Here is a 115,343-nt window from a genome sequence, read left to right as displayed (position 1 = left end):
TGTTCAACTTCCTTTGGACAATAAATCCACTTACCCATGACCTTTCTCTTTGAAGCAATTTCTTCTACTTCTTCTAAAAATTTAGGTACAGCATCAATCAGCTTTTGACAACTAAGCTGACCATTTAAAAGAATATCCTGCTGTGGTCCGTTTTCCGTATGGATAGTTGACCATAGATAGGGTAAAACCTCAATTTGACGGATATTTGCATAAAAATCTTCCTTAGCAACCATACCACGGCTGCCAATACCACTTTTTATTTTGCTAAAACTCGTAAATATGTCATTTTCCAGCTTCTTTAGTCTTCTTAATGAAGTAGTAGCTACTTGGCTGCGTTCCGGTACTGGCCTGCTGACAGGTTCCGTTCTTTTCGGATGATCAGAAACCCGATCCAACATCTCTTCAATTGCCAGAGTCACTGTCGGTGTCTCCTCGACGACTGGAGTCTGCGGCACATTTTGCGGCTGCGGCTGATTTGCTCCTCGATAATTCGGGATGGGCCTGGAAGCCTGTAAAAATGTTTCCTTTGTTGGAAATCTTCTTGTATCTCCTAGCTCGCCTGCTCCAGCCTGCGCGTTGACTGGCTGACTCACCGGTCTTTGCGGCTGTGGTGCTGGTGGCTGTACATTCATTGGCTGTGTCGGCGGCTGATTTGAATAAACAGGCGGTGCTGCAGCTGGTTGTTGTGTCTGCTGCATCGGTTGTGTCTGAGACCGAGGAGCCGCTGCAGGTACAGTGCCGCCTAAACGTATTTTTTGTTCCAGTTCAGCAATTTTTTGATGTGCTTGAATCAGTTGAACATCTACTTTCCCAACGGTCTGGCTTAGTTTCTTTATTTCCACAGCATTGGCCATTAACTGATCCTGATCTTTTTGGTGTTGATCTGACAATTTTTTAACTGTCTCACTCTTTTTGAGCTTCACAACAGGAATTTCTTTGCGCTTCACGCTGGTCAAGTCACTCTCTACAGTCTCCAGTTTTTCAGAAAGCTGATCGATCACTTGGTTCAGCTTCATAGTTTCAGAAGCTGTCTGTTGAAGTTTGCCGTGATCCATTACCTTTTGTTCAATTTCTTCCGGTGTTTGCTCCACCTTTGAAACTTTTGTTTCTACTGTGCTTAATTTAGAATTAATTTCCTGAAGCTGCTGGGAAATTGAAATAACTTCTTCACTGGTCAAAGCCATCTTTTCTTCAAGAGTTGTTGTATTTTCAGCAACCTTAGCCGTACCGCTTTGATTCCGATACAATTCCTTGGTTTTTCTAGCTTCTCTTTCGATTTTCATTCCCAGCTTTTCAATTTCACGCTGAGAAAACTCTGATTTGCTAGATAAAGCCGCAAGCTGTTCCAGCGTTTTATCTAAACGCTGCTCCAGCGAAGGTTTTTTTCCACCTTTTCCATCAAAATAAATCTTGAACTTCGGTGGTGTTCTTTTAGCAGGAGCAGGCTGCTCTGCCTTTTCCAGCCGAACAGCAGTCTCTTGTTTAAACGTCTCAAAATCCGCCATTATTTTGTCAACCTTGGCTGCAAGCTCATCTATACGCTGGCCATTAAGAGTTTCTTCTTCAAGTACTTTTTTCGCAGCTGATTCACTCTTAACTACTTTCATTACAGGCGGTGTTTTTTTAGTTTTCACTGCCTGTATCTCAGCATATACATCTGACAGACTTTCATTGAACTGATTCATCATTTCAGTCAGCAGTAAAACCTCACTATTCGTCTCCTGCCATTCACGAACCATCTGATCGTCTGATGCGGTAGTACTCGAACCACTAAAATTGGATACATGCTCTAGCGCAGGTGATGGAATGTCTACACTGCCCATCCAATCCTTCAGTTCAACAATCTGAATTTTACTCAAGGGCTGCGGCAATGCCAACAGCAGCGTCACGTAAACTGATTTCTGCGTTGTTCGTACATACATGTTCTTAGCAACAATGTCTTGAAAATCTTCATTGAATCGTTCCGGCAAATCGGCAAGTAGACGTTCCATCTGAGCAAGATCCTGATAATCCGTTTCTTCTTCAAATTTCCGCACTAAATAAACCGAGTACTGACAAAGGATATCATCTGAATAGATTTCTTCTCCTAGACGCTCCGGTTCAATTTCTTTTCTCAAAAAGATTTTCTTACTTCCTTGTGTGTGTTTGTTTAAATTTTCCATAGCTGGCTAATGACCCCTTTAGATCTATCCATTTATCCCATCACTTTTTCGTGAACAATGCCTCAGCATAGCGGATCTGATTTTCTATAGTATAATCCACTCTCTATTTTACACTAAAAAAGACAAAAATTCTTTCCTAAAATAAAGAGACTTTTAAAAACATTTGAGAAAATATAAATTTTGTTACATAAACGAACTATTCAATAGAATATATATAGCAACCAACCTAGTGACTATTTACTCTATTATTTCTTATGTATAAATATATCTCTATTTTATAGTATTTACTGCTTCAACTCAACTACCCTTTGCAGCGCTCCGTTCTATAAAAAAAGAAGCAGTCATTTACTGCTCCTTATACTGCTGCTCTATTCTTTTTTCTGGTATAAACCACATAATCAAAATCCCTATGTTTACAATCAATACAAGATATGGATGAATAAGCCAGCCCAACACTAACCCGATAACATTCAATCCCAGCGATATATACATTTTATAGTACCTATTCAATGCATCTCTCAGCTTCTTATTTTTTTCATCAGCTTTCATCAACTCGCGCATTAAAATAAAATAGGCAAAATCAGCAAGCAGAACCACCAGCCCGTACACAAGCTCTGGAACTAGACTGTCTAAATAATCTCCAACCCATGCTGTAGCAAACGGCATCAAGGTCAATGAGAAAATAAAAAAGTTATTCGCCCATAAAACCCGACCGCTAATCCTGTGGACCATCTGAAACATATGGTGGTGGTTATTCCAATAGATAGCCAGCATAATAAAGCTGATAATATAAATAAAAATTTTATGTCCAATTTGATATAAAGCAGCCCATGTATCAGAATCTGGAGGTAATAATTCCAAAACCAGAATCGTCATAATAATTGCAATCACTGCATCCGTAAATGCTTCTATCCTTGTCTTTGACATTTCTCTCACCCCGTTTTTACATCATTTTACCTGCTTTTTCATCAAAAACAATTAATATGTCTTCCTCCCATGTTTGACACTAAGATTGTTCAGCCAGCTCCCTTATACTAGTCGCTGTCCCCTTCCAGAGTCCGATGATAAATCGGTCTTCAGGTGGATGTTTCCTTATCCATCTCTTGGTATACTCTTATTATAGAAAACAAACAAGATGATCGGAGAGATAAAAATGAACAACAAATCATTAGTAGTAAACGTGTTGACTTTAATTGGGCTTTTCTTTGCAGCTGGTATTATTCTAAGTATGGTAATGGGAATTGTGGGAAGTCTGTTATGGTTTGCCATCAAGATTTTGATTCCTGTAGCAGTCATTGTTTGGCTTGTACGTCTGGTTTCAGGAAATTCTGGAAACAACCGCAGATATTACCGCTAAAAATAATTTTTCTTGATATAAAAAAGTGATGGAAAGCATTGAAGAAACTCTTGCTTTCCATCACTTTTTCGCTGTATCTTAATACTGAATATTGATTAAACTCATGAGCGGAAAGCATAAACAATATGAGTAATTCCGAACATCATAAAGTAGAAACCAACTAAGAAGCTTAAGGTTAACGCGGATGACAGCGGGTTAAACAATAAAATAAACCCTAAAATAATACCTAGAATATCTACAATTAATGTGAACCAGTAATAGCCAGTATTAAATGCTCTAGCTAACTCTAAAGTAAACAAACCGAAAACAGAATCCACAATAAACCAGATAGCAAAAATATACGGAAGTACAGAAACTCCGACACCCAAATTAAATAGAAAATAGATACCAATAATCATATCAATGACTCCTAAAACAATTGGTGCATAAGCTCTATAGCCTGTCAGCTGTTTCAGCCTGTTTCTACCAATCAGTTCAAAAATTCCTTTAAAAATGGCGAAAACTGCAAAGACCATCACAATAGCAATTAGATTTCCAGCTGGATCCTGAAAAGAAAGCAGGGCGGTTAGAACAAATAGAATACCCAGCAGCAAGGAGCCCCAGTCAATCCCATTATTTCTAGTTTCATTCATGATTTTTCACACTTCCTTCTTCTTATATATTCTTTACATACTTAATGGTACTTCCTGAAAATTTTCTGGTCAAAAGAAACGGCTTTTTTCAATAAAAAAAATCAGACACACCACTATCGGCATTGTCTGATCTTCTAGCTGTATTCTCTTAGTTTTGTCATCTTTTCATTCTAGCTCCGTTTGCGTTTTGATTGAACTGCACGTTTAATCACGTCGAAAAATCCTAAGGATTGAACCATGCGGTCTGAAGCAACGTGCTCTCTGATGGCCCTCAAAACCTTTTTAGGTTCCTTGGAAGCAAAAGTGAATGTTCCATTTTGCTTTGTTTGTACTGCGTAACGTGGAATCCATTTCCCTTTGAACAACACAGAGGCAACTACATAGTCCACTTCTTCCCAGGGAATTTGGATGTATTTCCGTGTGTCACGTGAATTATAGAATTCAAACCCCTGATCACCAATCATTATCTGACCGTAATCAGTAAGTCCAGTAAAAGCAGTCCCATCGATGACTAAATCTATTTTTGTATTCAGTGATTGAACCATTGTCTCTGCTCCATTCTTATAAAATATACTTGTTTTCATTATACCGTTATTTCCGGTAAATTGGCTATTAAAAAGCGGCTGGACAAAATGTCGCAGCCGCTTCAACTATTCCGAAACCGGATAAATACTGCGTTGAAACCTACTCTTTTTCAATCGTTTACGATAGAATTGAGTATTTGTTGCTTACCCGTTTCCTGCAGCTACATGCTTGACTACCTTCTTGTTAAACGTGTCGATTATAACAGACCAATTACATGTCCTAGTACTCCGACTACGAATAAGCCAAGAATGATAACGATTGGAGAAATTTTCTTCTTAAGCAGCCACATGCATAGCAATGTAAGCAATAATGCTGCCAGACCAGGAATCAACTGATCCAAGTTGTTTTGCAATGTTGTCACTTTATCAGAAGAAAGAGCCAATCCTGAGTTAACTTGTTCAAAGGCTTGACGGATACCTTCACCACCGGAAGGAAGTTTGTCCCACTCGATATAGGCACCCTTATCCAGCTTAACAGTCGAAACAACTGGCAGGAATTTAATAGATACCCACCGCTGTACCAAAGCCGCTAATACGAACATCCCTAAAATAGACGCCCCTTTAGTTACATCTTGAAGCAAACCGCCGGAAAGATCTTCTGTGATTTTTGAACCTGCTTTATAGCCAAATTCTTGTGTATACCACATAAATGCCCAACGGATAATGTTCCAAGCTACAAAGAAGATGATTGGACCAAGAATGTTACCGCCCATGGCTAATGATGCACCTAAAGCTCCTAACATAGGACGCACTGTAAACCAGAATACCGGGTCACCGACACCGGCTAATGGTCCCATCATACCAACCTTAACCCCTTGAATCGCTACATCATCTACCGCTGCTCCATTTGCACGCTCTTCTTCAAGCGCTAAAGTTACACCTAAGATAGGTGAAGCAATGTATGGGTGAGTATTAAAGAATTCCAAGTGACGTTTCAATGCTGCTGTACGATCTTCTTTTGATTTATATAATTTCTTAATTGCCGGGATCATTGCAAATGCCCAACCGCCATTTTGCATACGTTCATAGTTCCAAGAACCTTGAATGAAGGTAGAACGCCACGCAACGGCTAAACGATCTTTTTTAGTTAATTGAATTTTTTCTGCCATTTCTATTCTCCTCCTTCAGGTTTAGTAGTCATTCAAAATGTCGTCCAACGGATCGCCATGGCCGCCGCCACCGCCGTTTGAAGAACCGCCCATTTTAGAAAGATTTAGATAAATAAGAGCCAGCGCCACACCTAGTGCACCAAGTGCGATTAGTGTAAGCTGAGAAATTGCTGCGACAACGAAACCGATAACAAAGAATGGCCATACTTCTTTTGTTGCCATCATATTGATTACTAACGCATAACCAACGGCAACAACCATTCCACCACCGATTGCCATACCATCTGTTAACCATGCAGGCATTGATTCCAAGAAAGATTGAACTGTATGTGCTGGGATGAATAACAGTGCCCCAGCTGGAATCGCAATACGCAAACCTTGCATAGCTACTGCAATGATGTGCCACATTTCAACGCCGCGAATATTTCCTTTTTCAGCTTCCGCATCCATCAAGTGAACAATTGGAACAGCTAAAGTACGAACAATCATTGTTAAGAATAGACCAGCTACTGCCAGAGGAACGGCAATTGCAATCGCTGATGCCACACCTTTGTCACCCTGTCCACCTAAAACTAAAATAATTGCTGATGCGACAGATGCCAAGGCTGCATCGGGCGCTACTGCTGCTCCGATATTTGCCCATCCAAGAGCGATCATTTGAAGTGTACCACCAAGAATGATACATGCTTCAAGGTTACCGGTTACTAAACCGATTAATGTACATGCAACTAATGGTTGGTGGAACTGGAACTCATCGAGAATCCCTTCCATACCAGCCAGAAAAGCAACTAGTACTACTAAGATTATTGAAATAATAGACATTAATCCTCAACCTCCTAATTAATTTGAGTTTGTTGTGTCATTATGCTTTGGCTAATTCAGCCTTTGCTTTTTTAATGATTTCATCCATGTTGTCATGAGAATCGTTTGGTACTTTACGTACATCGAATTTGATGCCTTTTTCTTTCATTGTTTCGAAAGCTTTTACATCTTCAGGACCCATAGACAACACCTTGCTTACAACTACTTTTCCTACAGAGTGGGCCATAGAACCAACATTCACTTCTTTAATATCAACGCCGCCTTCAATTGCTGTAAGAACATCTTCTGGATTTTCAAACAACAACAATGCTTTAGTATTGCCGAAGCGCGGATCTTTTGCAATCTCAATCATTTTGCTGATTGGTATTACATTAGCTTTTACTCCTGGAGGAGCTGCCTGTTCAATCAGTTTCTTACGCAAATCATCTTTTGATACTGCATCTGAAACTACAATAATCCGGTTTGGCTGAACTGATTTCGTCCATGCTGTTGCCACCTGACCATGAAGCAGACGTGAGTCTACACGTGCCAGCACGTATTTGATTTTACCGTCTCCGACAACTGTTCCTTCTGGTAAAGCGCCTTTAGGCTGTCCATCTTCTACAGCTGCTTTTGGTGCTTCCTCAGGTTCCAGTTCTTCCGGCTTGATTTTCACACCTTCTCTTGCTACACCTAAAACGTGTGCTGCAATTTCTTGTGCTGAATTCATAGAAAAACGGGAAGAATAGGCTTCAATCAGCATTGGTAAATTCAATCCGCTGACGATTGCCCATTTATCTTTATGTTCCTCATAAAGACTATTAGCCTGATTGAAAGGTGTACCGCCCCAAAGATCGACTAAAAACAATACTTCGTCTTTATCGTCAAATGTTTCGATTGCCTGAATCAGTTTTCCTTTTAAATCATCTGGTCCTTCGCTGGGCATTAATGTCACAGCTTGAACATTTTCCTGTTCGCCAAAAATCATGGAGCCTGACTGTAAAATACCTTCAGCGAATTTTCCATGACTTGCAAGAATAATCCCTACCATAATTGGATACCTCCTATACTTATTCATCCTCTTGCGACAATTATCATTTCACTGCTCTCATTGCTTTTAAAATTGACATACATATAAATAAAAAGTTCAGTTAAAAATAAAGTAATAAAAACGATCAGAAACAGTTCAATAATAAACTGCCTTTTTTACTATATAAATCCTCTGAAATAGTTTGTTTAACAGGATTCATATATATTGAGACAATCACATCCTTTCCAGTCTCAAACCTATCCGTTCACTTCTTAATAATTTCAAAGAGACTGTCCGCAAAAACTGATCCGACCCCTACAACAGTTGTTCCTTTTTCAGCAGCTCCATCAAATGAACTTTACTATCTGCCACTACTTTTCGAATTTCCAGCGTAATTCCCTGTGCATCCAGATATTGAAAAGCTTCAATATCCCGAGCATCCACAGCAACAGCATTGGTAATCATTTTTTTCCCTTTGGAAAAACTCATTCCGCCGATATTGACAGAAGATATCGCTACCCCCTGTCTGACTACACGCTCAATATCTTCTGGATTCGTAAACAGCAGCATGACTCTGAAGCTATCATCAAAGCGCTCATCAGGAAACACTTGAATCAACTTATTCACCGGAATGACGTTTACTTTTACGCCCGGCGGAGCCGCCTGAATCAACAATTCTTTTCTCAGCAAATCCTTAGAGACCGTGTCGCTGACAACCAGTATCCGGTTGATATTCATCGTTTTTGTCCAGACAGTTGCCACCTGGCCATGAATTAGCCGATCATCAATTCTTGTCAAGCGAATATCCATTTAAGACAACACTCCTTTTTGTCCAATTGTCTATCTCACTGGGGAAGAAAGCATTTCTTAAATTGACTCATCTCTTCATAAAAATACTATGTTCTAAAAGATAATGCCAAAATAAAGCTTTTTTGACTTATGGATTTTGATTCACTATATTATAAGCAACTATCGTGCCAAGTTAGTGTATTTGTGTTTTTTTCTTAATAATTCCTTTATATATAAGTATTTCAAACAAAAAAAGATACACTAATTATTTTTTAATTAGTGTATCTTTTTGTGTATTATTCAAATAAATCATCTGTATTGTTTTCTATATCCTTTTGAGAGTTGCGAATTAAATGAAGAATGTAGTATAGCTCCGACTCAGAAATCGTCAGCTTAAATACTTTATTTAATGTCAGTACAGCTTTGGACACCTCATTATAAAATGAATCATTCTTGACTTCATTAAGCTGCTCCTCCTCTACAGCCAGAGGATCTTGACGCAGTGAGCGTTCCAGAACACCTGCCATATGCATAATCAGGTTCACATAAAATGTATACGGATGCTGCAAGTTCAGCTTTGTCTGCAGCGTATCGGCAAACTGCCACAACGGCTCTATTACCTTCTGCGGATTAATAAAGGTGAAGCTTTGTTCCATGTAATCCAGACAAATCTGCTTTGCCGCGTCTTCATCTACTTGTACATTCTGAATGGCCAGCTCATCATCATGGGCCAGACGATTGATAATTTCTCCAGCTTCTCCCGAAAAAAAGGTTTCCATTGGGATAAAAGGCGCATCTATTTTAGGATCTGTAATCCCTGTGGCCGCTACTACTTTGTATTCTTTATAAATACCACCCAAACTCTTATTGATATCTAGTATAGAATACGGCAGTACGGTTAAATGCTGCTCTGTTTGTGGTGTCAGATAGCCCTCAATTAATTCCTTCATCCGCTGAGCCGTTCCTTCGCCAGAGGCGCAGATAGCTAAAATTGCTTTTTTCTTAAAGACCGACTTACTGACACCTGTATCTTTCAACGGATGGATACCTGCATACCCACGGAAGCTTTTCAGAGAATCATACAAGTCTTCCAAATGTGTATCCAGCAGTGTGGTTTTTCTAGCCGTTTCCAATACAATAGGTGTTGTCACCATGTCTACTGTTCGTACATCAATGCCTGTCTGACGAACAATCTCTTCAGAAAATGTTCCTAAAGATCCCATGTCTACTAATAAAATAACTCCGCTGCCTTCATCTATGGCTTTAACAGCTGTGAGAATTTTCTGTAGTGCTTCCTGCGGCTTCATTTCAAGCGGCATATCCACCGCTCTTAAATTATCCACATTCAACAGCTGCATGACAACATCCACCATACTGGTTGCTGTACTGTTGCCGTGAGCTGCAACGACAATCCCTATACGGCCGGCACCTTTATTTTCCCGCAGAGAGATTAGCAGCACTGCCAAATAATAAATTTCTGATTCAGGAATTGACAGTTGATACTCTTCTTCGATAATTCCTTTAATAGCCTGAGCTGTTTCCAGCTCCTTCGGATAGCCTAGCACCATATTGCGCAGATTCTCATTTAAATGATGCTGCCGGCTATCGCCAATCTGAATACGTTTGAGAAATGAACTGATGTGCAGACTCATCGCATAAATAAAGTTGGATTGGAAATCATAGCCTAATTTTGTTTTAGCAAAGGTGAACACCTTGCGGGTAATATCTATAATTTGCTGATCCATGATTTCTGCCAGCTTTTTTTCTGTATCAAAAGTAAAGCCGTGATTTCTGTAAAATGATTTCAAATGAACATTAATATCCGTTGTAATAAAATTATTAATTACTTCCTGATCCAATCCATCGGCTTTCAGCAGAGCTGCTTTATCTCCTATGATTTCGTAAAGATTATATGGCAGTTCGTATGCATCTGACTGAACCGTAACTAAAGAAGTATTTGGTTCCACCACCATCTGAGGTTCAAGATATTGTGATAATTCTGCCAGAGCTTCACGATTACTGGCCAGCTGGAGCATTCCCTGCTTAATCCCATCTGTCAGTTCGTCCATCGTAATCACCATCTCCGGCTGATCGATATGATTCAGGAAGCCTCTAGCCGTAACCAACTGAACGTTGGATTTCAACTGCCCCACATTCCCATATGTCACACTGCCAATCAAAGCCTTAACAACATCCTCTGAAAGAGAGATCTTTCGCTGAATCCGGCTCGCTTCCAACGCAACCATAATCTTAACTAGTTCAACTTTTTCTTTCGCCGGCCGATCATTAAAATTCGGCAGTTGAATAATAATTGGAATTCGCCGAACAAATGTATTCAACAGTGAAGAAGCCGGATTCTCCGTTGTCGCACAAATAATCCGCACATCAGCATGATTATTTTTCGTTGTTTCTCCAAGTCGGGAATAGGTCCCATGATCCATAAAATAGAAAATCATCTCCTGACCTTCCGGAGGCAGCCGGTGAACTTCATCCAGAAACAGAATACCACCGTCCGCTTCATGAATGATTCCTTCTTTAGTTGCCGTTGCTCCAGTAAAAGCACCCTCAACATAACCAAAAAGATGGGACATCAGCAATTCTGGATTATGGGCATAATCTGCGCAGTTAAATACAATCAGCTCTTTATTTTCCTGAACAATATCATTTCGTCTGGCAAACTGGAACATCGCATGTGCGAAATACGTCTTTCCAGAACCAGTTGGTCCAATAATTAGACAATTCAACCCTTTCGGCGGATACAGGATTGCTGCTTTCGCCTGCTCTACAGGAGTTTTCATGCTGCCTGCTGCACCAATCATCTGTTGAAAGATATCATTCATTGCATAGCTCGTTTTATCTCCCTTTTGTACGGATGAAGAAGCCACCTTATTTTCTATTTCCCGATAGCTCTTTACATGTTTTTTTAATGGACGATATTGGCTAACCGACTTATCAACGTATCTTACAGGACGTCCATCGACTTTCTCCAGAAGACCTTCCCGAACAAGTTCGTTTAAATCCTTACTAGCATTAGTCCGCTGAATGTTTAGTGCATCAGATATATCAGAGGTCGTTAGTCCAAACCCTATAGGCATATCTGAAGGCGACAGGTTTTCAGTTTTCTCTTTGACATACAGATAAATTTTCTCAATTCTTTTCATAGTTAACTCCAGCCCCTTCTAACGATACACTATATTCATGTGTATCATACAGTGTATTCTTAAAAAAGTACACTAATATCTATATCTGCCCAAAAAAAGAGCTGTTTTTATTTTGTCTTATGTTAAGATTCACTGTTTTTTCATCATTTCATGATTTTTACATTCAATTTGACTTATATAATGAAAGGAAACATTGAAACAGCTTGAAAAATCAAGCTTTCCCCGATATAATGCAAAGAGGCTTAAGTATATATAGAAAAGTGAGGAAAAAAATTGATTACTGTAAATGATGTAAGTTTGTTGTTTTCTGACCGCAAACTTTTTGATGATGTAAATATTAAATTTAATCCAGGAAACTGCTACGGATTAATCGGGGCAAATGGTGCCGGAAAATCGACTTTTCTGAAAATTTTATCTGGGGAAATTCAGCCGACAACCGGGACAGTTTCTTTAGGTCCAGATGAACGTATGGCAACCTTGAAACAGAATCATTTCGATTATGAAGATTATACTGTCCTTGAAACAGTCATTATGGGACATAAACGCTTATATGAAGTAATGAAGGAAAAAGATGCTGTTTATATGAAGGAAGACTTCTCTGATGAAGACGGCATTCGTGCTGCTGAGCTAGAGGGCGAATTTGCTGAATTAGATGGCTGGGAAGCAGAACCTGAAGCAGCTGTCTTACTCCAAGGTTTGAACATTCCGGAAAATCTTCATGATCAGAAAATGAGTGAATTAACTGCTGGACAAAAAATCAAAGTATTGCTTGCCCAATCTTTATTTGGCAAGCCGGATGTCTTGCTTCTAGATGAGCCGACCAACGGATTGGACACTCGTTCAATCAATTGGCTGGAAGAATTTCTAATCAACTTTGATAATACTGTTATCGTCGTTTCCCATGACCGTCACTTTTTAAACAAGGTTTGTACACATATGGCGGATTTAGACTTTGGTAAAATTAAACTCTATGTAGGGAACTATGACTTCTGGCTGGAATCGAGTCAGCTGGCTGCCAAGCTGCAATCAAATCAAAACGCTAAAAAAGAAGAACAAATCAAAGAGCTGCAAGACTTTATTGCTCGCTTTAGTGCGAATGCTTCCAAGTCAAAACAAGCAACTTCCCGGAAAAAGATGCTGGATAAAATCACATTGGATGATATCCAACCTTCTTCCCGCCGCTATCCTTTTGTTGGCTTCAGCCCTGAAAGAGAGATTGGAAACGATCTGCTGCAGCTGGATAATATTTCTGTAACGATTGACGGCAAAAAAATACTGGATAATATTTCCTTTACTTTAAATAAAGACGACAAAGTTGCATTTATCGCTGATAGTGATATTGTAACAACTACTCTATTTAAAGTTATCATGGGTGAAATAACACCTGACACTGGAACTGTCCGCTGGGGTGTAACGACTAGTCAGTCTTACCTGCCAAAAGACAACAGCAAAGAATTTGATACGAATTTAACAATTCTTGACTGGCTGCGTCAATATGCAAGTAAAGAGGAAGATGATAATACCTTCCTGCGCAGCTTCCTTGGAAGAATGCTGTTTTCAGGTGAAGAAGTACTGAAGCCTGTTAATGTACTTTCCGGTGGAGAAAAAGTAAGATGCATGCTGTCTAAAATGATGTTGTCTAAATCAAATGTGTTAGTTCTTGATGATCCGACGAATCATTTAGATTTAGAATCAATCACAGCTTTAAATGATGGCTTAATTTCATTTAAAGGCGCTATCCTTTTCGCTTCTCATGACCATCAGTTTATTCAAACTCTAGCAGATCGTGTTATTGCTGTATCTGATAAAGGACTAGTTGACCGTGCAGATACAACCTACGATGAATTCCTGGAAAACAAGGACGTTCAAAAACAACTAGACGAATTATTTACTGGAGAATATTAATCTGAAAACTTTTTAGAGACTAAAAAAACTGAGACTGGAGAATTCCAGCCTCAGTTTTTTTGCTTACTATTACTAAAATGTCTTTTCATTATCGCTTCATTAAGCAACCTTGATTGGTTCGTATCGTTCCGAGCCAATTACTTTCATCATAAAATCGACTGGTGAAACCGATTGATCTTGGATTAATGCTTCGAACACTGACGGACTGTAACCTGAAACCAGCTTTACATATTTTTCTTCCATTGAAACAGGCAGCTGATTTTGACGAGCATTCACATTCCAAAATACAATCTCAGGCATTTGATAGCCTGCTCGGTTCATCATCCGTTTTAATGTCTTAAATAGTGTTTCTCTTGTGTATACGGCGTCTGTTCTTCCCACCGCAGCGTCAAATTCCATATCAGAAATAATATACAGCTTTTCAATCATTTCCGCTTGAGAGAGGCGATGCTGTTTGGCGGTCTGCAAAATCACCTGAAAGACCTTTTCGAGATTGGTATTATATCCCCATGAAGCTCTCTGCAGATTTTGAACCTTTGCGACAAAATCCTGTCCCTTTAATTCACATAGCTTCGGTGATTGTGAAAATGTCATAAAATGATTCTTAAACTCGCTGTCGTTTCGTTCAGACAAATAAATACCTAAAGCAATTGCTGCTTCCATCGGCCTGCCGGTCATGGAGCCGGAAACATCTACGACGGCTAAAGATTTTTCTTTTCTTTCACCAATGTAGTCCGGCAAATTCGCCCACAGACCATTATAAAGCGTTCTGTTTTCTTCAGTTATATGAGTAGTCAAAATTTTGCCGACAATATCTGAAGGGTACAATGTTCCTGCATTGATTGTTGCAGCTCCTTTTTTCAGCTGCTCCAAATATTCAGTATAACGTTCCTCATCATTTCGATAGAATGCCTGGCGATATTTCATACCGGCAAGAGAGGGCAAATTCTGATAGCTAATAGTCTCATAGGTTTGCTCTGACAGCTTTGTTTCCACTATCTCTAATGTCCGGCGCAGCTTACTCAGTTCTTTTCGATAGTCAGCCTTATTTAGCTGCATGCCCTCCAAAATAATTTTTAACTGCTCTTTTCTTTCCTGATTTCTCACAGAAACAGACGGCATCCATTTAGCTAGCAATGAAATCGGCTTATTCTGTTGATTATTCCATTGATCGGCATAAAATTGAACGCGTACAATGGTTAATACTTCTTCTTTCAAAGGGGTAGTCAACAGCCAAAGCAAATCATCCCAACGTCCATATTCTGGTATAAACTTAAGCACTTGTTTTGCTGTTGCACATTCATTATAGGCTAGGTCGTTCAATACAATTCTAAAAAAGCGCCGCTCTCCCTGACCTCCACGAATATCCCGCAGATAAAACAAGGTTTTCATTGCTAGCTCCTTATCCTCTAAAAACGCTTTACGGAATAAAGCAACTACCTCCTGCTCACTTCTGGTACGATAGGATCCGCCTAAAGCGAATAAATCCAGCAAATCATTCAGTGAGCTTTTTAATGTGTAGGCACCATTTTCTGTTTTTGTTATATTGAACATCTGTTTCAATTCCTTTAACATGTTGTCCCCTCCTTTTTAAACTTTTCTTTTTATCTGGTAAGAATGATTGATCAAATCATTCTTACCATACTCCTTTTTACAGAGCGCATGGTTTCAGTCTTTGGTAGAAAGATTTTAATATTTGCTGTGCGCGCTCTTTATACAAGACACTTTTTTTCCTAATTCTATCCCTAGTAGAGTGGTTTTGAGTTGCTGTAAGTGTCTTTATAAGTAAAACAGGATTCGAACCTGTATCTGCTGAATACTATCAGCTGTTTAACCGTTAAACTATTTACTTGATAAACCTATTATAGTCAGAGGGGTAGAAAGTATCTTATAAAAAAAGTTGCGCAAATAAAAAATAGAAAAAGAAGCAGTACATCATCTGTTTGGTGATGTACTGCTTCTAAAAAACGAATAAGAAATATACTCGATTCACTAAAAACTGGTTATTCTTTTAATACTGATACTATCGTTTCTTTCCTAATGAAAATACAGCAATACAGCCATAACCTGTATGACTGGTAATCGTAGGACCTAACGGATATAACAAAATTTCTTTTGTTTGAATTTCTTTTGCAAGTCCCTCTCTAACCTTTTCTGCACTCTCTTTATCTCCTGCATATGCAATAAACAGTGTCTGGTCTATCGGGTCTTTAATATTCTGAACGGTTTCATCTATTACTTTTTTCAGTGCTTTTCCTCTACCGCGAACTTTCCCTACATTTTGAAGCTTCCCGTCACTATCCACAGTAATAATCGGCTTAATATTCATTAGTCCACCGATAGCTGCTGTTGTTTTAGAGATTCTACCTCCCCGCTCCAGATGCTTTAAATCATCTACTGTTACCCATGATTGAACATTCATCTTATTTTCTTCCATCCATAGTAATACCTCTTCTAAAGAATGTCCGGCATTTCTCAACGCTATGGCTTTATGAACCAGCAATCCCTCTCCTAGACTGGCTGCTTTAGTATCAACAACATAGATAGCTACTTCCTCATATTCTTCCTTAAGCATTTCTACGGCCTGTACAGCACTTTGGTAAGAACCGCTTAATCCGGAAGAAAAAGCCAAATACAGTACGGGTTCTTTTTTCTCTACAAATGTCCGGAAAAATTCCTGATAGCGTCCGGCATTTACTTGAGAGGTAGTCGGCATTGCACCATTTTTAATTTTTGTTAGAAAATCTGAATAGTCAAAGGTTTCTCCTAAATCATCTATCAGCTCTTTATTATCAATTGTTATCGTCATACTAATGAACGATACATCATTTTCCTGCAAAAACTCGTAAGGCAGATCACAGCATGAATCCGTCACTAGCTTAAATGTCATTTTATTGTCCTCCTCGCTCACTACATTTTATCATAAATCTGTTAACTACACTTATTTTACTATGAAGACTTAAAAAAAGCTGAAATAAGAGAATAATCTTATTTCAGCAAATTATTTTTATAACTGTAAAATGATGCTCTCAGCTTTATAAAGCCTATATCTGCGCCCACACACTTTCCAAAACATTGGTCTGGTTCCGGTCTGGACCTACTGAAAATGTAGAGATGCGGACACCGACTAATTCTGAAATCCGATGGACATAGTTTCTAGCATTTAGTGGTAAATCAGAGAGCGTCTTACACTGAGTAATATCTTCATTCCAGCCTGGAAGTTCTTCATAAACTGGTTTGCAGCGGCTTAGTTCTTTTAAACTAGCAGGATAATGATAGATCAGTTCTCCATCAAGCTCATAGGCTGTACAGATTTTTACTGTTTCTAACCCGCTTAATACATCAATTGAATTTAGGGATAGATTCGTAATCCCTGAAACTCTTTTTGAGTGTCTCATAACAACTGTGTCAAACCAGCCAACACGTCTCGGTCTGCCCGTTGTTGTGCCATACTCTTTACCAATCTTACGGATTTGCTCACCAGTCTCATCAAATAATTCTGTTGGGAATGGTCCATCACCAACCCTTGAGGTGTACGCCTTACAAACACCAACTACTTTATTAATTTTAGATGGTCCTACACCGCTGCCGATTGTCACACCGCCGGCAACAGGATTAGATGAAGTTACGAAAGGATAGGTTCCCTGATCGATATCCAGCATAACCCCTTGAGCGCCTTCAAAAAGAACTCGTTTTCCAGCATCCAGGGCATCGTTCAAAATAACAGAAGTATCTGTTACATATTTTTTTATTTCCTGACCATACGCATAATACTCTTCAAAAATATCTTCAAATGCGATTGGTTCGCTATCAAACATCTTAACAAACTGGCGGTTTTTTTCCTCCAGATTGATTTTCAGCCGTTCTTCAAAAATTTCCTTATCCAGTAAATCAGCAATTCGAATCCCTACACGGGCCGCTTTATCCATATAAGCAGGGCCGATTCCTTTGATTGTAGTTCCAATTTTATTATCTCCCTTAGCATCCTCCTGCAGCTGATCCAGTTGAATGTGATAAGGAAGTATGACATGTGCCCGATCAGAAATTCTCAGATTATCTGTGGCAACATTGTTTTCTTTTAAATATTTCAGTTCTTTCACTAAAGATTTAGGGTTAACTACAACACCATTCCCTATAACACTAATTTTATCTTTATAAAAAATACCTGAAGGGATGAGGTGTAATTTATAGGTTGTTCCATCAAACTTAATTGTATGACCGGCATTATCTCCGCCTTGGTAACGTGCGATTACTTCTGCATTTTCACTTAAAAAGTCTGTGATCTTTCCTTTTCCTTCGTCGCCCCATTGTGTTCCTACTACTACTACAGATGACATTTAAGCACCTCATTCTTTATTATTTAATCCGCATCTATTGTAACAATAATAAGCGAAGTTTTCAACGAAAAATCGAATATTAGTTTCTAAAAAAAAGATTATCAAGTTAAAACACGAACGATTTTTTTTTCAAAGTTCCATTTTTATAAAAAATACGAATTTTATAGTTTTTAGCAGTTCTTATAAATTTTTATTCTTCAGTAATTTTTCCAAAGGAAAAGTGAGTAGCATAACTCATTGAGTTATATCCTACTCACTTGGAATCCGAATAAACGGTGGGGGCAGTAGCACATACCAGCATTGAACTGCGACGAGTAATCGCAGGAGTAAGACCTTCGGAAATAAGCCGAAAATCACAAAAGTTTGAAGAATATCAGGTAGGAATCAGTCAACATTGACTGGCTCACATTCGTGTTTCCTGTCATTTCCAGGAATTTCTTCTTATTGCTGAGAAACACAGTGAGGAACGAGCTGATGTTAAACAGTACCTATTTGGTTCTCGGGACGAAACACTCCTGTACCATCTTATTAACAGCTAATAGCTTTTCCCTAAAAATCTTCTCTTAAAGATAGCGAGGAAAACTTATTGTATTCTTTGATAAATAGTAATTCTACAGTTCCCCGGGCACCACTACGGTTTTTCTCAATAATCACTTCTACTACATTATCGATTTCCGGTGGTTCTCTATCCGGATCATCATCTTCTCCGGCACGGTCATAATAATCATCTCGATATAGAAATGCAACGATATCCGCATCCTGCTCAATCGAACCAGATTCCCGAATATCACTTAATACGGGACGTTTGTCTTGTCTTTGTTCTACTCCACGAGACAACTGTGAAAGAGCAATAACCGGAACCTTTAACTCTTTTGCCAGCTTTTTCAACTGTCGGGAAATATCAGAAACTTCCTGCTGACGGTTTTCTTTTCCTGAGCCTTCAATTAGCTGAAGGTAATCAATAAGAATTAAACCCATATTCCCTTTTTCCTGAGCCAGTTTTCGACATTTTGCCCGAATTTCTGAAATCTTGATACCTGGTGTATCATCAATATAGATATTTGCTCGTGACAAGCTGCCCATGGCGATAATCAAGTTCTGCCACTCTTCTTCCGACAACTGCCCTGTTCGCAAGTGAGAAGCCTCTATGGAGCCCTCAGCGCACAGCATTCTATTCACCAGTGACTCTGCTCCCATTTCCAAACTGAAAATAGCAACAGCTTTATCTGTTTTCGTTCCAACATTCTGAGCAATGTTCAAAGCAAACGCCGTTTTACCAACAGCTGGTCTGGCAGCAAGGATAATTAGCTCTTCCGGCTGTAGCCCCGCAGTCATCTTATCCAATGCCTGATAACCAGTCGGCAGACCAGTAATATCTTCGTTTTGTTGATACAGCTGGTCGATATTGGCAATCGCTGTATTCAAAACCTCAGAAATAGACAGAAAGCCGCTTCGGTTTCTCTTCTCAGAGACCTCTAAAATACTTCGTTCCGCGTCATCTAATATCGTCTCTACATCTTCGCCTTGTTCAAAGCCTTTGGTTACAATCTCAGTCGCAGTATGAATTAAATTGCGCAGTAATGATTTTTGCTCAACGATTTTAGCATAGTGTGCGATATTAGCAGCAGTTGGGACAGATAAAGCCAATTCAGATAAATAGCTCAGACCGCCAACATCTTCAAGTAGATTCTCTTCTTCCAGCTTGTTTTTGACAGTAACAACATCAACTGCTTCATTTCGTTCATTTAGTGTAATCATTGCCTGAAAGATCAATTGATGATTACGGCGGTAAAAATCCTTGGGTTCTATGTATTCCATTGCATCTATGACTACTTCAGCGTCTAAAAAAACAGACCCTAAAACTGCCTGTTCAGCCTCTATATTTTGAGGAGGCACTCGATCCTGCCATACTTCATTCATCTATTTTTCTCTCCTACAAACGAATTTCTCTAGTCTTTCTATTCTAACAAGAAATTATCGAAAAGTATATGGTTAACACCGCCGCTATTCTTTTATACTACTTAAATGAATCATGGTAATTTTAAAATTTCTCTTTTTTTACTCTATATACAAAATAGCAAAGACGAAGCAGAAGAATTTATTCTGCTTCGTCCAATCTTTTTTTATTCTTCTACAACATGTACTTTCAATACTGCTGTTACCTCGTGGTGAAGTTTTACAGGAACATTCGTATAACCTAGCGTTCGAATCGGCTGACCCAATTCCAATTTTCTCTTATCTAATTTTACTTGGAATTGCTTATTTAATGCTTCCGTAATTTGTTTAGAAGGAATCGACCCAAATAAGCGGCCATCTTCTCCAGCCTTCGCTTTTATTTCAATAACAGTGTCTTCTTTTTCCAAAAATTCTTTCATCTTCTCTGACTCCGCCAGAATTTCAGCTTCATGCTTTGCTTGTGCCTTTTTCTGACCTGCCAGTGCACTGATGCTGCCTTTATTTGCTTCTTGAGCTAAATTATTTTTTATCAAATAATTTTGTGCATAACCGGTAGGGACTTCTTTAACCTCGCCCTTTTTTCCTTTACCTTTAACATCTTGTAAAAATATTACTTTCATCTGTTTCACTCCTTATCATACATTTCATCTACGTTATCTTTAATTACGTTCAACAGTAGTTCCTTAACTTCTATAATACTGCTGTCTGCAATTTGTGTAGCAGCATTAGTAAAGTGACCGCCGCCTCCTAAAGCCTCCATAATAATCTGAACATTAATTGATCCATTACTTCTGGCACTGATACCAATTTTTTTATCTTTTCGTTTTGTAATAACAAAGGCGGCATTGATACCAGACATCGATAACAACGTATCTGCTGTTTTAGCAGCTGCAACACTATCGTATTCCTTCTCTTCTTGTCCAACAGCGATAACCGTATCTTCGGTCACATATTCACTCTTGGAGATGAGCTGACTCATTTCCAAATAACTGGTTAAGTCTGAGCTTATTAAATATTGTACTAAAGATGAATCCGCTCCACAAGTTCTTAAATAGCTCGCTACATCAAAAGTCCGCGGTGCAGTACGAACACTAAAGCTTTTCGTATCAACAACAATTCCTGCTAATAAAAGTGTAGCATCAAATTTATCCAATTTGCTATTTACTGTATTGCTTTGATATTCCAGGAGCTCTGTTACTAATTCTGAAGCAGAAGATGCAGAGGATTCAATATAGGATAGTAGAGATTTATCAGGGAATTCATCACCCCGTCGATGATGGTCAATGATTACAACCTTACTAAACCGATCATATAATTCTTTGGATATAGAAAGTGATGGTTTATGATAGTCTACCATAATCAACAAACTATTGTTCTGCATTTTTTTGATTGCTTCTTTTGGTGAAATGATTTGTTGATTTAATTCGGGATGTTTTTTAAGCTCCTCTAATACACGATAGACATCTGGTATGTTTTCTTCCGGATCTAAAATCACCCACGCTTCTTTTTCATAAAAACTTGCCAGCTTTGCGACGCCAAAAGCTGAACCAATCGCATCCATGTCCGGTAAATGATGACCCATAATATAGACATCCGGCGACTCTTTGATTAACCCCTGAATCGCAGTACTCATCGCCCTGGAACGAACACGTGTTCTTTTCGATACAGAAGCTGACCTTCCACCGAAGAAGACTGGTTTACTACTGCTGTTTGCTTCTTTTACAACTACTTGATCGCCACCTCTTACCAATGCCATATCAAGATTTGTTTGAGCGATACTTCCTGTTACCTCCAGATTATTTCCACCATATGCAATCCCCATGCTCAATGTAATACCAATACCTTGCTCATTTGTATCTTTCCTAACAGTATCCAGTATTTGAAATTTGCTATTCATCATCTGTTCAATATCTTCTAATTGTCCAACAAATATATAGCGGTCTGAATCTAAACGCTTGTAAAATACTTGATATTCTTCTAACCAATCAGAGATTCTAGTCGTTAAAAAACTATTCAGATAAGATACCTGTTTCACATCCATATTATCGGTTACATCATCATAGTTATCAATTGATACAATACCGATAGCAGTCTGCATAGCTTTCTTTTCCTGATACAAAATATTTTCCTGGGTAATGTTTTCAAACGTAATCGTTGTCTGATCCAGGTTTACTTTAAAACGAAAAATATCCTCTCCTACTTTAAATATGTCTTTTCCTTTTTCAAATAATGAAATATACGATACAACATCTTCCGTAGTCAACAGAAGTTTTTGTTCCTCACCTGAATAAAATATTTCTTCTGCGTATGGATTTAACCATAGCGGCTGTTTTGTTGTTTCATCATATGTAATGATTCCTACAGGTACTTCGCTAATTGCAAAATCAATAGAATCCTCAGCATTAATCGTAGCTTTTCTTATTTTTTCAATATTCGATAATTCCAATCTCCGAACGAGATTCAATATTCGATTAATCAAATAAATATTGATTATTGCTAAGATTGCACTGATTAAAAGCTTATTATTAAGAAAAAAGACAATTGCTATTTCTAAAATACAGAGAAAAACAAAGAAGAAAAAGACTCTTTTTGATCTCGTCTGTTTCATCATACAGCCTCCCCAAATTTTAACTACAATAAAACTCCCTTTCTATTTTACCACACTCTGCTTCATCCATGCGAATGATACTCAAGCAAAATGTTTCACGTGAAACATCATTGTTTGCTCCATTTTATAAACTTGCTGTCTTATGGTTCCTATTATCTAAATTATTTAAACTTGTTTCCTTTCTTATCTGAGTTTTGTTATCTATTCAACTTCATTTAAAGACTATGCCAAGCTTAAACTATTATTTAGCCTATAATGTAAGTAGAACTAGTTTTTATCTTTAGACTGTCATGAAAAAGTAAAGACTAGTAATTATACATTTATAAACGAGACAGTATTTGAAGGAAGCCTTATCTAACTTCATTGATTTGTTACTTTGAGATAATTTTATCTCTTTCATTTATATATTCAGCAAAACATATTTAATCTAATAACATCCTCCTACTGGTCAATATGAACTAGTTATTAGGCGTATAGAAGTTCTATTACTGCTTTTTCAAGCTAAAAAACTTTTAAAGTTAGTTATGAAGAAATGAGACTCTCCCAATAATAAGAAATCTAATACTATCCTATATAAGGTTGGGACAAAAATGTGTAGCTTTAAGTACATGTAGGTACTGTTCAATATCAAATCAGCTCATACTTTATTCACTTGTTTATCAGCAACAAGAAGAATATTACTCACGTGGAATCCACATAAACGGTACGAGCAGAAGCACACATACTAGCATTGAACTGCGACGAGTAACCGCAGGAGCAGGTCCTTCAGAAATAAGCCGAAATTCACAAAAATTGTGGAACACCAGATAAGAATCAGTCAACATCGACTGGCTCACATTCGTGTTTTCTGTCATTTCTGTGAATTTCTTCTTATTTCTCGGACTTAACATGAAACACTTCTGTCTCATTCTTGATTCCTTCTTACTGCTCTTTAATTTTGATGAATTTTAGTCTATTTCTGAAGGATTTACCTCAGCAACTACTCATCGTGGTTAAAGTGTTAGTATATACTACTATTTCATTGAAAGACTATAACTCATAGTTATAACCATACTTACTTCTTTTTTATTGTAAAAGACTTTAAGTTATCCTTATTAAATACAACATATGAAAGAATATAATTTTACCTAAAATAGTAAAGAGAAATATTGTCATACACTTCTCTTGATTGATGATTGGGTGGAACATCGTCTTATCTATAATCTTAGTTTCGCTAAAAAACGGTTGAAAGGATTTTTCCTTTCAACCGTTTTTTTCTATAGTAATAACTATTTTTATTGCTCTTCGCCTACGAATGGAAGTAAGCCCATGATACGAGCACGTTTGATAGCAATTGTTAGTTTACGCTGGTTTTTAGCACCAGTACCAGTTACACGACGTGGCAAAATTTTTCCACGTTCAGAAATAAATTTTTTCAGCAATTCAACATCTTTATAATCAATATATTCAATGTGATTTGCAGCAATATAGTCTACTTTACGACGTTTACGTCCGCCTCTTCTTTGTTGTGCCATTCTGTTTCCCTCCTGTCAAAAAATTCTTAGAATGGTAAATCATCATCTGAAATGTCAATAGTTGAACCAGAACCTCCAAAAGGATCTGCATCTCTATTAAAATCAGGCGTATTACTACTACTACCGTTACTAGACTGAGATGATGGCTGATTAAAGTTGTTGCTTTGTCCTGTAAAGTTGTTGTTATTATTCTGCGGTTGAGTAAATCCTCCTCCAGAATTGAAAGAAGAGTTATCCTGCGTTTGTCTTTGTTCAGATGCTGAACGAGACTCTAATAACTGGAAGTTATCACAAACAACTTCGGTTACATAAACTCTTTGACCTTGCTGGTTATCGTAGGATCTTGTTTGAATCCGTCCAACTACTCCTAACAAAGTACCTTTACGAGCATAATTAGCCATAGTTTCAGCTGGTTTACGCCAAATCACACAATTAATGAAATCTGCTTCACGTGTTCCGTTCTGATTCGTAAAATTACGATTGACTGCTAATGTAAATGTAGCAACAGCAGAACCACTTGAAGTATAGCGCAAATCAGGATCCTTTGTTAATCTTCCAACTAATACAACGTTGTTAATCATTTGAGCATCTCCTTTCGTCTAATAAATGTTTCACGTGAAACATTTTATGCTTCTTCTCTAATAATCATGTGACGAATGATATCATCATTGATTTTAGCAAGACGATCAAATTCATTGATTGCGCCTGCATCTGATGGAGAAGATACTTTAACGATATGATAGATGCCTTCACGGAATCCGTTCATTTCATATGCTAAGCGGCGTTTTTCCCAATCTTTAGATTCGATAACTTCAGCTCCATTATCTTTTAAGATTGTGTCGAAACGTTCTACTAAAGCAGTTTTTGCTTCTTCATCAATGTTCGGACGAATAATGTACATGATTTCATAATTCGTATCTTGACTCATTGATTTTCACCTCCCTGTGGACTTTAGACTCTTAGTTTGCTAAGAGTAAGGAGAGCGATCTAAATAAATAGACTACTCACAATTTTCCATTATACATGGAAAATCCCATGAAATCAAGAGTTTTCATAAGTTTCATTCAAATAAAAGTAAGGTTTTTTTAGCTGCTCACTTTGACTTGTTTTCTATTTTTTACTCTGATTTTAGATGTTATAGTCAAAGTGTTCTGGCTCGATAAATAAAGCAAAAATACCTTTCCTCTTATTTCTGATGATCATCGATTTATTTTCATAAATAGAAAAAAGAGCTGCGACATTTTTTCCGTCACAGCTCCTTTAAACAAAGTGGACAATTTTAGGAGCTTTGCTTCCTACTTTTTCCATATACCTTTGTTATAAATTTTTCACTTATTCTTCTGTTATATTTTCACCCTCAGTTGCTTCTGCTATTTCAACATCATCAATTTCAGGTTCAACAACTGCCATCGTAACAACTTTCGCTTCGTTTTCCATTCTCATAAGACGAACACCTAAAGTAGCACGACCTGTTTGAGATACAGTAGCAACATTGAAACGAATGATTACACCTTTATCAGTAATCAATAAGATGTCTTCATCGCCTTTAACAGTCTGCAGACCAGCTAAAGGACCGTTTTTCGCAGTAATATTAGCTGTTTTAATCCCTTTACCACCACGTCCTTTAACAGGATATTCAGAAGCTTTTGTACGTTTACCATAACCATTTTCTGTAATGACTAACACTTCATCTTCAGCACCTAAAACAGCCGAGCCGACCACATAATCGTCTTCTCTCAAACGAATTCCCCGTACACCAGAAGCACTTCTTCCCATATCACGAACAGTCGTTTCAAGGAAAGTAACTGAGTAGCCTTTATGTGTACCGATGATCATATTCTGTTCTCCATCAGTCATAGAGACATTTACCAGTTCATCTTCATCTTTTAATCCAATAGCAATTAAACCATTGCTTCGGATATTGGAAAAGGCTGTAACACTTGTCCGTTTCACGGTTCCTTTACGGGTAGTAAAGAACAAGTAATGACCTTCTTCAGCTTGACCAGTAACTGAGATAATCGCTTGAATGCTTTCACTGGAATCGATTCCCAGCAGATTGATTACAGGGATACCTTTCGCAGTCCGGCCGTATTCTGGAATTTCGTATCCTTTCGCCCGATACACTTTACCTGTATTAGTAAAGAACAGCAAGGTATCATGTGTTGAGCAGGAAACTAAATTTTTCACGAAATCATCATCATGAACACCCATTCCTTGTACGCCGCGTCCGCCTCTACGCTGTGCTCTAAACTCGCTATTCGCAACACGTTTGATATAGCCGTTATTTGTCAGCGTGATTACTACTTCAGCTTCTTCAATCAGGTCTTCATCTTCCAGACTCAGCACTTCGCCAACTAATAGTTCTGTACGGCGGGCATCGCCAAATTTATCACTGATTTCTGTCATTTCTTCTTTAATAATTGTATCAATTCTTTCTGGCTTAGCCAGAATATCTTCTAGATCAGCAATCAGTTTTAATAATTCCTGATATTCATTCTCAATTTTTTCCCGTTCTAAGCCTGTTAAGCGACGCAGGCGCATATCTAAAATCGCTTGTGCCTGACGGTCAGAAAACTTAAAGCGCTCAATCATTGCAGCTTTTGCTTCATCATCAGAGCTTGATCCGCGAATGATTGCGATGATTTCATCGATATGATCCAGCGCAATTCGCAGCCCTTCTAAGATATGTGCACGTGCTTCTGCTTTACTTTTTTCAAATTCAGTTCTTCTACGAATAACTTCCTGCTGATGCTCAATATAATTTTCAAGAATACGCTTAAGGCTAAGTATCTTTGGTACGCCTTTTTCAATAGCCAGCATATTAAAACCAAAGGAGCTTTGCAGCGCAGTCATCTTGTAGAGGTTATTCAATACAACTGAGGCACTAACATCCCGACGCACATCGATAACAATCCGCATTCCTTCACGGGAAGATTCATCACGCAAATCTGTGATTCCTTCAATTCGTTTATCTCTGTGTAGCTCAGAAATACGTTCAATCAGCTTCGCTTTATTGACCATATACGGCAATTCTGTAACAAGGATTCTTTCCTTGCCGTTTGGCATATCAATCAGTTCGACTTTTGCTCGAACTGTAATTGAACCTTTCCCTGTTTCATATGCACGACGAATACCAGATTTCCCCATAACCAATCCCCCTGTAGGGAAATCTGGTCCTGGCAGAACCTCCATCAATTCATTCGTAGTTGCTTCTGGATTATCCATCAGCATCTGAACAGCAGAAACGACTTCCCGCAGGTTATGCGGTGGAATATTTGTAGCCATCCCAACCGCAATCCCGGTAGTACCATTAACCAGCAGATTAGGAAAACGTGCCGGCAATACATCTGGTTCCTGCTCAGAGTCATCATAGTTACTGTGGTAATCAACAGTATTCTTATTAATATCGCGCAGCATTTCCAAGGCAATTTTACTCATTCTTGCTTCGGTATAACGCATCGCAGCAGCACCGTCGCCATCAACGGAACCAAAGTTTCCGTGACCATCGACCAGCATTGACCGATAGCTAAAAGGCTGTGCCATACGCACCATTGATTCATAAATTGCACTATCACCATGAGGGTGATATTTACCCATAACATCCCCAACGATACGGGCCGACTTTTTATGCGGCTTATCAGGGGTCACACCTAGTTCATTCATCCCATAGAGGATGCGGCGGTGTACTGGCTTTAACCCGTCACGTACATCAGGCAGAGCCCGAGCCACAATAACACTCATTGCATAATCAATGAAGGATTCTTTCATTTCACTGGTCAGATTGACGTCGCGAATATTTTCTTTCAAGTCTTCATTCATGAATTTTACTCCTTCTTATTTTTAAATATCCAGATTTTTCACATAATGGGCATTGTCTTCAATAAACGCTCGTCTAGGCTCTACTCTGTCGCCCATCAGCATTTCAAAGATTTGATCAGCTTCGATAGCATCATCGACACTCACACGTGCCATCAAACGTCTCTCAGGGTCCATTGTCGTCTCCCAAAGCTGATGATCGTCCATTTCACCTAAACCTTTGTAACGTTGTATAGTGGGCTTCGGAGAGGCTGGTAATGTTGCCATTACTTCTGCCAAATCATCTTCAGCGGTTTTTCCAGGCTGGATATAGGTAATTTTCTTTCCTTGTTTCACACCATATAAAGGAGGCTGAGCAATATAAACATAGCCGGCTTCAACAATTGGACGCATGAACCGATAAAACAAGGTTAGCAGCAATGTTCTGATATGTGCACCATCGACATCGGCATCGGTCATGATTACCAGCTTGTGGTAACGTGCTTTTGAAACATCAAAGTCTTCACCAAAACCAGTCCCCATTGCGGTAAACAATGAACGAATTTCTTCATTTGCCAAAATTTTGTCCATACTTGCCTTTTCAACATTTAGAATTTTCCCACGAATCGGTAAAATCGCCTGAAATTCACGACTTCGTCCTTGCTTAGCTGAACCGCCGGCTGAATCTCCTTCGACGATAAATAGTTCGCATTTTTCCGGATCTTTACTGGAGCAGTCAGCCAGTTTCCCAGGCAAATTACTGATTTCCAATGCGCCTTTACGGCGGGTTACTTCACGGGCGCGTTTTGCTGCCAGGCGGGCTTTAGAAGCCAGCATCCCTTTTTCAATGATCTGTCTTCCTACGGTTGGATTCTCCATAAGGAATTTGTTGAAATACTCAGAAAACAGGCGGTCGGTAACTGTCCGAACTTCAGAGTTGCCCAGCTTAGTTTTCGTTTGTCCTTCAAACTGAGGTTCCGGATGTTTGATTGAAACAACGGCAGTCAGTCCTTCACGAACGTCCTCACCAGTCAGATTCTCATCGTTATCCTTCATCAGCTTCTGCTTACGGGCATAATCGTTAATCACACGAGTCAGAGATGTTTTAAACCCAGATTCATGGGTACCGCCTTCGTACGTATGAATGTTATTAGCGAAGCTTAGGATGTTGGAATGATAACCGTCTGTATACTGCATAGACACTTCAATCGTGATTCCCTGCTGCTCGCCTTCTATGAAGATTGGATCTGGGAACAATACCTCTTTATTGGCATTTAGATGTTCTACATAACTCTTGATTCCGCCTTCGTAATGATATTCCTTTAAAACTGGTTTTTCTTCCCTCTTATCTTCAATCGAGATTTTTAACCCGCGGTTAAGGAAAGCCAGCTCACGAACACGTGTCGCCAGTTTTTCAAAGTTAAATTCAACTGTTTCTGTAAAAATTTCCGGATCTGGAATGAAATGGACAGTCGTTCCATGACGATCTGTCTCATCAATAACTTTCAAATCAGCAACAACTGCACCACGGCTGTATTCCTGAAAATAGACTTTTCCATCTTTGTACACTTTTACATCTAATGTCACAGATAGAGCATTTACTACAGATGAGCCTACTCCGTGCAGACCGCCGGATACTTTATAACCGCCGCCGCCGAATTTTCCTCCAGCATGGAGAATGGTAAAGACTGTTTCTACTGCTGGACGACCGGTCTTTTCTTGTATCCCAACGGGGATTCCCCGCCCATCATCAATAACAGTAATGCTGTTGTCAGGTTCAATAATTACCTGAATACTTGTTGCGAAGCCGGCCAACGCCTCATCGATAGAATTATCTACGATTTCCCATACTAAGTGATGCAGTCCTTCTGAACTTGTTGATCCAATATACATCCCGGGACGTTTTCTAACAGCCTCCAGACCTTCAAGTACCTGGATCTGACTGGCGTCATACTCCTTTGCACGTTCCTTCATACTTTTTTCTTCTTCAGTCATTCAATGATTCCCTCACTATCTCTCCCTGTTGAACATGGAATATATCTGGTTCAACAGTAATTTTATTGGTTAAATGATTCAAGGTTGTCGTTGTTATAAAGGTTTGCACTTTTCCTTCTATTGTTTCCAGTAAATGCAGCTGACGTTCATCATCCAGCTCACTCATAACATCATCTAAAAGAAGAACCGGATATTCTCCTGTTTCAGCATACATTAAATCAATCTCGGCCAGCTTAACACTAAGTGCTGTTGTTCTCTGCTGCCCTTGCGATCCATAGGTTTGAACGTTCTGCTGATTAACATTAAATATCAGATCATCTCTATGTGGTCCTAAAAAGGTTGATACTTTAAACAGCTCTCTTTTACGGTTCTTCATTAGCTGCTGGAGAAAAAGCTGCTGCAGCTCTTCCACGCTTTGTTTTTCTTCAGGCAGTACTATGCTTGAAGCATACTCTATGGATAATTCTTCCCGACCATGGCTGATTTTCTTATGGAGTTCGTTTGCCCATTTTTCCAGTTTTGTAATAAATTCAAGACGAGCAAAAAGCACCTTTCCGCCAAACTCGGCCAGCTGCTCTGTTAATATATCCAGATAAACTGTATCCGTCTGACTTTTATCAGCCAGTTGCTTCAAATATTGATTACGCTGTTTTAATACAGACTGATACTGAACAAGGTCGTACAAATAAATGGGGTTGACCTGTCCCAGCTCCATATCAACAAACTTCCTTCGAAGCTGAGGCGAGCCTTTTACCAGCGATAAATCTTCGGGTGCGAACAAGATAACATTCAGCTGACCAATGTAAGAGCTCAGCCGTTTTTGCTCAATATGATTAACTTTAGTTTTTCTTCCTTTACTGGAAATGATAATCTCCATTGGCACAGTTCCGGAATTCTTCTCGATAACACCTTCAATTTTTGCAGTATCGTGTCCAAAGCCGACAAGTTCTTTTTCGTTGCTGGTCCGATGACTACGCGTCATTGCCAGTACATAGATACTTTCCAGCATATTGGTTTTCCCCTGAGCATTTTCACCTAAAAAAATCGTCAATGCTTTAGGAAAAGTCAGAGCAGCTTCTTCATAATTCCGATAATGCTTCAAAGTGATGTTATTCAGTCTCATCAGCTGACTCGTTTTCTTTTTCCGCCATAAAAAAAGTACCTTCTTCAGGTATTTCAATCATCATGCCGGGATATAATTTTCGCCCTCTACGATTTTCCAGCTCGCCATCCACAAAAACACTGGTTTCTGCTAGATACCATTTTGCCTGACCACCACTGCTGATGACATTGATCTCTTTTAAAAATTGACCAAGTGTCATGTAATCAGTTTCTAAAATAAGTGTTTTTTTCAAAATACATCCCTCTTTTAAAATTCACTTTTACTTTAATATTATACCTTTTTTTCATGCAGAAAACAAATTTATCCGTCTAATTTTCGCTCTAAGCAATTTTAATTAAAAATGACATAATCTATTATTTCGAAAAAAAATCTCTTAAAATGCATTTTATAATGAAATTCAAGAAAAATTCTTCTTGAAAGCTTTTCATTCTTTTCCAAAATCTTTGAAAAATAAAAAACAGAAGCAGGTATAGAAAACAAAATTTTCTCTACAAACTTCTGTTAAATACTGTTATTCTACATAATTTTTTAAAGCAACGGCTGTATCGGTGTAACCCATCTTTTCGAGAACAGTCAACAGCTCTGCAAAACTTCCCAATGAGTGAGAGTTATTGCTGCTTTTTAAAACTTTCTCCAAAGAAGCCTCAATCGTCAGCTTTTGAAATAGTTTATTACTATTCTCAGCGTATGCTTTGGCCTCTTCAAAATAGAAAACCGCCTGTCTGGCATCCCCATCTTCCAATAGCAGCTGTCCCAGATTTAAGCCTAGATGGATAACTACATTATTCTCTCTTGTAAAATACTCATATTTTTTGAATGCTTTTGTAGCTCGTTGGTAGAGAAAGACAGCTTCTTCTATCTCAAAAATACGCAAAAAATTATTTAGCCGCCGAAAATCAGCAAATAGCCAGTCTTCTGTCTGAAACAAAACAGGCTTCATCACTGTAGTAATGCTTGTCAATGTCTCATGTGCAGGCAGATGATGTTCCAGAAGAGCTAACTGAGATAGGAGATACAGCTCGAAAAAATTTGTACCATTCTCTTTTTCTCCACAAATATTCTGTGAGACCTGCAGCAGCTCCTGTTTATTTCTTCTATTTTCTGCATAAATTAACTGTCTGTATAATTGCTCATACGAATCTACCCGATAATTATTGTTTATGTAGATAAATTCATCAACTTCAACATTAAGTCTCTTTAATAGCTGAATCACTTTATCAAATCCCGGGATGTATTCTTCATTTTCAAATCGTGAAAGATTGGAGCGGCTCATAATTGCTTGGCAAAGCGTTTGCTGACTCACATTCCGCGCCAGTCTCAATTTTCTGATAGTTTTTCCGTAATGTTCCACTTTCCCACCTCGATAGTGAGTATTCTCACCTCAATTTTTTTGTCTATGATTACCATGATAACATAGAAAAAAAGGGGGCGAATATTGTCATTATTAGTAAGAACAAACAAAATACTATTCTTCTTGGTGAAACATTTATCAGCAGGATTGCTATGTTTATGAGTGTTCCGTTTCTTATGATTTATTTATCAGAAACCTTCCATTTCTCTACCTGGGAATTAAGTCTTATTGTCGGAGTCAATCCTTTGTGCAGTATGCTTTTTGGTCCGATAGGCGGGCATCTATCGGATAAATTCAAGCTAAATCAGATAGTATGCCTAGTGTCATTTGTCTGGGGGATGACTTTTATTGGATTAACCACTGTATCAACAGTACCGCTATTTTTTCTTTTAAACGGATTTAGCGGAATTTGCTATGTTATTCATGAATCGGCAGTCAAGAAAATTCTATCTTTCAATTCTTCTTTAAAAAATAGAAAAAACGTCTTTACCACTAGATACTGGCTTTTAGCTGTAGGTGCTTTTCTAGGCCCGTTGATTCAGACGGCAGGTTCTATCTCTGTTCCTACAGCTTACAGCATGCTAGGGGGAGCATATGTCATTTTCAGCTGCTTGAATGTCTGGATCTTTTCTTCCTATCCTCAGAAAGAAACGCAGCAAATCACTAAAAAGATTTTCGCTTTACCTCAAGATAGGAAACAGTTTCGAAGCTTTTTGATCTTTTTAGCAGGAATCGCTTTTTCCTATTTTGCCTATGCGCAATTTCAGTCTACTGTTTCATTATTCTTCATTTCTGAGCCAATGATTGCATTAGGACAGCAGAAATACAGCTTGATGCTGTCTCTTTCTTCTCTGTTAATCATGCTGCTCCAATTTCCCATGCTCTATTTATTAAGAAAACAATCACCGATGAAGCTTTTAAAAATTAGCAACCTGTTATTTAGCTTCAGTCTGCTGCTAATTCCTTATGCTGCTCAAGAACTTTCCTTTTTCTTAATGATTATTTGCTATAGCTCCGGTGAAATTTTATTAGGTAGTAATTTTGATTATCAGATTGATGCCTTTTCAACAGATTATAATAAAGGATTCTATTTTGGTTTGGCTGAGCTTGTACGGATTGGCAATACTTTGGGACCAATTATTGGCGGCTCCCTACTGACGCTTTTTTCTGTGGATAACTTTCAGCTGGTTTTTCTACTTCTTAGTTTATTCACAGTCTGTGGTCAACTGTTCTTATGGCTCTACGAAAAAACTGCGGAATAGCGTATATGCTATTCCGCAGTTTTTGTTATGAAGATTTCGTTCTGCCGTTTGTTAATTTGTCCGGACAGGTGTAATTAGTTGAATAAAGTTCATATCTGCTTCCGTGGGTTCTAGCGTAAACGGACGAATCGGAGAAATGAATTTTACAGTTATTGATGTATCGCCAAATGCTCTAAGAGCAGCTTTCATATAATCAGGGTTGAAGGAAATCTCCAAAGGGTCTCCTGAAACCTTTTCATAATTTAATTCTTCTTCCACTTTCCCTACTTCTGGAGAGTTTCCGTAAAGTGTAACTGCTTCTGAAGAAACAGATAGGCGCACAATATTGTTACGTCCTTCATGAGATAGTAGAGATGCCCGCTCAATTGCTGCCAAAAATTCAGGTACATCAATATCTACTTCTGTGTTAAAGCTGGTAGGAATCAGACGGTTTGTATCCGGGTAGTTCCCTTCAAGTAGTCTGGAATAGAAATACATTGTTTTGGTTTTAAACAATACTTGGTTTTCCATGATACTGATTTCAACCATTTCCTCTTCATTTGTAAATGAACGGGAAAGCTCTAAAAGGCTTTTTCCTGGAATAACGATATTGAAATTTTCAGCTGCCTGTTCAATTGGAATTATCCGTTGACTTAAGCGATGTGAATCCGTTGCAACGGCAAGCAGCTGTTGGTTTTCCAAGACAAAATGTACACCTGTCAGAATTGGGCGGCTTTCATGTAGCGAAACAGCAAAGCTGGTTTCATTGATAATTTTAGTCAAAAGATGAACCGGCAGCTGAATTTGATTTTTGGCATCGATAACAGGAAGGTGTGGATAATTATCTGCATCCAAACCATTTACGGTAAAATCAGCTTTTCCAGAGGTGATTGCGACCTGATTATTTTCTAAAACCTCTAATGTAACTGTTTCTTCAGGAAGTTTTCTAATAATTTCTCCAAAGAAGCGGGCTTGTAAAACAATACTACCGGTTTTTTCAATGGTCATTTGTGCTTTTTCATCTTCCACACTTAAAAAACTTTCTATGGAAATATCCGCATTGCTGCCTGTTAATGATAAGCCTTCCTCTGTTAATACGATTTTAACACCTGTTAAGATGGGAATAGTCGTTTTAGATGAAATCGCTCGTTGAACAGTTTGCAGTTCTTGTAAAAACATACTGCGTTTAATCGTTAGCTTCATTCGTGTAGACACTCCTTTGAATTTAAAATTTGATAACCTGGCAGGCTTCCTTTACTTTTATATTATATATTAAAAGATAATAAAAGTAGTAGGGCCTGTTAATCTTGTGGAAAAGTAGGAAAGTGCAGGAAGTACAAGAACTTTACCCTGTGGATAATTTGTGGATAACTTTTTAGAAACTTGAAAACTTATCCACATTAAGAATTCAGCAGATTTTTAATTTCGCTGACTTCTTTTTGAATCGTCGGATCATTTTCCATCAGCTGCTGAATCTTTTCATGGGCATGAATGACTGTTGTATGATCCTTGCCGCCAAATTCTGCACCAATTTTTGGTAACGAGCTGTCTGTCAGTTCTCTTGAGAGATACATAGAAATCTGTCTAGGAACAACAATTGTTTTTACTCTCTTCTTACCTTTTAAATCTTTCAGGTGGATATGATAATATTTCGCTACCTCTTCTTGAATTTGCAAGATAGAAAGATCGTTCTTACTGCCGACAGCTTTTAGTGATTTTAAAGCGTCTGCAGCTAAGCTTGTTGTAATATCTTGACCGTTGATAGTTGCATAAGCTTGAACACGCACTAGTGCGCCTTCTAATTCCCGGATATTAGAATCAATCTGTCCAGCAATATAGCTTAATGTATCATCAGGAATTTCAAGTCGTTCTGCATCCGCCTTTTTGCGTAGAATAGCAATTCTCGTTTCCAAATCAGGAGGAGTGATGTCTACAGAAAGTCCCCATGCAAAGCGGGAAACAAGTCGTTCAGGTAATTTTGGAATATCATTGGGCGGACGGTCGCTGGTCAGCACAATTTGCTTATTTTCATTATAAAGATCATTGAAGGTATGGAAAAATTCTTCCAGTGTTGCTTCTTTTTCAGCAAGAAACTGAATATCATCTACTAGAAGTAAATCAACATTTCGATATTCGTTTCGAAATTCTTCAGACTTTTTCGTTTGAATAGATGTGATGAACTCATTGGTGAATGTTTCACTGCTGACGTATTTAATTTTTGCATTAGGCCGGCTTTGCAGCATTTGATGCCCAATAGCGTGCATTAGATGGGTTTTACCTAGACCAACGCCTCCATAAAAGAATAACGGGTTATAGATAGAACCAGGATCTTCTGCGACGACCAGTGCCGCTGCATGGGCCATCTGATTTCCTTTACCGATAACAAAGGTATCAAAAGAATACTTGGGATTTAACATGGTTTTCTTGGAATGATCAAGAATCTCCCGAGGCTCCGGCTGCTCTCGTTCGGGTTCTGCAGCGGCAGCATGCTCTCCACTAACAACAAAATGAGGAATAATTTCGCTTCCAGTCATCTGAAAGCCGATTTCGACAATTTTTGCTGCTAAATTTTTCTCCCAGTAATCTCTGTGGACGGCAGAAGGGACCTCCAGCCACAGTTGACTGTTCTCCAGCTTTAACGGGTTGGTTGTTTTAATCCAGGCATCAAAGCTAGGCGCAGACAAAACGGACTGATAAGCTGTTTCTAAATTTTTCCAGAAACTTTCCACATCTGGCATTGTGAGACCTCCTTGTAAATGAATATGAAAAGTCTTATCTCATTATTGATTCGCAAATTAGATTTTAGCATTTTTTGAAGAGTTTTTCCACAGGCAAATCAATATTGTGGAAAATAAATCAACAAATAGAGAAAAACTTATCCACAAGAAGAATAGGAATCGGGGATAAGTGGGATTGTTCATAGTTATCCACAAGCCGATAAGGATAAAAGGTCTTGATATAATTGGCTTTTTTTATATTATCCACAAAAAATAAATGGGGTGTGCATATCTTTTTTACAGGCTGTTTTTTTGTGTAAAACAAGTGGAAAAATCAAAGAGAAAAGAAATCAATAAAAAGGATATCCACAAAATATCCACTGGCAATAAAAAAATGTGGATAACTTTATAGAAAAAAACAGAATTATTTCCTGGAGTTTTATTGACAAATCAAGGGGCAATTCGTTATACTATCAAAGTATGTCTATATCTTAATTGGATAGATGGTAGTTCAGGAGGTGGAATTAATGAAAAGAACATATCAACCAAATAAACGTAAACGTCAAAAAGTTCATGGATTTCGTAAACGCATGAGTACTAAAAACGGTCGTCGTGTGTTAGCAAGCAGACGTCGTAAAGGTAGAAAAGTAATTTCAGCGTAAACGCAGTACAAATCAACTTTTATAACGCTTATAAATAAGAACCCTTTATTATCTATACAACACAGTTGATGTATAAATAATAAAGGGTTCTTTTTAAAAGTTTTAGCGGTATAAATTTTATTAAAGAAACAAACTGGTGGAATGTTTTCCAAGTTTATCCGTATGAAAAATGTGTATTTTAAAACAGTTAGTCTAAGGGAAAGTATCTAGTTGTAATGCTGCTGTATGAGGTGGAAATGCTGACAGCTGGATGTTTCTGTTTAGGTAAAAGGAGATTTTCTGTCAGAGAGGCTGTAATAGAATCATACAGAACAAAATAACTGATGAAAAAAAAGTGCAACAATGATAATATATAGAGTTGAAGTCATAAGAATTCTTTGTTCTTCAATAAATAAGAAACTGTGAAAAATTTTTTAAGAGTATGCTATCATTATATAAAGCCCACTGAAGATACGGACCTGGAAACTTTCAGGATTTATATAGGCAGTAAAACCAATATAGAAACAAGGGATGCAGATGAAGAAGTCCTACAGAGTAAAAAAAGAAAAAGAATTTCAGCAGGTATTTTTGAATAAACAGTCCTGTGCAAATCGTAGATTTGTTATATATGTGCTGAAAAAAGAGCAGCAACATTTTCGTGTAGGTATTTCAGTAGGAAAGAAAATTGGAAATGCCGTGACTCGAAATGCTGTAAAGCGAAAGATACGGACAGCACTGTATACATTAAAAGATCAAATTGATGAAACATGTGATTTTATCGTCATAGCCCGGCCGGGTGTTCAGGAGCTGACATCTGAAGAGGTTTTGAAGAACTTGACACATGCATTAAATCTTGCAAAAATTTTGAAAGTAAGTGAGGAATAGATTTGTGAAAAAGTATAAGCGCCTATTATTAATGGCTGGTTTAGTCTCATTGGTTTTTGTTTTGTCAGCCTGTGGTACAGCACCAATTAGTGAAAGCAGTACGGGAATTTGGGAACGATATATCGTTTATTATTTTGCCGAAGCTATTAAGTTCTTATCTGTTTCGGGAAATACAGGGATTGGTATTATTCTGTTCACTCTGGTTATCCGTGTCATTTTACTGCCGCTGATGCACTTTCAGACAAAAAGTACGCGGAAAACACAGGAGCTGCAGCCTCAGCTGAAAGCTCTTCAAGAAAAATATGCTTCTAAAGATCAGGAAACTCAACGGATATTCCGAGAGGAGCAGCAGCGTCTATACGCTGAAAATGGTGTAAATCCATACGCCGGCTGTTTACCTTTACTCGTTCAAATGCCGATTATGATGGCACTTTATCAATCCATTTCACGTGTTCCAGAATTACGTGAAGGCAGCTTTTTATGGCTAAATCTGGCTTCGCCTGACCCATATCTTATTCTGCCGATTTTGGCAGCAGCGTTTACTTTTGCAAGTAGCTATTTGACAAGTATGAGTCAAATTGAATCAAATGCTTCCTTAAAAATAATGAACTATGTGATGCCGGTAATGATCTTCATGATGGGTCTGAATCTGGCCAGTGGTTTATCATTATACTGGGTGATTTCAAATGCCTTCTCAGTAGTCCAAACATTACTAATCAACAATCCGTTTAAGATCAAAGCTGAACGGGAAGCAAAAATTAATCAGCAGAAACAACTGGAAAAAGCACTGGAAAAAGCAAAAAATCCTAAGAAAAAGAGAAATAAAAAGCGATAAACAAGGGAGGTTTTGAAATGCCGGTTTATGAAGGTAATACTGTAGAAGAAGCAACAAGTAAAGGGCTGAATGCTCTGCAGCTGACAAAGGATGCTGTTGAAATCACTGTTTTGTCAGAAGCAAAGAAAGGGTTTCTTGGTTTAGGTAAGAAACAGGCACAGGTTTCGATTGAGCCGACAATCAGTGAGGAGATATCAGAAGCTGTGGAAGAAACAGTCGAGGATATTGTTGTTGCCGACGAGGCGGTTAAACAGGAACAAACAGAATCAGTCCAAGCAGCTACATCGGAAAAAGCTGTGGAAGAGCTGGAAAATCTTGGTGATGAGGAAGCAATCACAGAGCTTGCTTTGTATTTGACCAATATATCTAAAGAACTGAATGCACCAGCACTGGTTCGTTTAGAACGTACATCTGACAGTGTGATTTTCCATTTAGATACGAATAAACAAGGTATTCTTATTGGAAAGCATGGTAAGGTACTAAATGCTATGCAATATCTGGCGCAGGTCTTTATTCACCGTACAGCTGTAGGAAAACTTTCTGTTGTAGTTAATGTAGGAGATTATCGGGAGAAGCGTCAGGCAATTCTGAAGCGTCTAGCAGAACGAACTGCTGACAAGGTCAAACGTACAGGTCAGCCGGTATTTTTAGAGCCGATGCCTGCGTTTGAAAGAAAACAGATTCACTTTGCTTTAAGTAAAGATGAGTACATTAAAACCCATTCTGAAGGTGATGAGCCTTATCGTTATCTGGTTGTAGAACCAGCGAAGAAATATTACTAAAAAATAGACAGCTTGCAAATTAAGTGCAGGCTGTCTGTTTTTTTTATTACAGTAATAAAATCGTTAAGCAATTATTTACTACTAACTAAAGAAAGACTTGCATCATAAGCTTAAGATAATTATATATTTATATGAAAAATATTTTATAAAAAGAATGGAAAGTATGCTAAATGGCTGTTGTGTATTATAAAATGGTTGATATAGAAGTGATGCAATGAAAAGCAAAAAAATTATGAATTAGTAAATGTGTTTTGAGAGAGAGGGATAATCTTATGGCCTATCATACATATGAATTTCTAAAAAAACGCCGAAATGAACCCAAATGGCGAAAAGCTTATATTTCTGCAAGAAACAAACGGATTATTTCAACGTTAATACTAATTAATCTGCTTCTTTGGGGAACAGTTCTTTTCATATATATTCAGTCCAATAACACAGATATTTCCACTTATATCGAGAATATTAAACAAACAATTATGAATACCTTGAAGTAATTTATGAAAAAAATCTTTTTAGGTGCTTGTTTAAAATGCAATAAACCATCAGTTTGAGAAAACAAAATAAGTTAGTCATCCGCCTTGGCTATCAGGAAAAGATTTTTTTATGACCGGAGACAATCTTTGTATAGACGAAGTACATTTTCTGTAAAAATTTTATCCAGTTCTGCAGCTGAATATCCGGTGCGCTTCAAGACATCATATAACCTATTTACTGCCGAAGCATCAGGCAGCTCTTGTGACGGGATAATACCGTCAAAATCTGAGCCTAATCCAATACATTCAATACCGCCAATGTTTCGCAGGTGATTGACGTGAGCAACAAACGCTTCGAAAAGAGAGTGATTTCCATGGATAAGGAATTGATCAAAATAATTAATGCCAATTACTCCCCCGCGTTCAGCTATTTTTTTAATTAAGTTATCTGGTAAGTTGCGGTAATGAGGACAAACAGCTCGAGCATTTGAATGGCTAGCTACAAAAGGAGCCTGTGTATAAGTTAAAACGTCCTCTACCAACTGATCTGATCCGTGGGAAACATCGATAATCATACCCAGCGCTTCCATTCGCTGAACAAAAGGAATGCCTTGAGTCGTCAAGCCCTGCTGATCAGACAGCAAAGTATTTATCTTTTGGTCAAAGAAAGCAGCATTTGGAAAGCCAATTTCATTTGGATAATTCCAGGTTAATGTCATCATTCGTACGCCTAGCTGGTAGAATTCATCAAGCTTTGCTAACTCTCCATGTGTAGGTGCACCCTCTTCCATTGTAAGGAGTGCACTTATTTTTTTATCATTTTGATTTGCTATGATTTCCTGATACGTTGTGACTGGACGTATCCAATCTTGATTTTTCTCCATTTCGGTATAAAAGCAGGCAGCCATTTCTTTGCAGACTGTGTACGGATCCGCAATTTCTTCTTTATCGATAAATAAAGCGAAGTTCTGCAGTAGGTAATCGCCAGCAATCAATTTGTCTCTGTCTATTTGAAAAGAACTTTTCTTTAAACAATCATTTGTCTCAGAAGATGGAGATTGATAAATTCTCATAATCGTATCACAATGCATATCAATAGTTTTCATACTCAAACAGCTCCTTAGCTTCATTTTTTATCTAATATACTCTTTATTGAAAAGCTCGTCTATAGCAGAAAATTGAAATAAATAAAATGATTAAAAAGCCATATTGAAAGTTAAGGAAGAGGTTACTCTTATGTATTATCAAAGAAAAGATAGGTGCTTCTTTTAAATGAGATTGATAAAAGGAGACCCGCTAACTATATTTTATTATAATTCCATGAACGGCATACATAATCGTAAAAAAGCAGTAATATCAGCATTCTTGATAGTTTTGCTTTTTGCGATGAGAATAGAAAATTATATGGTTTTTGTGGATGAAAGAATTGAATTGGAAATGCTTATGTATCAAGGTTTTTACTGAAAGGCATTGACAAGAGGGTATAAAAAAAGTATATTTTAATACGAAATCATTCTTATCAGCGTAGACAATGCGATGATAAAGTAGTTGAAGCGGCAACGCTTCTCCCAGCCTGATTCTTCCCAGAATCAGGTTTTTTTACGGGTAGAATAAAAAGCAGAGGAACTGATTTGTCAGTTCTTCTGCTTTTTTATTTTAGCCAATAGTTGTTTGAGTGAATTGAACAACAGTACCGTAAGCAAAAATTTCTATATACTTGTGATCACCCTGATCAACGAATTTCTCTTCAAAGTGGCAGTTGATTACAGCATCTGCTTCATATTCAAAAGCCATTTGCTTGAGCTTCTGGCAAACATTTTTAAAAATAGTATTTGGTTCTGCATCCGAAGCAAACAAATCTGCTTCTACCCGGTCTGTCGCGAAGATGATATCACGCAGGATATATTTTTTATTTACGTTTCCTGTAGATAAGGTAATGCTGTTCATTCGTTCAGTCATTTGTTCAAAGTTTTCTCTGTTTTTATGGGACATAGTGATGACCTCCTAATCTTTCTACATCTCTATTGTAATGATTAAAGAGGAGAAAAGCAAAGTAAATAGATACTTAAAGTTATTACACCAATAACCTAAAAGAAATTCTTGCTTTCTGATAAATAATTTTATAAAACAACACAGGTTTCATAAATAATTAAGTATTAACAAGCCTGTTGAAAAAAATACAGAAAGAGTGAGATAGAAGTTTTAAACCTTGAGAATCAAATAGGTACTGATAAATATTTGTTTATCCCTTGTAGTCCAGTTCACCAATCAAGAAAGGATTTCTTGAGATGAGAAAAAATAAAAATGTAAGTTACTTTAAGTTGTTTTGTTATTATTCAAAGTTAGATAATCTCCAAAGGGTATTCGTTTATTTCTGAAAAAGTTACTTCGGCGGCTGCACGGTGCAGTTAAGTACAGTGGCTTGTGCTCCAGTTTCAACCTCTATTCGGATTTCAAAGAAGAGTTTGGATATTTTAGTTATGTTCAGAAATCTATTTGTAGTAAGTTGCTAAATCATTGAAATTATGCTATCCTATTTCCAGTAAAAAGCAATGGAATAAAGCAGTCAAAGTGCTAAATCCAGCCTTGAACTTACAAGGGTGGAGTGGGCGCTTTTTTTGTAGTTTAAAATACATAGAGTAGTAAGTGTGGTAGAAAGAAAGGAAGACGATGATGCAGCAAATTACCTTGGAATTTGATACAATTGCAGCGATTTCTACGCCGCCGGGAGAAGGGGCGATCAGTATTGTCCGTTTAAGTGGAGATGAGGCGTTAGCTGTGGCTGACCGCGTGTATCGCTCCGGCAATAAAACATTGAAGGATGTTCCGTCCCATACGATTCATTACGGGCATATTGTAGATCCGAAATCTGATGAGCTATTGGATGAGGTAATGGTTTCTGTCATGAAAGCTCCAAAGACCTTTACCCGGGAAGACGTGGTAGAAATCAATTGTCATGGCGGTATTGTGGTGGTTAATCAGCTGCTGCAGCTGTTGTTGCGGGAAGGAGCCCGTTTAGCTGAGCCTGGAGAATTCACCAAACGTGCTTTTCTAAATGGCCGTATGGATTTGTCTCAGGCAGAAGCTGTGATGGATTTAATCAGAGCAAAAACAGATAAAGCGATGCAGGTTGCACTACATCAGCTGGATGGTAATCTTTCAGCTTTAATCCGTTCGCTGCGTCAGGAAATCCTAGAAACATTAGCACAGGTCGAGGTAAATATTGATTATCCTGAATATGATGATGTAGAAGAGCTGACGACGAAGCTTTTGTTGGAAAAAGCGGAATTTGTAAAAACACAAATTGAAGCTTTGCTGACTACTGCCAAGCAAGGAAAAATACTGAGAGAAGGGTTGAGTACCGCTATCATTGGCCGTCCTAATGTCGGGAAATCAAGTCTGCTGAATCATTTATTGAAAGAGGAAAAGGCGATTGTTACTGATATTGCAGGAACAACCCGAGATGTTATAGAAGAATATGTGAATGTCAGAGGGGTTCCTTTGAAACTGATTGATACAGCCGGGATTCGGGAAACAGAAGACATTGTAGAGCGAATTGGCGTAGAGCGCAGTCGAAAGGCATTGGCAGAATCAGATTTAATTTTGCTGGTTTTGAATCAGAATGAATCACTGTCAGAAGAGGATAGACAGCTTTTAGAGGCGACTGACGGGCTGAAGCGCATCATCCTGTTGAATAAGATGGATCTTGAAACGAAGCTGGATAGAGCAGCTCTGAAAGAGCTGGTAGCCGAAGAAGAGATTTTACCTGTGTCGGTATTATCTAATACAGGCATGGAACAGCTGGAGCTAAAGATTGCTGATTTGTTTTTTGGCGGCGTGACAGGTGAAAAGGATGCAACCTATGTATCTAACACTCGTCACATAGCTTTGCTGGATCAGGCAGCCCTGTCTTTGGATGAGGTAATTCGGGGGATTCAATCAGGAATGCCTGTGGATTTAGTTCAAATAGATATGACCCGCTGTTGGGACTATCTGGGAGAAATTGTTGGTGATAGCGTGCAGGATGAATTAATCACTCAGCTGTTTAGTCAGTTTTGCTTGGGGAAATAGAAGGGAAGAATAATGACGAATGAATCAATTTAATGCAGAAATGTATGATGTTATCGTGGTAGGAGCTGGACATGCCGGCTCTGAAGCCGCTTTGGCTGCTGCCCGTATGGGAAGTAAAACGATGCTTTTAACAATAAATTTAGATATGGTTGCTTTTATGCCATGTAATCCTTCTGTCGGAGGACCGGCGAAGGGTGTGGTCGTGAGAGAGATTGATGCTTTGGGCGGTGAAATGGGACGCAATATAGATAAAACCTATATTCAAATGCGGATGCTGAACACAGGCAAAGGTCCAGCTGTCCGTGCGCTGCGTGCACAGGCGGATAAGCATGCCTATGCAACAGAAATGAAGCACACGATTGAACAGACTGAAAATTTAACGCTGCGTCAAAGTGTAGTGGAAAGCTTAATCGTTGAAGAGGGTGTTTGTAAGGGTGTAGTCACGTCAACAGGCGCCAGATATCTGAGTAAAACGGTGATTATTACTGCGGGTACAGCTCTTAGAGGAGAAATCATCATTGGTGAACTGAAGTATTCTTCCGGACCGAATAATTCACTGCCTTCTATTGGTTTGGCGAATCATTTGAAAGAGTTAGGACTGGAAATTGCCCGCTTTAAAACGGGTACTCCTCCGCGCGTGAAATCAAGTAGTATTAATTACAGTGTAACGGAAGAACAGCCGGGAGATGAAGCGCCGAATCATTTCAGCTTTAGCACGCCGGATAGTTCCTACAATACAGAGCAGTTATCCTGCTGGTTGACTTACACAAATGAAAAAACGCATGAAATTATTCAAAATAATCTTCATCGTGCCCCAATGTTTACCGGAATTGTCGAGGGTGTCGGGGCTCGTTATTGCCCATCAATTGAGGATAAAATTGTTCGTTTTTCTGATAAGCCCCGCCATCAGCTGTTCTTAGAACCAGAGGGTGCAAATACTGAAGAAGTTTACGTTCAAGGTCTTTCAACGTCTATGCCGGAGGATGTTCAAACAGATGTATTACATTCAATTGCCGGTTTGGAAAAGGCTGAAATGATGCGGACTGGCTATGCTATTGAGTATGATGTGGTTGTTCCTCATCAGCTGCGGCCGACATTGGAAACAAAGGTGATTGAAAATCTTTATACAGCTGGACAGACAAATGGAACCAGCGGCTATGAAGAAGCAGCGGGTCAAGGACTAATTGCCGGAATTAATGCGGCCTTAAAGGTTCAAGGACAAGAGCCATTTGTTATGAAGCGCAGTGATGGCTACATCGGTGTGATGATTGATGATTTGGTGACAAAAGGAACGAATGAGCCTTATCGGTTATTAACTTCACGGGCAGAGTATCGTTTAATTTTGCGTCATGATAATGCAGATTTGCGTCTGACTGAAAAGGGACATGAAATAGGATTGGTAAAAGAGGAGCAGTATCAAAGCTATCTGATAAAGAAAGAGGCAGTTGAAAATGAGATTAAACGACTGAATACAGTCCGAGTGAAGCCAACGGCTGAAGTGCAGGCTTTTCTTGAGAGAAAAGGCTCTGTTCCGTTGAAAGACGGTGTTCTTGCCGGAGATTTTCTGAAGCGTCCTGAAATGTCTTACCGTGAGGTTCTGCAATTTATTCCGGAAAGCGAAGAAATTTTAGCTGATAAGGTGATTGAACAGGTAGAAATTCAGATTAAATATGAAGGCTATATCAAAAAAGCCATGGAAAAAGTTGATAAGCTGAAGCGTATGGAAGCAAAACGCATTCCGGAGAATATTGACTATGAAGCAATCAATGGACTGGCAACAGAAGCTAGACAGAAGCTGCAGAAGATTCAACCGGAAACAATTGCTCAGGCAAGTCGAATCAGCGGCGTAAATCCAGCAGATGTAAGTATTTTAATGGTTTATATCGAACAAGGGAAGATAGCGAAAGTACAGCCGTAATCCTTTGGTAATGAAAGAAGTTTATTCAAAAAGAGAGGCAATGCTCAGATTTTTGCTAAGCATTGCCTCTCTTTGATTGTTTTCATATAGATTAAGTAGTTTATGCTTCTTCTTTAGCAGCCGCCGCTTTTTTCTTGGCCATAAACCATAGAATAAGTAATGCACCGATTACCGCCATAACCATAGCGATGATTAGTGCCATTGAATAAGATCCGCTGGCTTCACGTATGCGTGAGGCGATGGATGGACCCATAATTGAGGCGATGCCGTAAGCAGTAAACATCCAGCCGTAATTAGCTGCAGCTTTCGATGCGCCCCAGTTTTCAGCTGTGATTCCTGGGAAGGATCCTAAGAAGCCGCCGAAGGAAGAAGGGATGAATATTAATCCGATGATTCCCGCCGCTGCGCCAAGAATTTCATTAAAGTTTAATAGAAGCAATCCGGCAGCAGAAACGATAAACATCAGCAATACAGTAAGATATCTTCCTAACCTATCAGAAACGGCTCCCCAGATAATCCGTCCTAGGGTATTGGATAATCCAACAATCATAACAATAACTGTTCCAGTGCCCAATGAATAGTACTCAGCTAAACTAGCTGCATGTCCAATAATCATCATTCCGCTTGTTGCTGCAAATGTATAAACAACCCAAAGCAGCCAAAAATTTGATTCTTTTAACATCTCTTTATAATTTTTATCAGTGTTGGTGCTCTGAACGGCAGCTGTATTAGTCAATGTAGCTGGTTTAGACATCCAGAATGAAGCAGTACAGATGACAACCAGTAAAACACCGCCAAGAATTTTGAAGGTTGTGTGGATGCCGACAGAGTTAATCATACTCGTAGCAATAGGTGCCAGAATAATCGATCCTGAACCAAATCCAGCAGCTGTCAAACCTCCGGCTAAGCCTTTCTTATCAGGAAACCATTTAACTGTCAGTGAGGTTGCTGTACCATAGCCTGCACCAATTCCTAACCCTAAAATTAAGCCATAGGTGAGATACAACATAGGGATACTGTTGACGAATCCTGTTGCAAACATTCCGATACCAAATAACAGACCGGACAGCAGAACAATCTTTTTCCCGCCATGCTTATCAATAATCGGACCACAAATAATCATGCCTACTGGTACCATCGCGAAGGATATGCTAAAAGCCAAAGACGTCTGACTTAAGGCCCAATCTGTGTTGACTTCCAGTAGTGCTGCTTGAAAAACAGACCATGCATAACCTGCCCCTAAGGACATATTGATAACAATAGCTGCGACCAAAATGGCCCATCTATTCTTTTTTGTCTCCATTTCTTTTCCTCCAACCATTATTTTTTTGAAGCGCTTTCAATTATATTGTAAAAAGGGATTGTTGTTCTGTCTAATCATGAAAATTAATAACAACTATAAATAAAAATTATAACAAAGGGATGAAAATGCATGGAATGCTGACTAAGCCTCTAGTTAACGATAAGTAATTGTTTCAATACTGAGGTGACAGCGCCCTTTTTTTTTGAAATAAGCATGCTGCTGCAAATGAATGAGCAGAGCCAATACAAATTCTCAGCTATAGGCTCTGCTCAAATTGAAAATATATAACCCACTTACTTCTTTTTATCTTGAATAGTCAAAAAATCCTTTTCCAGTTTTACGTCCCAATTGATTGCCGCGGACCATTTTCCGCAATAGTGGGTGAGGTCTGTATTTTGAATCCCCCATCTCACTATACAAGACCTCCATGATTGCCAAACAAACATCCAAACCAATCAAATCTCCCAAAGCTAATGGTCCCATTGGATGATTTGCGCCTAGCTTCATTGCTGTATCGATGTCTTCAGCACTAGCTACTTTCTCTGCATAAATACCGATTGCTTCATTTATCGAGGGAACTAACAAGCGATTCACAACAAAGCCGGCAGAGTCTTCAACGATGACAGGTGTTTTTCCAATAGCTTCTGAAATCGCTGCAATTTTGTCTACTAGCTCTTTTGGAGTTGTCAGACCGGAAACAACTTCTACTAGCTTCATTACTGGTGCTGGATTGAAAAAATGCATACCAATCACAGGGCGTGTTAAGTCGTTAGATAATTCTGTTACAGATAACGAAGATGTGTTTGTTGTAAAAATTGTTTCAGGTTTACAAAGCTCATCAAGTTCTTTGAAGATTTCTTTTTTCAAATTCATTTTTTCTACTGCAGCTTCGACAATTAAATCGAAGTCAGCAGCATCTTTAGAACTGCCAGTGTTAATGCGGTTCAAAATATCTGTTAGCTCTGTTTGAGTTATTTTTCCTTTTTTAACAAGCCTGTTTAAATTACTTTCAATTTTTTGTTTTCCATTTTCAGCCCATTCGGGTTTTATATCACATAATAATACTTCATACTCTGGATTAATGGCGAAGGCCTGGGCAATACCAGCTCCCATTGTTCCTGCGCCTATTACGGCAATCTTCATAGTTGTCCTCCTTATGAGGTTAAGATATACGTGTTTTCTCAAAAAATAGAATAGGAGCTTCAATAATCCTGCCAATAGTTTTGAGACAATGCGACAGATCTTTTATAGAAGCATGTGATACTCCTAGACAAAATTGCTGTGAAACAGTAAATCTAAACCATTTTTTAGCTACTTACTCTGATAAAATATCTGCTTTGTTTTTTATCTATAAGGGAATGTACATATAGTCTCAGACTAGTGCTGTGCCCTTTTAACTTGTTCTTAGGAGTCTGTTTTTGCACCCGCCACAGCACTTATTACATTTTCTTTTGACCGGTGTAGGGTGCATGTTTTCGCTTTTCAAGAAAGGCGCTCATACCTTCTTCTTGATCGGCTGTCAAGAAACACTTGCCGAATAGTTCGCTTTCTAAAAGATAAGTATCTTCGATAGATAAACCAATGCTTGCCTGTGCCACTTTTTTTACAGCTCTTACACCAGCTGGTGCGTTGGCAGCAATTCTTTCTGCCATTTTCATCACTTTTTCCATTAATTCTTCAGCAGGAATAACCTGACTGACTAATCCAATAGATAAGGCTTCGCCTGCTATGATATTGCGGGCTGTGAAGGCCATTTCCATTGCTTGAGACAAGCCGGCTACGCGGACTAGGCGTTGTATACCTCCATAACCTGGTAAAATACCCAATCCCACCTCTGGCAGACCGAAAACTGCGTTTTCTGAGCAGATTCGTAAATCACAGCTTAATGCTAGCTCACAGCCGCCGCCCAGTGCATAGCCATTGACCGCTGCAATAACTGGCATTGGCAGCGCCTCTATTTGCTTCATCACCTGATTGCCTTCCTCTGAAAAATCCTGTGCTTGTTGAGCAGCTAAATCCTTCATTTCAGCAATATCTGCACCTGCAACGAAGGCTTTAGAGCCAGCTCCTGTAATAACCAGACAGCGTAGGGAAGAATCAGCTATTTCCTTTACCTGCTCTGAAAGTTCAGCTATGACTTGGCTGTTTAAGGCATTTAGAGCATTAGGACGATTAATTGTTAGCAGTCCAATTTCATTTTGTACCTCGTAGTTTAAATACTGCATCGTCTACATCCTCTCTACAATTGTACTAATCCCCATACCGCCGCCGACACAAAGCGTAGCAAGACCGTAGCGGGACTGCTGCTTCTCCATTTCGTGAAGCAGGGTAACCAATATCCGGGCACCTGAAGCACCGATTGGATGACCTAATGCGATAGCTCCGCCATTGACGTTTACACGTTCAGCATTCCAGTTTAACTCATTTCCAACAGCTAGTGCTTGAGCAGCAAAGGCTTCATTTGCTTCGATTAAGTCCATTTGTTCGATGGTCAAGCCTGATTTTGCTAAGGCTTTTTCGGTACTTTCAACAGGGCCAATTCCCATGATTGCAGGATCTACGCCGGCGCTAGCTCCCACGACCCAGCGAGCCATTGGTTTTACACCAAGCTCTTTCGCTTTTTTTGCACTCATTACCACAACCGCGGCAGCTCCATCGTTGATTCCAGAAGCATTTGCAGCTGTAACAGTTCCACCATCTTGTTTAAAGGCCGGTCTCATTTTGCTAAGGCCTTCAGCAGTGATGCCGCTGCGGGGAAATTCATCTTGTTCAAACATGACTGTTTCTCTTTTTACCTTTATTGGAACTGGAACGATTTCATCTTTAAAGCGTCCTTCAGCAATCGCTTTTTCCGCTTTTTGCTGACTTTCTGCTGCAAAAGCATCCTGCTCTTCCCGGGTAATGTGATATTTCTCAGCCACATTTTCAGCGGTAATTCCCATATGGTAATGATTGAAAGCATCTGTCAAGCCATCATTAATCATCGTGTCAATCATTTCGCCATTACCCATGCGGTAGCCAAAACGTGCATTTTTTAATGCATAAGCTGCTGCTGACATATTTTCCATCCCGCCGGCGACGATAATGTCTGCTTCCCCGGCTGCAATCATAGCTGCTGCCATGTTGACGCTCTTCAGACCGCTGCCGCATAAGATATTTAATGTTTGAGCAGGTACTTCTACGGGCAATCCTGCTTTGATTGCTGCCTGCCGGGCAATATTTTGTCCCATGCCGGCCTGCAATACAGCACCCATGCTGACTTCATCTACTTGGTCAGGAGCAATTCCTGCTCTTTTGATTGCTTCTTTTATAACGATAGCACCAAGATCTACTACAGAGGTATTAGCTAAAGCTCCTCCGTATTTTCCAATAGCAGTTCTCACTGCACCTGCTAATACAATTTCAGTTTCCAAATAAATCCACCTTCCTTGAATCATAGATTATTTTGTACCGTCATATCATTACCATGTCATGTGATAGCGGTTTTCCCATTCTTTCTGTAACTCCTCCCGGAAATTAGGGTGAGCAATCTCAATTAGTGCACGACTGCGTTCACGAATGGATTTGCCTCTCAAATCAGCAATACCGTACTCGGTAATGATGACTGCAGCATCATTTCTACCTGTGGTCACTACAGCTCCTTGATCCAGACATGGAACAATTTTACTGACGGTATTATTTCTGGTAGTAGAAGGCATTGCAATGATAGAGATGCCTCCTTTAGACATATTGGCTCCTCTGACAAAATCTAATTGACCGCCGACGGCTGAGATTTGTGTGATACCAATACTCTCTGAAGCTACTTGGCCAGTTAAATCGACTTGGACACAGCTGTTAATCGAAATCAGACGATCATTTTTAGCAATAACTTCTGGATCATTTGTATAGTCCACTGGTGCCATATGAATACTAGGATTGTCATCAATAAAATCATACAGTTCCCGGCTTCCCATCAGGAATGTAGCGACCATTTTTCCTGGGTGGAGTGTTTTCTTGCTGTTGTTGATAACCCCTTTTTTCACCAGCTTCATAACACCATCACTAAACATTTCGCTATGAATACCTAAATCTTTTTTATCATGCAGGCAATCCAAAACTGCATCAGGAAGGCTGCCGATACCAAGCTGCAGAGTATCTCCATCTTGAATCAGGCTGGCACAGTATTTGCCTATTTCCTGCTCTTCTTTTGTTGGAGCTGCTTGAGGAAGTTCTTGAATAGGAGTGTCTTCTTTAACTAAATAATCAAATTCGCTGACGTGCATAAAACAATCACCATGTGTTCGGGGCAGATTATTATTAATTTGAGCAATGGTAATTTTGGCATTTTTGGCTGCAGTCAGCATATAATCAACACTAATTCCCAAACTAACGTAACCGTGCTGATCTACTCTACTAACATGAACGAGAGCAACATCGGCAGGTAGACTCCCATCAGTAAATAAAGAAGGCATTCGTGAAAAGAAACGAGGTGTGTAGTCTGCTCGGCCTTCTGAAACGGCTTTGCGGTCTTTTCCGCTGACAAACAAGCTGTTGTGCCGCACATGACCAACTGCTTCAGGTGCGCAGTAAGCGGTTTCTCCCAACGGCAGCATTTGTGCTGTTTCAACATTTTTTAATTCGGGGATTCTTTTCCCAAATTCTCGTGTTAATGCAGTTGCTTCTCCACATCCGAGACCGATAACAACTCGGTCTCCATCCTTGATACACTTCACAGCTTCTTCAGCTGTTACATAATTATTCATAGTATATCCTCCTTTTCATAAGAATTATCATACTTTTTAAGCGGAATTTATCCTTGTTTTTTGAGCATTTTATTATAAAGTCAGTCACATTTTGTAATAAAGGAAAGTTGAAAATGTGACTGATTTCAATTATTTTTATTCTTTCACAGCTTCCAGCAAGGCTTCTACTATATTATCCAAGTCTGGCTCATCGACTTCCTTCAGCGAAGAGTTAATGCTCAAGGTTTCATCCATAACAGTCATCCGTTTCAGCTCTTCTTCTAAGAATTCAGCCATCAATGCTCCTGATTTTGGCGCCCATGAACCATTTTCAATCAATGTAAAGGTTCGATTCTGTACATTCAGCGCCTGTAAATCAATGAGATAATTCTTCATCGGCGGATAGATTCCTAAGTTAAAGGTTGGACAGGCGAGTACAATGTTGCTTGCCCGGAATGTTTCTGCAATAAGATAGGAGATATGTGTGCTAGATACATCGTAGACCTTCACATTAGTCATGCCTCTATCACATAAACGAGTAGCTAGTGCTTGTGCTGCAAATTGAGTGTTCCCATACATTGAACCAAAGATGATAACGACCCCTTTTTCTTCCGGCTCATAACGACTCCATTTATCATACTTATCAAGTAGATAACCAAAGTCCTTCCGCCAAACTGGACCATGCAGCGGACAAATCATTTTGATATCAATGGTTCCTGCTTTTTTCAATGCAGATTGTACAAATGGTCCGTACTTACCAACAATATTTGTATAGTAGCGACGGGCATCATCAATCCAGTCACGGTCAAAATTCACTTCATCAGCGAAAAGTGTACCGCCGAGAGCGCCAAATGATCCGAAAGCATCTGCAGAAAATAGAATGCCGCTTGTTATATCGTAGGTCATTAATACTTCTGGCCAGTGAACCATTGGCGCAGCGACGAAGGTTACAGTATGTTTACCAAAATTACGTGTGTCTCCTTCTTTGACCTGATCTTCGTGGCCATCTACATGATAGTTGAATTGGTGCATTAGCATGAATGACTTCTCTGAACTGATAATTTTTAATTTTGGATAACGAATAATCAATTCTTCGATTGAACCGCAATGATCGGGTTCCATGTGGTTTACAATTAGATAATCTAATGGTCGTCCGTTTAGAACCAATTCAATATTTCGAATGAAATCCTGTGTGATTTCCCAGTCTACGGCATCAAATAACACTGTTTTTTCATCTAATAGCAGATAAGAGTTATAAGAAACACCACGAGGGATTGGATGCATATTTTCAAATAATTCCAAGCGGAGATCATCGCCACCGACCCAGTATAAATCTTCTGTTACTTTTCTAACTGTATACATATATTATTTCCTCCTATTCAATCTGACTTTCAGTGAAAACTAAGTTGTTAGAACCCTTCGATGAAGACGTCTTTTTCTTCACCACATTCAGGACAAACCCATTCTTCCGGCAAGTCTTTGAATAGTGTTCCTGGAGCCACTTCACCCTCTGGATCTCCCTTGCCAGCATTGTATTCGTAACCACACCCTCCACATAGATAGAGTTTGTAAGATGGTGCAGGTTTTTTCGCTTTTGCACGTTTGATTTTCGTCATTGGCGGCGCCTCCTTCTTCGGTTCTCCGGTATCTAGTGCTTTCGCCAGCAACGGCAGGATAACTTCTACATCACCAACGATGCCGTAGTCCGCATTTTTGAATATTTTTGCATTTGGATTATTATTGATTGCGACAATAGTGGATGCATCTTTGATTCCCTTCAAATGCTGACCAGCTCCAGAAATACCACATGCGATATATAAATTCCCTTTGAATTTCTGACCAGACATTCCTACATAGCGAACCATAGGAAGATATTTCAGGTTTTCTGCAACTGGACGTGAACAGCCGATTGCTGCTCCAGCCTGTTTCGCAAGCTCTTCGATTAATTTCATATTGGATTCCGCGCCAATTCCTCGTCCTGCACTGACTACCCGCTCTGCTTGAGCAATTGGTGTATCAATCGGGATTCCTACGGAGAAATCGTAGCCATCTTTTTTTAACTGTTCTACCAACGTTTCTACATTTTTAGCAGGATCTGCATCTTTCAGTATAACCTTCTTACGATCGCCGGTTGCTGGTCCTTTTTTCGCGCTGACTGCTTGAACCTTAGGCTCTTTACCAACCAAATGGGAGGCAATAACTACCCGCTGAATTTCATTCGTTCCTTCATAGATAGTACAAATCTTGGCATCGCGATAGAAACGCTCCACGTCGCTGCCCTTAATGTAGCCTGCACCACCATAAATTTGAAGGGCATCATTTACAATTTCCAGTACGTTGTCTGAGGTATACTGTTTCGCCATTGCAGATTCCAAACCGAATGGTTCACCACTGTCTTTTAGCTCAGCCGAGCTGTAAACCATCATCCGACTTGCCCGCAGCTTAGTTGCCATATCCGCTAGCTTGAATGAAATTACCTGTTGATGAGCAATTGCTTTACCAAATTGTTCACGCTCTTTGGCATATTCTAAAGCGCTTTCGAAAGCTCCTTGTCCTATACCTAAGGCTTGGGCTGCAATTCCGATACGTCCGCCATCTAATGTAGCCATTGCAATATTGAAGCCTTTTCCTTCAACACCTAACAAGTTTTCTTTAGGTACTTTCACATTGTTGAAGATTAGCTCTGCTGTACTAGAAGAGCGAATTCCCATCTTGTCATACTTCTCGCCGAATTCAAAACCTTCCCAGCCTTTTTCGACAATAAATGCACTGATGCCTCGGATACCGATATCTGGTGTTGTTACAGCAAATACAATGTACGTATCAGCTTTAGGAGCATTCGTAATGAAAATTTTGCTTCCGTTTAAAATATAGTGGTCACCAACTAGCTCTGCAGTTGTTTCAGTTCCACCGGCGTCACTTCCAGCTTCACTTTCGGTTAGACCGAAGGCCCCAATTTTTTCCCCTCTAGCTAGCGGCACTAAATATTTCTTTTTTTGTGCCTCTGTACCATGTGCATAAATAGGATAACAGCCCAGTGAGACATGGGCTGAAAGGATTACCCCTACACCGCCGTCTACTCGGGAAAGCTCTTCTACAGCAATTGCATAAGTTGTGGTGTCAAAACCACCGCCTCCATATTTTTCAGGAAAAGGTATGCCCATAATGCCGAGCTTGCCCATTTTCTTAACGATTTCATCAGGAAATTGATTTTCAAGATCCAAAGTGGCTGCGATTGGCTTAATTTCTGTTTCTGCAAACTCCCGGACCTTCGCTCTAAAAGTTTCGTGTTGTTCAGATGTCTTAAATCTCATATCATAACCTCCAATAAAACTTTTTTTATTTACAACTTACCGGCTCTTTGAAATAGTCGTTAAGTTTGTATTTGTGTGTAAATGTTCCATCCTTAAGGATTCGTTAAAGATTGATTCTATAAGAATTGTCGTTCTTGTATTTATAATGTAGCTAAGATAGCAGAATAACAAATACATATCCAGTTAATTGTAAGCGCTTACAAGGCATCCATCTGCAAATAGCCGAACTATCTACAGATAACCGTTTAACAACTTATTAACAATTTTTTAGTAAAATATTTTTGGCATTTCCTTCATTACATCTTCTGCTTCTGAAAACATTTGATCGATGATTGATTTAGCCGGCTTGATACTTTTAATTGCGCCTGAAATTTGACCAGCCATGATAGAGCCGTTAGTCATATCTCCGTCTACAACTGCTTTTCGTAAGGAACCCATTGTTAGCTTTTCCAGTTCATCACGGGGCACCTTTTGATACTCCATTTCTAAATACTTTTTAGACATTTCATTTTTTATTACACGAACAGGTGCTTTTGAAGTTCGCCCGGTTACAATTGTCGAATCATCCTGAGCTGCTACAATTGCCTGTTTGTAACTCATTGGAATCGGAACCTCTTCTGATGCCAGGAATCTTGTTCCAACTTGAACACCTTGAGCACCTAAAGCAAAGCTTGCGACAATCCCACGGCCGTTTACGATTCCGCCGGCTGCGATAACAGGAATAGAAACAGCTTCACTAACTTGTAGCACCAGAGACATTGTACTGCTCTCACCAATGTGTCCACCAGCTTCAGTACCTTCTGCAATTACGCCATCCACGCCTAGTGCTTCCATTTTTTTCGCTTGTGCGACAGTGGCGATAACGGGGAAAACCTTTACCCCGGCAGCCTTTAATTTAGGCACGTAGTCTTTAGGTGTTCCAGCTCCTGTAGTAACGACAGCTACTTGTTCTTCAATGATGACATCGGCCAGCTCGCCAACATTATCCATCATCATCATTAAATTGACTCCGAAGGGTTTGTCAGTTAGCTCTTTGCAGGCTTGAATTTGATAGCGCAGAGTTTCTTTATCCATGGCTCCTGAGGCAATCACGCCCAAGCCCCCGGCGTTTGAAACGGCAGATACCAGTTCATATCTTGAAATTTGAGCCATAGCGCCTTGAAAAAGAGGATATTTAATTCCTAATAGTTTTGTTAGCAGCATAGATATTCACTCATTTCTATTTATTTTGGTATTCGGTACTTTCATCGTTATTTTTCAGCCATGTTCTTGAGATTATAAATTTTTGTGCATTCGTTGAGCCGCCGTAGAGTGCGGTCACCTGTGCATCTCTTGAAAAACGTTCAATATGGTTATTACGAGTATAACCATAGCCGCCTGTCATAGACATTAAAGCTTCGGTTGTTTTAATGGATGCTTCTGTACAAAAAAGCTTGATTTTTGCAATTTGAATCGTGTCTGTATAGTCTTCTAAATCTGTATTTTTTAAATAGGATTCTGCAGCCTCGATATCTGTTGCTGTTTCTGAAAGAACCCGTTGGCATTCGATTAGGTTAATGAGCCGCAGTCCGAATTTTCGTTCCTTTCGAACATACTTCAGACCTTTAGCAAAGGCACCTTGTGCGATTCCAATTGATTGTGCTGCGATGGATAAACGGATACGGTTGAAAATCATATCAACTTGTTTTTCATCTACTAGCTCTCCACCAAGGATATTTTCTTTTGGAATTTTTATTTCCTTGAAATAAATATCGGCGACAGGTAAGGCGTGCAGTCCAACTTCTTCGATATCAGGACCGACCTCTAAACCAGTAGTTCCTTTTTCTAGCAGAAAAATCCCGTAGCCTTTTTCGCCGCTCATCAGTTCTACTTTGGAGGCTACAAAAAATAGTCCAGCAATTGGTGCATTCGAAATGGTTGCTTTAGTTCCATTGATTTGCCAATAATTTTCGTGTTCTATTGCAGTCGTTCTAATCTCAGATAGCTGACTTCCAGATCCAACTTCATTTAATGCGAGTGAACCCCAAGTTTCTCCTTTGATAAGCTGTTCAAGATAAGCTATTTTTTGACTCTCAGTTCCAAAGCGATACAGCGGCCAGACAGCAAAGTTTGATTGGGTTAAAAAAATACTTGAAAGGGCAGGAAAGCTGGTCGATAATTCCTGAATCAAGGCTAAATGATCTTCAAAGCTTCCGCCGGTTCCTCCGATAGATGTTGGAAAGCCAACACCAATAAACCCTCTTTTACTTAAATCTTCCATTATTTCAAGAGGAACTTTTTTCGACTGATCAAAAGCGTCTGCTTGAGCATCCAGCCCATTCTTTTTTAATAAATGGATATATTCCTTCAACGAATTTTTCACAAGATAATCTCCTTTTTGTCTCGTAAAAGATGAAAACATTAATCAGCAGGCTGGTAAAAAAATTCTAAGATTGATTCGTACAGGAAATTTTCTTCATAAGTGTAAAAGCTTTTGACAGGTCGACACAACAATAAGACGAATTGAAGGGGCTCTTTAAATTGTTTTTTACTAGTGGTTTTTTCATCTGCATAAAGACACATCGCATGCTGGAGAATGATGACAGTGTCAGAATGTCCAGTCAAATCCAGCAAATATTCTAATGACTGGCCGGTAAACTGAATTTTGGCATTTTCTATATGCTCATTCAATCGGTCTTTAACTAAGTCATAGGTTGTATAGCTTTCGTGAAAAGTTCCGATTGAGAAAGGTTCCAAATCTTTCCAGTCAAGCTGTTTTTTTGTATCTAAAGGATGGTTCTTTTTCATATATGCGACATATTCATCAATTTGGATTACTTGTTCTTCAAATGATTTATGATCTAACCGAGCCGGATCTACTAAGATAGCCAAGTCTAAATCGTTATTTAATAGTTTCTTCTTTAAATCTTTAGCTCCACCTTCGACAATTTCTATTTGAAGCTCTGGATGCTCAAGTATAAACTGAGGTAAAAATGACAAGAAATACATTCGAAGAATCGCTGAAGGCATTCCAATTCGAATTGTTCCTTTTTGCTTTAACGATTCTTTACGAATCATCGTTTTCATCTCTTCATACTTAGATATAATTTCTAACGCATACTCGTACAATAATTTGCCGCTTGGGGTTAGTTGCTCAAAACGACCATTTCTTCTTTCGAATAACAGCACTTCTTCTTCTGCTTCAAAATTGGTAATCATTTGGCTTAAAGCTGACTGGGTAATGTGGATTTTGCGAGCCGCTAAAGACAAATTAAAACCGCTCTCGACAATCTTAATAAAATAGCTAAGCTGAGTGATATCCATCAAAAGACTCCTTTCGAATTATCGCTGACTTTAAGCTCAAGGTGTTGTATAGCATGAGCTTTTTACTTTAAAATATTTGCTAGTTTAAAATAATTATAGCAGTAAACAATTTATAGTAGAGAAATCTTTTTATTTTGAAGACAGTTTATATATTTTCATCTGTATAGGCAATGACTATTTTTGATCAACATAGTCCTAGTTCATTGCTTGTACTCACTATTAATGCAATTGCAAGCGCTTTCTGATTTAATGATATAGTGTTTTCTTTTGTTTGCAAACTAAGGTATTTTTATCTTACCTATTAGTTTTACTAATAGGTTAGTGGTGAAACTTAATTGTTGCTGGATATGATTCATAAAGAAATTGGAATATAATCCTTATTTGGTCTGTATGGCAGAGCAAAGCTATTTCTATTTCATTCTTTATTTACCATTCAAACTCATTTATATAAAGTAAGCAGCCGAAAAAATTTATAAATTTTTCCGGCTGCTTATTGGAAGTTAGATGTTTATCTTTTTTATTAAAAAGCTATTTATTGAAGAGGAGAGAAATTTTTTTCCGCACACTGCGCTTGTATTCACGATGTTCGAATCCCAGCTTCAAGAATGTATTAGCAGGAAAGTTCAAGAATTGCTCATTGGTTCTTTGAATAAAGACTCGTTCAAAAAATGTACAGCAAATTTGCTGATGAGCCTTGTCTGTACCAACAACAAACAGCTCGATTTTTTCGTTGTCAATTTCACTAATTTGGACAGAAAAAAGAATTTTTTCTTTACTGATTCCTTTAGGAATATCCAAATAATCAATCAAAGATTTTTGTTCAAGTTCACTCTCATAGGATAATAGATTTTTTAATTTTTCTTCCACAATATTTTTGATGTGCTCTAATTCCGTTGGATCAAGTTCATTTCTAATAGTATGTTCAAAACAAAACAGCTGGTTGTATTGCTCCCAGAATAAATTTAATTCACCCATAATCTTTCTCCCTAACTGGCAGTTTTTAGCTAAATCAAATGAGTATTCTTCGAATAGCCAATGAGTTTAATCATCGAGTCTCTTCAGCTATACCATAAACTAAGCTGCTTTCTTTTACTACTCAAAAATTCTTATAGCTGTATTAATTCTATCTAATAGACTGATAGCTCATTAATCGGCTTTTTTTGGTTCAGTTGATAGCAGCGGGTTGGGAATAAAGGGTGTTTTATTTCGCAGCTGCTGGTTAAGGATTTTCTTTCCATCAGAAGACCATTGAATCATTCGGTAGTAAGCATCGTGATAGAAAATAAACATTGCCTTTTTCTCATAGCCTTCAAGTAGGAGCCGTTCCTTTGCATAAATGGAATCCATTGGATAGTCATCATACGCTAATACCCATAGAGGATTTTGATGTGCCTGTGTGGGCATCAAGTCAGCCATATGAAAAATCCATTCATTTTTTTGTGTCAATTTAACAATAGAGTGCCCGTTGCTATGCCCGCCTGTATGAATTAATTCAATATCAGAAAGTTCATTGTAGCATTTCGAAAATGTAACAACCTGTTTTTCAACAGCTTCCCAATTCTCTTTCCAATAGGTACTTTTTGACCGCACAGTAGGATATCTTACTTCATTCCACTCAGTCTCATTAATAATAATTTTTGCTTGAGGAAAGCAGGAAACCAATCGACCGTTTTCGTCATAACCCGTTAACCCGCCAGCGTGATCAAAGTGCATATGAGTCATAAGAATGGTATCAATATCTTCAGGAAGCAGTGCCAATTCGGCTAGACTCTCTTTTATTTTAGGTTCAGACCAGACGCCAAAATTACGTTTTTGTTTTTCTGACAGCTTGCCGTTTCCTACGCCGCTGTCGATTAAAATATTTCTTCCTTGGTATTGAATCAGTATCGGGTCGGTCGGTAGTTCAATCTGATTATTTTGATTTGCCGGATACTTTTTGGACCAAAGCGGTTTAGGTACAACGCCAAACATTGCACCTCCGTCCATCGCTGTATTCCCGCCATCCAACCAATGAATTGTCATATCATGAAAACGCATTTTATCCATATCCTGATTTCCTCCTCGTATTTTCTTCTATATCCAGTATTATCCTATATGCTTTTTGAATGTATCATCTATTCAAAGCAAAAAGCAAGAAGAAAAAATTAGGTTCAGCTGCTTTTGTGTCTATGGTTCTTACTATACTCGGCTTCTCGCAGCATACAAGGACTGAGATGCCGTTGTTCGGATTTAAAACAAAAAACAAGACTGGAAAGTAGATATGCCCCGTCTCTTTTGAATTAAATTCCACCATTTTCCAAAATTAATAAAATGGTCATTCGCCTGTCTATTTTGGAACGGCGTATAAGAGAAATCATACTGCAAATGCATTCTTCCTTTAGACAGCTTCCACACTGCCCGGTTTTTATACAGGGCGTTGTTGTTAGGCCTAAACGAAAAGCATTTTCCGGAGCCGTTTTCTTCCTGACTGTTTCAATGGTGCTTTCCAGATTTCCATAAATCTTATTCATAGTGACAAAAGCAATTACTTTATCTGGACCGTAGGAAAGAGCAGCAACCCGGTTTCCCACACTATCAATATTGACTAAAATGCCGTCTTCACTGATGCCGTTGACACTAGTCAAATAATAATCAGCTAATAAGGACTGTCTCATCAGCTGATGTCTTTCTTCAGGAGTTTCAGCTAAATCCCGATTAATAACTGCTTGTTTTCGCTGATTTAGGGCATCTATGATTTGACTTTGCTGAAGTGTAACAGAACCGCCAAAAGCAACCGTTTTGCTGGAATCAATTAAATCCAAGGCTGTCATTTGTGCATTCTTAAAGTCTTGACAAATATGAACATCAAAATTTCGACGAGTCAGCTTCTTTTTAAGTGTATCTGCTTGTTTTTGATAATAATCTTTTTGAAACACAATAATCCCTCCCGCGAACATTTTACATATCATTATTATAGCAAATATTAGCAGAGGCAAGGCTCTAAAGTAGTGAACGATGAACAAGCTAAGGATTGGGGAGACTTGTTCTTTAAAAATGGGAGTAAAATGGGAGTTTGTAAAGAAAGATATCCTATATTCTTATTAGGAAGTGTCTGAAAAGTAGAATGGCATCTAAATTTTTCAAGATTGTTTTGGAAATCAAGCAAAACCACAAGCTAGCTCAATTCAGAGTAGTCATTTTTAATACTATTGATTGAAAAATGACTTTTATTTTCGTACGATACCATTCTGTTAGCAGGTCTTTAGGCAAATAGAACTGGCAATGTGCCGTATAAGCGAGCGGCCAGTTTTGTTTACTTAAGTATAGCAACAGAATGGCATGCGCTGCTTTGATAACTATTCCTTGAAAGAAACTAGCGTCACTTAGCTTTGAGAGGTAAATTATATAACGATTCGCCGTTAGAGTTTTCAGGCACATTATAATAATAAGGAGGATGTTTATGGATGAGATAGATTTAGGACAAAGCAGCGAGTTTAGAGAATATGAGCAAGATCAATCTGCTTTAAAAAGAGTGAAAAATGAATTTACTGAAAGAGGCGTAAATGTTAAATGGTTTGGCGCACAAGGTGATGGAACAACCGATGATACGGCAGCTGTTTTAGAGGCAGAAAAAATTGGGATGCTATTTTTTCCTAAAGGAAGCTACTTATTGCGAAAATTGCCTACTACTAAAATAAAGGGGGCAGGAGCCGTCATTAAATGGCTTTCTGCAGGGATTATTAGGGAATACGTATTGAATGATACCTATCTGCAAATAAACAGATTGTACAATAATATTGGTTTAGGCATTAACACGCTACAGGCAATTGATGAAAATTCTGTTGGAAATACTGTAGTTGGAGATAAAAGCTTTCTTTCCAAAGGGAATAGGCTTTCAAGAAACGTCGGAATGGGAACCAATATTATGACGAAAGTTTCTGAGGCAGAATACACTGTTGTAATTGGGGATAATGCCTGCCGGGATACTGTTCTTACAGAAAGGAATACCGTTGTGGGGTCAAATGCCGGATTATCCATGGGAGATACTGATTTAATTGGAACCCATCATTTTTACAGAGAAGATGTGGATACAGGCTATCTAGATAACTTATGGACTGACTGGAGAGACTATGTAGGTGAGAAAGACAAACCGCTGATTATTCCTGAAAATACAAAACAGGTGAGAGGTAACGTAGCTGTAGGAAGAAATGCTCTTGGCTGGACGATTAAACCGACATTCAATACCGCAGTTGGGTATAATGCGTTAGAAAAAGCTGTTGAAAGCACTAAAAGTGTAGCTATTGGTGTGTCAAGTGCTTATAATTCGATAAAGTCGAGTGAAAGTGTTGTAGTAGGATCCTATGCCAATATGAACAATAGTATATCGTCTGGAGATGTTTCTTTAGGTGCGTATGCTATGGAACAAGTACCTTTTTCAAAGTTTAATGTATCAATAGGATTTCAGGCTTTACATGGAAAGAATATGCTTCGCACAAATCCTGAAATCAGTGACAATATCGCTATTGGCCGCTACAGTCTTAGCGAAGCTTCCGGAGATATTAGGAGCAACGTAGCTATTGGCTCCAGCGCATTGAAGTATACACAGGGCAAATATAACACCGCATTAGGGCAGCAGGCATTAGAGAAAATAGCAGGTGATTATAATACTGCTGTTGGACTTTTTGCTGCCAGAGATTTAAAAAATATAAAAAGAGCAACCGCAGTCGGCTATAATGCTTTGAATAATCCTTCTATTGCTGATTTTGAGAATATTACAGGTATTGGACAAAATAGTTCTGTGACAGGGTCCAATCAGCTACAGCTGGGGAATTCTCAGACGACACCGTATGCATTTAATCCTATTCAGCTGCGCTCAGATGCTCGGGACAAAATAGACATCAGAGATACTTCCCTAGGACTAAATTTTATAAAAAAAATTCAGCCGCGCGAATTCAGATGGAACAACCGCGAATTTTATAGTGAATATGAAACGCATAGGGATGCAAATGGGCAATTGAAATGTATAAAACGAGAAGTACCTAACGACGGGAGCCGTTCGAGAAAACGTTATCATCAAGGATTCATTGCACAGGAAATCAAAGCTGTTATGGAAGAGCTGGATATCGATTTTAGCGGTTATCAAGACCATTCAATTGACGGCGGATTAGATGTAAAATCTATCGCTTATGAGGAATTTATTGCTCCTATAATTCAAGCAATTCAAGAACTGAATCAAAAGATAGAAGAACTGGAAGAAAAAGTAGCGACTATAAGCTAGTAACGTTTGTTTCACATGAAACATTTGGTATACAGAAACTTTCAAGTCTAATTCACAAATTTTCCAGAAAACAGCGGGTCCCTCTGTTTCAAAAAAAAATGAGTTTTTTCAAATCGTGCAAAAAATGCTTACGAAAAAGATTTTTATTTGCTACCATGGTAGATGTTACTAAAAAATAGGGAGCGATAATTTTGCCGAGAAATCGAAAAGAAAGTATGTTTTTTACATTAATGATGTGCACGATAATGGTATTGGGGATGAGCTTATATAATAGCTGTCTGCATAAGGGGATAGATGGTTTGATTTTTACCGAGCTTTTATTAGGGTTTATCCCAGGCTTTTTTGCAGCGCTGTTGCTGGATGTGTTCTTAGTAGGACCAAATGCGAAAAAGCTGGCATTTAAGCTGCTTGGAATTCATAAAGGAAAAATGCCTATAACCCCTCTAGTGATATCCTGTTGTATGGTTTTAGGGATGGTGCTCTGCATGTCTTTATTTGGTTTAGTGCTGCAGGGTGGCTTTTCAGGAAACGTTCTGCTTGATTATCTAAATGCAGTTAAACTAAATATTCTATTTGCTTTACCATTACAATTAGTAGTTGCCGGTCCTGTTTCACGTTACTATTTGAGAAAATTTCAGCGTGATAAAACTGTATATGAAAATTGAGTTCTTGTAAGCTAAGCGCATGTTGGGTATTGAAAGTAGACCTAATATGCGTTTTTTACAGCTAAAGTACTAGAATAAATCCTTCCCCAGGCTGAAAACCAAAAGCTAAAGAAATGTTATACTTGTAAATGTAGTAGAAAAAGAACGAGTGTTGTTTATTTGGGAAATAATAATTTTGGGGGATTGTTTAAAATGAAAAAAGACCAAAGAAATATTTTATTTTTGATTTTAGGGCAGTTTATATCGGTTTTTGGCGGGGCTATTCTACGGTTTGCATTATCTTTGTATGTATTAGATCAAACTGGACGGGCTGATGTTTTTGCTACAGTGCTGGCAGTTTCCAGCATTCCTGTATTGTTTTCGCCGATTGGCGGAGCTATTGCCGATCGCTTTGACCGTCGTATGCTAATGGTACTAATGGATGTTGCAAATGCCGTGTTGGCGCTGCTGTTGTTCTTTGTACTGGGAACAGGACAGTCTATTCTTATGATAGGCATTTTACTTTTTGTCTTATCAATTGTGGGAAGCTTTGATACGCCGGTAGTAACGGCCAGTATTCCTTTACTGGTAAAAGAAAGTGAGCTGGAGAAGGTGAATGGGCTGGTAAATGGCATATTGTCTATGTCAAATGTTGTAGCACCGATTATCGGCGGTATTTTGTACAGCCTGATGGGTGCTCAAATGCTGGTGGCCAGCAGTATCTTATTCTTTATCGCTGCTGCTGTAATTGAGACATTTATCAAAATACCTTTTCAAAAAAGAGCATTGGAATCAGGTATGCTCAAGACATTGACTTCCGATTTAGTTGACGGCTTTCATGAGGTTCGCAACAATAAAGTTATTTTGAAAACAATTTTCATTGCTGCATTAATCAATTTTGTACTGACACCATTTTTTATTGTTGGTACACCAATCATTTTAAGAGTGGTTTTACAAGCGAATGATACACTGTATGGTATTGGCATGTCGCTATTTAGTCTGGCAAATATTTTAGGCGCAGTGCTAGCCGGACCGCTTACCAAAAATCTTCGTTTTAATAATTTCTATCTTACCTTTACTATTTCTGGTGTGCTGATGTTGTTGATGAACGTGGGACTTAGCTTTGCCGGCAATTCTTCCGGCAACATGATAGGATTTATGGCTTTTGTTGTTACAGGTATTCCAATCGGTATGCTGATGAGCAGCATCTCCATCTATTTGATTGCAACAGTTCAACGAATTACACCTAGAGAAAATATTGGTAAGGTAATGGCTACCATCATCGCTGTTGCTCAATGTGCTGTTCCTTTAGGTCAAATGCTGATGGGCGTATTGTTTAAACAATCAACCGTTAGTGTTTTCCTGCCAATCCTGTTTATTGCAGTCCTAGTATTAGGCGTTTCTTATCTTTGTTTCTATTTGTTCAGAGGAACCAAAGATTCTGACGTGCAGGTAGTTAGAGAAAGAGAACAGGTACTGGAAAAATAAATAATAGCATGAAAACACAGTGAAGAATCTTATCATCCTGAAGATTCTTCACTGTGTTTTTTTGCATCAGTAGCTTTCTGATAGCTTTTCCCCCAGGTTTCCATACTTCTCATAATTGGAATAAAGCTTTCTCCCAGCTCACTTAGGCGATAGTCAACTTTAGGCGGAACGGTATTATATACAGTACGGATGACGAGTGAATCAGCCTGCAGCTCTTTTAAATGCTGCGTCAGCATTTTCTGGGTGAGTGCCGGGTCATCAAATGCCGATTTTAGCTCGTTAAACCGCATAACAGAATGTTCCGCTAGAAACCAGATAATTGACAGCTTCCATTTGCCAGCCATAATTCTTTGGGTCGTCACTAGAGGACAGCTGTCCTCCCAATCCATTTGTTTCATTATCTTATACTCCTTAGACCACTTTTTTGTAAGTATACCACAATAAAGTGCCTTCTTGTGCCGGGTTCATCAGGCAGCTATACTGAAGCTGATGTTGGATTTCAACAGAAAAGGAGGAAAATAGTAATGGAAAAAAGAATCGTAGGATCTTCTTTAGAGGTTAGTAGTATTGGGCTGGGTGCAATTAATTTTGGAACGAAGGTTTCTGAAGAACAGTCATTTAATTTGATGACAGAATATGCGTCATTAGGAGGAAACTTTATCGATACAGCAAATAATTATGCTGTCTGGAATGGCGGCGACGGTCGGGAAAGTGAACGGGTTATCGGCAAATGGCTGACTCATGCCAAGAAGCATGGAAAAATGGTGTTGGCCACAAAAGTGGGGGCACTAAGCGCTAAAGGGTTTGAGCAAATGGAGGGCTTGAGTCGTGAAGTGATTCTCCGTTCTGTTGAAAAGTCCTTAAATAGCCTTCAGACAGATACGATTGATTTATTGTATCTTCATGTTGATGATTTTAAGACACCGCAGGAAGAAGTAATGGAAACATTGGCTGAACTCATAAGAGAAGGTGTTGTGCAGGAAATTGGTTGTAGTAATTTTTTTAGCTGGCGGCTTGAAAAGGCGCGACAGATTTGTCTGGTACGGGATTTGCCTTTTTTCAGTGCTATACAGCAAAGATACAGCTATTTGGCGCCAGTGATTGATGCCGATCTGTTTCCTCAGGTAGCGCTGAATGCGGATATGAAAAGCTATTTAACTACACACCTTGAATTAACACTGGTAGCTTATTCGCCGTTATTAAAAGGTCAGTATAATACAGCAGAAATTATAGACAGCAAGTATGATACTCTTGAAAATAGAGAACGGTTAGCGCAGCTGCTTCTTAAAGAAGAAAAACCGAATCAATGGGTGCTGAAGCATATTACAGGAGCTTTTGGCGGCAGTGTTGCCCTGGTAACAACCTCGACAATCCCTCATCTTCGAGAAGTAATGGTTTAAATTATATTTGAATCATTGAATGACAGGCAATAAGGTTCTTTAATGCCTAGAGTTTCATTTGGAGATAATGAATAAAAAAATACATGCCATAATATTCCGACTATGAAAAGTTAGATTAGCTAGATGTTTCTTATTATCTCTAGCGTTTACAAGGCCAGCTGTGGTTTTATTCATTATTTTTTTCTTTATAAATGGCTGTATCCGAGTGATTTCTTTTTTGAATGCTGGTCACTTTACCGTCAAATTCATTTTTATCTATTTCCACCAGCTTGCCGGCTTCTTTGATATAAAGCAGGTAGGCTGTGGTGTTATCTGAAAATACAGCATGGGCTACCCAAATATTCCGCTGAAAAGAATTATCATGAGTGTAAATACTGATGTCTAATTCTTCCCGTTTCTTATCCTGGTTATTTAAAACGGTGTTGATGATGTGTTCGATAATTTCTGAATCTTCTACATCATAGATAATTCCCTGTTCTTCTGTTTCAATAGTGCTTGATGATTCAATACTAGATGCAGGAACTGCGGTGTTTTTTGTCTCATGATGTGCTGTGCATCCAGTGAACAGACCTAAAAGTAGAATAATTCCGATTTTTTTCAATTAAAACCCTCCCCAACCAACTAAAATAGTATTTAACGTTTATGATATCAAAAGGTTGAGAAGGTGACTATAGGAAAAAAATAATGCTTTGTTTTTAAGGTTGATTTAAGGTAGCTGTCGTATTCTATAGACAACCCAATAACCAAACTTTTTCATTTAATACTTTCCTAACCCTGTCTCATATGAGGCAGGGTTGCCTTTTGTTCAAGAAAAAAAGAAACAAGTCAGTGCGCGCATTCTCATACTTTCATCCTTTAAAACTGAATAAACAGTGTTCCCGAAGCGTTCTCTTCGGAAAAAAATCAGACTATACTGCGAATGGAAGAAACCATTCGCAGTATAGTCTGATTTTTTTAAGGTGAAACACCACTATTACAACTTCGCTTTCTAATTAAAAAGCTGTTCTTCGATGTATTGGCAGATCGCATCAATTTCTTTTCGGAATCGTTCTTTATGAGCCACAAGGTAGAGCTTACGGGTGCTTTCCTCAGGAAGCGGCATCCAGTTAATTTGGCTGGTGACAGACATTTTAGAAATGACTGAGCGCCCGATACCTTCCTCAAGCAAAGCTAAAATAACTTCATTGTTATTTACTTGAATAATTGGCGGTGTTAAATTGTGTTCTTTTAAATAACGTTCGTTGTAATAACGAAGTCCGGAAGATTGTTCCCGAAGCAGCCAGTAGTCAGCTTCAGGAGAGCCAGCCAAAACTAATTGATCCTCATAAATAGCGGTTCGTGTCAGCTGCGGGCTGGTGAGTTCGGAATTTTCGATAAAGCCAATATCTATTTTATTTTGTTCCAACTGTTCGACAACCGTTGCTGAGTTCATTGTTAAAAAACTGAAGTCAATTGTTGGGAAATGTGCGAGAAGTGCTGGTGTAAATTTAGGAACAAAATGAACAGAGCAGGTATGAGAGCAGGCAATCACACACTTTTCTCTAAATAATTCCTTTTTTGAAACGCGTGCTACAGAGTCCTCCCATTCTTCTAAAATAGTTAAAAATCTTGGATATAGAAAGACTGCTTCAGATGTAGGATGAATGACTTGCTTGGCTTTGCGAATAAAGAGGACTGTTTGTAGCTGTTCTTCTAATTTTTTGATTTGAGCAGATACTGTCGGTTGGGATAAGAACAGAATATCCGCAGCTTGGGTAAAATTTTTTGTTTCATATACGGTAATAAACGTTCGAATTAACTGAAACATAGATTTTCCCTCCTTCTTTATTATTATATAGAGGTTGGAACAGAAATGCTAAATTTTGATAGCTAAGCAGCTACGGATCAACATCGACGTGTACCTTACGGTGCATCTCAGCAATAAAAAAGGTTCTTTTAATGGCGAGTTTGGAACAATAATCTATTTCTACATTTTTTTGCGTACTTAAATTTGAATAAACAGTGAGGTGGGTAGTTACACCACTGTAAATCCTGTAAAAGATACTGAGTACGGAAAGTGACCTACAGGCAAAGATAATTGTGATATATCTCAATTTTATAGGAGTTATATATTAAAAAAGACTGATTTATTTGCCTGTTCATTCATAAGAAAAACTGATTTGTAGAGTAAAATAAGTGAAAAAGTAATTTTTAATGAAAACTGTAAGAAAGCGCTTCTCATCGTGTCTGTTTTATCTTATAATAAATAAAAAATATTTATATTTGTACATCTCTTATCCTAGAAAATGAGAAAGAAGCTACAAGTAGAAACAGCTTAATAAAAAATAACTAATAAATTTCAAAGAAATAGCCTTAAAAAAGAGGTTTTCTTTCGATTTTGTCTTTTGGCAGTGATAGACTATAAACAAGACTAACAAAATCAAAATAGAAGGAGTTGAAAATATGGCGTCTAAAAAACCAGCTGTTCAAAAATCATTTCCAGCAATTCCTTTTGTGCTGACCAATACAATTACATTTATCCCTTATCTGGTTTTTTTAAATTTGCATACAGGTGTCAACTTAGAAAGTGTTTTGCCTTTTGTTCTTTTTTACACAGTACGGATGACAGGCATTTTCTTATTGAAAAGCTTTCGCCTAGGGCTGACGACGCTTCATGTTTTATGGCTTTCTTTGATTGTCGGTGGTCTTGGAAGCATTTTTGGAATTTTGGGTGAATGGTGGCTACCCTGCTATTATTTGGCAGCAGTTTTAATTGGTTTAAGTGCCGCATGGCTGCCGCCAGCCAATACGACAATTAAATATCAGCGGAAAGAGCTGAATATTGAGCAGCAGAAAAGCGGAATATTCGATTTTCTGTTTCTCGCTATTTTGCTTGGCATCTTTTTAGGCGCGCTAATGATAAACTTTCCAGGAAAGAGAATAGTAATCTTTGCAGAATATACTTTTTTATTTTTAGCTTCTTTTCGAACGGTTAATGATTATCCAGTTGAAGATAGAAAACTAGAGAAAATAGATCAGCAAACATTTTTTATGAAAGAGTTTTTGTTATTTTTAGTTTATTTTATTTTGTTGATTATTGTTCGCTTAGCAAGGGCATTATTTGATTCAGAATTTTTAACTGCTGCAGTCATAGGCTTCTCAATCTGTCTGCTTTTGGCTGCATGGTATATCAATACGATTCACAAAAATTGGAAGCTGCCAATCTGGCTAAATCTCCTGACCTTTATTAATGGCATGTGTACGAATTTTATTCTATTGTTCGGCACCTTCTACACCGCTTTCTACTTTGGAAATGATAAAATCACTTTATATTTATACTTACCTTATCTGCTGGGAATTCTAATTTCTAAGCTGTTAATACGCTATATTTATCAGCTGTTCCCAAGAGTGGATAGAGAGCTGCTTCATATCTTTGGGTTGATTTTTTCATTATTGTTACTGTTATTTCCAGCGATATTTCCATTTGGGGTTCTTATATTCAGTCTGTTTATCAGCGGAACCAGTACTTATTTAAATCAGACATATGCAGAGAATGAAGAACTGCCACAGGATCAGCGCATTATTATGAAGTACAGCACTCAATCTAAAGGAAGCATTACTCATCAGCTCTTGCTGATAACAGGACTTTGGGTTATGACGAAAGAGTTTGGAATTTCTGCCAGTACTGTATTGCAGATTACGGGGCATAAAGCAAATACTCCTCAAACAGTACAAATTATAGATACGATTCATTATGTTAGTATAGGCATCCTGCTTTATCTGCTCTTCTTTATTTTGTATGAGCGGTTATTCAAAAATAGAGAGATAACTATTGAAAAGTAATCGATAAATAGGTGGGTCAGTGCTAGAATTTTCAGTCTCTTCTAATAGAAACGTTTTTTGTAGTTATTCGCCGCATTTCAGTAATAATACGTTCATTTATTTTATCAATTTTTTCTGTTATTTATATTATAATAGCTACATGTAGTTCGTTTGTGTCCTGTCGTCTAAATAAGGTTGAACGAACACTTTGAATTATGCTATTATGTTTAAGTATTTAATTTTTTTAAATGCAAAATAATGTAAGAAAAAAAGGAGAAAAAATGGAAACTAAAGGAATTAAGGTGTGGCCGGTAATGGGGGTTATCGCGTCTCTTGTTGTAAGCTTTATCAGTTTGTTTTTGCCAATCATGGCCTATGGTTCAGAGACATATTCGTCTTACTGGGAAGATGGTGATGGAGAAATTGCCATGTTTGTGACAATTGCAGTGGTTCTTGTCGGAATTTTTGCAGTGTTGACATTGGTGACAAAGAAGCGCGTTTTGAATACAATAACAGGTATTCTGAGTATTATCGCAGGCTTATTATTACCAGCTGGTAATGCATTGATTGTTTTTGTCGGCTTTGACAGAGTAGGAATTTCCCCAGCTATTGGGATTTATCTTATGTTTGTAGGCACAGTTGCTCTTTTTGTTTTTGGTATTATCACATTGAGAGCGAACAAAAAGAAAAAAGCATCCGCAGCAGCCTAGGTCAAAGGCTGTCGATTATAGATTGAATGCATAAACAAAGCTTTCTATTTCAGGATTTGAGTGAAATAGAAAGCTTTGTTAAAGAAATCTGTATATGAAAAGAGTTGTGACATCACTGTGTCACAGCTCTTTTTTAGATTCAAAAATACTGAATGGAGAATAAAGACTGAACAAGAAAAAATTTCCAAAAAATAAGTATATTAAAATAGTAAAATCTTCTTGTAATAAAGGCAGAATAGGAGGAGTGGATATTAAGGTTTAGCAGCCTCTATAATCTTAGGATGGATGTCAGGTGTGTGATATAATAAACACAGTTCAGAAATATAAGGGAGAAGAGATATGAGACAACGAGGTTTTGAAATTATTTCAGATTATAAGGACAATGGAATCAACCTTCCGGCCCGTGCTACCAGCGGAGCAGCGGGGTATGACTTTGAGGCTGCTGAAACAAAAATTATTCCAAGTATTTGGCAGCAAAAAGATACAGGGACTGCACCGAAGCCTACTTTAGTAAAAACAGGAATCAAAGCGTATATGCCGCAGAATGAGTACCTTGAGCTGGTCAGTCGTTCATCTAACCCGCTGAAGCGTTTTTTACTTTTGGCAAATGGTGTAGGTGTAATCGACAGTGATTACTACGGTAATGAAAATAATGAAGGACATATTATGTTTCAGTTCTTGAATTTTGGTTATGAAGATGTTGAAATCCGAAAAGGTGAACGAATCGGTCAGGGAATTTTCAAGCCATTTTTACTAGCAGATGGGGATCAGGTGGAAACAGAGAGAACTGGTGGATTTGGATCCTCTGGACAATGATAGATTAAAATCTCTTTAAAGTTCGCTTTTTAGTTGATAAGTCTTAGTGTAATAAGAAGATAGTATGTTAAAATGTTATCAGTCATTTTGAAAATAATGTAACAAATGCAGTACAAGGAGTTGTGGTATGGCCAAAAAAGCAAAAGTCCAATTTGAATGTCAATCCTGCGGCTATATTTCGCCTAAATACTTAGGCCGTTGTCCAAATTGCGGACAATGGAATTCAATGACAGAAGTAGCAATTCAGGATACTTCTGATAGAAGAGTAAGAGTTAGTCTAACCGGGAAGAAAACACAGCCGCAGAAGCTGACAGAGGTTGTTCCCCGGAAAGAACCTCGGGTAGCAACAAAGCTGGCAGAGCTCAACCGGGTTTTAGGCGGTGGTGTTGTGCCGGGCTCACTGGTTTTAATCGGCGGGGATCCGGGGATTGGAAAATCAACACTGCTGCTGCAGGTTTCTCAGCAGCTAACCGAAGTCGGAGGCAAGGTTCTCTATGTTTCAGGAGAAGAAAGTGCGGATCAGATTAAGCTTCGAGCAGAACGACTTGGAACAGCCAATCTTGATTTTTACCTATATGCTGAAACAGATATGCAGGAGATTGCCCGAGCTATCGAAAAGCTGGAACCTGATTACGTGATTATCGATTCTATTCAAACAATGACCCAGCCTGATGTGACTAGTGTTGCAGGAAGCGTCAGTCAGGTTAGAGAAACGACGGCTGAACTACTGAAGCTAGCTAAAACCAACGGCATTGCCATTTTTATTGTCGGTCATGTAACCAAGGACGGATCAATTGCCGGTCCGCGAATGCTGGAGCACATGGTAGATACGGTGCTGTATTTTGAAGGTGACAAGCATCATACGTTTCGGATTTTGCGTGCAGTAAAGAATCGGTTTGGTTCTACCAATGAAATCGGTATTTTTGAAATGCGGGAACATGGATTAGAAGAGGTTGCCAACCCTTCTCAGGTATTTTTAGAGGAGCGGCTGGATGGCGCTACTGGCTCAGCCATTGTCGTAGCAATGGAAGGAAGTCGTCCGATTCTTGTAGAGGTGCAGGCGCTAGTTACACCGACCGTTTTCGGTAATGCTAAGCGAACAACAACAGGCCTTGATTTTAACCGAGTGTCTTTAATTATGGCTGTACTTGAAAAAAGAGCTGGGCTGCTGCTGCAAAATCAGGATGCTTATTTAAAAGCGGCAGGCGGTGTCAAGCTGAATGAACCAGCAATTGATTTAGCTGTGGCAGTTAGTATTGCTTCCAGCTATAAGGAAAAAGGAACAGCCCCCACCGAATGTTTTATTGGTGAGATTGGTTTGACTGGTGAAGTACGCAGGGTCAACAGTATAGAACAGCGAATTCGGGAAGCCGAAAAGCTCGGATTTACCCGAATCTATGTCCCTAAGAATAATTTGAGCGGCTGGGATCCGCCAAAAACGATTGAAATTATTGGTGTCTCAACAATTGGAGAGACACTGAGAAAAGTTTTTAAATAGCAAGGGGTCTTATATTAGGCTGATTTTGCTGTTTACTGACGAATAATTGGTTGAGAGAAGCATCACTACTAGGTGAAGCTTCTCCCAGCTTAATACAAGGATAGTCGTAAAATTTATGGAGGAGGAGAATGCATGCAGAAACGTGTAATCACTGTACTGATGGTTATCGTCGGCGCTAGTCTAGGCATTTCATTATTACCTACAGCGTGGCAGATGATTCAACAGGCAGATAATCAATGGCTGAACAATAACTTTACTAACAGTTTAATCGGTGCAATTATTTTCTTTATTTTATCTTTAGTGTTAGCAAAGTATATTGTTTCAGCAGTTAAGCGAGTAGAAAAATCATTAAATGAGGTAAGTCTTACTTATTTACTATTTGGGAGTATTGGTGCAATTATCGGATTAACGATTGGTGTAATTATTTCAATTCCAATGTACAATCTGGAAATTCCAGTTGTTAACAGTTTACTGCCTATTTTGTTAATGATTATGCTGGGCTATTTAGGGTTCCGTATGGGAACCACGCGGATTGATGAATGGAAGAAGATATTTACAAGTAGACAAAAGAAACCCGCTGAAAACGAAGGTCAGCTGTTAGAGCGCAAAGTTGAGGATCATTTTCATAAATATAAAATTCTTGACACTAGTGTAATTATTGATGGCCGAATTTATGATATTGCAAAGACGGGTTTTTTGGAAGGTGTTTTACTGATTCCTAATTTTGTATTGTATGAATTGCAGTATATTGCTGATTCTGGAGACAGTCTAAAACGTGTTCGCGGCCGCCGGGGTCTGGATATTCTAAATGCGCTGCAGAAAGAAGATGGAATTTCCGTAGAAATGTATGACGGGGATTTTGAAGATATTGCCGAGGTTGACAGTAAGCTGATTAAGCTGGCGAAGCTTCTTGACGGCGTTGTGGTGACAAATGACTATAATTTAAATAAAGTTTCCGAATTTCAAAATGTTCCAGTATTGAATATTAATGAGCTGGCGAACGCAGTTAAGCCGGTAGTTATCCCTGGCGAAACGATGAATGTGATGGTCGTAAAAGCCGGAACAGAAAGACAGCAGGGTGTAGCTTATTTGGATGATGGAACGATGGTTGTAGTGGAGGACGGTCAGCATTACATGAATGAGCATATTCAAGTCGTTGTGACAAGTGCACTTCAAACAGCAGCCGGACGAATGATTTTTGCAAAACCTGCCCATTCTGGTCGAGGTCTTGATGAGAATAAAGGCGGTAGTCAGGCGAATGAGAAGAAGTAGGCTATGAAAGAGTACGAAGTTATATTATTGGCGGCTGGACAAGGGAAAAGAATGAATGCTTCACGTAATAAAATTCTGCTTAATCTTATGGGAAAGCCGATTATTCTTTATTCGCTGAAGACCTTTTTTAGTGACCCAGCGTGTAAACACATTATTTTGGTTACTCAAGCGAATGAAAAAAGCCTTTTGGAAGCCGCGGTTCGTAAACTAAAAAAAAGCCAAAGCTGTCCGGTAACGATTGTTTCTGGTGGAAGTGAACGCCAGTACAGTGTATATAATGGTTTAAAAGCATTAAAGAGTGTTGAAAATATTGTGATGGTGCATGATGGCGCCCGCCCGTTTGTCACGTTGTCGCAGTTAAAGGCACTCCATGCCAAAGTGATGGAAACAAGAACAGCTATACTGGGTGTTCCAGTGAAGGATACAATTAAGCGGGTTGTAAAGGGACAGGTGGAAGAAACGATTCCACGGGATACACTGTGGCAGATTCAGACACCGCAGGCATTTTTTGGTAAAGACTTGCTAGGGGTTCATGAAAAAGCACGGGCAGAAGCTTTTTTAGGAACAGACGAATCATCACTTATGGAAAAGTATAGTGACCTGCCCGTCTCTATGGTATTAGGGAGCTATGAGAATATCAAATTGACAACACCAGAGGATATGCTGATTGGTGAGGCAATTGTCAAAAGAAAAAGGAGTTAAAGCAGTATGTTTAGAATTGGACAGGGATTTGATGTACACCAGTTGACAGAGGGACGCAAGCTGATTATCGGTGGTGTAGAGATTCCCTTTGAAAAAGGGCTTTTGGGACATTCTGATGCAGACATTTTACTCCATGCGATTACAGATGCTTTATTAGGGGGAGCGGGCCTAGGGGATATCGGTCATTTATTTCCAGACACAGATCCGGCATTCAAAAATGCAGATTCTATAGAGCTGCTGCGTGAAGCAAACAAAAAAGTTCTGTCAGCAGGCTTTACTATTAACAATATTGATTGTACAATTTTAGCAGAACAGCCGAAAATGAAGCCGCATCTTGAAAAGATGAAAGAGAATATTGCTGTTGCTTGTAGTATTGACCAAACTCAGGTTAATATCAAAGCAACAACAATGGAGAAAATGGGCTTTATTGGACGTGAAGAAGGTATGGGAGCGATGGCGGTCGCTTTACTTGAAAAGTAGAAAGAGGAAAAGACTATGACAAAAGTTCGTGTACGTTACGCACCAAGTCCAACAGGACACTTGCATATTGGAAATGCAAGAACAGCATTATTCAATTATTTATTTGCCCGTCACAATGACGGTGAATTCATTATCCGGATAGAAGATACAGATCAGAAGCGTAATATTGAAGACGGTGAAAAAAGTCAGCTGGAAAACCTGGCTTGGCTGGGAATTAACTGGGATGAATCACCGGAAAATCCTGGAAAATACGGACCATATCGTCAGTCTGAAAGAAAAGATATTTATCAGCCGCTGATTGATCAGCTGTTGAGCAGCAATCGAGCATATAAATGTTATTGTACAGAAGAAGAACTGGAAGAGGAACGTGAAGCACAAAGAGCTAGGGGGGAAATGCCTCACTATGGTGGGAAATGTGCCAATCTATCTCCTTCCGAACAAGCTGAAAAAGAAGCACAGGGCATACAACCAGTTGTACGTTTTCGAGTTCCGCGGAATACATCCTATACCTTTGAAGATATGGTTAAGGGAGATATCGCCTTTGAATCAGACAATACTGGCGGCGACTTTGTCATCCAAAAACGCGACGGCATGCCTACGTATAATTTTGCAGTAGCTGTGGATGATCACATGATGAAAATCACCCATGTATTGCGTGGAGATGACCATATTGCCAATACACCAAAACAATTGATGATTTATGAAGCATTTGGCTGGACTCCGCCTCATTTTGGACATATGACGCTGATTATTAACTCAGAAACAGGGAAGAAATTAAGTAAACGTGATGAAACAATCCTGCAGTTTATTGAACAGTATCGGGAATTGGGGTATCTGCCGGAAGCCATGTTCAACTTTATTGCTTTATTAGGCTGGTCTCCAGTAGGAGAAGAAGAAGTCTTTGCTCAAGAAGAACTGGTAAAAATCTTTGATCCGGAACGTTTGAGCAAGTCACCAGCTGCTTTTGATGGTAAAAAACTGGAGTGGGTTAATAATCAGTACATGAAGCAAGTCGAATTGGATAAGCTGGCAGATATGTGCATACCTTATTTGATTGCTGACGGCAGAGTAGAAGAAAATCCGTCTTCTGAGCGTATCGAGTGGCTGAAGAAGCTGGTTAGCCTGTATAAGGATCAAATGAGCTATGCGGCAGAAATCGTTGAGCTGTCTAATCTGTTCTTTAACGAACATCCTGTTTTAGATGATGCAGCGAAGGAAGTACTGGCAGGAGAAACGGTACCGGAAGTCTTAAAGGCCTTCAAAGCACAGCTGGAAGCGATGGACGTATTAGATGTTCCAGCGATTAAAGCGGCAATTAAGGCAGTTCAAAAAGAAACTGGCGTCAAAGGGAAGAACCTATTCATGCCAATTCGTGTGGCTGTTTCTGGGCAAATGCACGGACCGGAGCTGGCGGAAACAATTGAGCTTTTAGGTAAAGAAAAGGCTCTGGCACATTTAGAAAATGTTTTATAAACAAGGATAAAGAAACACAGTGAGAAGGAAAAGTAAGAAGTATACTGTTCACAGAGAGACTATGGGTGGTGGAAATAGTCAGCAGAAGCATCTGAAATGCCCCTTTGAGTGGTTTCAGCGAAGTCAGTAGCTGAAAACGTAGAACAGACGTTACCTGTATTGAGATAAAGCAGACTTCTGCTTTATGAAAAAAAGTGGGACCGCGTGCAAACGTCTTTTGAATGGAAATTTTCCATTCAAAGGGCGTTTTTTTGCTTTAATTACATTCGAAAGCAGTCGCTGTTCATTTAATTAAGGATAAAATTCTTTGATAGATGGGAAAAGAAGAAATGATAAAGGAGGGATAACTAGTGAGTTGGTTGAAACAAGCAGTTGCAGCTGTAAAAAAGAATGATCCAGCGGCTCGTTCTACTGCAGAAGTTTTACTTACATACCCAGGTGTTTATGCCTTGTTTTGGCATAGATTGTCACATTTTTTCTATAGGCATCATCTTTATTTGCTGGCTAAAATTCATGCTCAATTTTGGCGTTTTCTGACAGGTATTGAGATTCATCCCGGAGCTAAAATTGCCCCAGGCGTTTTTATCGACCATGGAATGGGTGTGGTCATCGGACAAACAGCCGAGATTGAAACAGATGTTGTTTTGTTCCACGGCGTAACTTTAGGCGGAACTGGAAAAGACTGCGGTAAGCGCCATCCTACAGTAAAAAAAGGAGCAGTTATCTCTGCTAATGCGCAGATACTGGGGCCGGTAACAATCGGAGAACGGTCTAAGATTGGTGCAGCAGCAGTTGTTTTGATTGATGTTCCGGCGGATGCTACAGCGGTAGGAATCCCAGCAAAAATAGTAAGGATTAAAGGAAAGAAGGTAGGGGAAACACATGATACAAATCTATAATACATTGAGCAGACAGAAGGAAGAGTTTGTACCATTAGAGGCAGGAAAGGTTAGCATGTATGTCTGCGGACCGACTGTTTATAACTACATCCATGTTGGAAATGCCCGCAGCACAATCGCTTTTGATACGATTCGCCGCTACTTTGAATATCGGGGCTATGAGGTGAACTATGTTTCTAATTTTACTGATGTAGACGATAAAATTATTCGGGCTGCCAAAGAACTGGGAATTAGTGCGCCAGCGGTAGCAGATCGCTTTATTCAAGCATTTACTGAAGATACTCAGGCTTTGAACGTAAAGCCTGCGACAGCTAATCCTCGTGTGATGGACCACATGTCTGATATTCAAACGTTTATTCAGGTACTGATTGATAAAGGCTATGCTTATGAAGTGCAGGGAGACGTTTACTATCGTACAAGAAAATTCGAGGGCTACGGTAAATTAAGCCATCAGTCAATTGATGAGCTGGAAATCGGTGCAAGTCAGCGCACAGGTGAAGAATTACAGCTGAAGGAAGACCCTCTTGACTTCGCATTATGGAAATCTGCGAAGGAAGGTGAAATTTCCTGGGATTCTGCTTGGGGACCAGGGCGTCCAGGCTGGCATATTGAATGCTCAGTCATGGCAACGAAACACTTGGGAGAGACCATCGATATTCACGGTGGAGGACAAGATTTGGAGTTTCCTCATCATGAAAACGAAATTGCCCAAAGTGAAGCTAAGACTGGTAAAACCTTTGCAAACTACTGGATGCACAATGGCTATGTTACGATTGGTGAAGAGGAAGAAAAAATGAGCAAGTCATTAGGGAATTTTGTGACTGTTCACGAGCTGATCAAGGAAGTAGATCCGCAGATTCTACGCTTTTTCATGGCAACGACTCAATATCGTCGTCCTGTCCGCTACAGTGAAGCAACAGTGAAGGATGCAGCCGCTAATTATCAAAAACTAAAAATTGCTTTTGAAAATCTGTCATTCAGAAAAGAAGCAGCAGAAGAAACGCTGGCAGATGATGCAGTACGTCTAGAACAGTTAAACCTGCTGAAAGAGCGTTTTATCAAAGAAATGGATGATGATTTCAATACTGCAAACGGTATTACCGTTGTTTATGAACTAGCGAAATGGATGAACGAATACAGTGGAGAAACAGCTGTTTCTCAAAACGTTCTGCAGCAGGCATTGAGCTTGTATACAGAGCTGTTAACTGTTTTTGGCATTTTACTTACGCCTGAGGAGCTGGTAGATGATGAGGTAGACCAGCTAATCGAAGAACGAAACCAGGCGAGAAAAGACCGTAATTTTGCCCGTAGCGATGAGATTAGAGATTTGTTGAAAGATCAGGGAATTATTTTGGAGGATACACAGCAGGGGACAAGATGGAGACGGGAAAAATGATGGACTATACACAGCTGAATGGTTTAGCGTTAGCTTATGTAGGGGACGCTATTTACGAAATTTATATTAGGGACTATCTAGTTGCTCAAGGTCTGACAAAGCCGAATATGCTTCATCGCTCCGCAACTAGCTATGTATCAGCGAAGGCGCAGGCTGATTTAAGCGAGAAAATGCTTTTAGAGGGCATACTGACAGACGAAGAGGAGCTAATCTATAAACGAGGACGAAATGCAAAAAGTCATACATTTGCTAAAAATGCAGATGTGGCTTCTTACCGCAAATCTACTGGTTTTGAAGCGCTGATGGGTTATCTACATTTATTAAAGCGGACAGAACGCTTGGAAGAACTGATTACATGGTGTATAAAGGAGATAGGTGAAAAAAATGAAACCAGCAAAAAATAAATATCAAGGGAAACGCAGAGAAAAAAAAACTGTTAGAGTTCAGCAAAGCCAGGCATCAGTTGAAGAAAATAACGGGGATTTTATTTTTGGCTACCACGCTTCTCTTGAAGCACTGGAGAATGATCGGGGCAACAAGCTATTTTTACAAGAGGATATTTCTGGAGAGAAGATTGAAAAACTAAAAGAAACGGCTAAAACTCGTTCAGTTCCAGTTAAATGGGTACCAAAGTCTAAGCTGGATACTTTGAGTGATCATGGTGTTCATCAAGGAATTGTTTTGGCTGTTACAGCCTATGAGTACCTTTCTTTGGAGCAGCTGCTTGAAAAAACTGAAACAGCGAATCCGTTCTTTCTAATTTTGGATAGTTTGGAGGATCCGCATAATTTTGGCTCTATTTTGAGAACGGCAGATGCGACTGGAGTAGATGGCATTATTATTCCAAAGCATCGAGCTGTTGGAATTACTTCAGTGGTTGTCAAGGCTTCCACAGGAGCTGTAGAGCATGTTCCAGTGGCTAGAGTGACGAACCTAAGTCAGGCTGCTGCAGATTTGAAGACAGCAGGATTCTGGATATTCGGAACAGATATGAAGGGAACAGATTACCGTCAATGGAATACGGAAGGATCTATTGCTCTGATTATTGGAAATGAGGGCCGTGGTATGAGTAAAGGTCTATACAAAGATGTAGATGAGCTGCTGACGATTCCCATGACAGGTCATGTACAAAGTTTGAATGCCGGTGTGGCAGCAGGTTTGCTGATGTATGAAGTATATCGGGGCAGAAACCCGAAGGCGTAGGGAGATGAGCAGGTGAAAAAGCAGTTACTGATCGTAGACGGCTATAATATGATCGGGGCTTGGCCGGAGCTGGCCCGATTAAAGAATCAAAATAAGCTGGAAGATGCGAGAGAAGAATTGCTTCATCGGTTGTCTAATTATGCTAAATATGAAGGCTTAGAAATCATTGTTGTATTTGATGCACAACTAGTGCCCGGCATTCAGCAAAGCTACCGCAAATATCAGCTAACGGTTATTTTTACAAAGGAAGATGAAACTGCCGACAGCTATATCGAGCGAACTGCTGGAGAAAAAAATGATCTTTTGACTCAAGTAACGGTTGCTACAAGTGATTTAGCAGAGCAATGGCTGATATTCTCCAAAGGAGCCTTACGAGTGTCAGCAAGAGAACTGTATGATCAGATTCGCAAAACAGAGCGGACAATCGCCATCCATGCTACAGACATTAAGTTCCAGAGTTTTAGGCGGAACTCGCCGTGGAGCCTGGAGCAGCTATCTAAACTATCAGATGTTTTGGAAGATTTGTCTAATAAGAAAGAATGACAGCATAATAAAAATACGTAAAAAAATGATCTTTTCACTTATAAAGTGTAAAAATTATTCAAATAATATAAAAAGTTCTCTAAAAGAAGAAAATATTTATCAAAATATATTTTCTTCTTTTTTTGTCTTCTTATTTTAAATCGAAAAATGGTACGCTCTCTTCAACAAGTCAAAGACTATTTAGTTGAGGGGGGAATAAAGTGAATCAGTTCGAAAAGATATTACAGGGAGATTTTGATGCATTTGCTCAGCTGTATCGGAAGTATCATCCAGTAGTCTTTAAAATGCAGACAAAATATTACTTGAAAGGGTTTGATCAGGAGGATTGGCTTCAAGAAGGCCGGATTGTTTTTTTCAGATCTATTGAAAAGTATAAAGATGGGCATAATGTAACAATAGGCAATTTTTTTAAGCTTAACTTTGAAAACCACATCCGTAGCCTAGTGAGAAAACAGTGCGCATATAAGCGAAAGAGTGACATGTCTGCTGTCTCACTAGATCAGAAAATAGACACGCAGGGGGAAACGTTTTTTGACCATATGCAGATTGAAGAATCCCAGACGCTGGACTATTTAATCATCAGAGAAAAATTGGAGGAATTTCCCAGTATTTTATCTTCCTTCGAACGGGTTGCATTCGAAGAATATATGAACGGAAAAGAGCTGAATGAGATTGCAGAAGATTATTCCGTTCAGCAGGTAAAAGTTAGGAGTGCCTATGATCGAGCGAAGAAAAAAATTAAATCATTGATTTATGATTAGAAAATAAAAAGAAAAATGATAAAAAAATAATTAAGGTAGAAGTAGTTGCAATTATTTTTATGCTATGGTAAACTTGATATTTTCCTCTATATAAGCTATAATGTTTTCTGAGGTGAATGTAATGCCAACAACTTTAGCTTCAATAAAGAAAGATTTGGAATGCCGTATTGGCAGCAAAATAACATTGACTGCGCAAACGGGGAGAAAACGGCAAACAGAACGTACGGGTGTTTTAACTGAAACATATCCATCTGTTTTTGTTGTAGACTTAGATCCAGATGAAAACTCATTTGAACGAGTTTCTTATAGCTATTCAGATGTGTTGACACGCACTGTAGAAATCGAGTTTCTCGGTGAAGCTGTCTGAATATAACAAATTAAGCGAAGCAGGACAGGTCATTGTCTTGCTTGGCTTTTTTTGTTTGCAGCGTCTTCTATCTATATCCTGGTGTTTTTCATATGTACTTCGGTAAAAACATATGTTAGAATTTTAAAGGATTGTACGACAGGATGGCAATGCAGAGAAATAGGTGGGGAAATGGAGATAATTGAAAAAGCGCCAGCGAAAATAAACTTAGGGCTGGATGCATTATATAAGAGAGAAGACGGCTATCATGAATTAGAGATGGTTATGGCGAGTGTAGATTTAGCTGATCGGCTGATTTTCGAAACACTGCCGGAGAATCGAATTATTTTGGAATCAAACAATTCTTTTATTCCTCTAGATAAAAAAAATCATGTCTATGCAGCGGCAGAACTGCTGAAGCGGAGACTATCGATTCAAGAAGGTGTCAGAATATACATTGAGAAGCAGGTTCCTGTAGCAGCAGGATTAGCAGGCGGCAGCAGCGACTGCGCAGCAGCTCTTCGAGGTTTAAACCGATTATGGCAATTGGAATTAACCAATCAAGAATTGGCAGAGCTAGGCAGTGAGATTGGTTCAGATGTCCCGTATTGTATTGAAGGCGGTACTGCATTTGTTACTGGCAGAGGTGAGAAAATTGAGAAACTGCCGCCAATGCCGCAATGCTGGGTTGTATTAGTAAAACCCAAAATGAGTGTTTCAACGGCCTCTATTTTTGGCAGTCTTTCCTTTAATAGTATTCAGCATCCAGATATCAAGGGATTGAAAGATGCGGTACTGGCACAGGATTATCAAAAAATGACTGAACAAATTGGCAATGCACTGGAATCAGTGACCATTCAAAGATACCCCGTTGTCCAGCAGATTAAGGATCGGATGCTGAAATTTGGTGCTGATGCAGCATTAATGAGCGGTAGCGGCCCTACTGTATTTGCATTGTGTGATAAAAAATCGCGGGCTCAAAGAATTTATAATGGCTTAAAAGGTTTTTGTGATGAGGTTTACCTTGTTCGGACATTGAAGTAGTAAATAAAATGTGAAGCGAAGGGCAGTGTTTTCCGACACAATCCTTCGCTTTTTATTCTTATAGATTCTTAATCTAAAAAATAAACATAGAAAATTTCTATGTTTGTCTTGACGAAATTTTTTTCTTCTGATAAAGTAGTTCTTGCTCTTAAATCGTAAAAATTACGATTTGTCTAAATAAATCGGAATGGAGAGAGATGATGAAGAGAAAATTTTTGAAATATAGTACAGGTATCGGTATGCTGTTAGTTGGTTCATTGCTTTTATTGAGTGCATGTGGAAACTCGAAAACAGCATCTTCCAATGAAACGAATGAGAACGGCATCAAGATAATGACTACTTTCTATCCGATGTATGACTTCGCTAGTCAGGTAGTGGGTGATGAAGGGACTGTGGAACTGCTTATTCCTTCTGGAACAGATGCCCATGACTTTGAGCCTAGTGCAAAGGATATTGCGAGAATTTCTGATGCGGATGTTTTTGTATACAATAGTAAAGAGTTTGAGACTTGGTCAGAAGATATTCTTAATAACGTAGATCAAAAGAAGGTAGCTGTCATAGAAGCAAGTCAGAAGATTGATTTGATGGAAGGCAGTGAAGAAGACCACGACCATGATCACGAAGAAGACGCAGCTCATGAAGGACATGATCATAGTCATGAGCTTGACCCTCATGTTTGGCTTGATCCAGTTTTAGCGCAAAAAGAAGTTGAGGAAATTCGCGATGGATTAGTAAAAAAATACCCAGATAAAAAAACTGTATTCGAAAAAAATGCTGCCGCTTATATTGAAAAGCTGAAAGCCTTAGATGGAGAATATAAAACTGCTTTTGCCAATGCTGAGAACAAAACATTTATCACGCAGCATGCTGCATTTGGCTACCTGGCTAAGCAGTATGGCTTAACACAGGAATCAGTTTCTGGTATCTCTCCTGATCAGGAGCCTTCGCCAAGCCGGTTGGCAGAGTTGAAAACATTCATCGATGAACACCAAGTAAAGGTAATCTATTTTGAAGCGACTGCTTCTTCCAAGGTAGCAGAAACATTGGCTAATGAAACAGGTGTGGAATTGTCTGTTTTACAAACATTGGAAAGTCTGACTGAAGATGAGCAGAAAGATGGGAAAGACTATCTATCTGTTATGCAGGAAAATCTTGCTGCCTTGAAAAAGAGTATCCGCTAAACGGATAGAAACAAAATAAAGAAATGATTGAAAGACCGGGACAGAAGCGTTAAGCTTTGAGAACCAGATAGATACTATTCAAAAGCAGTTCGTACCTCACTGTGTTTTTCAGCAATAAGAAGGATTTTTTCTGAACAACTTTACAAATTTTAAAGAAAGTTCGGCTTATTTCCGAAAAAAGCTGCTTTTGTACCGCAGTCTATTCGAATTTTAGAAAAAGAGGAGTTTGGACCTTTGTTATGTCCCAAACTTTGAAGCGAAAAGGAGGTGCAGCAGGGGTATGCACTATATTGATGTGAAAAATTTGACCTTTTATTATGATGACGAGCCTGTGCTGGAGGATGTTTCTTATTATGTTGACCCAGGGGAGTTTGTCATTTTGACAGGGGAAAACGGTGCAGCTAAATCGACATTGATAAAGAGTACGCTCGGTCTGCTTAAACCAACCAGTGGAACGATTACTTTAGCGGACAAAAATGCGGACGGAGAAAAAATCAGCATGGGCTATATTCCTCAGCAAATTGCTTCGTTTAACGCAGGCTTCCCTAGTACCGTTTTGGAGCTGGTACGTTCTGGCCGTTTTCCTAGAAAGCGCTGGTTTAAGCCGCTGACTGAAAAGGATCATCTCCATGTAGAAAAAGCTTTAAAGGCTGTAGGAATGTGGAATATGCGCCATAAACGTATTGGTGAACTATCTGGAGGACAAAAGCAGAGAATTAGCTTAGCGAGGCTTTTTGCTACTGACCCGGATTTATTTATCCTAGATGAGCCAACAACTGGTATGGATGAAGAATCACGTAATGAATTCTATCGCCTGCTGCGGCATAACGCTCATGATCATGGAAAAGCTATTTTGATGATTACTCATGATCATGAAGATATAAAAGCTTACGCTGACCGCCAGATTCGTCTGGTGCGAAAGGAGGATTCTCAATGGAGATGTTTTCATATGAGTTCATGAGAAGGGCTTTTCTAGCCGCTGGTTTTATTTCTGTAATTGCCCCAATGTTAGGGGTATTTCTAGTAATCCGCCGGCAGTCGCTGATGGCGGATACCTTGTCTCACGTATCGCTGGCAGGGGTAGCATTAGGACTGTTCTTTAACTTGAGTCCTAATTTGACTACTTTGCTAGTGGTAATCGCTGCAGCGATGATTTTAGAGTATCTGAGGGGACTTTACAGCACCTATTCTGAAATCTCAATCGCAATTCTGATGTCGGGAGGTCTAGCGCTGGCGCTGGTCTTAATGAATCTGAACAGCGGAAGTTCAGCTACAAGTATTCAATCCTATTTGTTTGGTTCAATTGTTACAATCACTTGGGAACAGGTAATTATTCTAGCTGTCCTGTTTGTTGTTCTAATCATTTTATTCTTCCTGTTTAAACGGCCAATGTATGTTTTGACCTTTGATGAGGACACTGCTCATGTAGATGGTCTGCCGATTCGCTGGATGTCGATGCTGTTTAATGTTATTACCGGAGTGGCGATTGCCGTGATGATTCCAATAGCCGGTGCGCTGTTGATTTCAGCGATTATGGTTTTACCTGCTGCTGCTGGAATGAGGATCGGCAAAGGCTTTAATTCAGTCATCTTAATTAGTACAGTTGTCGGCCTGGTTGGAATGATGTCTGGTCTTGCAGGTTCCTATTATCTGGAAACACCGCCAAGTGCAACCATCACACTAGCTTTTATTGGTATTTTTCTGGTGATTAACATTGTTCGTCATGTAGTCACAGTCTCTTTAAGAAATAAAAAACTGAATGAAAGATAAGGAAAAACGAAGATTCTTTTCCTTATCTTCTTTTTTTTGCCATAAATTGCGAACTATTTTAGTTTTTTTTATAAAAATACTCGAATTTTTTAGTCTAAACCCTTATAATAAGGAGCGACAATGAAAAAAGGAAGTGAACAGATTTTGAAGACACGCAGAAGTGAGCGCTTGATTGATATGACTCAGTATTTACTTAGCCATCCACATACATTGGTTTCTTTAACTTTTTTTGCAGAAAGGTATCAGTCTGCAAAATCATCAATCAGTGAGGATCTTGCGATTATCAAGAAAACATTTCAACAAAGAGGGACTGGTCTACTGGAAACCGTTCCAGGAGCTGCCGGTGGGGTGAAATTTATTCCTAAGATTCCGTATGAAGAAGCGAAACAATTCATTATGGAGCTGGGGAATCGATTATCTGAACAAGATCGTCTGCTGCCGGGGGGCTACGTTTATCTTTCTGATTTACTGGGTCAGCCCGAATTACTCCGCCAAATTGGCCGTGTGATTGCTTCAATGTACTTAGATCAGAAGGTCGATGCTGTGATGACGGTTGCTACCAAAGGGGTACCTATTGCCCAGGCCGTCTCTTACTATTTGAATGTTCCTTTTGTTATCGTTCGCAGGGATTCTAAAATTACTGAAGGATCAACTGTAAGTGTGAATTATGTCTCTGGTTCATCTGAGCGTATTGAAAAAATGGAGCTTTCCAAGCGCAGCTTGGCAAGAGGCTCACGGGTACTGGTTGTGGATGACTTTATGAAGGGCGGCGGTACTGTAAATGGTATGAAGAGCCTGATTGAAGAGTTTGAAGCGGAACTGGTAGGCATTACAGTGTTTGCGGAATCTAAATTTAACGGTCAGCGAGCGATTAATGATTATACTTCGCTGCTTTATGTAAAAGACGTTGATACACAGACCAAAACAATCAATGTAGTAGCCGGAAACTATTTCCAAGATTAAAAATTTTTCTGTATAAAAGTCAAATCTTAAAAAAAGAAAAAGCTTAGCTATTTTAAAAATAGTTAGGTTTTTTCTTTTTTTTAAATAACAAAAGAACATTTGTTATAAAAACAATAAACGATTGGAAATTTATTGCTTTGGAATCGAAATAGAATTGCATATATGAAGAAAAGCGTCAATAAGGAAAATTTTTTTCTGAAAAAATTAATAGAAAGCTTCAAAAAATAATAGAAAACGAGACTTTAGATGACGGAAAATTCAATTTGATAGTGTATTTGTTATTTCTAAATCATGGCTTTATACTGTTGAAAGTCAAGGTTTGGATAATTTTTGAAAGGAGGTAATTATCTTTTTGGTTATAAAAAAAGTTAAGCCAATATTATTTCTTTTTTTATTAAGCACACTATTTATCTTTCCGAATTCTGGTGAAGCAGCTGCTTTAAACGGTATTGCAGATATTAATCAAGTGAAGGATCGGCTGATTAAGCTGGACAATTACTTTTATCCAGTTGTAAATGGGCAAGGAGTAGTAAGTAATGTAACCAAGGCAGATGGGTATGACATTGTTAATGTGACAAAACGAAATTCTACCTATGGGAATGGTGCTATCTGGTCAGAGGACGAGTATCGGATGAATCTGAACTATGACTTCTCTACAAGTATGTGGCTTTATTTTGGTGTAGATCCTTCCAGCGGCAGTAAGCCGGAAGACAAAAAGGTTGGAGACGGAATGGCATTTGTTATGCATGCGGATAAAGAAGGAAAGAATGCCTATGCCAAATCTTCAAAAGGCGGCAATGTGTTTGGCGGTGGTGCTTCTCTGGGTGTCTGGGCACAAGCGAACAATACAACTAGTGCTAGAGGAGCCATTACGAACTCTTTAGCGATAGAATTTGATAATCACATTAATAAGGATGGGATGGATAAAGGAACCACGAATGGCAGTGATGATACTAAGCCATATGGTCATGTCGCCTGGAACTATCCAGGAATGGCTTCTTCTTACGGACGAAATGGTTTGTTAAATCGTACGTTGGTGCACAAAGATGCCCAGGCAGTCGACACATTCGGGGACGGCAAATGGCATCAGCTCTCTATCCGCTGGGACGCTTCTGAAAGTAAGCTGACCTACAGCTTTGATCAACTTGGAAGTAAAACGATTAGCTTGGACCCGCAGGCTGTCTTTGGAACCAAACTGGTATATTGGGGCTTTACCGGCTCTACAGGCAAAGCTAGTATGGATGCTCGAATAGTTTTCGAAGAATTTCCAAGACCTATTTTTACTTCGATTATTGAGTCTGTAAAAAATGAACAGGGGCAAAATGTGATTGATACACTGGTCACAGGAGGACAAAAGCTAAGGTATAGTATTGATTTGGAAGATATAAAAGGAACAGGTGAGTTAAAAAACATTACAATAGACAAACAACTTGATTCGAATAGTTTGTTTTCACAAGAAGAGGCAAATATTCAGATGTTAAAAAATGGACAAAATATAGACAATCAAGTAGAAATTTCTGAAGGTAACTTACGCTTTACAAGTAAGCAGCCACTCTCTCTTGTAAAAGGAGATAAGCTGCAGTTATCGTTTGATGTTGAAATGAAAGAGTCAGAAAGAACGCCCGAAAAGCCTCTGGAGAAAAAAATTGATGGTGGAAAAACAACCTTATCAGCAGTAAACAATGTAGGAGAGGCGTTGTCCTTTTCCACTCATCCTGGCTTTTTTCGTTTGAATAGCAATCTATCTCCTGAATTGGAGCAACTTGAAGTGCCTGATCAGCTTTCTATAGAGCAGGAGCTTGAGGTTAAGGCCTACTGGGAAGAATTAAATGTAGCTGATACAGGCACTGTGAGCTTTGTTTTGGATGACCTTAGCACGAGTATCCCAGAGGACATAAAAAGAGAAGAGATCTTTACTACGGATAATAACGGAATTTATCAAGGGCGTGGAATGATTCAAGTGAATTTTGGGCAACTGCCGGCGGGTGATTATCAGCTGACTGTGAAAGCTAAAGATAAAAATCAGCTTGCCTCGAATGAAATTATTAAAAAAGTAACGGTAATAGGTTCTCTTACTCTAGTTTCAGTGCCAAATCAAATTGATTTCGGAGAAATTGCGATTAACCAGATAGAAAATGGTCAAAAGAGCTATCCGCGGATAGCTGGGAATAAAATGTATGTAGAAGTATCTGATTTAAGAGCTGCGAATGCTTCGCCATGGGTTTTAGTAGCGACAGTTGAACAGCCGCTGCAGGTATCTGGAAAAAATCAATTATTATCAGGAAAACTATATTTTTCTGAAACAGGAACTGGAACATCTGGGGATAATCAGGTAGACGAGCAGCTGCTTCTTATTCGCCAGCAAGGTTCATTTAAGAAGACCTGGTCTGAAGACGAAGGTATTTTACTGCAGGTAAATGATACAGTAATCAAGGGAAATTATTCAGCAGTGATTAACTGGACACTGCAGGATGGCATTTCTTGAAGCGAAAGGCGGGGATGAAAAAATGAACAGACAATGGTTTTTGACAGTGTTTTTGATGCTGATGCTATTCCTGTTGAACCCTGTTTCAGCCGTAGCTTCAGAAAATAAAAGTAAAGTAGGAATCACAATCTATCAAGAGGGAACAAGTGATTCTGCTGAACAAAGCTCTGAAATCAAGACCGCTGAAAATCAAGGACAGCGTGTTTTTCCTAAAGCAAATGAAGTTATTCAAATGCAATACGTTTTGCTAGGGGCAGGCTTATTGCTGCTGGCAGGAGGCATAGAAAGGTGGAGAAATCAAGGTGAAGTTTAAGCATAAAATCAGCTGTCTTTTTTTACCGATAGTTTTCTCAGCAATTATACTGCCTATTTCCAGTGAAGCAAGTACTATTGAAAGAACAGAGATAACAGTAACAGGTGACAAAGTTTCTTTTGGAGATTTAAAAATTACGAATGTAAGCCATGTCAGTTTCGGAGAAAAAGCAATAAAAAAACAAGCGATGACCTTTTATTCTGATACTGATTTAGTTATAGAGATTGAAGATTTGAGACAAAGCACATCACCTTGGAAGCTAAATCTAAAGGTTTCTCCGTTTGTGAATGAAAAAAATGAAACCCTTAAAGGTGTTAGCTATCATGTGGGAAAAGGTTCTGTAACAGGAGCGACAGAAGGAATTACAGGAAAAGGATTCTCCTCAGAGGATTTTAAGGAGGAGCATCAAGAGTTTGATCAGGTCCTTTATAGTGATGGAACAAAAAAGGGTCAGTTTATTTATACAGTAAAGTCTAATGATATTTGGCTGTATTTACCGCCAAAGCAGCCGCAAGGAATTTTTCATGCAGAAAAAAGCTGGCTGCTGGTGGATAGCATATAGTAAAAACAAAAATTTAGGAGGAATCATACGATATGAAAGTAAGAAAATTGATAGGAGCAAGCGTACTTATTTTAGGAGCTGCGGGAATTGCTGCACCATCTGCATACGCAGTAAACAAAACGACAACAACGGTAGGTGTCGATGACGGCAGCAGTGGTGGAAATACACCTGTATTTAGCTTGGCAGCAGGTGGAGCAATGACGTTTAGTCAGCTGGATTTATCTCAGGAGGCAGTTAATGGATTATACGATTTAACAGCGACAAGTTCAGAAGCTGTGCAGGTGGATGACCGTCGAGGACTGGAAGATGGAGATGCGTCACTGCCTTGGCGGGTAACGGCTATAGCTTCCGCCTTGAAAGGAACAGCCGACATTGAATTGCCAGTCACAAACTTCCAATTAACCATGGGAACTCCAGCAACAGGATCAGGGAATAATGTGTCTGTCGAGCAGGATGTTGAAATTTTGAAAACAGCCAATATCGTCGGTCGAGCAGCAGTTGGTAGAGGAAAAACCACTTTCGCGCCCGCTGCAGCAAAAATCAAAGTCGCAGAAACAGCGGTTAAAGGAAGCTATAACGGTACAATCGAATATACATTGGTTAGCGGAATTTAATCAAAAAATAAATAAATGATGACAAAAGCCTCTGTCTCTGGGGAGTAGGAAAAATTTCTACAACTGCCTTTCTTATTTTCCAGAGGACTGCTTTTGCCTTTACAGTTCTTGCTGTACATATTTTTGACTTCATCAAGCTTCTAAGCAGTAGAATTGCTAAGAAGGGAGAAGTTTTGCTACGGTCTTTAAAGGAGTACGTATACCTTTATTAGTTGTAAGATTATCAAGAAATTAAAGAACAGTTTATTTATTTTTAGGAGATTAAAATATAGGAATGCCAATATTTTTCTCAGTTGTTAGTCCGATAAAATAAAAGCGAGGATGAAAATGAAGAAGCAAGCAACACTCATTACTATTGTATTTCTGCTGGTTGCATTAGTGCTTACAAGCTTAACAGCAGAAGCAGCTGAAAATGAAATTGATTATTCTATTAGTGCGGATCTTCCAGAAAATCAGCGGGCCGGCAACTCTACCTATTTTGATTTGTTGGTCTCTCCAGGACAGGAACAGGAGCTCACTGTCAATATATTCAATTCTTCCGATAAGGAACAGATATTTTTACTTGAAGCGAATACAGCGACAACCAATAATAATGGCATCATAGACTATACCCAACCTGATGCAAAGCAGGATTTAGATGAGACGCTATCCTTCTATTTTTCAGATTTAATTACACATGATAAGACAATAACGGTTCCTCCAAATTCAAATAAGAAGGCTTCTTTTAAGTTAAAGGTTCCAAAACAGCCATTTAAAGGAATGCTTCTCGGCGGCTTGCATATCAAACAAGAAGCGCCGGAGCTAGTGGAGGGACAAATTAATAATACATACTCCTATGTCTTAGGTGTAGTTTTAAGAGAGAACGAAGAACAGGTGAAACCTCAGCTGAAACTAAAGGAAATTACACCGGATTTAAAAAATTATCGTCCCCATGTTGCTGCAACACTTCAAAATACTCAGCCAATAAATATTCAAGATTTAGATATTAAAGCAGTAATTAGAGAAAAAGGCAGCAGTGAACCACTGCGTAAATCAGAAAAGCAGGGGATTTCAATGGCGCCCAATTCCAATTTTGATTATTCTATTTCATGGGAGGATCAGCCGTTGAATCCAGGAATGTATGAGCTTGAGCTGACTGCAGAAGATCAGGACAGTAATCGCTGGCATTTCAAAAAAGAATTTACTATCAGTGAAGAGAAAGCTGGAACACTGAATCAATCGGCGTTAGGATTGAATTCTTCTGAAAAGGACCAGAATCCGCTTTATTTTTGGCTAGCCTTATTTCTAATAGTGTCGGCTGCCTCCATTTATTTTTGGCGGAGACAGCGGGCAATCCGGCTTGAGCAGGAATTCTTAAAGCAGCAAAGGAAAAAGGTGAAAAAAACGCGGAAGAAAAAAAGTTCTGTGGAAAAGGTATAACCATGTTTTTCTTGAGCTGTTCCATAATTGGTCTACAAATCTTTTGAATTGGTTTGGTTGAAAAACGTTACTCAGTAAGCTAAACTAAGATGGAATAATAATTCGTTAGATTTAGATTGAATATAGGAATCGAGGAGTGGCGAGAGTGGAAAACAGTAGATATGTGATTATTTTGGCAGCGGGTAAAGGGACACGCATGAAGTCCAAATTGTATAAAGTTCTTCATCCGGTTGCAGGTAAACCGATGGTGGAACATATTGTTGATCAAGTAGAGCAGACAGGACCATCTGAAATTGTGACAATCGTTGGACATGGTGCAGAAGCAATTAAGCAGCATTTGGGCGATCGAACACAGTACGCGCTGCAGCAGGAACAATTGGGGACAGGTCATGCAGTTATGCAGGCAGACAATCTATTGGGCGGAAAAAAAGGAACGACGCTGGTTATTACAGGTGATACTCCGTTGCTGACGGCAGAAACACTGACGAATTTATTTGACTACCATCAAGGGAAAAATGCCAGTGCGACTATATTAACAGCTCAGGCTGAAGATCCTACTGGTTATGGACGAATTATTCGTGATCATTTAGGTATTGTGGAGAAAATTGTTGAGCAAAAAGATGCTTCAGAAGAGGAAGCCCGCGTGAAGGAAATTAATACAGGAACCTTCTGCTTCGATAATCAAGCCTTGTTTACAGCTCTTTCCAAACTAAATACGAATAATGCTCAAGGTGAGTATTATTTAACTGATATTATCGAAATTATGAAGGGTGAGGGAGCTACAATCGCTGCTTACCGTATGGATGATTTTGATGAAGCAATGGGAATCAATGACCGTGTAGCATTGGCGAAAGCCAATAAAATCATGTGTCATCGCCTGAACAAGATGCATATGATGAATGGTGTAACCTTTGTTGATCCGGAAAACACATATATTGATGAAGGTGTAGTTATCGGTTCGGATACAGTAATTGAAGCGGGTGTCTGTATCAAAGGTGCAACAAAAATCGGCACTGACTGCTACATCAGCTCAGGAACGGAAATTGTCGACAGTGTGATTAAAGATAATGTGAAAATCAATCATTCAGTTGTTGAGGAAAGTACGATTCATAGTTATGCAGATGTTGGACCGTTTGCACATATTCGTCCTAATGCAGAGATTGGCGAAAGAGTTCATATTGGTAATTTCGTAGAAATAAAAAATGCGACAATCGACGAAGATACGAAGGTTGGTCATCTTACGTATGTAGGCGATGCAAAGCTGGGTAAAGATATCAATGTGGGCTGCGGTGTGGTTTTTGTTAACTATGATGGTAAAGACAAACACCAAACCATTGTTGGTGATCAGGTATTCATCGGCTCAGGCTCTAACCTAATTGCACCTTTAACAATAGGGAATCAAACGGTTATTGCAGCAGGTTCTACAATCACAGAGGATGTTAAAGAGCATGATTTGGCGATTGGAAGAGCCCGCCAAATTAATAAAGAAGATTACGCTAAGAAATTTCCTTATTTTGAAGGAAAGTAGTTGAAATAAAAACTCCGGGACAGCTCTAATGTCTCGGAGTTTTTAGATTTTAAAATAGCTTGTATTGGCAAAAAGTCCGTAAAAAATCTGCCAATACTCTTTAAATTTTCAAACACAAAAAATGAATAGCCAAAAAGAACTTGGACCCAAAAAAGTTAGACCTGAAAGTCTAACTTTTTTGGGTAGGTACAAAATCCTGCTTTTGACTCCAAGCTCTATAATTTTTTCAGTACTTTGTTTTAGCAACGCAATTTGCCAGAAAATCAGTTTTTAATTAGTTGCTGCTTTAAGCTGATTTTCGTCTATTATAAAGATAAAAGCCTCCGGCTGCCCCAGTCATAAGCAGACCTATACTCATATAGGAAGCAATCTTTTCACCAGTTTTTGGATAAGTTTCTGAACCTGTATTCTTTCCGGTAGTTGAGTCTTTTGTTTTATCGTTGTCCGTATTGTTTTCTTTGTCGGAATTTTTATCAGGGTCTTTATTACCATTTTCATCAGTTTTTTTGTTGAAATCAGCTTCAGCAATAGAAACGATTCGTTTTCCTGGGAACTGTTCCTTGTATTGTGCTAAATCGATCGTTGTTTTAGCATCAAGCACGCGAAGTGCAGCTCCTTGCTTCAGGTAGTCAATTAGAACAGTATCAAGTGAAGGTCCCTCTTCTCTTTCTCCGCCAAGCATATCATAGCCATCACCGCCAGCGGCTAAAAAGTCATTCGTAGCCATATTATAAACTGTTTCATCTGAAATTGGCGCAAATTCACCAGTCTCTCGATTTTGTACATCAATCTGAAGTACTCGTTCACCTACAATAGCTTTTTCAGTATCATTTCCTTCGTCATTTGGTAGAAGTGTTCCTTTTTTCGTTGAGTCATAATAGACGCGAATTGTGCTGGATACATGTAGGAATCCGCCATTTGCTCCTAGTTTAGGCTGCTTATAGTCATCTAGGATAAGGTTTCCAGCTTCATCTTTTTGAGCAGCTGAACGCAACGACATTTCGAACATCTCTTTGACTTGGGCGCCAGTCACTTTAATCTGAGAAATACTATTACCAAAAGGCAGTACAGCAATTACATCGCCGAGTGTAACAGCTCCCGGTTCGATATTAGCCCGAATACCGCCGCCATTTGTCACAGCAAAATCAGTTGGTGTGCTGAATCCGTTTTGTCCATAGGCCAGCATCGCATCACCGATCATATTTCCAAGATTTGTTTCTCTGGTCCGCACATTATCGCGTTCACCATTAAAGAGGTACGGGTTGTTTTCGATGACAATCTCTGAACCCCATTCTTCAAACCGGCTTTTCGCTTCATCCACTAATTTTTTGACTTCTGCATTCTCATCAAGTTCAGCTAAACTTTCAGCTGAAAGCAAGTTCGCTGATTTACTATCAAGTTTTTGCAAATCAATTTTAGCCAGACCAACATTGTTCAGATAATTTCCAGTTTGTGTGTATAAAACATTTCCAAATTTCATGCCGCCTTTTACAGCTGTATGTGAATGACCGTCAAGTACGACCAGATTTAGCTTCGGATATGCTTTACTTAATTCTTCAGCTAGCGTATCTCCCCGCCATTCCTTTGGTGTCGTTTCATCAATACCTAAGTGTCCGGCAATAATGAAGGCATCGATTGATGTTTCTGACTGGCTTAAAGTGTCGATAACTTTTTTTGTCTCCGTAATCGGATCAGCGAAAGTTACGCCAACAACATTATTCGGGTGTGTCTTCGTAGCTGTTTCCGGTGTTGTCACACCAATAACCGCATAATTTTTTTCATCTTTTTCGATGATTGTATAAGGTTCGAACACCAGCTTTCCGTCTTTATATGTGTTATTGGAAAGCAGCGGGAAGTTTAATTTTTCTTTGTATTGAAGTGCAGTATCTAAACCAAAATCGAATTCATGATTTCCAACGGCCATAGCATCATAGCCAACAGTATTCATGATTTCAACCATGTCCATCCCCTGAGAAAAATTAGAGATGGGCAGTCCTTGGAATGCATCGCCCACATCAATCAACAGATCAGGAGTTTTCATGTCTTTTAGTGTTTTCAGTTTAGCCATTCCTAGCACATCTTTACCGTTTCCTTCCATGCGGCCATGCACATCATTTGTATGCATAATCGTCATAGTAGTTGGTTTGAAGCCAGCATCTAAAACGTCCTGCTTGGTAATAGGTTTAACATTAGGAGTCCTACCGTCCTCTGATGGTGTTGTTTTTAGAACCCCACTATTAACTAGTTCGATAGCTAAATCACGCCAGTTCTCATTGAAGCTGTAGCCGATGACTTCCCAGTTTCTTTCGATTTCTACTTCCGGATCAATTGTACCCTTATCTTTGATATATTGAGCAATAAAGCCTCTCAAAGTATCCGGGTCTGTAGATACAAGTGGCTCTTCTGTGACAATTCCCTGTGCCAGCAATCCTTCATAACGGTAGTTATTCATAGCAATTGTATAAGTTGCAGCTAAGTCAACTGGTTGATCATCAATTGTAGGATTGATAATCCGCTGCCCTTCTGGTTTGGAAATATCTATTTTATAATCAATACCAGAAAAAATATCATAATTATAAACACGAATTTCTTCATTGAAGCTGATAGTTAAATCATCAGGCTGAGGCGAGTTGTAATAGTTAGCTTGGTTCTCCATGTATTTCAATAGATTTTCACCAGTAATATTAACACTAACTAGGGTATTCGGATATTTATAAATATCAAAAATATTGGAATAGGAAACATTTCCTTTATCCAGTTTGCTGTCTGCTTTAAACAAGGCAGAAGCTGCCAGTTGAGCACCTGTAAACTTTCGCTGAACATTATTGATGAGAGAAATCATTGCAGTTGGCTGCAGCTGTGCCTCTGGAATGCCAGTTACCTCTTCTTTAGGAAGAAAATCTTCTGTGGCCGTTCCGATAGTTTCTGAAATGAATTGCCGTGTGGTATTATGGTAGTCTTCTGTGACTGCTTTTAGCTCCTCATCAGCTTCCACCAACTTAGTATTAACAATTTCAACTGTATCATTTTTGACCTGCCATTTTCCATTGCTTTTTTCGATATCAAGATCGATTCGAACCATCTCAATTCCAGTATCTTTAGGCGCTCCCACTGGAGAAGTTCCGCTCGGACTTTGGATTTGCTCCGAAAATGACCGATGATCATGACCTAAGATGAAGGCATCGATGCCTTCAACATTGTTGATTACCTGATCCGCACTAGCAGCAGGATCACTGTCTTCTCTTCCAGCGTGAATTGAAGCAACAATAATATCTGCTTTGCCTTCCAATTCAGCAACAGCTTTTTCAGCTTCTTCTTTTAGTGGATTGAAATATAGGTCTGCTACCTTGGCACCATCCCATTTAGGAATATGAGGCGTAGTCAGCCCGATAATCCCGACGGTTACATCAGTTTTTGAATCACCATCTAAATCAAGCTCTTTCAATGTGGTTCCGCCTACATAACGGCTGTTGCTCTCTTTTACATAAGTATTCGCTGAGAGAATCGGAAAATTGGCTTCCCCTTTGATTTTTTGAACTAACTCCAAACCGAAATTGAATTCATGATTGCCCAAAACCATCGCATCATATTGAATCTCATTCATTGCTCTAATCATGGGGTGAGGCTGACTAAGCAGCGGCTCTCTATTGTACAAATCATCTGTCATGATTGTTCCTTGAACGATATCCCCATTATCAATCAAGACTGTCCCATTCGGATTTTCCGCCCGAACATTTTTCACAACCGTACTTACCTGAGACAAACCAACTGGGGTTGCCTTGTCATCTTCGTAAGACCAGTTCCATAACTGTCCATGTACATCAGAAGTCCCCAAAATAGTTATTCGCTGGTTCTCCGCTGCTGTAGCATCGACACTTTCAGCAGTTACGCTTGAAGCGGTACTGCCACCAATGAATAAAGCGGACATAGTTAATAGTTGCAAGCTGTGTTTAAATAATGCATTCCCTGTCTTTTTCACAAAACTGACGCTCCTTTGCCTAGTTTGTTATTTTTACACTACAGGCTTATTCTAGCAAAAATATAACGTTTTCTGAATAGAATTTTGATCTTTTTCTTAAATTTAATTAAAAGAAGGACTCGAAACAAAAGAATTATATGCTAGAATAATTTTAGGGAGGGGATAGAATGAAAAAAATAAAGTATGGGCTAATTACTAGTCTCGCGGTTGTTAGTTGTTTTTGGGCGATGAGTAGTAATAAAATTGAAGGAAGAGAGAGTGATTCCTCACTGAAGGAGGAAGTGTCTTTTTATAATAAAGTGACTGATGAAGAGACCTTAGATATACTGCCAAGTGTTGTTGAAAAAGAACTCTTAGTAACTGTCGGAGCTACCGGACAATTACAATTACAGTCTATGGATTTAGGAAAAAATATTAATTTAGTCGAGCATTTACGTGTAGTTGTTGATAATTCGTCTCTTTTAACAGTTGACGAGCAAGGAAAATGGACAGCTCGTCAAGTTGGAGAAACGGAATTAACTATTCATTTTGAGTTTTCAGAAAAGGATATGGCAGAAATTCAAAAGAATTATCCGGATAAGAAAATTATTTTGAGCGACACTGCCCAGACAATTAAAGTAACTGTGTTGCCTGAAGAAGAGTTTATTGATATTACACCCGAATTTGATTTAGAGAAAATTGATACGATTATTAATACTAATGGGAAATTATCTGTGAAACCAATAGCTGGGATAACCAATATCTCTGGTACATTCAAGGCGATAGGACATGATGAATCAATTATTCAGATTGCTGATGATGGTACCTGGACTGCACTAGGAGTTGGACGTACAAGCTTTTCACTAAGTTTTACTTTATCTAAAGAAACGCTACAGAAAATTCAGGAAAAATATCCCGGGAAAAAATTAATTGAAAAAGCAATTGTAAGGACGATTGATGTACAAATTAATGCGTCAGATACGCTAGATGTTACACCGTCGTTTAATATCGCGGAAATTGATGCAAAAGTGAATGCTTCTGGCCAAATTCTTGTAGAATCAATTGCTGGAATAGATGAAGTTACAGGTACATTTGAAGCTTCAGGGTATGATGAAAAAATTATCAAAATAGGAACAGATGGAAAATGGGTGGCTCTTGCACCAGGAACTACCGAATTTGTGTTGAATTTTGAGTTATCTGAGGACACTATAAAGGCGATTAAAGAAAAACATCCAGATAAGGAGCTCGTAACCCGGGCAATTACCCAAGTCATCAAAGTTAATGTGACAGAAAATCAAGCTCGAATTATCGATATCTTTACAGGGTTTGATGTAACAGCGATTGAAGCAGTGGTTGGCGAGACAGGTAAGCTAAATGCAAATCCGATTGAAGGGATTGCCAATAATGATGGTACCTTTTATCTGGAAAAAAGTAATGAGTTTATCTCAGTAGATGAAAACGGAAACTGGAAGGCTTTAAAATCAGGAAAAGTTAATCTGCTGGTGGCACATATGCCTTCTGAAAAAACCTTAGCTGCTCTTGCGAATACGTTGCCCGAAGGAACAGAGCTGGCAATACCAGACATTCTTACGTATCATCAGATAACAGTTACAATTGTTGATCCTAAGCCAACCGATGACGGAACGAAACCTAGTGGAAAGGAGCTTCCAAAAACTGGCGAACAGAGTGAGGGTTTTAATGTTTATCTAGGTTTTTCAGTTGTGCTGTTAGCCTATGTTATTTATTGTAAGTATCGAATAACGGCAGAAAGATAAGTTACTTTATTTTCGACGGAAAATGCCAAAGAACATTTAGAGATAGCCTACAAATTAATTTATAGTTTAATCAAAAGAGAGTTAAGTTAGATTTTCCCTCTAACTTAGCTCTCTTTTAGCTGTTCTAAATCAAGCCAGCCTCTTCAAGAAGCTCAATAATCATGGTACCTTGAGCTTTTTCAAGACCTTTCTTTCCCCAAATTTTAACTAGCCAAGGTACTGGAATATCTTTGAGCTTCTTCCCATTACCTTCTGGTTTTTTGGGGCGGGCGAAAGCTTCATAATTCCCATTACTTCGATACCTACAGATCATCCTTTCCTATTTCTTTCTGTTTCCATTATCGTAACATGCTGCATATATATCAAACGATACCCTCTGCCTTTTAGACGGATTTTGAAGAATGTCTAAGGGTTTAAAAGCGGAAGAGTGTACAACAGAAATTGTCAGGCGTAAAATATAGAATAAGCAAGCGTTTTCACTCTTGGATTCAGCGTTTTTCATAACAGCGAAGCCAAACTGAACGGTGAGAAAATCGGTGGGAAGGTTTGTGAAAGTTTTATAGAAATAGGTAAAACGGTTTAAAGACGGAATATTCATGATAATTTACTATTACTATAGGAAAACTACTTGATTTATTTGCGAAAAGTGACTACTATTTAAAAGGAAACTATTGTTTAGTAATAGAAAGTGGAGGTCCAAATGTCAAAACATTATTTTGATCCAAGATTGAAAATTTTTGCTCTTAATTCAAATCGTCCGTTGGCGGAGAAAATTGCGAAAGCAGTAGGTGTGGAATTAGGAAAGTCATCTGTCAGTCAGTTCAGTGACGGAGAAATTCAAATCAATATTGAAGAGAGTATCCGTGGATCTCACGTGTACCTGATTCAATCAACAAGCAGCCCGGTTAATGATAACCTGATGGAGCTACTTATTATGGTAGATGCACTGAAACGCGCAAGTGCTAAAACAATTAATGTAGTGATGCCTTATTATGGGTATGCCCGTCAAGACCGTAAAGCACGTGCTCGGGAGCCGATTACTGCGAAGCTGGTTGCAAACATGCTCGAAAAAGCAGGGGTCACAAGAATGTTGACATTAGATTTACATGCAGTACAGATTCAGGGATTCTTTGATATCCCAGTGGATCATTTGATGGGTGCGCCATTGATTGCTGATTACTTTATGGAAAAAGGAATCAAAGGGGATGATGTAGTAGTAGTTTCCCCAGACCACGGTGGGGTAACTCGGGCCCGTAAATTGGCAGAGTACTTGAAATCGCCAATCGCCATCATAGACAAACGCCGTCCTAAAGCCAATGTAGCTGAAGTGATGAATATTATCGGTCAAGTAGAAGGAAAAATCTGTGTTTTGATTGATGATATGATTGATACAGCGGGGACAATTTCCCTAGCAGCTAATGCGTTGCAGGAAGCCGGAGCGAAGGAAGTGTATGCATCGTGTACACACCCTGTTTTGTCTGGACCAGCGTTAGAGCGTATTGAAGAATCTGCAATTAAACGATTAGTAGTAACAGACTCCATCTATTTGTCAGAGGACCGCAAAATCGATAAAATTGATGAAGTCAGTGTAGGGGAACTGATTGGGGATGCAATTAAACGTATCCATGAAAATAAACCTGTCAGCCCATTATTTGAAACCAAAAACCGTTAAAAATAAATAGGATGGGACAGAAGTGTTTAATTACTGCGATTACTCGTCGCAGTTAAATGCTGGTATGTGCTACTGCGCCCACCGTTTATACGGATTCCATGTGAGTGGGATATGACTCAACGAGTTGTGTCTCACTCACTTTTTATAAATAATCAAGTCAGACCTACAGAAGGTAACCATCAATCATTGTCCGAATATTAGTTTCATTCTATATGCTTAATGTTACGATAAAGGTCCTACGTCAAGCTCTGTTAAGCAAATTAAAAAGCGCATTGAAATCCATGGATTTCAATGCGTTTTTTTAGCGTTAGCTCAGATTTTTAATTTTGCGGTGTGCTGCTGAAACAGAAAAGAGATAGTCTTTTAGCCATTGCCACATTTTTTTGCTGCTAATATACAGCAGCACGCTTACGATAAGGCAGATTGGCAAAGCGATAAAGTCTGGCGCCTGCCAGAAGCCGAAATTTAAAACAGCGATTGGCAGCGAGTAGCCGAAAAATTGTGCGACTATTTTGATGACTACAGCTAATGGCAAAACGAAGGAGCAAAGATAAAAAACAGCTGAGGTAATCGCAATACAAGGGATGATAAACATGCCGGAAAATCCAGTAATAAAATAGAATTTTACCAGCTTCATCAGGTTATTCAAATTAAAGGAGCCATTTTTTAATACAGATTCATTGATATATGAGCTGGCTAGCTCTTTAGGGTTTCCTAAGGTCTCTAGGATAGCATCAATATCAGTACCATTGTTAGCAGATTCAAAAATATGACTTTCCACTTCTTCTAGTATATCCACTCTCTCTTGATCCTGCAGCCGACCGAGATATCGGTTTAGCTGCTGAAGATAATGGGTCGCTTTTTCATTCATTAAAATTCCTCCTTATAGTTCTGAATATCGTTGACTGATTTTGTTAGGGTTTTCCATAAAACGGTCATTTCGGTTAAATAACGAATCCCCAAATCAGTAATATGGTAATATTTTCTTTTTGGTAAATCATTATTTTCCTGCCAATAGCTTTCTAAATAGCCTTCTTTTGTAAGTCGTCGCAGTAAAGGATACATCGTATTCTCATTAGCAGAAACGATACTCCAGCTCCCGAGAACTTCAATTAGTTCGTAGCCGTAAAAATCTTTTTTTGAAAGCAGCGAAAGTATACAAAGCTCTAAAGTTCCTCTTTTGACCTGAGATTTCCAATCATCTATATTCATAATGCACCTCACACAGTACAGTGTATAACACAGTATGATTTTTTTCAAGAGACTTTTGATTTTTTTTATAAGAAGACCGTAGTTTTATTGCAGAAGCTTCTACCTAGTAACCGCTGATATGGTATATAATAAGAAATAAATGGAGGGGGAATTAAGTAACATGGAACGTCCGGATGAACGAAGAGCATTAGAGATTTTACAAGCAGTTTTTCCTGAAAAATATGAGCAGGCGCTTGTTCTGGATAAGCCTGACATTCAAAATCCTTCTCAAAGCATTGGCGTGGAGGTAACACAGTCGTTAAAGGAAGGCGTCCTTCATGCATTAGGTAAGAGCTATTCTGCAGATGAAAGCGAACAGGATCTGCTAATTAGATTAAAAGCAGAATATGGCACAGATGTTCTGCGAATGAAGCTGCAGCTTCCAGATGGATCAAAAAAAATGGTAGGCATTTCCTTAGCAAATTGGGGTAGCCTATTCAATTTAACCGAAGCCTACGACAATAAATTGAAAAAGCTTCAGAATGGCAACTACACCTTATACACGGAAAACAATCTATTCATTTTCGTTTTTTGGGAGGATGAATCCTATATTGTTAGCTTACTGAAGCATTTATCATCCGTACAGGAGAAGCTACGTTATGATATTGTCTATGTGTACAGTATTCCCTATTTATATGAGATAGACTGTAATCAGCGCAGGATAGAGAAGTTTAATGTGGAATAATAAATAACTTATAGATGGAGGAAGGAAAATGGCGTATAAAATAAAACAGCTTGAAGCATTAACAACAACGGAATTGCTGGAGATTATGGCTGCCCGAATCGCAGTATTCGTAGTGGAGCAGCAGTGCCCATATCAGGAAGTCGACGAGCTGGATGCTGAGGCATGGCATATTTGGTTGGAACAGGCGGGAGAAATAGCTGGTTATGCTCGAATCATTGAAACTGCCGAAGGGATTCAAATCGGCAGAGTGCTGACACCGAAAAAATATCGAGGCCAGGGATACGGTGAAAAGCTGATGACCGAGGCCCTAAAGGAAGTTCAACAATTATTTCCGCAGAAATCAGTTTCTCTTGGGGCACAGGAATACGCTATTGGGTTTTACCAAAACTTTGGTTTTGAGGTTTGCTCAGAGGTTTATTTGGAAGACGATATCCCCCATGTTGATATGACGCTGAAAAGCTAATAGCAGCTGATATCAGTCCATACACGATTCATTGATAATAAACAATAAAATATACCTGAAGAAAAATGGCTGCGCCGTCTTCCTTCAGGTATATTTGTTTCAATGGATAAGCTCTAAAAAAACTAGAGCTTTATAGAATAGGGATTAACCGATAACTAATTGTTTCTGTTAATAATCCAGCCATTCATCTTCTTTGGGCTCTTCGTTCTTTGTTCGGAAGAAGAACAGCATTACACTATTTTGACTCGTTACGACCAGAGAATCAGTCGGCAGCAGTGTTAATACAAAGAAGAAGATTGAAATTGCTGAAGAAATCAATGCCAAGAAAGCAGAATAATTACCAACACCAAGAAGACCAATCACGACTGAAGTGATGTATAGCGTAAGAGTACCCCTTCCGCGTAATCCAGCATCTCTATATCTTCTGACTGCAATTGCAAGTGAAGGTAAAAATAGTGCTAAGCTTATGATGAACAATAAAATGAAAAGTCCTAAATAGTCTGTTAGAAAACGAGCAACTAGTCGTCCGGCCTCATCTTCATACATGTAGCCATTATAATCATACATATCTGCTATTTCGAATATTAGTGAAAAAACCTTTCCGATAATCGCAAAACCTGCCAATAACCCTCCAATAGATAAGATAAGTGTCACCCACCAATAACCTGCGCGAGTTGTGCGTCCTTTAAAGTCCACATAGCCCACAAAGAAATCCTTGATTGCCTGGAAAAAAGAAACCTGTCCAGGCTTTTGATTGATTTTAGCCATAATTTTTTTAACTCCCTTTTTATAATATATTTCATTCTATCATTATTTTCATGTAACTTACAAGGTATTTTTCTATTCATCCCAGTCTACCCTCCTTTGTTTTTAATCCATTATCAGAGCAAATTAAGAATGGGGATAAAAGTCGTCAAAACCATTGCATGAAACAGTTATTTACGTTAAAGTAAAGAAAGAAAATTGTGAAACATTTTTGTGTTTCACGCTAGGAAGGAAAAATATGACACCAGAAGAATTTAAACAGTTGTTAGAAGAAAAAGGAATTGTATTATCAGATAAACAGATGGCTCAATTCGCCAGTTACCATCAGCTATTGACCGAATGGAACGGCAAGATGAATCTGACGGCAATTACAGAAGAAAAAGAAGTGTATTTGAAGCATTTTTACGACTCTGTCTCGCTGGCTTTTTTCGAAGACTTTTCGTCTGGCAGAAAAATTTGCGATGTTGGTTCTGGTGCGGGTTTTCCAAGTATTCCTTTGAAAATCGTCTTTCCGGATTTAGACGTTACAATTGTCGATTCATTGAATAAACGGATTAAATTTCTGACGCATCTAACAAAGGAGCTTGAACTGGATGGCGTGTCTCTATACCATGACCGTGCAGAGACCTTTGGCAGACTAAATGGAATTAGAGGGTCGTTTGACTTCGTAACAGCTCGTGCTGTCGCTCGCTTAAATGTTCTAGCTGAGCTTTGTCTGCCCTTAGTCAAAAAAGACGGGTATTTTCTAGCATTAAAGGCATCAAAAAGCGATGAGGAAGTACAGGAAGCGAAGAAAGCCATTGCTCTTTTAGGCGGTCGAATCGAAGCAGAACGTTCTTTTGAATTGCCTGTTACTCAGGATGAACGTCATATTGTCGTTATTCAGAAGAAAAAGGAAACGCCGAATAAATATCCTAGAAAACCAGGATTACCAAATAAACAGCCAATCAAATAAGATGGAGGAACAGAATACATGGTACGAATTATTTCTGTAGCGAACCAAAAAGGAGGAGTAGGGAAAACAACTACTACGGTCAATCTGGGTGCTTGTCTTGCTTACTACGGAAAAAGGGTTTTGTTAGTTGATATTGATGCACAGGGAAATGCAACTAGTGGTTTAGGTGTTAGAAAACCAGATGTTGCTCATGATATTTATGACGTGTTGGTAAACGATGAGCCGTTGAACAACGTGATCTTGAAGACAACCAGAGAAAATTTGGATATTGTTCCTGCGACCATTCAGCTGGCTGGTGCAGAGATAGAATTGACTTCAATGATGGCTAGAGAATCCAGACTGAAGACGGCATTAGAGGAAATTAAAGCAGACTATGATTACATTTTAATTGATTGTCCACCGTCATTGGGGCACTTAACGATTAATGCATTTACATCCAGCGATGCTATTTTGATTCCTGTTCAATGTGAATATTACGCACTGGAAGGCTTGAGTCAGCTGTTGAATACCATTCGTTTGGTTCAGAAGCATTTTAATCCGGAACTGAAGATTGAAGGCGTCCTATTAACCATGTATGATGCCCGGACAAATCTGGGAGCAGAAGTTGTCGAAGAAGTACGTAAATATTTCCGTGAAAAAGTATATGACACGATTATTCCCAGAAATGTTCGTTTATCAGAAGCGCCGAGTCACGGTTTATCAATTATTGACTATGATGCGAAGTCGCGGGGAGCAGAAGTTTACTTATCTTTAGCAAAGGAAGTGTTGAATAATAATGAGTAAAGGAAAAGGCCTGGGCCGAGGAATTGATGCATTGTTTCAAGATTTTGCCAGCTTAGAAGAAGTGGATGTAAAGAAAGAAGAAGTTGTTGAAATTTCCCTAAATGATCTGCGGCCGAATCCTTATCAGCCGAGAAAGACATTTGATGAAAGCTCGCTAAGCGAGCTCGCTGATTCGATTAAACAATCGGGTGTGTTTCAGCCAATCATCGTTCGTAAATCAACAGTCAAGGGCTACGAGATTATTGCAGGCGAGCGCCGCTTTAGAGCCTCTAAGTTAGCGGAAAAAGAAACCATTCCAGCAATTGTCCGTGAATTTGACGAAGAAGCGATGATGCAGATTGCAGTTCTGGAAAATCTGCAGCGGGAAGATTTAAATCCGCTGGAAGAAGCAGAAGCGTATGACATGCTGATGAAAAACCTGAAACTAACGCAAGTAGAAGTAGCTGAGCGTTTAGGTAAAAGCCGGCCGTACATTGCTAACTATCTGAGACTTTTGACATTGCCGGGGCTTGTAAAAGAATTGGTACAGCAGGAAACATTGTCTATGGGACAGGCCCGCACGCTACTCGGTCTGAAAGATAAGAAGCAAATTCTAGCATTGGCAAACCGTGCTGTAAAAGAAGGCTTAACTGTACGTCAGCTGGAGCAGATGGTTAACGACCTAAATGAAAATGAAGGAAAAAAATCTGCAAAGCAAGCGAAAAAAGCGGTTAAGGAAAAGCCATACTATATTCGGGAAAGTGAAGACCGTTTAATGGATAAATTTGGCACAACAGTTGTCATTCAGGAAAAGGAAGGAAAAGGAAAGATTGAAATTGAGTATCTTTCCCAGTCTGATTTAGCTAGAATATTGGATATATTAAGCATCCAGTTTGATGAAGAATAAAATTATGCTGAAAATAAGGCTCTGTGCGAAGTGAAGCGCTCCTAACCCAAAGCTTAGACTAAAATCTAACTTTTGGGTGGATGCTTCAGAGTGATTCGTGTCGGGGCTTATTTTTTTAAAATCAAAATAGTAAAATGTATTTTACGTAATTTGTATTTTACGTTATAATGGATACAAAAGAAAAGGAGCGAGATTATGAAGCTGGAAACGCAGTTGATTGAACAGCTGCTGACATCAACAGTCAGCAGTTACAAAATATCTTTAGCTACGGGACTTTCCCGGCAAATGATTGGTAAGCTTAGAAATGGTCAGGCAGATTTTCGTAAGGGCTCATTAGAGAATGCACTAGCATTGTATGCTTATGCACAGACACTGCAGCAGGAAGGTGTATTACAGTACGAGGCGCAGAGAATCGAAGTTAGTGACCGGACCACTTTGTTGAATGCACTTAGGAAACAAACAGATGAAATTTTAGTTACCGGGGAATTGGCCGTTGAAATTATTACATTGAAAAAGAGCCAGTTGAGTGATACAGAAAGATTAGGGGGTGATCTAGGCAGTGGTGGTTCATCTTCTGTTCTGGAGCCTCTGTTTAACCGCTTGTTTGACCTGTTCGAAAAAGGAGACGAAGTGGATAAGGAAATCAGCCGTAGAATTATTCGTCTCTACTATATTAAAAAGATTAGTCAGGAAACCGTTCTTTTACGCTTGAAACAATTGGACTATTAGCAGCCGCCAGCTTAAAATTTTATCAAAAATAAGAAAATAGATTTTGCCACTTAGAAGAAAAAATGGTATTGTAAGCATGTCTGCTTTTTTTATTTTTAAAAGAAATGAACAATTCTGTATGCTTATTAAGAATCAAACTGTTGGAAAGGGGCATTATGAGATGTATGATTTAGGTGATATTGTAGAGATGAAAAAACCTCATGCCTGTCAGACGAACCGTTGGGAGATTATTCGAATGGGTGCAGATATCAAAATCAAGTGTATGAACTGCCAGCATATTGTCATGATGAGCAGGCGGGATTTTGAAAAGAAAATGAAAAAAGTGCTGGAAAAGAAAGCATAGGTAGTATAATAAAAGTAATTGCTGCAGCTGTTTGTATCAATTACCGAGAATTAAAGTACAGTAAAGAATAGATATAAAGGATGAGTGAGAAAATGGCATTAACAGCTGGTATCGTAGGTTTGCCCAATGTAGGGAAATCTACTCTTTTTAACGCAATTACAAAGGCGGGAGCAGAAGCGGCAAACTATCCGTTTGCAACAATCGATCCTAACGTTGGAATGGTAGAAGTTCCTGATGATCGTCTGCAGCGCCTGACTGAGTTAGTCAAACCAAAGAAAACTGTTCCTACAACATTCGAGTTTACCGATATCGCCGGAATCGTAAAAGGTGCCAGTAAAGGTGAAGGCCTGGGAAATCAGTTTTTAAGTCACATTCGTCAAGTTGATGCAATTTGTCACGTTGTCCGCTGTTTTGATGATGAGAACATCACTCACGTAGAAGGCCGCGTAGACCCGTTAGCCGACATTGATACAATCAATCTTGAACTAGTGCTGGCTGATTTGGATTCTGTCAGTAAACGTCATGCCCGTATCGCGAAAATCGCTAAAACAAAAGACAAAGCTGCAGTTGCAGAGTTGGCTGTTCTAGATAAAATTAAACCAGTCTTAGAAGAAGGACTATCTGCCAGAACAATCGATTTTGATGAAGAAGAGCTAAAAATCGTACGCAGTCTATTTCTATTGACGACTAAGCCCATTTTGTATGTAGCAAATGTTGCAGAAGATGAAGTGGCCGACTCTGAAGGCAACAAGTATGTCCAGCAGGTTCGTAATTTTGCAGCGAATGAAAATGCAGAGGTAATTGTCGTTTGTGCCCGTGCAGAAGAAGAGATAGCCGAGTTGGACGATGAAGATAAAGCCGAGTTTTTAGAAGCCTTGGGAATAGAAGTTTCTGGTTTGGATCAGCTGATTCGGGCAGCATACGACTTATTAGGCTTGGCTACCTATTTTACTGCTGGAGAGCAGGAAGTGCGTGCGTGGACATTCCGTAAAGGAATCAAAGCTCCACAGGCCGCAGGAATTATCCATACAGACTTTGAACGAGGCTTTATTCGGGCAGAAACTGTTTCTTATGAGGATTTAAGCAAGTATGGAAATATGCAGGCCGCTAAAGAAGCTGGTCGTGTCCGTTTAGAAGGAAAAGAATATGTTGTTCAAGATGGGGATGTCATGCTTTTCCGTTTCAATGTCTAATTTTATCTATATAATTTCCATAAAAGGTTTGGGATAAGAGGTCAATTCCTTTGTTGGCTCAAACTAGCTTTTATTGAGGCAATGAGTTCTGGTGGTTCAAAAGAAATAGCCTAGTTTCTTCAGAGATTTCTTATGGAAATAGTGTTTACCGCTCGACTAGATATACCTATACGAGTTGAACTGGCAGCTTTTCGTTGTTAAAAAATTTTACAGGATTTATATAGTTGTAAGAAAACGGTTTTTCTTTATCGAATTTATGATAAAATATCACATAGACATAAATCCTAACGAGTAAGTAAGACTAGTTGATAGGGTTTATATGGGTAAAGTTTGTTTTGCGTTAGCTGATTAGGGGGATACAGTAAAATGGAACCAGAAAAACTGCAGGCAATTGTCGCTGAGAATCGAGAGTTAGAGCAAAAATTAACAAAGAGAAATGAACAGTATATCTTTGATTTGAAAAAATCCTTAAATGCGGCGAATCTTTCAGAACAGGAACAAACTTTGGCTTTGCATGAAATTCTGCCGGTGATGGTAGAGGAACAGAAAAGCGGGAAGACTGCGCGTCAGCTTTTCGGCACTGTATCTGAACGAACAGAGTCTATCTTAAGTAAACCAGCGAAAAAAAGTGAGGCTACACCGCTTTTGATGTGGCTGGATAACGCAATGCTTCTGATGGGAGCATTGGCAATTATGATGTCGCTGACCAGTATGTTTTTCAAAAAGAATACACAGCAGCTCGGACTGATTACATTGATCGCCGGAGCAACAATCGGGGGCTATGTTCTTTATCTAATGTACAAATATGTTTATCAGTATGACCGGCCGGGTGCAGATAAATCACAGCGTCCAGGCTTCCTGAAGTCAGGTGCGATTATGGTAGGAGCGATGTTCCTATGGATTTTGGCCTTCGCAGGTTCAGCTTTGCTGCCGCGGGCAATCAACCCTGTGTTGGACCCTACTGTAATGATTATCATCGGTGCCTTGGTGTTAGTAGCAAGACATTTCTTGAAAAAGAGATACAATATGCAGAGCAGTCTTGCACGCTGATGTAAATAAAGCTAAAACTAATGTTTTACTAAATAGCTTAAAAAGCGGGAAGCATTTGATACGCGATTGTTCGTGTCAGATGCTTCTTGCTTTATTTTTCATTTTAGAAATAATAAACTTATTTTGTAGGATACAAGGCATCTGTTTCTTTCAAACAGATAATAGGAAAATGAGAAATAACTAATGTTATGAAAAATTTGCTGAAATATTTCATAAACGAGGAAATCGGGTTGACTTCTCTTCCGGAATCTGTTATTTTCATAAATAAAATTAAATAGAGGAGTGGTCTAGGCAATGTCTAACTGGGAAACGAAATTTGCGAAAAAAGGACTTACATTTGATGATGTTTTACTGATTCCGGCGGAAAGTCATGTACTACCAAATGAAGTGGATATGAGTGTGCAGCTGGCAAAAAATATCAAGTTGAATATTCCTTTAATCAGTGCAAGCATGGATACAGTGACAGATAGTAAGATGGCGATTGCAATGGCGCGTCAGGGTGGATTAGGTGTCATTCATAAAAACATGAGCGTTGCACAGCAGGCGGATGAGGTTCGTAAGGTTAAGCGTTCTGAAAGCGGCGTTATTCTGGATCCGTTTTTCTTAACTCCATCAAGCCCGGTTGCTGAAGCAGAAGCATTGATGAGCAAATATCGGATCAGCGGCGTACCGATTGTTGAAACGATGGAAAACCGTAAGCTGGTCGGAATCATTACAAACCGTGATATGCGTTTTGTGACAGATTACGAAATCAAGATTGAAGAGGTCATGACTAAAGATAATTTAGTAACAGCCCCAGTTGGTACTTCTCTAAAAGATGCAGAAAAGATTTTGCAGCAGCATAAAATTGAAAAACTGCCGATTGTTGATGAAGCAGGCCGGTTAAGTGGATTAATCACTATTAAAGATATCGAAAAAGTTATTGAGTTTCCAAATGCGGCAAAAGATGAACATGGCCGTTTGCTTGTGGCTGCAGCAGTGGGTGTAACAAGCGACACCTTTGAACGTGCAGCAGCATTGCTTGAAGCTGGAGCGGATGCGATTGTCATCGATACGGCGCATGGACATAGTGCTGGGGTTATCCGTAAAATTAAAGAAATCCGCGATACATTTCCGGAAGCAACGTTGATTGCTGGAAATATCGCTACCGGCGAAGGCGCCAGAGCATTATATGATGTAGGTGTTGATGTCGTGAAGGTAGGAATTGGGCCTGGCTCAATTTGTACGACTCGTGTAGTGGCCGGTGTTGGTGTGCCTCAGTTGACTGCTATATATGATGCGGCTTCTGTAGCACGTGAATACGGTAAAGCTATTATTGCTGATGGAGGAATCAAATATTCTGGAGATATCGTGAAAGCATTGGCTGCGGGCGGACATGCAGCAATGTTAGGAAGCATGCTTGCCGGGACAGATGAATCTCCTGGAGAATTTGAAATCTATCAAGGCCGCAGATTCAAAACATACCGCGGCATGGGTTCTCTCGGGGCTATGGAAAAAGGCTCAAGCGACCGCTATTTTCAAGGCGGTGTAAATGAAGCCAACAAGTTAGTGCCGGAAGGAATCGAAGGCCGTGTAGCATACAAAGGCAGTGTAGCAGACATCATTTTCCAAATGATCGGCGGATTAAAATCCGGTATGGGCTACGTAGGTGCAGGTAATCTGAAACAGCTTCGTGATGAAGCGCAATTTATTCAAATGAGCGGCAGCGGATTAAAAGAATCTCACCCTCATGATGTGCAAATTACAAAAGAAGCACCAAACTACTCTGTAGAACAATAAAGTAAGAGAAAAAGGCAGAGCTAAAAAGGTTTTGCTTTAAGAAACAAACCGGACGATTTTGAAAATGCATGGAGCCATTTTCAAAATCGTCCGGTTTGTTTGCTAAGATGTGGCTTTTGAACCGTTGTTTATTGAGTAACGGCTTCATCTTTATTGCCAAAATACATATGAACAGGAAGTCTTTTCGGCGGCAACAGTCTGCTGACAGGAATGATTTCATAGCCCTCTGCCCGCAGCTCATCAATGACCTCAGGAACAGCATCCACAGTTTCTTCATAGATATCGTGCATAAGAATAATTGAACGGTCGAAGCTGGTTTCCTTTATTCGCTTCACGATTTTATCTTGATTTTTACTTTTCCAATCCTCTGAATCGACCGACCATTGAACGATTGGCCGATTGATAATTTCGGCAGCCTGTTTATTTACAGCGCCATAGGGCGGACGGAAACTTCGGGGAAGCTTCCCTGTTGCTTCGTAAATTGCTTCATCTGCAGCATAAATTTCAGCACGAATAGCATCAGGAGTTAATCCTGTCAATTTAGGATGAGAATAGGAATGGCTGGCAACCTCATGGCCTTCTAAACTCATTCTGTGAACTAAATCCGGCTGCTTTGCAGCATTTTGTCCCAGTAAGAAGAAGGAAGCTACTACTTGTTTTTCTTTTAGAATATCCAGTAACCGAGGTGTAGTTATCGGATTTGGCCCATCATCAAAGGTCAAAGCGATATATTTTTTATTCGGCTCCAAAGGTTTAATAGCTTGGGCGTGAATAATGTTGGGATCGACAAAATCTGAATCAACAAACGGCAGGATTTCGACTAATGGAATTGTCAGTTCACTCACATCTAAACTATTTTCAGGCAGAGAAATAGTAATTTCCTGAGGAGAATAAGCAATAAGCTGTTGTTCTATTGAGACCTGTGGAAAGCTCAGAATTTGATCAATCATTTCCGAACTATCTGAGACAGTTTCAAGTAGTTTTTGCTTGATAACCAGCTGAACAGCAGATAAATCATCTGGATTTTGAAAAAGCTCAGACAAAGTTGGTGTATTTAATGTCAGCCTATTTTTGTAGACCGCTGTCCCGGAAAGAACAGAACTGCTTGTCCATATGTCTCCCTTCCTCTGATAGGTAGTCACTGTTGGAGTGGCAACAAGAATTTTTCCAAAAGAGCTGCTTGTAGTTAGATAGCCAACCAGCTTTGTATCTACCGAATTATCTATTTGTTCAGCAGCTTCTGATAATAAAGCAGAGAGTGCTTGTTGAGAATCAGATGAATCAAAAACTTCAGGAAGATACATTAACTGTTGAATATGACTAGTTAGTTTTTTTCTGCTATTTTCGACATTTCCAAGCTGCTTCTGTTCTGCGGCAATCTTTTCCATTAACAATTGCTCTGGTGTTTGGGCAGGTTGGGCCTGTTTTGATGGAGCATTAGTAGTTTGTTTTTTTATCTGTGATAGATAATATCCCATACAGGCAGCACAGACAGTCGTTGCCAGAAGAAACAAAGCAGGAAGCTTTTTTCTCAAACTTCCCTTTTCGTCAAGCTTTCTCCGCTGCTTTCTAGTTGCTCGTCGATGATTGGTTGGTTCCATTCGGCTCGTCCTTTACAAATTATGATAGTTTAACTTTAACACAGGTGGTTTTCAGCATCAAAGTGAGAAGCTGGGTACTTAGAAATTATTGAAAAAAGAATGAGAGAGCTATCATTCATAGAGTGCTTAAAAGAGTGAGTGGGACAATAGTCAGAAGAAAATCTGATTATTGTCCTACTTTTTTGATTTTAGGGTACACAAAAAGCACGCAACCGTGTAAGATTAAAGTGACCAAACCCAATCAAAAGGAGCGTGCTTTTATGTTTAAAGATTATACCATTAATCAAACGATTTTACCATTAGAGTTGGAACAGTTTATTCCTGAAACGGATGTCGCTTTTGCGGTTAATGCCTTAGTCGAAGCCATGCCGCAAACACTCTTTAATAAATTAGAAGAACAATTAGGCCGACCGGCCTACCACCCGAAGATGCTATTAAAAATTATTCTGTATGCGTATACTCAGCGTGTCTTTT

At 39.0% G+C, this 115,343-nt stretch carries 103 protein-coding genes, 1 tRNA gene and 1 other annotated feature (1 of these 105 running past the window's edge); of the genes, 53 read left to right on the top strand and 51 right to left on the bottom strand.

The features are described 5' to 3' along the window. Both ACYSNQ_RS10685 and ACYSNQ_RS10680 read right to left on the bottom strand, forming a co-directional pair. On the bottom strand, positions 1 to 2,162 hold the 5' portion of the coding sequence (locus ACYSNQ_RS10685) for a hypothetical protein (RefSeq protein WP_426083196.1). Its footprint begins 70 nt before the window's first position; the window shows 2,162 of its 2,232 coding nt (coding positions 1-2,162); it begins with the start codon at positions 2,160 to 2,162; its stop codon lies beyond the left edge, outside the window. Positions 2,163 to 2,507: 345 nt separating this feature from the next. Then, positions 2,508 to 3,089 carry a TMEM175 family protein gene (locus ACYSNQ_RS10680; protein ID WP_426083194.1) on the bottom strand — a complete coding sequence of 194 codons (582 nt, stop codon included), beginning with the start codon at positions 3,087 to 3,089 and terminating at the stop codon, positions 2,508 to 2,510. Positions 3,090 to 3,315: 226 nt separating this feature from the next. Between ACYSNQ_RS10680 and ACYSNQ_RS10675 the strand changes: the two genes are divergently transcribed. Beyond that, complete coding sequence (locus ACYSNQ_RS10675) at positions 3,316 to 3,519, top strand: hypothetical protein (RefSeq protein WP_426083192.1); 204 nt, start codon at positions 3,316 to 3,318, stop codon at positions 3,517 to 3,519. A gap of 101 nt (positions 3,520 to 3,620) precedes the next feature. On the opposite strand, the gene ACYSNQ_RS10670 is transcribed toward ACYSNQ_RS10675, so the two are convergent. The 7 genes from ACYSNQ_RS10670 to ACYSNQ_RS10640 form a co-directional block, all read right to left on the bottom strand. Next, positions 3,621 to 4,151: an HdeD family acid-resistance protein gene (locus tag ACYSNQ_RS10670; RefSeq protein ID WP_426083190.1), complete on the bottom strand. Its 531-nt coding sequence runs from the start codon at positions 4,149 to 4,151 to the stop codon at positions 3,621 to 3,623. 170 nt (positions 4,152 to 4,321) lie between these two features. Beyond that, on the bottom strand, positions 4,322 to 4,696 hold the full coding sequence (locus ACYSNQ_RS10665) for a DUF956 family protein (protein WP_426083188.1): 375 nt from the start codon (positions 4,694 to 4,696) through the stop codon (positions 4,322 to 4,324). A 236-nt stretch (positions 4,697 to 4,932) separates the two neighbouring features. Next, on the bottom strand, positions 4,933 to 5,844 hold the full coding sequence (locus ACYSNQ_RS10660) for a PTS system mannose/fructose/sorbose family transporter subunit IID (RefSeq protein ID WP_426083186.1): 912 nt from the start codon (positions 5,842 to 5,844) through the stop codon (positions 4,933 to 4,935). A gap of 21 nt (positions 5,845 to 5,865) precedes the next feature. Beyond that, positions 5,866 to 6,666: a PTS mannose/fructose/sorbose transporter subunit IIC gene (locus ACYSNQ_RS10655; protein ID WP_426083184.1), complete on the bottom strand. Its 801-nt coding sequence runs from the start codon at positions 6,664 to 6,666 to the stop codon at positions 5,866 to 5,868. A gap of 40 nt (positions 6,667 to 6,706) precedes the next feature. Then, complete coding sequence (locus tag ACYSNQ_RS10650) at positions 6,707 to 7,696, bottom strand: mannose/fructose/sorbose PTS transporter subunit IIA (RefSeq protein ID WP_426083182.1); 990 nt, start codon at positions 7,694 to 7,696, stop codon at positions 6,707 to 6,709. Between the two features lie 294 nt (positions 7,697 to 7,990). After that, positions 7,991 to 8,485: a mannose/fructose/sorbose PTS transporter subunit IIB gene (locus ACYSNQ_RS10645; RefSeq protein WP_426083180.1), complete on the bottom strand. Its 495-nt coding sequence runs from the start codon at positions 8,483 to 8,485 to the stop codon at positions 7,991 to 7,993. 275 nt (positions 8,486 to 8,760) lie between these two features. Next, positions 8,761 to 11,625, bottom strand: coding sequence for a sigma-54-dependent transcriptional regulator (locus ACYSNQ_RS10640; protein ID WP_426083178.1), 2,865 nt, complete (start codon positions 11,623 to 11,625; stop codon positions 8,761 to 8,763). A 273-nt stretch (positions 11,626 to 11,898) separates the two neighbouring features. Here ACYSNQ_RS10640 and ACYSNQ_RS10635 point away from each other — a divergent pair, with 273 nt between their 5' ends. Next, on the top strand, positions 11,899 to 13,530 hold the full coding sequence (locus ACYSNQ_RS10635; protein WP_426083176.1) for an ABC-F family ATP-binding cassette domain-containing protein: 1,632 nt from the start codon (positions 11,899 to 11,901) through the stop codon (positions 13,528 to 13,530). A gap of 99 nt (positions 13,531 to 13,629) precedes the next feature. Here the strand turns inward: ACYSNQ_RS10635 and ACYSNQ_RS10630 are convergent, their stop codons facing one another. The 16 genes from ACYSNQ_RS10630 to ACYSNQ_RS10555 all read right to left on the bottom strand — a co-directional run bounded on the left by ACYSNQ_RS10630 (position 13,630) and on the right by ACYSNQ_RS10555 (position 32,209). After that, positions 13,630 to 15,105, bottom strand: coding sequence for a DUF2828 family protein (locus tag ACYSNQ_RS10630; RefSeq protein ID WP_426083175.1), 1,476 nt, complete (start codon positions 15,103 to 15,105; stop codon positions 13,630 to 13,632). Positions 15,106 to 15,312: 207 nt separating this feature from the next. Continuing rightward, a tRNA-OTHER gene (locus ACYSNQ_RS10625) sits at positions 15,313 to 15,382 on the bottom strand. Positions 15,383 to 15,553: 171 nt separating this feature from the next. Next, entirely contained in the window at positions 15,554 to 16,420 is an 867-nt protein-coding gene (locus ACYSNQ_RS10620; protein ID WP_426083173.1) for a DegV family protein, read from the bottom strand. Positions 16,421 to 16,574: 154 nt separating this feature from the next. Then, complete coding sequence (locus ACYSNQ_RS10615; protein WP_426083171.1) at positions 16,575 to 17,867, bottom strand: adenylosuccinate synthase; 1,293 nt, start codon at positions 17,865 to 17,867, stop codon at positions 16,575 to 16,577. Between the two features lie 549 nt (positions 17,868 to 18,416). Beyond that, on the bottom strand, positions 18,417 to 19,787 hold the full coding sequence (gene dnaB / locus ACYSNQ_RS10610) for a replicative DNA helicase (protein ID WP_426083169.1): 1,371 nt from the start codon (positions 19,785 to 19,787) through the stop codon (positions 18,417 to 18,419). A gap of 203 nt (positions 19,788 to 19,990) precedes the next feature. Next, complete coding sequence (rplI, locus tag ACYSNQ_RS10605; protein ID WP_426083167.1) at positions 19,991 to 20,443, bottom strand: 50S ribosomal protein L9; 453 nt, start codon at positions 20,441 to 20,443, stop codon at positions 19,991 to 19,993. A gap of 5 nt (positions 20,444 to 20,448) precedes the next feature. After that, on the bottom strand, positions 20,449 to 22,431 hold the full coding sequence (locus ACYSNQ_RS10600) for a DHH family phosphoesterase (protein WP_426083165.1): 1,983 nt from the start codon (positions 22,429 to 22,431) through the stop codon (positions 20,449 to 20,451). 677 nt (positions 22,432 to 23,108) lie between these two features. Continuing rightward, entirely contained in the window at positions 23,109 to 23,339 is a 231-nt protein-coding gene (locus tag ACYSNQ_RS10595; RefSeq protein ID WP_426083163.1) for a hypothetical protein, read from the bottom strand. 366 nt (positions 23,340 to 23,705) lie between these two features. Then, positions 23,706 to 23,945 carry a 30S ribosomal protein S18 gene (rpsR, locus tag ACYSNQ_RS10590; RefSeq protein WP_087641644.1) on the bottom strand — a complete coding sequence of 80 codons (240 nt, stop codon included), beginning with the start codon at positions 23,943 to 23,945 and terminating at the stop codon, positions 23,706 to 23,708. A 26-nt stretch (positions 23,946 to 23,971) separates the two neighbouring features. Further along, on the bottom strand, positions 23,972 to 24,526 hold the full coding sequence (gene ssb / locus ACYSNQ_RS10585) for a single-stranded DNA-binding protein (RefSeq protein ID WP_426083161.1): 555 nt from the start codon (positions 24,524 to 24,526) through the stop codon (positions 23,972 to 23,974). Positions 24,527 to 24,570: 44 nt separating this feature from the next. Continuing rightward, complete coding sequence (gene rpsF, locus ACYSNQ_RS10580) at positions 24,571 to 24,873, bottom strand: 30S ribosomal protein S6 (protein ID WP_426083159.1); 303 nt, start codon at positions 24,871 to 24,873, stop codon at positions 24,571 to 24,573. A gap of 404 nt (positions 24,874 to 25,277) precedes the next feature. Then, a complete protein-coding gene (gene gyrA / locus ACYSNQ_RS10575; protein WP_426083157.1) occupies positions 25,278 to 27,764 on the bottom strand; it encodes a DNA gyrase subunit A in 2,487 nt (828 codons plus the stop codon). A gap of 21 nt (positions 27,765 to 27,785) precedes the next feature. After that, complete coding sequence (gene gyrB / locus ACYSNQ_RS10570) at positions 27,786 to 29,735, bottom strand: DNA topoisomerase (ATP-hydrolyzing) subunit B (protein WP_426083156.1); 1,950 nt, start codon at positions 29,733 to 29,735, stop codon at positions 27,786 to 27,788. Further along, positions 29,728 to 30,858, bottom strand: a complete 1,131-nt coding sequence (gene recF / locus ACYSNQ_RS10565) for a DNA replication/repair protein RecF (protein ID WP_426083154.1) — start codon at positions 30,856 to 30,858, stop codon at positions 29,728 to 29,730. Before recF ends, gyrB begins: the two co-directional genes overlap by 8 nt. Further along, entirely contained in the window at positions 30,845 to 31,090 is a 246-nt protein-coding gene (yaaA, locus tag ACYSNQ_RS10560) for a S4 domain-containing protein YaaA (protein ID WP_426083153.1), read from the bottom strand. The genes recF and yaaA overlap by 14 nt, the downstream gene beginning before the upstream one ends. 279 nt (positions 31,091 to 31,369) lie before the next feature. Then, positions 31,370 to 32,209, bottom strand: coding sequence for a helix-turn-helix domain-containing protein (locus ACYSNQ_RS10555; protein WP_426083152.1), 840 nt, complete (start codon positions 32,207 to 32,209; stop codon positions 31,370 to 31,372). Positions 32,210 to 32,271: 62 nt separating this feature from the next. Between ACYSNQ_RS10555 and ACYSNQ_RS10550 the strand changes: the two genes are divergently transcribed. Further along, on the top strand, positions 32,272 to 33,471 hold the full coding sequence (locus ACYSNQ_RS10550; RefSeq protein WP_426083257.1) for an MFS transporter: 1,200 nt from the start codon (positions 32,272 to 32,274) through the stop codon (positions 33,469 to 33,471). Between the two features lie 51 nt (positions 33,472 to 33,522). Here the strand turns inward: ACYSNQ_RS10550 and dnaN are convergent, their stop codons facing one another. Together dnaN and dnaA are read right to left on the bottom strand one after the other, a co-directional pair. Then, positions 33,523 to 34,653, bottom strand: a complete 1,131-nt coding sequence (gene dnaN / locus ACYSNQ_RS10545) for a DNA polymerase III subunit beta (protein WP_426083150.1) — start codon at positions 34,651 to 34,653, stop codon at positions 33,523 to 33,525. A gap of 197 nt (positions 34,654 to 34,850) precedes the next feature. Further along, on the bottom strand, positions 34,851 to 36,188 hold the full coding sequence (gene dnaA, locus ACYSNQ_RS10540; protein WP_426083148.1) for a chromosomal replication initiator protein DnaA: 1,338 nt from the start codon (positions 36,186 to 36,188) through the stop codon (positions 34,851 to 34,853). Positions 36,189 to 36,694: 506 nt separating this feature from the next. Between dnaA and rpmH the strand changes: the two genes are divergently transcribed. From rpmH to ACYSNQ_RS10515, 5 genes are all read left to right on the top strand, one after another. Further along, on the top strand, positions 36,695 to 36,829 hold the full coding sequence (gene rpmH, locus ACYSNQ_RS10535) for a 50S ribosomal protein L34 (protein ID WP_002356012.1): 135 nt from the start codon (positions 36,695 to 36,697) through the stop codon (positions 36,827 to 36,829). 516 nt (positions 36,830 to 37,345) lie between these two features. Beyond that, entirely contained in the window at positions 37,346 to 37,693 is a 348-nt protein-coding gene (gene rnpA / locus ACYSNQ_RS10530; protein WP_426083145.1) for a ribonuclease P protein component, read from the top strand. 4 nt (positions 37,694 to 37,697) lie between these two features. Then, complete coding sequence (locus ACYSNQ_RS10525; RefSeq protein ID WP_426083143.1) at positions 37,698 to 38,528, top strand: YidC/Oxa1 family membrane protein insertase; 831 nt, start codon at positions 37,698 to 37,700, stop codon at positions 38,526 to 38,528. 17 nt (positions 38,529 to 38,545) lie between these two features. Further along, complete coding sequence (gene jag / locus ACYSNQ_RS10520) at positions 38,546 to 39,310, top strand: RNA-binding cell elongation regulator Jag/EloR (RefSeq protein WP_426083141.1); 765 nt, start codon at positions 38,546 to 38,548, stop codon at positions 39,308 to 39,310. 272 nt (positions 39,311 to 39,582) lie between these two features. Then, positions 39,583 to 39,804, top strand: a complete 222-nt coding sequence (locus ACYSNQ_RS10515) for a hypothetical protein (protein WP_426083139.1) — start codon at positions 39,583 to 39,585, stop codon at positions 39,802 to 39,804. A gap of 107 nt (positions 39,805 to 39,911) precedes the next feature. Here the strand turns inward: ACYSNQ_RS10515 and ACYSNQ_RS10510 are convergent, their stop codons facing one another. Then, positions 39,912 to 40,889 (bottom strand): dipeptidase, encoded by a 978-nt coding sequence (locus ACYSNQ_RS10510; RefSeq protein WP_426083137.1) that lies wholly within the window; start codon positions 40,887 to 40,889, stop codon positions 39,912 to 39,914. Between the two features lie 550 nt (positions 40,890 to 41,439). Continuing rightward, positions 41,440 to 41,775 (bottom strand): heavy metal-binding domain-containing protein, encoded by a 336-nt coding sequence (locus ACYSNQ_RS10505; RefSeq protein ID WP_426083135.1) that lies wholly within the window; start codon positions 41,773 to 41,775, stop codon positions 41,440 to 41,442. A 681-nt stretch (positions 41,776 to 42,456) separates the two neighbouring features. On the opposite strand from ACYSNQ_RS10505, the gene mnmE reads away from it, so the two are divergent. Both mnmE and mnmG read left to right on the top strand, forming a co-directional pair. Beyond that, a complete protein-coding gene (gene mnmE / locus ACYSNQ_RS10500; protein ID WP_426083256.1) occupies positions 42,457 to 43,854 on the top strand; it encodes a tRNA uridine-5-carboxymethylaminomethyl(34) synthesis GTPase MnmE in 1,398 nt (465 codons plus the stop codon). Positions 43,855 to 43,873: 19 nt separating this feature from the next. Next, entirely contained in the window at positions 43,874 to 45,772 is a 1,899-nt protein-coding gene (mnmG, locus tag ACYSNQ_RS10495; protein ID WP_426083133.1) for a tRNA uridine-5-carboxymethylaminomethyl(34) synthesis enzyme MnmG, read from the top strand. Positions 45,773 to 45,872: 100 nt separating this feature from the next. On the opposite strand, the gene ACYSNQ_RS10490 is transcribed toward mnmG, so the two are convergent. The 13 genes from ACYSNQ_RS10490 to ACYSNQ_RS10430 form a co-directional block, all read right to left on the bottom strand. After that, positions 45,873 to 47,075 (bottom strand): L-lactate MFS transporter, encoded by a 1,203-nt coding sequence (locus ACYSNQ_RS10490; protein WP_426083131.1) that lies wholly within the window; start codon positions 47,073 to 47,075, stop codon positions 45,873 to 45,875. 303 nt (positions 47,076 to 47,378) lie between these two features. Beyond that, entirely contained in the window at positions 47,379 to 48,218 is an 840-nt protein-coding gene (locus ACYSNQ_RS10485) for a 3-hydroxyacyl-CoA dehydrogenase NAD-binding domain-containing protein (protein WP_426083129.1), read from the bottom strand. 296 nt (positions 48,219 to 48,514) lie between these two features. Continuing rightward, on the bottom strand, positions 48,515 to 49,300 hold the full coding sequence (locus ACYSNQ_RS10480; RefSeq protein WP_426083127.1) for an enoyl-CoA hydratase/isomerase family protein: 786 nt from the start codon (positions 49,298 to 49,300) through the stop codon (positions 48,515 to 48,517). Between the two features lie 3 nt (positions 49,301 to 49,303). Next, a complete protein-coding gene (locus tag ACYSNQ_RS10475) occupies positions 49,304 to 50,488 on the bottom strand; it encodes an acetyl-CoA C-acetyltransferase (protein ID WP_426083125.1) in 1,185 nt (394 codons plus the stop codon). A gap of 48 nt (positions 50,489 to 50,536) precedes the next feature. Continuing rightward, positions 50,537 to 51,817 carry an acetyl-CoA hydrolase/transferase family protein gene (locus tag ACYSNQ_RS10470; protein WP_426083123.1) on the bottom strand — a complete coding sequence of 427 codons (1,281 nt, stop codon included), beginning with the start codon at positions 51,815 to 51,817 and terminating at the stop codon, positions 50,537 to 50,539. A gap of 135 nt (positions 51,818 to 51,952) precedes the next feature. Further along, positions 51,953 to 53,158 carry an FprA family A-type flavoprotein gene (locus tag ACYSNQ_RS10465; RefSeq protein ID WP_426083121.1) on the bottom strand — a complete coding sequence of 402 codons (1,206 nt, stop codon included), beginning with the start codon at positions 53,156 to 53,158 and terminating at the stop codon, positions 51,953 to 51,955. Between the two features lie 47 nt (positions 53,159 to 53,205). After that, positions 53,206 to 55,110: an acyl-CoA dehydrogenase family protein gene (locus tag ACYSNQ_RS10460; RefSeq protein WP_426083119.1), complete on the bottom strand. Its 1,905-nt coding sequence runs from the start codon at positions 55,108 to 55,110 to the stop codon at positions 53,206 to 53,208. Between the two features lie 267 nt (positions 55,111 to 55,377). Further along, on the bottom strand, positions 55,378 to 56,313 hold the full coding sequence (locus ACYSNQ_RS10455; protein WP_426083117.1) for a nitronate monooxygenase: 936 nt from the start codon (positions 56,311 to 56,313) through the stop codon (positions 55,378 to 55,380). A 16-nt stretch (positions 56,314 to 56,329) separates the two neighbouring features. Continuing rightward, complete coding sequence (locus ACYSNQ_RS10450) at positions 56,330 to 57,472, bottom strand: acyl-CoA dehydrogenase family protein (RefSeq protein WP_426083115.1); 1,143 nt, start codon at positions 57,470 to 57,472, stop codon at positions 56,330 to 56,332. A 38-nt stretch (positions 57,473 to 57,510) separates the two neighbouring features. Continuing rightward, on the bottom strand, positions 57,511 to 58,413 hold the full coding sequence (locus ACYSNQ_RS10445) for a LysR family transcriptional regulator (RefSeq protein ID WP_426083113.1): 903 nt from the start codon (positions 58,411 to 58,413) through the stop codon (positions 57,511 to 57,513). 528 nt (positions 58,414 to 58,941) lie between these two features. Then, positions 58,942 to 59,388: a hypothetical protein gene (locus tag ACYSNQ_RS10440; RefSeq protein ID WP_426083112.1), complete on the bottom strand. Its 447-nt coding sequence runs from the start codon at positions 59,386 to 59,388 to the stop codon at positions 58,942 to 58,944. A 171-nt stretch (positions 59,389 to 59,559) separates the two neighbouring features. Continuing rightward, positions 59,560 to 60,459, bottom strand: a complete 900-nt coding sequence (locus ACYSNQ_RS10435; RefSeq protein WP_426083110.1) for a YtnP family quorum-quenching lactonase — start codon at positions 60,457 to 60,459, stop codon at positions 59,560 to 59,562. 233 nt (positions 60,460 to 60,692) lie between these two features. Beyond that, positions 60,693 to 61,328 (bottom strand): lactate utilization protein, encoded by a 636-nt coding sequence (locus ACYSNQ_RS10430; RefSeq protein WP_426083108.1) that lies wholly within the window; start codon positions 61,326 to 61,328, stop codon positions 60,693 to 60,695. 524 nt (positions 61,329 to 61,852) lie between these two features. On the opposite strand from ACYSNQ_RS10430, the gene ACYSNQ_RS10425 reads away from it, so the two are divergent. The 3 genes from ACYSNQ_RS10425 (at position 61,853) to ACYSNQ_RS10415 (ending at position 65,802) form a co-directional block, all read left to right on the top strand. Next, complete coding sequence (locus ACYSNQ_RS10425; RefSeq protein ID WP_426083106.1) at positions 61,853 to 63,670, top strand: tail fiber domain-containing protein; 1,818 nt, start codon at positions 61,853 to 61,855, stop codon at positions 63,668 to 63,670. Positions 63,671 to 63,861: 191 nt separating this feature from the next. Next, positions 63,862 to 64,335 (top strand): DUF2798 domain-containing protein, encoded by a 474-nt coding sequence (locus ACYSNQ_RS10420; protein ID WP_426083104.1) that lies wholly within the window; start codon positions 63,862 to 63,864, stop codon positions 64,333 to 64,335. Positions 64,336 to 64,527: 192 nt separating this feature from the next. Continuing rightward, the gene (locus ACYSNQ_RS10415) at positions 64,528 to 65,802 is read left to right on the top strand and encodes an MFS transporter (protein WP_426083102.1); all 1,275 of its coding nucleotides are present in this window, start codon (positions 64,528 to 64,530) and stop codon (positions 65,800 to 65,802) included. Between the two features lie 32 nt (positions 65,803 to 65,834). Here ACYSNQ_RS10415 and ACYSNQ_RS10410 read toward each other — a convergent pair whose 3' ends face one another. Beyond that, the gene (locus tag ACYSNQ_RS10410) at positions 65,835 to 66,200 is read right to left on the bottom strand and encodes a winged helix-turn-helix transcriptional regulator (protein WP_426083100.1); all 366 of its coding nucleotides are present in this window, start codon (positions 66,198 to 66,200) and stop codon (positions 65,835 to 65,837) included. Between the two features lie 126 nt (positions 66,201 to 66,326). Between ACYSNQ_RS10410 and ACYSNQ_RS10405 the strand changes: the two genes are divergently transcribed. Then, positions 66,327 to 67,202 (top strand): aldo/keto reductase, encoded by an 876-nt coding sequence (locus ACYSNQ_RS10405; RefSeq protein WP_426083098.1) that lies wholly within the window; start codon positions 66,327 to 66,329, stop codon positions 67,200 to 67,202. Positions 67,203 to 67,368: 166 nt separating this feature from the next. On the opposite strand, the gene ACYSNQ_RS10400 is transcribed toward ACYSNQ_RS10405, so the two are convergent. Both ACYSNQ_RS10400 and ACYSNQ_RS10395 read right to left on the bottom strand, forming a co-directional pair. Further along, entirely contained in the window at positions 67,369 to 67,803 is a 435-nt protein-coding gene (locus tag ACYSNQ_RS10400; protein ID WP_426083096.1) for a hypothetical protein, read from the bottom strand. A gap of 387 nt (positions 67,804 to 68,190) precedes the next feature. Continuing rightward, positions 68,191 to 69,009, bottom strand: coding sequence for a LysR substrate-binding domain-containing protein (locus ACYSNQ_RS10395; RefSeq protein ID WP_426083095.1), 819 nt, complete (start codon positions 69,007 to 69,009; stop codon positions 68,191 to 68,193). A 635-nt stretch (positions 69,010 to 69,644) separates the two neighbouring features. On the opposite strand from ACYSNQ_RS10395, the gene ACYSNQ_RS10390 reads away from it, so the two are divergent. The 26 genes from ACYSNQ_RS10390 to glmU all read left to right on the top strand — a co-directional run bounded on the left by ACYSNQ_RS10390 (position 69,645) and on the right by glmU (position 94,981). Then, on the top strand, positions 69,645 to 71,024 hold the full coding sequence (locus ACYSNQ_RS10390; RefSeq protein WP_426083093.1) for a hypothetical protein: 1,380 nt from the start codon (positions 69,645 to 69,647) through the stop codon (positions 71,022 to 71,024). A gap of 260 nt (positions 71,025 to 71,284) precedes the next feature. Continuing rightward, positions 71,285 to 71,713 carry a hypothetical protein gene (locus ACYSNQ_RS10385; RefSeq protein ID WP_426083092.1) on the top strand — a complete coding sequence of 143 codons (429 nt, stop codon included), beginning with the start codon at positions 71,285 to 71,287 and terminating at the stop codon, positions 71,711 to 71,713. A 339-nt stretch (positions 71,714 to 72,052) separates the two neighbouring features. Next, positions 72,053 to 72,529, top strand: a complete 477-nt coding sequence (locus tag ACYSNQ_RS10380) for a dCTP deaminase/dUTPase family protein (protein WP_426083091.1) — start codon at positions 72,053 to 72,055, stop codon at positions 72,527 to 72,529. 127 nt (positions 72,530 to 72,656) lie between these two features. After that, positions 72,657 to 74,027, top strand: coding sequence for a DNA repair protein RadA (radA, locus tag ACYSNQ_RS10375; RefSeq protein WP_426083089.1), 1,371 nt, complete (start codon positions 72,657 to 72,659; stop codon positions 74,025 to 74,027). Positions 74,028 to 74,159: 132 nt separating this feature from the next. After that, positions 74,160 to 75,299 carry a PIN/TRAM domain-containing protein gene (locus ACYSNQ_RS10370; RefSeq protein ID WP_426083087.1) on the top strand — a complete coding sequence of 380 codons (1,140 nt, stop codon included), beginning with the start codon at positions 74,160 to 74,162 and terminating at the stop codon, positions 75,297 to 75,299. A 3-nt stretch (positions 75,300 to 75,302) separates the two neighbouring features. Further along, on the top strand, positions 75,303 to 76,001 hold the full coding sequence (gene ispD / locus ACYSNQ_RS10365; RefSeq protein ID WP_426083085.1) for a 2-C-methyl-D-erythritol 4-phosphate cytidylyltransferase: 699 nt from the start codon (positions 75,303 to 75,305) through the stop codon (positions 75,999 to 76,001). Between the two features lie 6 nt (positions 76,002 to 76,007). Then, a complete protein-coding gene (ispF, locus tag ACYSNQ_RS10360) occupies positions 76,008 to 76,481 on the top strand; it encodes a 2-C-methyl-D-erythritol 2,4-cyclodiphosphate synthase (protein ID WP_426083083.1) in 474 nt (157 codons plus the stop codon). Positions 76,482 to 76,496: 15 nt separating this feature from the next. Next, complete coding sequence (gene gltX / locus ACYSNQ_RS10355; RefSeq protein WP_426083081.1) at positions 76,497 to 77,954, top strand: glutamate--tRNA ligase; 1,458 nt, start codon at positions 76,497 to 76,499, stop codon at positions 77,952 to 77,954. Positions 77,955 to 77,964: 10 nt separating this feature from the next. After that, positions 77,965 to 78,175: a binding site (T-box leader), on the top strand. Positions 78,176 to 78,304: 129 nt separating this feature from the next. Further along, positions 78,305 to 78,853, top strand: a complete 549-nt coding sequence (gene epsC / locus ACYSNQ_RS10350; RefSeq protein ID WP_426083080.1) for a serine O-acetyltransferase EpsC — start codon at positions 78,305 to 78,307, stop codon at positions 78,851 to 78,853. After that, positions 78,837 to 80,249 carry a cysteine--tRNA ligase gene (gene cysS, locus ACYSNQ_RS10345; RefSeq protein WP_426083078.1) on the top strand — a complete coding sequence of 471 codons (1,413 nt, stop codon included), beginning with the start codon at positions 78,837 to 78,839 and terminating at the stop codon, positions 80,247 to 80,249. Before epsC ends, cysS begins: the two co-directional genes overlap by 17 nt. Further along, positions 80,246 to 80,653, top strand: a complete 408-nt coding sequence (locus tag ACYSNQ_RS10340) for a Mini-ribonuclease 3 (RefSeq protein ID WP_426083255.1) — start codon at positions 80,246 to 80,248, stop codon at positions 80,651 to 80,653. The genes cysS and ACYSNQ_RS10340 overlap by 4 nt, the downstream gene beginning before the upstream one ends. Beyond that, a complete protein-coding gene (gene rlmB / locus ACYSNQ_RS10335) occupies positions 80,634 to 81,452 on the top strand; it encodes a 23S rRNA (guanosine(2251)-2'-O)-methyltransferase RlmB (RefSeq protein ID WP_426083076.1) in 819 nt (272 codons plus the stop codon). The genes ACYSNQ_RS10340 and rlmB overlap by 20 nt, the downstream gene beginning before the upstream one ends. 12 nt (positions 81,453 to 81,464) lie before the next feature. Next, entirely contained in the window at positions 81,465 to 81,995 is a 531-nt protein-coding gene (locus ACYSNQ_RS10330) for an NYN domain-containing protein (RefSeq protein ID WP_426083074.1), read from the top strand. A 200-nt stretch (positions 81,996 to 82,195) separates the two neighbouring features. Further along, the gene (locus ACYSNQ_RS10325) at positions 82,196 to 82,756 is read left to right on the top strand and encodes a sigma-70 family RNA polymerase sigma factor (protein ID WP_426083072.1); all 561 of its coding nucleotides are present in this window, start codon (positions 82,196 to 82,198) and stop codon (positions 82,754 to 82,756) included. A gap of 121 nt (positions 82,757 to 82,877) precedes the next feature. Then, a complete protein-coding gene (locus ACYSNQ_RS10320; protein WP_426083070.1) occupies positions 82,878 to 83,123 on the top strand; it encodes a Veg family protein in 246 nt (81 codons plus the stop codon). A gap of 171 nt (positions 83,124 to 83,294) precedes the next feature. Beyond that, positions 83,295 to 84,146 carry a 4-(cytidine 5'-diphospho)-2-C-methyl-D-erythritol kinase gene (gene ispE, locus ACYSNQ_RS10315; RefSeq protein WP_426083068.1) on the top strand — a complete coding sequence of 284 codons (852 nt, stop codon included), beginning with the start codon at positions 83,295 to 83,297 and terminating at the stop codon, positions 84,144 to 84,146. Between the two features lie 200 nt (positions 84,147 to 84,346). Further along, positions 84,347 to 85,327 carry a metal ABC transporter substrate-binding protein gene (locus tag ACYSNQ_RS10310; RefSeq protein ID WP_426083066.1) on the top strand — a complete coding sequence of 327 codons (981 nt, stop codon included), beginning with the start codon at positions 84,347 to 84,349 and terminating at the stop codon, positions 85,325 to 85,327. Between the two features lie 280 nt (positions 85,328 to 85,607). Beyond that, positions 85,608 to 86,288 carry a metal ABC transporter ATP-binding protein gene (locus ACYSNQ_RS10305; RefSeq protein WP_426083064.1) on the top strand — a complete coding sequence of 227 codons (681 nt, stop codon included), beginning with the start codon at positions 85,608 to 85,610 and terminating at the stop codon, positions 86,286 to 86,288. Next, a complete protein-coding gene (locus tag ACYSNQ_RS10300; RefSeq protein WP_426083062.1) occupies positions 86,261 to 87,097 on the top strand; it encodes a metal ABC transporter permease in 837 nt (278 codons plus the stop codon). The genes ACYSNQ_RS10305 and ACYSNQ_RS10300 overlap by 28 nt, the downstream gene beginning before the upstream one ends. 144 nt (positions 87,098 to 87,241) lie before the next feature. Continuing rightward, the gene (purR, locus tag ACYSNQ_RS10295; protein WP_426083254.1) at positions 87,242 to 88,060 is read left to right on the top strand and encodes a pur operon repressor; all 819 of its coding nucleotides are present in this window, start codon (positions 87,242 to 87,244) and stop codon (positions 88,058 to 88,060) included. Positions 88,061 to 88,412: 352 nt separating this feature from the next. Next, positions 88,413 to 90,545, top strand: coding sequence for a lectin-like domain-containing protein (locus ACYSNQ_RS10290; protein ID WP_426083060.1), 2,133 nt, complete (start codon positions 88,413 to 88,415; stop codon positions 90,543 to 90,545). Next, positions 90,532 to 90,858, top strand: coding sequence for a hypothetical protein (locus ACYSNQ_RS10285; protein ID WP_426083058.1), 327 nt, complete (start codon positions 90,532 to 90,534; stop codon positions 90,856 to 90,858). Before ACYSNQ_RS10290 ends, ACYSNQ_RS10285 begins: the two co-directional genes overlap by 14 nt. After that, the gene (locus ACYSNQ_RS10280; RefSeq protein WP_426083056.1) at positions 90,848 to 91,420 is read left to right on the top strand and encodes a WxL domain-containing protein; all 573 of its coding nucleotides are present in this window, start codon (positions 90,848 to 90,850) and stop codon (positions 91,418 to 91,420) included. Before ACYSNQ_RS10285 ends, ACYSNQ_RS10280 begins: the two co-directional genes overlap by 11 nt. A gap of 32 nt (positions 91,421 to 91,452) precedes the next feature. Beyond that, positions 91,453 to 92,034, top strand: a complete 582-nt coding sequence (locus tag ACYSNQ_RS10275; RefSeq protein WP_426083054.1) for a WxL domain-containing protein — start codon at positions 91,453 to 91,455, stop codon at positions 92,032 to 92,034. A 327-nt stretch (positions 92,035 to 92,361) separates the two neighbouring features. Continuing rightward, the gene (locus ACYSNQ_RS10270) at positions 92,362 to 93,453 is read left to right on the top strand and encodes a DUF916 and DUF3324 domain-containing protein (RefSeq protein ID WP_426083052.1); all 1,092 of its coding nucleotides are present in this window, start codon (positions 92,362 to 92,364) and stop codon (positions 93,451 to 93,453) included. A 145-nt stretch (positions 93,454 to 93,598) separates the two neighbouring features. Further along, complete coding sequence (gene glmU / locus ACYSNQ_RS10265; RefSeq protein WP_461731385.1) at positions 93,599 to 94,981, top strand: bifunctional UDP-N-acetylglucosamine diphosphorylase/glucosamine-1-phosphate N-acetyltransferase GlmU; 1,383 nt, start codon at positions 93,599 to 93,601, stop codon at positions 94,979 to 94,981. A 286-nt stretch (positions 94,982 to 95,267) separates the two neighbouring features. On the opposite strand, the gene ACYSNQ_RS10260 is transcribed toward glmU, so the two are convergent. After that, positions 95,268 to 98,909 (bottom strand): 5'-nucleotidase C-terminal domain-containing protein, encoded by a 3,642-nt coding sequence (locus tag ACYSNQ_RS10260; protein ID WP_426083252.1) that lies wholly within the window; start codon positions 98,907 to 98,909, stop codon positions 95,268 to 95,270. 218 nt (positions 98,910 to 99,127) lie between these two features. Between ACYSNQ_RS10260 and ACYSNQ_RS10255 the strand changes: the two genes are divergently transcribed. After that, a complete protein-coding gene (locus ACYSNQ_RS10255) occupies positions 99,128 to 100,714 on the top strand; it encodes an LPXTG cell wall anchor domain-containing protein (RefSeq protein WP_426083048.1) in 1,587 nt (528 codons plus the stop codon). A gap of 124 nt (positions 100,715 to 100,838) precedes the next feature. On the opposite strand, the gene ACYSNQ_RS10250 is transcribed toward ACYSNQ_RS10255, so the two are convergent. Next, a complete protein-coding gene (locus tag ACYSNQ_RS10250) occupies positions 100,839 to 101,027 on the bottom strand; it encodes a hypothetical protein (RefSeq protein ID WP_426083047.1) in 189 nt (62 codons plus the stop codon). Between the two features lie 387 nt (positions 101,028 to 101,414). Between ACYSNQ_RS10250 and ACYSNQ_RS10245 the strand changes: the two genes are divergently transcribed. Beyond that, positions 101,415 to 102,386: a ribose-phosphate diphosphokinase gene (locus ACYSNQ_RS10245; RefSeq protein WP_426083046.1), complete on the top strand. Its 972-nt coding sequence runs from the start codon at positions 101,415 to 101,417 to the stop codon at positions 102,384 to 102,386. Between the two features lie 307 nt (positions 102,387 to 102,693). Here ACYSNQ_RS10245 and ACYSNQ_RS10240 read toward each other — a convergent pair whose 3' ends face one another. Further along, complete coding sequence (locus tag ACYSNQ_RS10240) at positions 102,694 to 103,257, bottom strand: DUF1700 domain-containing protein (protein ID WP_426083044.1); 564 nt, start codon at positions 103,255 to 103,257, stop codon at positions 102,694 to 102,696. Then, positions 103,257 to 103,598 (bottom strand): PadR family transcriptional regulator, encoded by a 342-nt coding sequence (locus ACYSNQ_RS10235; RefSeq protein ID WP_426083042.1) that lies wholly within the window; start codon positions 103,596 to 103,598, stop codon positions 103,257 to 103,259. Before ACYSNQ_RS10235 ends, ACYSNQ_RS10240 begins: the two co-directional genes overlap by 1 nt. A 160-nt stretch (positions 103,599 to 103,758) precedes the next feature. On the opposite strand from ACYSNQ_RS10235, the gene ACYSNQ_RS10230 reads away from it, so the two are divergent. Beyond that, on the top strand, positions 103,759 to 104,322 hold the full coding sequence (locus ACYSNQ_RS10230) for a hypothetical protein (protein WP_426083040.1): 564 nt from the start codon (positions 103,759 to 103,761) through the stop codon (positions 104,320 to 104,322). Between the two features lie 28 nt (positions 104,323 to 104,350). Further along, a complete protein-coding gene (locus ACYSNQ_RS10225) occupies positions 104,351 to 104,785 on the top strand; it encodes a GNAT family N-acetyltransferase (RefSeq protein ID WP_426083038.1) in 435 nt (144 codons plus the stop codon). A gap of 168 nt (positions 104,786 to 104,953) precedes the next feature. Here the strand turns inward: ACYSNQ_RS10225 and ACYSNQ_RS10220 are convergent, their stop codons facing one another. Next, complete coding sequence (locus ACYSNQ_RS10220) at positions 104,954 to 105,553, bottom strand: DUF805 domain-containing protein (protein WP_426083036.1); 600 nt, start codon at positions 105,551 to 105,553, stop codon at positions 104,954 to 104,956. 235 nt (positions 105,554 to 105,788) lie between these two features. Between ACYSNQ_RS10220 and rsmG the strand changes: the two genes are divergently transcribed. The 8 genes from rsmG (at position 105,789) to guaB (ending at position 113,268) form a co-directional block, all read left to right on the top strand. Then, on the top strand, positions 105,789 to 106,505 hold the full coding sequence (gene rsmG / locus ACYSNQ_RS10215; protein WP_426083035.1) for a 16S rRNA (guanine(527)-N(7))-methyltransferase RsmG: 717 nt from the start codon (positions 105,789 to 105,791) through the stop codon (positions 106,503 to 106,505). An 18-nt stretch (positions 106,506 to 106,523) separates the two neighbouring features. Then, the gene (locus tag ACYSNQ_RS10210) at positions 106,524 to 107,288 is read left to right on the top strand and encodes a ParA family protein (protein WP_426083034.1); all 765 of its coding nucleotides are present in this window, start codon (positions 106,524 to 106,526) and stop codon (positions 107,286 to 107,288) included. Further along, entirely contained in the window at positions 107,281 to 108,174 is an 894-nt protein-coding gene (locus ACYSNQ_RS10205) for a ParB/RepB/Spo0J family partition protein (RefSeq protein WP_426083032.1), read from the top strand. The genes ACYSNQ_RS10210 and ACYSNQ_RS10205 overlap by 8 nt, the downstream gene beginning before the upstream one ends. Positions 108,175 to 108,369: 195 nt before the next feature. Then, entirely contained in the window at positions 108,370 to 108,903 is a 534-nt protein-coding gene (locus ACYSNQ_RS10200) for a hypothetical protein (protein WP_426083031.1), read from the top strand. 160 nt (positions 108,904 to 109,063) lie between these two features. Beyond that, complete coding sequence (locus ACYSNQ_RS10195; RefSeq protein WP_426083250.1) at positions 109,064 to 109,246, top strand: DUF951 domain-containing protein; 183 nt, start codon at positions 109,064 to 109,066, stop codon at positions 109,244 to 109,246. A 92-nt stretch (positions 109,247 to 109,338) separates the two neighbouring features. Beyond that, positions 109,339 to 110,439 (top strand): redox-regulated ATPase YchF, encoded by a 1,101-nt coding sequence (gene ychF, locus ACYSNQ_RS10190; RefSeq protein ID WP_426083029.1) that lies wholly within the window; start codon positions 109,339 to 109,341, stop codon positions 110,437 to 110,439. A gap of 366 nt (positions 110,440 to 110,805) precedes the next feature. Continuing rightward, entirely contained in the window at positions 110,806 to 111,489 is a 684-nt protein-coding gene (locus ACYSNQ_RS10185) for a DUF1129 domain-containing protein (protein ID WP_426083027.1), read from the top strand. Between the two features lie 294 nt (positions 111,490 to 111,783). After that, positions 111,784 to 113,268 carry an IMP dehydrogenase gene (gene guaB, locus ACYSNQ_RS10180; RefSeq protein WP_426083025.1) on the top strand — a complete coding sequence of 495 codons (1,485 nt, stop codon included), beginning with the start codon at positions 111,784 to 111,786 and terminating at the stop codon, positions 113,266 to 113,268. A 128-nt stretch (positions 113,269 to 113,396) separates the two neighbouring features. Here the strand turns inward: guaB and ACYSNQ_RS10175 are convergent, their stop codons facing one another. After that, complete coding sequence (locus ACYSNQ_RS10175; RefSeq protein ID WP_426083023.1) at positions 113,397 to 114,869, bottom strand: polysaccharide deacetylase family protein; 1,473 nt, start codon at positions 114,867 to 114,869, stop codon at positions 113,397 to 113,399. Between the two features lie 260 nt (positions 114,870 to 115,129). Here ACYSNQ_RS10175 and ACYSNQ_RS10170 point away from each other — a divergent pair. Then, on the top strand, positions 115,130 to 115,343 hold a 214-nt coding region (locus ACYSNQ_RS10170), incomplete at its 3' end, for a transposase (RefSeq protein WP_461731384.1).

The organism is Enterococcus sp. LJL51 (assembly GCF_054871795.1).
This window is presented reverse-complemented; position numbering and strand designations above follow the sequence as displayed.

What these genes read in the sequence shown, in the direction of transcription:
- ACYSNQ_RS10480 (WP_426083127.1), bottom strand. Translation starts at nt 49,300, where the DNA reads ATGCAGTATTTAAACTACGAGGTACAAAATGAAATTGGACTGCTAACA.
- rpsF (WP_426083159.1), bottom strand. Translation starts at nt 24,873, where the DNA reads ATGAGTCAAGATACGAATTATGAAATCATGTACATTATTCGTCCGAAC.
- ACYSNQ_RS10405 (WP_426083098.1), top strand. Translation starts at nt 66,327, where the DNA reads ATGGAAAAAAGAATCGTAGGATCTTCTTTAGAGGTTAGTAGTATTGGG.
- ACYSNQ_RS10320 (WP_426083070.1), top strand. Translation starts at nt 82,878, where the DNA reads ATGCCAACAACTTTAGCTTCAATAAAGAAAGATTTGGAATGCCGTATT.
- ACYSNQ_RS10285 (WP_426083058.1), top strand. Translation starts at nt 90,532, where the DNA reads ATGGCATTTCTTGAAGCGAAAGGCGGGGATGAAAAAATGAACAGACAA.
- mnmE (WP_426083256.1), top strand. Translation starts at nt 42,457, where the DNA reads ATGCAGCAAATTACCTTGGAATTTGATACAATTGCAGCGATTTCTACG.
- ssb (WP_426083161.1), bottom strand. Translation starts at nt 24,526, where the DNA reads ATGATTAACAACGTTGTATTAGTTGGAAGATTAACAAAGGATCCTGAT.
- ACYSNQ_RS10665 (WP_426083188.1), bottom strand. Translation starts at nt 4,696, where the DNA reads ATGGTTCAATCACTGAATACAAAAATAGATTTAGTCATCGATGGGACT.
- ACYSNQ_RS10515 (WP_426083139.1), top strand. Translation starts at nt 39,583, where the DNA reads ATGGCCTATCATACATATGAATTTCTAAAAAAACGCCGAAATGAACCC.
- radA (WP_426083089.1), top strand. Translation starts at nt 72,657, where the DNA reads ATGGCCAAAAAAGCAAAAGTCCAATTTGAATGTCAATCCTGCGGCTAT.
- ACYSNQ_RS10655 (WP_426083184.1), bottom strand. Translation starts at nt 6,666, where the DNA reads ATGTCTATTATTTCAATAATCTTAGTAGTACTAGTTGCTTTTCTGGCT.
- ACYSNQ_RS10470 (WP_426083123.1), bottom strand. Translation starts at nt 51,817, where the DNA reads ATGAATAATTATGTAACAGCTGAAGAAGCTGTGAAGTGTATCAAGGAT.
- rlmB (WP_426083076.1), top strand. Translation starts at nt 80,634, where the DNA reads ATGAAACCAGCAAAAAATAAATATCAAGGGAAACGCAGAGAAAAAAAA.
- ACYSNQ_RS10255 (WP_426083048.1), top strand. Translation starts at nt 99,128, where the DNA reads ATGAAAAAAATAAAGTATGGGCTAATTACTAGTCTCGCGGTTGTTAGT.
- ACYSNQ_RS10205 (WP_426083032.1), top strand. Translation starts at nt 107,281, where the DNA reads ATGAGTAAAGGAAAAGGCCTGGGCCGAGGAATTGATGCATTGTTTCAA.
- ACYSNQ_RS10675 (WP_426083192.1), top strand. Translation starts at nt 3,316, where the DNA reads ATGAACAACAAATCATTAGTAGTAAACGTGTTGACTTTAATTGGGCTT.
- ACYSNQ_RS10410 (WP_426083100.1), bottom strand. Translation starts at nt 66,200, where the DNA reads ATGAAACAAATGGATTGGGAGGACAGCTGTCCTCTAGTGACGACCCAA.
- ACYSNQ_RS10275 (WP_426083054.1), top strand. Translation starts at nt 91,453, where the DNA reads ATGAAAGTAAGAAAATTGATAGGAGCAAGCGTACTTATTTTAGGAGCT.
- ACYSNQ_RS10425 (WP_426083106.1), top strand. Translation starts at nt 61,853, where the DNA reads ATGGATGAGATAGATTTAGGACAAAGCAGCGAGTTTAGAGAATATGAG.
- ACYSNQ_RS10460 (WP_426083119.1), bottom strand. Translation starts at nt 55,110, where the DNA reads ATGAGATTTAAGACATCTGAACAACACGAAACTTTTAGAGCGAAGGTC.
- ispF (WP_426083083.1), top strand. Translation starts at nt 76,008, where the DNA reads ATGTTTAGAATTGGACAGGGATTTGATGTACACCAGTTGACAGAGGGA.
- gyrB (WP_426083156.1), bottom strand. Translation starts at nt 29,735, where the DNA reads ATGACTGAAGAAGAAAAAAGTATGAAGGAACGTGCAAAGGAGTATGAC.
- ACYSNQ_RS10485 (WP_426083129.1), bottom strand. Translation starts at nt 48,218, where the DNA reads ATGAAGATTGCCGTAATAGGCGCAGGAACAATGGGAGCTGGTATTGCC.
- jag (WP_426083141.1), top strand. Translation starts at nt 38,546, where the DNA reads ATGCCGGTTTATGAAGGTAATACTGTAGAAGAAGCAACAAGTAAAGGG.
- ACYSNQ_RS10600 (WP_426083165.1), bottom strand. Translation starts at nt 22,431, where the DNA reads ATGAAACAGACGAGATCAAAAAGAGTCTTTTTCTTCTTTGTTTTTCTC.
- ACYSNQ_RS10510 (WP_426083137.1), bottom strand. Translation starts at nt 40,889, where the DNA reads ATGAAAACTATTGATATGCATTGTGATACGATTATGAGAATTTATCAA.
- gyrA (WP_426083157.1), bottom strand. Translation starts at nt 27,764, where the DNA reads ATGAATGAAGACTTGAAAGAAAATATTCGCGACGTCAATCTGACCAGT.
- ACYSNQ_RS10195 (WP_426083250.1), top strand. Translation starts at nt 109,064, where the DNA reads ATGTATGATTTAGGTGATATTGTAGAGATGAAAAAACCTCATGCCTGT.
- ACYSNQ_RS10230 (WP_426083040.1), top strand. Translation starts at nt 103,759, where the DNA reads ATGGAACGTCCGGATGAACGAAGAGCATTAGAGATTTTACAAGCAGTT.
- ACYSNQ_RS10210 (WP_426083034.1), top strand. Translation starts at nt 106,524, where the DNA reads ATGGTACGAATTATTTCTGTAGCGAACCAAAAAGGAGGAGTAGGGAAA.
- ACYSNQ_RS10200 (WP_426083031.1), top strand. Translation starts at nt 108,370, where the DNA reads ATGAAGCTGGAAACGCAGTTGATTGAACAGCTGCTGACATCAACAGTC.
- ACYSNQ_RS10310 (WP_426083066.1), top strand. Translation starts at nt 84,347, where the DNA reads ATGAAGAGAAAATTTTTGAAATATAGTACAGGTATCGGTATGCTGTTA.
- rpmH (WP_002356012.1), top strand. Translation starts at nt 36,695, where the DNA reads ATGAAAAGAACATATCAACCAAATAAACGTAAACGTCAAAAAGTTCAT.
- ACYSNQ_RS10185 (WP_426083027.1), top strand. Translation starts at nt 110,806, where the DNA reads ATGGAACCAGAAAAACTGCAGGCAATTGTCGCTGAGAATCGAGAGTTA.
- ACYSNQ_RS10490 (WP_426083131.1), bottom strand. Translation starts at nt 47,075, where the DNA reads ATGGAGACAAAAAAGAATAGATGGGCCATTTTGGTCGCAGCTATTGTT.
- recF (WP_426083154.1), bottom strand. Translation starts at nt 30,858, where the DNA reads ATGAGACTGAATAACATCACTTTGAAGCATTATCGGAATTATGAAGAA.
- gltX (WP_426083081.1), top strand. Translation starts at nt 76,497, where the DNA reads ATGACAAAAGTTCGTGTACGTTACGCACCAAGTCCAACAGGACACTTG.
- ACYSNQ_RS10680 (WP_426083194.1), bottom strand. Translation starts at nt 3,089, where the DNA reads ATGTCAAAGACAAGGATAGAAGCATTTACGGATGCAGTGATTGCAATT.
- ACYSNQ_RS10620 (WP_426083173.1), bottom strand. Translation starts at nt 16,420, where the DNA reads ATGACATTTAAGCTAGTGACGGATTCATGCTGTGATCTGCCTTACGAG.
- ACYSNQ_RS10370 (WP_426083087.1), top strand. Translation starts at nt 74,160, where the DNA reads ATGCAGAAACGTGTAATCACTGTACTGATGGTTATCGTCGGCGCTAGT.
- ACYSNQ_RS10270 (WP_426083052.1), top strand. Translation starts at nt 92,362, where the DNA reads ATGAAGAAGCAAGCAACACTCATTACTATTGTATTTCTGCTGGTTGCA.
- ACYSNQ_RS10415 (WP_426083102.1), top strand. Translation starts at nt 64,528, where the DNA reads ATGAAAAAAGACCAAAGAAATATTTTATTTTTGATTTTAGGGCAGTTT.
- cysS (WP_426083078.1), top strand. Translation starts at nt 78,837, where the DNA reads ATGATACAAATCTATAATACATTGAGCAGACAGAAGGAAGAGTTTGTA.
- ACYSNQ_RS10440 (WP_426083112.1), bottom strand. Translation starts at nt 59,388, where the DNA reads ATGGGTGAATTAAATTTATTCTGGGAGCAATACAACCAGCTGTTTTGT.
- ACYSNQ_RS10645 (WP_426083180.1), bottom strand. Translation starts at nt 8,485, where the DNA reads ATGGATATTCGCTTGACAAGAATTGATGATCGGCTAATTCATGGCCAG.
- ACYSNQ_RS10660 (WP_426083186.1), bottom strand. Translation starts at nt 5,844, where the DNA reads ATGGCAGAAAAAATTCAATTAACTAAAAAAGATCGTTTAGCCGTTGCG.
- ACYSNQ_RS10435 (WP_426083110.1), bottom strand. Translation starts at nt 60,459, where the DNA reads ATGGATAAAATGCGTTTTCATGATATGACAATTCATTGGTTGGATGGC.
- ACYSNQ_RS10445 (WP_426083113.1), bottom strand. Translation starts at nt 58,413, where the DNA reads ATGGATATCACTCAGCTTAGCTATTTTATTAAGATTGTCGAGAGCGGT.
- rnpA (WP_426083145.1), top strand. Translation starts at nt 37,346, where the DNA reads ATGAAGAAGTCCTACAGAGTAAAAAAAGAAAAAGAATTTCAGCAGGTA.
- dnaN (WP_426083150.1), bottom strand. Translation starts at nt 34,653, where the DNA reads ATGAAGCTAACGATTAAACGCAGTATGTTTTTACAAGAACTGCAAACT.
- ACYSNQ_RS10240 (WP_426083044.1), bottom strand. Translation starts at nt 103,257, where the DNA reads ATGAATGAAAAAGCGACCCATTATCTTCAGCAGCTAAACCGATATCTC.
- ACYSNQ_RS10595 (WP_426083163.1), bottom strand. Translation starts at nt 23,339, where the DNA reads ATGAGACAGAAGTGTTTCATGTTAAGTCCGAGAAATAAGAAGAAATTC.
- ACYSNQ_RS10235 (WP_426083042.1), bottom strand. Translation starts at nt 103,598, where the DNA reads ATGAATATAGATGATTGGAAATCTCAGGTCAAAAGAGGAACTTTAGAG.
- ychF (WP_426083029.1), top strand. Translation starts at nt 109,339, where the DNA reads ATGGCATTAACAGCTGGTATCGTAGGTTTGCCCAATGTAGGGAAATCT.
- rsmG (WP_426083035.1), top strand. Translation starts at nt 105,789, where the DNA reads ATGACACCAGAAGAATTTAAACAGTTGTTAGAAGAAAAAGGAATTGTA.
- ACYSNQ_RS10220 (WP_426083036.1), bottom strand. Translation starts at nt 105,553, where the DNA reads ATGGCTAAAATCAATCAAAAGCCTGGACAGGTTTCTTTTTTCCAGGCA.
- ACYSNQ_RS10260 (WP_426083252.1), bottom strand. Translation starts at nt 98,909, where the DNA reads ATGTCCGCTTTATTCATTGGTGGCAGTACCGCTTCAAGCGTAACTGCT.
- rplI (WP_426083167.1), bottom strand. Translation starts at nt 20,443, where the DNA reads ATGAAAGTAATATTTTTACAAGATGTTAAAGGTAAAGGAAAAAAGGGC.
- ACYSNQ_RS10630 (WP_426083175.1), bottom strand. Translation starts at nt 15,105, where the DNA reads ATGTTAAAGGAATTGAAACAGATGTTCAATATAACAAAAACAGAAAAT.
- ACYSNQ_RS10250 (WP_426083047.1), bottom strand. Translation starts at nt 101,027, where the DNA reads ATGATCTGTAGGTATCGAAGTAATGGGAATTATGAAGCTTTCGCCCGC.
- ACYSNQ_RS10390 (WP_426083093.1), top strand. Translation starts at nt 69,645, where the DNA reads ATGGCGTCTAAAAAACCAGCTGTTCAAAAATCATTTCCAGCAATTCCT.
- ACYSNQ_RS10340 (WP_426083255.1), top strand. Translation starts at nt 80,246, where the DNA reads ATGATGGACTATACACAGCTGAATGGTTTAGCGTTAGCTTATGTAGGG.
- ACYSNQ_RS10670 (WP_426083190.1), bottom strand. Translation starts at nt 4,151, where the DNA reads ATGAATGAAACTAGAAATAATGGGATTGACTGGGGCTCCTTGCTGCTG.
- ACYSNQ_RS10505 (WP_426083135.1), bottom strand. Translation starts at nt 41,775, where the DNA reads ATGTCCCATAAAAACAGAGAAAACTTTGAACAAATGACTGAACGAATG.
- ACYSNQ_RS10385 (WP_426083092.1), top strand. Translation starts at nt 71,285, where the DNA reads ATGGAAACTAAAGGAATTAAGGTGTGGCCGGTAATGGGGGTTATCGCG.
- ACYSNQ_RS10225 (WP_426083038.1), top strand. Translation starts at nt 104,351, where the DNA reads ATGGCGTATAAAATAAAACAGCTTGAAGCATTAACAACAACGGAATTG.
- dnaA (WP_426083148.1), bottom strand. Translation starts at nt 36,188, where the DNA reads ATGCCAGATGTGGAAAGTTTCTGGAAAAATTTAGAAACAGCTTATCAG.
- ACYSNQ_RS10455 (WP_426083117.1), bottom strand. Translation starts at nt 56,313, where the DNA reads ATGCTGCTAACAAAACTATTAGGAATTAAATATCCTCTTTTTCAAGGC.
- mnmG (WP_426083133.1), top strand. Translation starts at nt 43,874, where the DNA reads ATGAATCAATTTAATGCAGAAATGTATGATGTTATCGTGGTAGGAGCT.
- ACYSNQ_RS10395 (WP_426083095.1), bottom strand. Translation starts at nt 69,009, where the DNA reads ATGTTTCAGTTAATTCGAACGTTTATTACCGTATATGAAACAAAAAAT.
- ispD (WP_426083085.1), top strand. Translation starts at nt 75,303, where the DNA reads ATGAAAGAGTACGAAGTTATATTATTGGCGGCTGGACAAGGGAAAAGA.
- ACYSNQ_RS10380 (WP_426083091.1), top strand. Translation starts at nt 72,053, where the DNA reads ATGAGACAACGAGGTTTTGAAATTATTTCAGATTATAAGGACAATGGA.
- rpsR (WP_087641644.1), bottom strand. Translation starts at nt 23,945, where the DNA reads ATGGCACAACAAAGAAGAGGCGGACGTAAACGTCGTAAAGTAGACTAT.
- ACYSNQ_RS10650 (WP_426083182.1), bottom strand. Translation starts at nt 7,696, where the DNA reads ATGGTAGGGATTATTCTTGCAAGTCATGGAAAATTCGCTGAAGGTATT.
- dnaB (WP_426083169.1), bottom strand. Translation starts at nt 19,787, where the DNA reads ATGAATGAAGTATGGCAGGATCGAGTGCCTCCTCAAAATATAGAGGCT.
- ACYSNQ_RS10305 (WP_426083064.1), top strand. Translation starts at nt 85,608, where the DNA reads ATGCACTATATTGATGTGAAAAATTTGACCTTTTATTATGATGACGAG.
- ACYSNQ_RS10300 (WP_426083062.1), top strand. Translation starts at nt 86,261, where the DNA reads ATGGAGATGTTTTCATATGAGTTCATGAGAAGGGCTTTTCTAGCCGCT.
- guaB (WP_426083025.1), top strand. Translation starts at nt 111,784, where the DNA reads ATGTCTAACTGGGAAACGAAATTTGCGAAAAAAGGACTTACATTTGAT.
- ACYSNQ_RS10245 (WP_426083046.1), top strand. Translation starts at nt 101,415, where the DNA reads ATGTCAAAACATTATTTTGATCCAAGATTGAAAATTTTTGCTCTTAAT.
- ACYSNQ_RS10465 (WP_426083121.1), bottom strand. Translation starts at nt 53,158, where the DNA reads ATGTATACAGTTAGAAAAGTAACAGAAGATTTATACTGGGTCGGTGGC.
- ACYSNQ_RS10175 (WP_426083023.1), bottom strand. Translation starts at nt 114,869, where the DNA reads ATGGAACCAACCAATCATCGACGAGCAACTAGAAAGCAGCGGAGAAAG.
- ispE (WP_426083068.1), top strand. Translation starts at nt 83,295, where the DNA reads ATGGAGATAATTGAAAAAGCGCCAGCGAAAATAAACTTAGGGCTGGAT.
- ACYSNQ_RS10615 (WP_426083171.1), bottom strand. Translation starts at nt 17,867, where the DNA reads ATGTCATCTGTAGTAGTAGTAGGAACACAATGGGGCGACGAAGGAAAA.
- ACYSNQ_RS10640 (WP_426083178.1), bottom strand. Translation starts at nt 11,625, where the DNA reads ATGAAAAGAATTGAGAAAATTTATCTGTATGTCAAAGAGAAAACTGAA.